92 protein-coding genes, 1 tRNA gene and 3 pseudogenes (1 of these 96 only partly in view) are annotated in these 94143 nt (G+C 48.8%); 81 read left to right on the forward strand and 15 right to left on the reverse strand.

Annotation, left to right across the window (positions count from 1 at the left end; all coding sequences use genetic code 11):
- From rpoB to KMZ15_RS01270, 39 genes are all read left to right on the forward strand, one after another.
- Nucleotides 1–1581, forward strand: partial view of a DNA-directed RNA polymerase subunit beta gene (rpoB, locus tag KMZ15_RS01080; RefSeq protein WP_223693267.1) — the 3' portion only. Its footprint begins 2526 nt before the window's first position; only the last 1581 of its 4107 coding nucleotides appear in the window; its start codon lies off the left edge, out of view; the stop codon is at nt 1579–1581.
- 21 nt (nt 1582–1602) lie between these two features.
- Nucleotides 1603–5817 carry a DNA-directed RNA polymerase subunit beta' gene (rpoC, locus tag KMZ15_RS01085; protein WP_223693269.1) on the forward strand — a complete coding sequence of 1405 codons (4215 nt, stop codon included), beginning with the start codon at nt 1603–1605 and terminating at the stop codon, nt 5815–5817.
- A 180-nt stretch (nt 5818–5997) separates the two neighbouring features.
- Nucleotides 5998–7863, forward strand: coding sequence for a DNA helicase RecQ (recQ, locus tag KMZ15_RS01090; RefSeq protein WP_223693272.1), 1866 nt, complete (start codon nt 5998–6000; stop codon nt 7861–7863).
- A gap of 151 nt (nt 7864–8014) precedes the next feature.
- Nucleotides 8015–17710: a hemagglutinin repeat-containing protein gene (locus KMZ15_RS01095; RefSeq protein WP_223694623.1), complete on the forward strand. Its 9696-nt coding sequence runs from the start codon at nt 8015–8017 to the stop codon at nt 17708–17710.
- Between the two features lie 10 nt (nt 17711–17720).
- Nucleotides 17721–18512 (forward strand): hypothetical protein, encoded by a 792-nt coding sequence (locus tag KMZ15_RS01100; RefSeq protein WP_223693274.1) that lies wholly within the window; start codon nt 17721–17723, stop codon nt 18510–18512.
- A 327-nt stretch (nt 18513–18839) separates the two neighbouring features.
- The gene (gene rpsL / locus KMZ15_RS01105) at nt 18840–19217 is read left to right on the forward strand and encodes a 30S ribosomal protein S12 (RefSeq protein WP_223693277.1); all 378 of its coding nucleotides are present in this window, start codon (nt 18840–18842) and stop codon (nt 19215–19217) included.
- A gap of 177 nt (nt 19218–19394) precedes the next feature.
- Nucleotides 19395–19865, forward strand: a complete 471-nt coding sequence (rpsG, locus tag KMZ15_RS01110) for a 30S ribosomal protein S7 (RefSeq protein WP_223693280.1) — start codon at nt 19395–19397, stop codon at nt 19863–19865.
- A gap of 90 nt (nt 19866–19955) precedes the next feature.
- Nucleotides 19956–22058, forward strand: coding sequence for an elongation factor G (fusA, locus tag KMZ15_RS01115; RefSeq protein ID WP_223693282.1), 2103 nt, complete (start codon nt 19956–19958; stop codon nt 22056–22058).
- Nucleotides 22059–22102: 44 nt separating this feature from the next.
- Complete coding sequence (rpsJ, locus tag KMZ15_RS01120) at nt 22103–22417, forward strand: 30S ribosomal protein S10 (protein WP_026922071.1); 315 nt, start codon at nt 22103–22105, stop codon at nt 22415–22417.
- 168 nt (nt 22418–22585) lie between these two features.
- Entirely contained in the window at nt 22586–23245 is a 660-nt protein-coding gene (rplC, locus tag KMZ15_RS01125; RefSeq protein WP_223693284.1) for a 50S ribosomal protein L3, read from the forward strand.
- Entirely contained in the window at nt 23245–23865 is a 621-nt protein-coding gene (gene rplD / locus KMZ15_RS01130; RefSeq protein WP_223693286.1) for a 50S ribosomal protein L4, read from the forward strand. Before rplC ends, rplD begins: the two co-directional genes overlap by 1 nt.
- Complete coding sequence (gene rplW, locus KMZ15_RS01135; protein ID WP_223693288.1) at nt 23862–24176, forward strand: 50S ribosomal protein L23; 315 nt, start codon at nt 23862–23864, stop codon at nt 24174–24176. The genes rplD and rplW overlap by 4 nt, the downstream gene beginning before the upstream one ends.
- A gap of 2 nt (nt 24177–24178) precedes the next feature.
- Entirely contained in the window at nt 24179–25006 is an 828-nt protein-coding gene (gene rplB, locus KMZ15_RS01140) for a 50S ribosomal protein L2 (protein WP_223693290.1), read from the forward strand.
- A 14-nt stretch (nt 25007–25020) separates the two neighbouring features.
- Nucleotides 25021–25296 carry a 30S ribosomal protein S19 gene (gene rpsS / locus KMZ15_RS01145; protein WP_223693292.1) on the forward strand — a complete coding sequence of 92 codons (276 nt, stop codon included), beginning with the start codon at nt 25021–25023 and terminating at the stop codon, nt 25294–25296.
- Nucleotides 25297–25307: 11 nt separating this feature from the next.
- Nucleotides 25308–25640, forward strand: coding sequence for a 50S ribosomal protein L22 (gene rplV, locus KMZ15_RS01150; protein ID WP_223693295.1), 333 nt, complete (start codon nt 25308–25310; stop codon nt 25638–25640).
- 13 nt (nt 25641–25653) lie between these two features.
- Nucleotides 25654–26454 carry a 30S ribosomal protein S3 gene (gene rpsC / locus KMZ15_RS01155; protein ID WP_223693297.1) on the forward strand — a complete coding sequence of 267 codons (801 nt, stop codon included), beginning with the start codon at nt 25654–25656 and terminating at the stop codon, nt 26452–26454.
- A gap of 2 nt (nt 26455–26456) precedes the next feature.
- The gene (gene rplP, locus KMZ15_RS01160) at nt 26457–26873 is read left to right on the forward strand and encodes a 50S ribosomal protein L16 (RefSeq protein WP_223693299.1); all 417 of its coding nucleotides are present in this window, start codon (nt 26457–26459) and stop codon (nt 26871–26873) included.
- Nucleotides 26874–26884: 11 nt separating this feature from the next.
- Complete coding sequence (rpmC, locus tag KMZ15_RS01165; RefSeq protein WP_223693301.1) at nt 26885–27079, forward strand: 50S ribosomal protein L29; 195 nt, start codon at nt 26885–26887, stop codon at nt 27077–27079.
- A complete protein-coding gene (gene rpsQ / locus KMZ15_RS01170; protein WP_223693304.1) occupies nt 27076–27345 on the forward strand; it encodes a 30S ribosomal protein S17 in 270 nt (89 codons plus the stop codon). Before rpmC ends, rpsQ begins: the two co-directional genes overlap by 4 nt.
- Before the next feature lie 203 nt (nt 27346–27548).
- A complete protein-coding gene (gene rplN, locus KMZ15_RS01175) occupies nt 27549–27914 on the forward strand; it encodes a 50S ribosomal protein L14 (RefSeq protein WP_223693306.1) in 366 nt (121 codons plus the stop codon).
- A gap of 14 nt (nt 27915–27928) precedes the next feature.
- Nucleotides 27929–28237: a 50S ribosomal protein L24 gene (rplX, locus tag KMZ15_RS01180; protein WP_223693308.1), complete on the forward strand. Its 309-nt coding sequence runs from the start codon at nt 27929–27931 to the stop codon at nt 28235–28237.
- Nucleotides 28238–28253: 16 nt separating this feature from the next.
- Nucleotides 28254–28793, forward strand: coding sequence for a 50S ribosomal protein L5 (gene rplE / locus KMZ15_RS01185; protein WP_223693310.1), 540 nt, complete (start codon nt 28254–28256; stop codon nt 28791–28793).
- A 7-nt stretch (nt 28794–28800) separates the two neighbouring features.
- The gene (gene rpsN, locus KMZ15_RS01190; protein ID WP_223693312.1) at nt 28801–29106 is read left to right on the forward strand and encodes a 30S ribosomal protein S14; all 306 of its coding nucleotides are present in this window, start codon (nt 28801–28803) and stop codon (nt 29104–29106) included.
- A gap of 13 nt (nt 29107–29119) precedes the next feature.
- Nucleotides 29120–29515, forward strand: a complete 396-nt coding sequence (gene rpsH, locus KMZ15_RS01195; protein ID WP_223693315.1) for a 30S ribosomal protein S8 — start codon at nt 29120–29122, stop codon at nt 29513–29515.
- A gap of 31 nt (nt 29516–29546) precedes the next feature.
- Nucleotides 29547–30080 (forward strand): 50S ribosomal protein L6, encoded by a 534-nt coding sequence (rplF, locus tag KMZ15_RS01200; protein ID WP_223693318.1) that lies wholly within the window; start codon nt 29547–29549, stop codon nt 30078–30080.
- An 11-nt stretch (nt 30081–30091) separates the two neighbouring features.
- Nucleotides 30092–30457, forward strand: a complete 366-nt coding sequence (gene rplR / locus KMZ15_RS01205) for a 50S ribosomal protein L18 (protein WP_223693321.1) — start codon at nt 30092–30094, stop codon at nt 30455–30457.
- Between the two features lie 14 nt (nt 30458–30471).
- Nucleotides 30472–30990, forward strand: a complete 519-nt coding sequence (rpsE, locus tag KMZ15_RS01210; protein ID WP_223693323.1) for a 30S ribosomal protein S5 — start codon at nt 30472–30474, stop codon at nt 30988–30990.
- Between the two features lie 24 nt (nt 30991–31014).
- A complete protein-coding gene (gene rpmD, locus KMZ15_RS01215; RefSeq protein WP_223693325.1) occupies nt 31015–31197 on the forward strand; it encodes a 50S ribosomal protein L30 in 183 nt (60 codons plus the stop codon).
- Between the two features lie 21 nt (nt 31198–31218).
- Entirely contained in the window at nt 31219–31650 is a 432-nt protein-coding gene (gene rplO / locus KMZ15_RS01220) for a 50S ribosomal protein L15 (RefSeq protein WP_223693327.1), read from the forward strand.
- 51 nt (nt 31651–31701) lie between these two features.
- Complete coding sequence (secY, locus tag KMZ15_RS01225; protein WP_223693329.1) at nt 31702–33042, forward strand: preprotein translocase subunit SecY; 1341 nt, start codon at nt 31702–31704, stop codon at nt 33040–33042.
- A 38-nt stretch (nt 33043–33080) separates the two neighbouring features.
- On the forward strand, nt 33081–33299 hold the full coding sequence (infA, locus tag KMZ15_RS01230; protein WP_026922050.1) for a translation initiation factor IF-1: 219 nt from the start codon (nt 33081–33083) through the stop codon (nt 33297–33299).
- Nucleotides 33300–33314: 15 nt separating this feature from the next.
- Complete coding sequence (gene rpmJ, locus KMZ15_RS01235) at nt 33315–33431, forward strand: 50S ribosomal protein L36 (RefSeq protein WP_223693332.1); 117 nt, start codon at nt 33315–33317, stop codon at nt 33429–33431.
- 13 nt (nt 33432–33444) lie between these two features.
- Nucleotides 33445–33810, forward strand: coding sequence for a 30S ribosomal protein S13 (rpsM, locus tag KMZ15_RS01240; protein WP_223693334.1), 366 nt, complete (start codon nt 33445–33447; stop codon nt 33808–33810).
- A gap of 34 nt (nt 33811–33844) precedes the next feature.
- Nucleotides 33845–34249, forward strand: coding sequence for a 30S ribosomal protein S11 (gene rpsK / locus KMZ15_RS01245; protein ID WP_223693336.1), 405 nt, complete (start codon nt 33845–33847; stop codon nt 34247–34249).
- 99 nt (nt 34250–34348) lie between these two features.
- The gene (gene rpsD / locus KMZ15_RS01250; protein ID WP_223693338.1) at nt 34349–34978 is read left to right on the forward strand and encodes a 30S ribosomal protein S4; all 630 of its coding nucleotides are present in this window, start codon (nt 34349–34351) and stop codon (nt 34976–34978) included.
- A 111-nt stretch (nt 34979–35089) separates the two neighbouring features.
- A complete protein-coding gene (gene rpoA / locus KMZ15_RS01255) occupies nt 35090–36067 on the forward strand; it encodes a DNA-directed RNA polymerase subunit alpha (RefSeq protein WP_223693341.1) in 978 nt (325 codons plus the stop codon).
- 149 nt (nt 36068–36216) lie between these two features.
- On the forward strand, nt 36217–36621 hold the full coding sequence (gene rplQ / locus KMZ15_RS01260) for a 50S ribosomal protein L17 (protein ID WP_223693343.1): 405 nt from the start codon (nt 36217–36219) through the stop codon (nt 36619–36621).
- A gap of 104 nt (nt 36622–36725) precedes the next feature.
- Complete coding sequence (gene dsbD, locus KMZ15_RS01265) at nt 36726–38390, forward strand: protein-disulfide reductase DsbD (protein ID WP_223693346.1); 1665 nt, start codon at nt 36726–36728, stop codon at nt 38388–38390.
- Nucleotides 38391–38422: 32 nt separating this feature from the next.
- Complete coding sequence (locus tag KMZ15_RS01270; protein WP_223693348.1) at nt 38423–38827, forward strand: ATP-binding protein; 405 nt, start codon at nt 38423–38425, stop codon at nt 38825–38827.
- Between the two features lie 235 nt (nt 38828–39062).
- On the opposite strand, the gene istB is transcribed toward KMZ15_RS01270, so the two are convergent.
- Nucleotides 39063–39845, reverse strand: a complete 783-nt coding sequence (gene istB, locus KMZ15_RS01275; protein ID WP_223693350.1) for an IS21-like element helper ATPase IstB — start codon at nt 39843–39845, stop codon at nt 39063–39065.
- 27 nt (nt 39846–39872) lie between these two features.
- Nucleotides 39873–41456: an IS21 family transposase gene (gene istA, locus KMZ15_RS01280; protein ID WP_223693353.1), complete on the reverse strand. Its 1584-nt coding sequence runs from the start codon at nt 41454–41456 to the stop codon at nt 39873–39875.
- Between istA and KMZ15_RS01285 the strand changes: the two genes are divergently transcribed.
- Nucleotides 41434–41676: a hypothetical protein gene (locus tag KMZ15_RS01285; RefSeq protein ID WP_223694842.1), complete on the forward strand. Its 243-nt coding sequence runs from the start codon at nt 41434–41436 to the stop codon at nt 41674–41676. The genes istA and KMZ15_RS01285 overlap by 23 nt on opposite strands.
- A gap of 263 nt (nt 41677–41939) precedes the next feature.
- Here KMZ15_RS01285 and KMZ15_RS01290 read toward each other — a convergent pair whose 3' ends face one another.
- The 3 genes from KMZ15_RS01290 to yihA all read right to left on the reverse strand — a co-directional run bounded on the left by KMZ15_RS01290 (nt 41940) and on the right by yihA (nt 44175).
- Complete coding sequence (locus KMZ15_RS01290; protein WP_223693355.1) at nt 41940–42206, reverse strand: hypothetical protein; 267 nt, start codon at nt 42204–42206, stop codon at nt 41940–41942.
- A gap of 146 nt (nt 42207–42352) precedes the next feature.
- Complete coding sequence (hemB, locus tag KMZ15_RS01295; RefSeq protein ID WP_223693357.1) at nt 42353–43351, reverse strand: porphobilinogen synthase; 999 nt, start codon at nt 43349–43351, stop codon at nt 42353–42355.
- 185 nt (nt 43352–43536) lie between these two features.
- Nucleotides 43537–44175, reverse strand: coding sequence for a ribosome biogenesis GTP-binding protein YihA/YsxC (yihA, locus tag KMZ15_RS01300; RefSeq protein ID WP_223693359.1), 639 nt, complete (start codon nt 44173–44175; stop codon nt 43537–43539).
- A 203-nt stretch (nt 44176–44378) separates the two neighbouring features.
- Between yihA and KMZ15_RS01305 the strand changes: the two genes are divergently transcribed.
- A complete protein-coding gene (locus KMZ15_RS01305; protein ID WP_223693361.1) occupies nt 44379–45023 on the forward strand; it encodes a cytochrome c in 645 nt (214 codons plus the stop codon).
- On the opposite strand, the gene KMZ15_RS01310 is transcribed toward KMZ15_RS01305, so the two are convergent.
- Entirely contained in the window at nt 45020–46549 is a 1530-nt protein-coding gene (locus tag KMZ15_RS01310) for a Fic family protein (RefSeq protein ID WP_223693363.1), read from the reverse strand. The genes KMZ15_RS01305 and KMZ15_RS01310 overlap by 4 nt on opposite strands.
- Nucleotides 46550–46937: 388 nt before the next feature.
- On the opposite strand from KMZ15_RS01310, the gene KMZ15_RS01315 reads away from it, so the two are divergent.
- The 5 genes from KMZ15_RS01315 (at nt 46938) to KMZ15_RS01335 (ending at nt 57733) form a co-directional block, all read left to right on the forward strand.
- Nucleotides 46938–48998, forward strand: a complete 2061-nt coding sequence (locus KMZ15_RS01315; protein ID WP_223694625.1) for a cytochrome c biogenesis protein ResB — start codon at nt 46938–46940, stop codon at nt 48996–48998.
- Nucleotides 48999–49007: 9 nt separating this feature from the next.
- The gene (ccsB, locus tag KMZ15_RS01320; protein ID WP_223694627.1) at nt 49008–50201 is read left to right on the forward strand and encodes a c-type cytochrome biogenesis protein CcsB; all 1194 of its coding nucleotides are present in this window, start codon (nt 49008–49010) and stop codon (nt 50199–50201) included.
- A 382-nt stretch (nt 50202–50583) separates the two neighbouring features.
- Complete coding sequence (locus tag KMZ15_RS01325) at nt 50584–51075, forward strand: DUF4172 domain-containing protein (protein WP_223693365.1); 492 nt, start codon at nt 50584–50586, stop codon at nt 51073–51075.
- The gene (locus tag KMZ15_RS01330; RefSeq protein ID WP_258134752.1) at nt 51047–51532 is read left to right on the forward strand and encodes a Fic family protein; all 486 of its coding nucleotides are present in this window, start codon (nt 51047–51049) and stop codon (nt 51530–51532) included. Before KMZ15_RS01325 ends, KMZ15_RS01330 begins: the two co-directional genes overlap by 29 nt.
- Nucleotides 51533–52468: 936 nt before the next feature.
- Nucleotides 52469–57733: a hypothetical protein gene (locus tag KMZ15_RS01335; protein WP_223693369.1), complete on the forward strand. Its 5265-nt coding sequence runs from the start codon at nt 52469–52471 to the stop codon at nt 57731–57733.
- Between the two features lie 95 nt (nt 57734–57828).
- Here KMZ15_RS01335 and lysA read toward each other — a convergent pair whose 3' ends face one another.
- Complete coding sequence (lysA, locus tag KMZ15_RS01340; protein ID WP_223693371.1) at nt 57829–59097, reverse strand: diaminopimelate decarboxylase; 1269 nt, start codon at nt 59095–59097, stop codon at nt 57829–57831.
- Between the two features lie 96 nt (nt 59098–59193).
- A pseudogene (locus tag KMZ15_RS01345) lies at nt 59194–59298 on the reverse strand (lipoprotein); the annotation flags it as partial.
- A gap of 36 nt (nt 59299–59334) precedes the next feature.
- On the opposite strand from KMZ15_RS01345, the gene cyaY reads away from it, so the two are divergent.
- A complete protein-coding gene (gene cyaY / locus KMZ15_RS01350) occupies nt 59335–59658 on the forward strand; it encodes an iron donor protein CyaY (RefSeq protein ID WP_223693374.1) in 324 nt (107 codons plus the stop codon).
- A 53-nt stretch (nt 59659–59711) separates the two neighbouring features.
- Here cyaY and KMZ15_RS01355 read toward each other — a convergent pair whose 3' ends face one another.
- Complete coding sequence (locus tag KMZ15_RS01355; protein WP_223693376.1) at nt 59712–62102, reverse strand: penicillin-binding protein 1A; 2391 nt, start codon at nt 62100–62102, stop codon at nt 59712–59714.
- A gap of 267 nt (nt 62103–62369) precedes the next feature.
- On the opposite strand from KMZ15_RS01355, the gene KMZ15_RS01360 reads away from it, so the two are divergent.
- The 6 genes and pseudogenes from KMZ15_RS01360 to KMZ15_RS01385 all read left to right on the forward strand — a co-directional run.
- The gene (locus KMZ15_RS01360; protein WP_223693379.1) at nt 62370–63413 is read left to right on the forward strand and encodes a hypothetical protein; all 1044 of its coding nucleotides are present in this window, start codon (nt 62370–62372) and stop codon (nt 63411–63413) included.
- Nucleotides 63410–63949 carry a hypothetical protein gene (locus KMZ15_RS01365; RefSeq protein ID WP_223693381.1) on the forward strand — a complete coding sequence of 180 codons (540 nt, stop codon included), beginning with the start codon at nt 63410–63412 and terminating at the stop codon, nt 63947–63949. Before KMZ15_RS01360 ends, KMZ15_RS01365 begins: the two co-directional genes overlap by 4 nt.
- Before the next feature lie 32 nt (nt 63950–63981).
- Nucleotides 63982–65307 (forward strand): type IV pilus secretin PilQ, encoded by a 1326-nt coding sequence (locus tag KMZ15_RS01370; RefSeq protein WP_223693383.1) that lies wholly within the window; start codon nt 63982–63984, stop codon nt 65305–65307.
- Between the two features lie 13 nt (nt 65308–65320).
- Nucleotides 65321–65854: a shikimate kinase gene (locus KMZ15_RS01375; RefSeq protein ID WP_223693385.1), complete on the forward strand. Its 534-nt coding sequence runs from the start codon at nt 65321–65323 to the stop codon at nt 65852–65854.
- Nucleotides 65855–65963: 109 nt separating this feature from the next.
- Nucleotides 65964–67073, forward strand: a complete 1110-nt coding sequence (gene aroB, locus KMZ15_RS01380) for a 3-dehydroquinate synthase (protein WP_223693388.1) — start codon at nt 65964–65966, stop codon at nt 67071–67073.
- Between the two features lie 124 nt (nt 67074–67197).
- Nucleotides 67198–68325 (forward strand): annotated as a pseudogene (locus tag KMZ15_RS01385) (deoxyguanosinetriphosphate triphosphohydrolase); the annotation flags it as partial.
- Nucleotides 68326–68438: 113 nt separating this feature from the next.
- Here KMZ15_RS01385 and KMZ15_RS01390 read toward each other — a convergent pair.
- Complete coding sequence (locus KMZ15_RS01390) at nt 68439–69170, reverse strand: OmpW family protein (RefSeq protein WP_223694629.1); 732 nt, start codon at nt 69168–69170, stop codon at nt 68439–68441.
- Nucleotides 69171–69483: 313 nt separating this feature from the next.
- Between KMZ15_RS01390 and KMZ15_RS01395 the strand changes: the two genes are divergently transcribed.
- From KMZ15_RS01395 to tatC, 18 genes and pseudogenes are all read left to right on the forward strand, one after another.
- Entirely contained in the window at nt 69484–70305 is an 822-nt protein-coding gene (locus KMZ15_RS01395) for an ABC transporter ATP-binding protein (RefSeq protein ID WP_223694631.1), read from the forward strand.
- On the forward strand, nt 70302–71072 hold the full coding sequence (gene mlaE, locus KMZ15_RS01400) for a lipid asymmetry maintenance ABC transporter permease subunit MlaE (protein ID WP_223693393.1): 771 nt from the start codon (nt 70302–70304) through the stop codon (nt 71070–71072). The genes KMZ15_RS01395 and mlaE overlap by 4 nt, the downstream gene beginning before the upstream one ends.
- A gap of 13 nt (nt 71073–71085) precedes the next feature.
- A complete protein-coding gene (gene mlaD, locus KMZ15_RS01405) occupies nt 71086–71604 on the forward strand; it encodes an outer membrane lipid asymmetry maintenance protein MlaD (protein ID WP_223694633.1) in 519 nt (172 codons plus the stop codon).
- Nucleotides 71605–72549, forward strand: a complete 945-nt coding sequence (locus KMZ15_RS01410; RefSeq protein ID WP_223693395.1) for a VacJ family lipoprotein — start codon at nt 71605–71607, stop codon at nt 72547–72549.
- A 45-nt stretch (nt 72550–72594) separates the two neighbouring features.
- On the forward strand, nt 72595–73248 hold the full coding sequence (locus KMZ15_RS01415; protein WP_223693397.1) for a phospholipid-binding protein MlaC: 654 nt from the start codon (nt 72595–72597) through the stop codon (nt 73246–73248).
- Nucleotides 73248–73520, forward strand: coding sequence for a lipid asymmetry maintenance protein MlaB (locus KMZ15_RS01420; protein WP_223693400.1), 273 nt, complete (start codon nt 73248–73250; stop codon nt 73518–73520). The genes KMZ15_RS01415 and KMZ15_RS01420 overlap by 1 nt, the downstream gene beginning before the upstream one ends.
- Nucleotides 73521–73691: 171 nt before the next feature.
- Nucleotides 73692–74612, forward strand: coding sequence for an ABC transporter ATP-binding protein (locus KMZ15_RS01425; RefSeq protein WP_223693402.1), 921 nt, complete (start codon nt 73692–73694; stop codon nt 74610–74612).
- Nucleotides 74613–74624: 12 nt separating this feature from the next.
- Entirely contained in the window at nt 74625–75380 is a 756-nt protein-coding gene (locus KMZ15_RS01430; protein WP_223693404.1) for an ABC transporter permease, read from the forward strand.
- Between the two features lie 18 nt (nt 75381–75398).
- The gene (gene murA, locus KMZ15_RS01435; RefSeq protein ID WP_223693407.1) at nt 75399–76694 is read left to right on the forward strand and encodes a UDP-N-acetylglucosamine 1-carboxyvinyltransferase; all 1296 of its coding nucleotides are present in this window, start codon (nt 75399–75401) and stop codon (nt 76692–76694) included.
- An 11-nt stretch (nt 76695–76705) separates the two neighbouring features.
- The gene (locus tag KMZ15_RS01440; protein ID WP_223694844.1) at nt 76706–76846 is read left to right on the forward strand and encodes a hypothetical protein; all 141 of its coding nucleotides are present in this window, start codon (nt 76706–76708) and stop codon (nt 76844–76846) included.
- A pseudogene (hisH, locus tag KMZ15_RS01445) lies at nt 76818–76931 on the forward strand (imidazole glycerol phosphate synthase subunit HisH); the annotation flags it as partial. The gene KMZ15_RS01440 and the pseudogene hisH, both read left to right, overlap by 29 nt.
- A gap of 21 nt (nt 76932–76952) precedes the next feature.
- On the forward strand, nt 76953–77693 hold the full coding sequence (gene hisA, locus KMZ15_RS01450; RefSeq protein ID WP_223693409.1) for a 1-(5-phosphoribosyl)-5-[(5-phosphoribosylamino)methylideneamino]imidazole-4-carboxamide isomerase: 741 nt from the start codon (nt 76953–76955) through the stop codon (nt 77691–77693).
- Nucleotides 77694–77784: 91 nt separating this feature from the next.
- A complete protein-coding gene (locus KMZ15_RS01455) occupies nt 77785–78162 on the forward strand; it encodes a phosphoribosyl-ATP diphosphatase (RefSeq protein ID WP_223693412.1) in 378 nt (125 codons plus the stop codon).
- Between the two features lie 85 nt (nt 78163–78247).
- The gene (locus KMZ15_RS01460) at nt 78248–78622 is read left to right on the forward strand and encodes a hypothetical protein (RefSeq protein WP_223693414.1); all 375 of its coding nucleotides are present in this window, start codon (nt 78248–78250) and stop codon (nt 78620–78622) included.
- Nucleotides 78623–78672: 50 nt separating this feature from the next.
- Nucleotides 78673–79035: a histidine triad nucleotide-binding protein gene (locus KMZ15_RS01465; RefSeq protein WP_223693416.1), complete on the forward strand. Its 363-nt coding sequence runs from the start codon at nt 78673–78675 to the stop codon at nt 79033–79035.
- Nucleotides 79036–79081: 46 nt separating this feature from the next.
- The gene (gene tatA, locus KMZ15_RS01470) at nt 79082–79324 is read left to right on the forward strand and encodes a Sec-independent protein translocase subunit TatA (RefSeq protein ID WP_223693419.1); all 243 of its coding nucleotides are present in this window, start codon (nt 79082–79084) and stop codon (nt 79322–79324) included.
- A gap of 26 nt (nt 79325–79350) precedes the next feature.
- On the forward strand, nt 79351–79803 hold the full coding sequence (gene tatB, locus KMZ15_RS01475; RefSeq protein ID WP_223693421.1) for a Sec-independent protein translocase protein TatB: 453 nt from the start codon (nt 79351–79353) through the stop codon (nt 79801–79803).
- Between the two features lie 28 nt (nt 79804–79831).
- Complete coding sequence (tatC, locus tag KMZ15_RS01480; protein ID WP_223693423.1) at nt 79832–80584, forward strand: twin-arginine translocase subunit TatC; 753 nt, start codon at nt 79832–79834, stop codon at nt 80582–80584.
- On the opposite strand, the gene KMZ15_RS01485 is transcribed toward tatC, so the two are convergent.
- Nucleotides 80577–81785: a Do family serine endopeptidase gene (locus KMZ15_RS01485; RefSeq protein WP_223693425.1), complete on the reverse strand. Its 1209-nt coding sequence runs from the start codon at nt 81783–81785 to the stop codon at nt 80577–80579. The genes tatC and KMZ15_RS01485 overlap by 8 nt on opposite strands.
- Before the next feature lie 20 nt (nt 81786–81805).
- On the opposite strand from KMZ15_RS01485, the gene KMZ15_RS01490 reads away from it, so the two are divergent.
- From KMZ15_RS01490 to KMZ15_RS01520, 7 genes are all read left to right on the forward strand, one after another.
- A complete protein-coding gene (locus KMZ15_RS01490) occupies nt 81806–82552 on the forward strand; it encodes a Nif3-like dinuclear metal center hexameric protein (RefSeq protein WP_223693428.1) in 747 nt (248 codons plus the stop codon).
- Nucleotides 82553–82740: 188 nt separating this feature from the next.
- Entirely contained in the window at nt 82741–83361 is a 621-nt protein-coding gene (gene petA / locus KMZ15_RS01495) for a ubiquinol-cytochrome c reductase iron-sulfur subunit (RefSeq protein WP_223693430.1), read from the forward strand.
- Complete coding sequence (locus KMZ15_RS01500; RefSeq protein ID WP_223693433.1) at nt 83362–84780, forward strand: cytochrome bc complex cytochrome b subunit; 1419 nt, start codon at nt 83362–83364, stop codon at nt 84778–84780.
- 27 nt (nt 84781–84807) lie between these two features.
- Nucleotides 84808–85548, forward strand: a complete 741-nt coding sequence (locus tag KMZ15_RS01505) for a cytochrome c1 (protein WP_223693435.1) — start codon at nt 84808–84810, stop codon at nt 85546–85548.
- Between the two features lie 158 nt (nt 85549–85706).
- Nucleotides 85707–86318: a glutathione S-transferase N-terminal domain-containing protein gene (locus KMZ15_RS01510; RefSeq protein ID WP_223693438.1), complete on the forward strand. Its 612-nt coding sequence runs from the start codon at nt 85707–85709 to the stop codon at nt 86316–86318.
- 96 nt (nt 86319–86414) lie between these two features.
- Entirely contained in the window at nt 86415–86891 is a 477-nt protein-coding gene (locus KMZ15_RS01515) for a ClpXP protease specificity-enhancing factor (RefSeq protein WP_223693441.1), read from the forward strand.
- A 154-nt stretch (nt 86892–87045) separates the two neighbouring features.
- Nucleotides 87046–87121: transfer RNA gene (locus KMZ15_RS01520), tRNA-Thr, on the forward strand.
- A 274-nt stretch (nt 87122–87395) separates the two neighbouring features.
- Here the strand turns inward: KMZ15_RS01520 and ychF are convergent.
- Nucleotides 87396–88490 (reverse strand): redox-regulated ATPase YchF, encoded by a 1095-nt coding sequence (ychF, locus tag KMZ15_RS01525; protein WP_223693443.1) that lies wholly within the window; start codon nt 88488–88490, stop codon nt 87396–87398.
- A 76-nt stretch (nt 88491–88566) separates the two neighbouring features.
- Here ychF and KMZ15_RS01530 point away from each other — a divergent pair, with 76 nt between their 5' ends.
- The 3 genes from KMZ15_RS01530 (at nt 88567) to KMZ15_RS01540 (ending at nt 91983) form a co-directional block, all read left to right on the forward strand.
- Complete coding sequence (locus KMZ15_RS01530; RefSeq protein WP_223693445.1) at nt 88567–89730, forward strand: UbiH/UbiF family hydroxylase; 1164 nt, start codon at nt 88567–88569, stop codon at nt 89728–89730.
- Nucleotides 89727–91517: a M61 family metallopeptidase gene (locus KMZ15_RS01535; RefSeq protein WP_223693447.1), complete on the forward strand. Its 1791-nt coding sequence runs from the start codon at nt 89727–89729 to the stop codon at nt 91515–91517. Before KMZ15_RS01530 ends, KMZ15_RS01535 begins: the two co-directional genes overlap by 4 nt.
- 76 nt (nt 91518–91593) lie before the next feature.
- Nucleotides 91594–91983 (forward strand): CCDC90 family protein, encoded by a 390-nt coding sequence (locus KMZ15_RS01540; RefSeq protein WP_223693449.1) that lies wholly within the window; start codon nt 91594–91596, stop codon nt 91981–91983.
- Between the two features lie 14 nt (nt 91984–91997).
- Here KMZ15_RS01540 and KMZ15_RS01545 read toward each other — a convergent pair whose 3' ends face one another.
- The 3 genes from KMZ15_RS01545 to rpe all read right to left on the reverse strand — a co-directional run bounded on the left by KMZ15_RS01545 (nt 91998) and on the right by rpe (nt 94090).
- Nucleotides 91998–92750: a uracil-DNA glycosylase gene (locus KMZ15_RS01545; RefSeq protein WP_223693451.1), complete on the reverse strand. Its 753-nt coding sequence runs from the start codon at nt 92748–92750 to the stop codon at nt 91998–92000.
- A 6-nt stretch (nt 92751–92756) separates the two neighbouring features.
- Nucleotides 92757–93332, reverse strand: coding sequence for an aminodeoxychorismate/anthranilate synthase component II (locus KMZ15_RS01550; RefSeq protein ID WP_223693453.1), 576 nt, complete (start codon nt 93330–93332; stop codon nt 92757–92759).
- A gap of 83 nt (nt 93333–93415) precedes the next feature.
- The gene (gene rpe / locus KMZ15_RS01555; protein WP_223693455.1) at nt 93416–94090 is read right to left on the reverse strand and encodes a ribulose-phosphate 3-epimerase; all 675 of its coding nucleotides are present in this window, start codon (nt 94088–94090) and stop codon (nt 93416–93418) included.
- Between the last annotated feature and the right edge of the window lie 53 nt (nt 94091–94143).

The following is a 94143-nucleotide window of genomic DNA, read 5'->3' on the forward strand; positions in this document are numbered from 1 at the left end:
AACGTGGTGGCGCGCGATACTAAGCTGGGCTCAGAAGAAATCACCTGTGATATCTCTAACTTAGCTGAATCGCAGTTGGGTCGACTGGATGACTCGGGGATTATTTATATCGGTGCTGAAGTTGAAGCAGGCGATGTACTCGTGGGTAAAGTCACGCCAAAGGGTGAAACTCAACTCACGCCGGAAGAAAAACTACTGCGCGCGATTTTTGGCGAGAAAGCCTCTGATGTAAAAGATACATCGTTGCGTGTACCTTCGGGCATGAGCGGCACAGTGATTGATGTGCAAGTGTTCACGCGTGAAGGCATTGAGCGTGACAAGCGTGCGCAGCAAATTATTGATGATGAACTTAAGCGCTATCGCCTCGATCTCAATGACCAGTTGCGCATTGTTGAGGGAGATGCATTTCAGCGGTTAGAAAAAATGCTGGTTGGCCGGGTTGTCAATGGTGGTCCTAAAAAGCTTGCAAAAGGCGCAAAAATCACCGCTGATTATCTAGCTGAGCTGGATCACTACCACTGGTTTGATTTGCGTCTAGCGGACGAAGAGGCAGCCGCACAGCTTGAAGCGATTAAAGAATCGATTGCGCAAAAACGCCATCAGTTTGATCTGGCCTTTGAAGAGAAGCGTAAAAAGCTGACGCAGGGTGATGAATTGCCGCCAGGCGTTCTAAAAATGGTCAAAGTCTATCTTGCGGTCAAGCGTCGCTTGCAGCCCGGTGACAAAATGGCCGGCCGCCACGGTAACAAAGGCGTGGTGTCGAAGATTGTGCCGGTCGAAGATATGCCGTATATGGCAGATGGTACCCCTGCCGATATCGTCTTGAACCCATTAGGTGTTCCATCACGGATGAACGTTGGTCAGATTCTTGAGACCCATCTTGGCTGGGCCGCGAAAGGGTTGGGGCATCGCATCGGCGATATGCTGCGCGCACAAGCCAAAGCGACCGAGCTGCGAGAGTTCTTGAGTACCATCTACAATGAAAGTGGCCGCCGTGAAGCGTTAGATGAGCTCAGTGATAAAGAGGTGCTAGAACTGGCTTCTAATCTGAAAGAAGGGGTACCGTTTGCGACTCCTGTCTTTGATGGCGCCACCGAAGACGAAATTGCACGAGCACTTGAACTGGCTTGGCCGGATCATATTGCTAAGCAATTGGGGATGACCAAGTCAAAAAATCAAGTCACATTATATGACGGGCGCACAGGTGATGCGTTTGATCGCCCAGTCACCGTAGGCTACATGCATATGTTGAAATTGCACCATTTGGTCGATGACAAAATGCATGCTCGCTCAACCGGTCCTTATTCACTTGTCACGCAACAGCCGCTCGGTGGTAAAGCCCAGTTTGGTGGTCAGCGTTTCGGTGAAATGGAGGTGTGGGCGCTTGAGGCCTATGGCGCAGCGTATGTGTTGCAAGAAATGTTGACTGTGAAATCAGATGACGTGGTAGGCCGCACGAAGATTTATGAAAACCTGGTCAAGGGCGAACATGTCATTGATGCAGGTATGCCCGAATCATTCAACGTGCTAGTGAAAGAAATTCGCTCGCTCGGTATTGACATCGATCTTGACCGGAATTAAGCCGACTTACGGAGAAAAGCCATGAAAGCTTTGCTCGATCTATTCAAGCAAGTTCAGCAAAATGAAGTATTTGATGCCATTAAGATTGGCTTAGCCTCACCAGACAAAATTCGTTCTTGGTCGTTTGGTGAAGTCAAAAAACCTGAAACGATCAACTATCGCACCTTTAAACCGGAACGCGATGGTTTGTTCTGCGCTAAGATTTTTGGCCCGATCAAAGATTATGAATGCCTGTGTGGCAAATATAAGCGCCTAAAACACCGCGGCGTGATTTGTGAAAAATGCGGGGTTGAAGTCACGCTGACTAAAGTACGTCGTGAACGTATGGCGCATATTGAGCTTGCCTCGCCGGTTGCTCATATTTGGTTTTTGAAATCGTTACCATCGCGTTTAGGCATGGTGCTCGATATGACCTTGCGCGATATTGAGCGGGTACTTTATTTTGAAGCCTATGTGGTGATTGAAGCTGGCATGACTCCGTTGAAGCGGGGGCAGATCATGACCGAGGAAGATTATTACAGCAAGGTCGAAGAATACGGCGATGAGTTTCGCGCCGAAATGGGTGCGGAAGGCGTGCGTGAGCTATTGCGTTCAATCGACATTGATGCGCAAGCTGAAATGCTGCGCGGCGAATTGAAAACCACGGGCTCAGAGGCGAAGTTAAAGAAATTTTCCAAACGTCTCAAAGTATTAGAAGCTTTTCAACGTTCAGGGATCAAGCCTGAATGGATGATCTTCGAAGTCTTGCCGGTTTTGCCACCTGAGTTGCGGCCACTGGTGCCGCTCGATGGCGGACGCTTTGCCACTTCGGATTTGAATGATTTGTACCGTCGCGTGATTAATCGTAACAACCGGCTTAAACGCCTGCTTGAACTCAAAGCGCCTGAGATTATTGTGCGCAATGAAAAGCGGATGTTGCAAGAGTCGGTTGATTCATTGCTCGACAATGGCCGCCGCGGTAAAGCGATGACCGGGGCCAATAAGCGCCCATTGAAATCGGTTGCCGATATGCTCAAAGGTAAAGGCGGTCGTTTCCGCCAAAATCTGTTGGGTAAGCGCGTTGATTATTCCGGTCGTTCAGTGATTGTGGTTGGACCTACCCTCAAACTGCACCAATGTGGCTTACCCAAGCTGATGGCGCTTGAGCTCTTTAAACCCTTCATTTTCCATAAACTTGAAGTGATGGGGATTGCCACCACGATCAAGGCGGCTAAAAAAGAAGTTGAAAGCCAAACACCTGTAGTCTGGGATATCCTCGAAGAAGTTATTCGCGAGCACCCAGTGATGCTAAACCGTGCGCCAACACTGCATCGGCTTGGTATTCAAGCGTTCGAACCGGTCTTAATTGAAGGTAAAGCGATTCAACTGCATCCGCTGGTCTGCGCTGCATTTAATGCTGACTTTGACGGTGACCAAATGGCCGTGCATGTGCCGCTTTCGCTTGAAGCGCAACTTGAAGCACGGACGTTGATGCTGGCGTCAAACAATATCTTGTTTCCGGCAAATGGCGAGCCGTCGATTGTGCCCTCGCAAGATATCGTGCTAGGCCTTTATTATGCAACGCGTGAACATGTCAACGCCAAAGGCGAAGGTCTAACTTTCATCAATGTCAGCGAAGCGATTCTGGCCTATGAAAACAAGCAAGTTGAATTAAGTGCGAGTGTCCACGTACGCATTGTTGAGCAGGTACCTAACCCGGATGCCGCACCTGGAGCGCCGAAGTTGGTGCCAGCGTTGACGCTTTATAAGACAACGGTTGGCCGGGCTATTTTGTCGGAAATCTTGCCGCCAGGCTTGCCATTTTCGGCAATGAATAAGCCCCTCAAAAAGAAAGAAATCTCACGCTTGATTAACCTTTCATTTCGATGCTGTGGCCTGCGTGAGACGGTAATCTTTGCTGATCAACTGATGCAGCAGGGGTTCAAGCTTGCTACGCGCGCGGGTATTTCGATTTGCGTGGACGATATGTTGGTGCCGCCGCAAAAAGAAAAAATCGTCAACGATGCCGCCCAGAAAGTGAAAGAATATGACCGGCAATATATGTCCGGTCTGGTGACTTCGCAGGAGCGTTATAACAACGTCGTTGATATTTGGTCAGCCACTTCGGAAGCCGTAGGTAAGGCGATGATGGAGCAGCTTTCAACGGAAAATGTCATCGATCGCGAAGGCAAAACAGTCAGACAAGAATCGTTCAATTCGATTTATATGATGGCCGATTCCGGTGCGCGCGGTTCGGCAGTGCAAATTCGCCAGCTGGCGGGGATGCGCGGTTTGATGGCAAAACCCGATGGCTCGATCATCGAGACGCCGATTACCGCGAATTTCCGTGAAGGGCTGAACGTATTGCAGTACTTCATCTCAACCCATGGTGCGCGTAAGGGTCTAGCTGATACCGCACTGAAGACCGCGAACTCAGGTTATTTGACGCGCCGTCTGGTCGATGTAACGCAAGATTTGGTCGTGGTTGAGGATGACTGCGGAACGTCCAATGGCGTAGCGATGAAGGCCCTGGTTGAAGGTGGGGAAGTGGTTGAAGCGCTGCGTGATAGGATTCTTGGGCGCGTAGCGGTTGCCGATGTAGTCAATCCAGAAACCCAGGAAACGGTTTATGAAACCGGCACCCTGCTGGATGAAATGGCGGTTGAAGAAATCGAACGTTTGGGCATTGATGAAGTTCGTGTGCGTACCCCGCTTGACTGCGAAACGCGCTATGGCCTATGTGCCCAATGCTATGGCCGCGATCTTGGCCGCGGTGTTCTGGTCAACACGGGTGAGGCCGTCGGTGTGATTGCGGCACAGTCGATTGGTGAGCCAGGTACCCAGCTCACAATGCGTACTTTCCACATTGGGGGCGCTGCCTCGCGCGCGGCAATTGCGTCGAGCGTAGAAGCTAAATCAAATGGTACGGTACGTTTTACTGCAGCAATGCGTTATGTGATGAACGCAAAAGGTGAAGCGATCGCTATTTCGCGTTCTGGCGAAGTCATCATTACGGATGATCATGGCCGTGAGCGTGAGCGCCACAAAGTGCCTTACGGCGCTACCCTGTTGCAGACCGATGGAGCCCAGATCAAGGCCGGCACGCAATTGGCGACGTGGGATCCTCTGACGCGTCCGATTGTTGCCGAATATGGCGGTGTGGCGAAATTTGAAAACGTCGAAGAAGGCGTGACGGTTGCCCGCCAGATTGATGATGTAACGGGTCTATCGACGCTGGTTGTGATCGATCCAAAGCGTCGTGGTTCACAAGCCGCTAAGAGCGTGCGTCCGCAAGTCAAATTGCTCGATGCAAAAGGCGCTGAAGTCAAAATCCCCGGAACTGACCACGCGGTTATGATCGGTTTTCAGGTTGGCGCTTTGATTACGGTTAAAGACGGCCAAATGGTGAAAGTGGGTGAGGTGCTAGCGCGGATCCCAACTGAATCGCAGAAAACCCGTGATATTACTGGGGGTCTGCCGCGTGTAGCCGAATTGTTTGAAGCGCGCTCACCTAAAGATGCGGGTATTCTGGCCGAAGTGACCGGTACCGTGTCATTCGGTAAAGACACTAAAGGTAAACAACGTTTAGTCATTACTGACCTTGATGGCAACCAAAACGAATTCCTGATTCCGAAAGACAAGCAGGTACTCGTGCATGATGGTCAAGTCGTGAATAAAGGCGAGATGATTGTCGACGGCCCAGCCGATCCTCATGACATCTTGCGTTTACAGGGCGTTGAGGCGTTGGCGCGCTACATCGTTGATGAAGTGCAAGATGTGTATCGTCTACAGGGCGTGAAGATCAACGACAAGCACATTGAAGTGATTGTGCGTCAGATGCTGCGTCGGGTGCAAATCACTGATGCTGGCGATACACGCTTTATCCCAGGTGAGCAGGTTGAGCGTTCCGATATGCTTAACGAAAATGACCAGATGAATGCGGACGATAAACGCCCTGCTAATTATGATAATATCTTACTGGGTATTACTAAAGCATCGTTGTCGACGGATTCTTTCATCTCGGCTGCGTCGTTCCAAGAAACAACCCGCGTCCTAACCGAAGCGGCAATCATGGGCAAACGCGACGACTTGAGCGGTCTGAAAGAAAACGTGATTATCGGTCGCCTGATCCCAGCCGGTACGGGTCTTGCTTTTCATAAGGCACGTAAAAATAAAGAAGCCTCTGATCGCAAGCGATTCGATCAAATAGCTGAAGCTGAATCCGAAACATTTGGGTTTGGGCCACCGGTTGTTTAACGCTTAATACACATAAAGTGTATATAACACGGCCCCGCACTATTCATGCGGGGCCGTTTTTTATTGTTGCGCAAATTTTGCTAAGAGGGGCGGCTAACGAAAGTCATACGGCGCGTCTGAGCTATTGCTTTTATAATTCAGGTTTTACTCCCACCTTCTATACCCGCCGTGCGGGATGCTATGTCGCGTTGTCTTGCTATTCTGAATGAAATCTTCGGCTACTCTACCTTTCGCGCTCAGCAAGAGGAGATCGTTGAGCATATCGCGGCGGGCGGAGATTGCTTGGTCTTAATGCCAACCGGTGGCGGCAAATCCTTATGCTATCAAATCCCCTCACTGGTACGACGTGAAGCAGGCTTGGGTCCAGGTATTGTCGTCTCACCGTTGATCGCGCTGATGCAAGATCAGGTGGCGGCGCTAACGGAGTGTGGTGTGCGCGCCGCCTATCTGAATTCTGCCCTGTCGGGCAGCGAAGCCGCGGCTACAGAGCGAGCGCTCCGCAAAGGCCAAATCGATCTGCTTTATGTTGCGCCAGAAAGGTTGATGACGCCACGTTTTCTTGATTTGCTTGAGAGTATTCAGGTTGGCCTATTTGCGATTGACGAAGCGCATTGTGTTTCACAATGGGGTCATGATTTCCGCCCGGAATACATCCAACTCAGCGTTTTACACGAACGCTTTCCAAACGTGCCACGAGTTGCACTCACTGCTACTGCGGATGAACTCACACGTGCCGAGATCATTCATCGTCTAGCGCTAGATAATGCGCGTGTCTTTATCTCGAGTTTTGACCGACCTAATATTCATTACCGAATTGTCGAAAAGAACAATGCCCGCAACCAGTTGCTTGACTTTATCCGCGCTGAGCATATGGAGCTAGACCCTAGCGCTAAAAGCGGCAGCCAACGGTGTGACGCCGGCATTATTTACTGCTTATCCCGCCGCAAGGTGGATGAGACAGCGCAGTGGCTCCAAACCCAAGGTGTGCGGGCGCTGCCATATCACGCGGGCATGGACGCTGACATGCGGCGTCGGCATCAGCAGATTTTTCAGCAAGAAGAAGGTATTGTGATGGTCGCGACGATTGCTTTCGGGATGGGCATTGATAAACCGGATGTCCGCTTTGTTGCGCATCTAGACTTACCAAAGAGTGTCGAAGGGTATTATCAAGAAACTGGCCGGGCCGGGCGCGATGGACTCCCCGCGAATGCATGGATGGCCTACGGCTTAGGCGATGTCGTGCAACAACGCAGAATGATTGAGGAATCTGAGGCGGATGATGCACATAAGCGGATTGTCACAAGCAAATTAGATGCCTTGCTGGGTTTATGTGAAACGGCGAGCTGCCGGCGCGTCCAATTGTTGGCTTACTTTGGCGAAGCCAGCAGCCCCTGCGGCAATTGCGATACCTGCCTTGAGGCGCCAGCGACTTGGGATGGCACGCGTGAAGCGCAAATGGCGCTGTCTTGCGTCTACCGGGTAGAGCGCATGAGTGGTTTTTATTTTGGTGCTGGCCATCTGATCGACATTTTGCGGGGTAATTTGACTGAGCGTGTTAAACAACGTGGACACGACCAGCTGTCAACTTTCGGCATTGGCGCTACGCTCACAGAAACCCAATGGCGACCCATTTTTCGCCAACTCATCGCCTATGGCTTGTTAACGGTTGACCATAACCTGCATGGCGCGCTTACTTTAACCTCGGCCAGCCGTGCTGTGCTCAAAGGTGAACAAAAAGTGACGCTGCGGCGCGAAATCAAGTCAGCCCGTGCGCCTCATGCCCCGGTTAAACAGCGGGCAAACTTAGTCAAAGAATTATCCGCCTCTGCGCGTGAATGCTGGGAAAGGTTGCGTGCTTGGCGCAGCAAGACGGCTAAAAGCGAAGGCGTAGCTGCATACGTTATTTTCCACGATAGCACCTTAGCTGAAATCGCTCGGCTTGTGCCTTCAACAATTAGCGAATTACGCACAGTATCGGGCGTTGGCGCTCTCAAACTGGAACGCTTTGGGACACAGCTACTAGAAGTGGTTGCGGGTGAGGATTAAAGCATCGAGAGTAAGCCTTAGAAAATCACATTTATTAAAAATATTATTTAAATAAATGAAATTATCATACAATTAAAATTAAAAAATTATTTGGTATATTAAAAATCATCATTTAAACTCCTAAATTAATTATTACTAAATGGGGTGAATGATGTTAAAACCAATTAATGGAGTTTCGATTCAACACATTCGATCTGCTTCTATTGCCCCTAACAGACAAGAGCCAATAACACCCCACTCTAGTGAGGAAGCAGACTCTCCGACTGTGAACACCGCCCAGCCCAATGCGGCAGGCATTTCATATAACGAACACCCAAATTTCAACGTTGATCCACCCGGCGTAACCTTGCAGAACGGCTCTACTGTTCGGATTATTTTGAATCACGTGATAGGGCGCACGCTTTCTCAACTGAATAGCGTGATAAAAATCGCCGGGGAGCCGGCTCAACTCGTTTTCTCCAATGCTAACGGCATTGAGTGTTGGGGATGTAATTTTCTCAATACTAAACATCTTGTGCTCAGCACAGGCGAGCCTATTTTAAATAGTGATGGCGAGCTTCAGGCCTTTCACGTGAAGGCAGGTCAAATTACGATCAAAAGCAACACGACACTCAAACAGTTTGAGCAAATTGACCTGATTGCGTACTCCATTAAAGTAGAGGGAGAGTTGTCCGCCAATAAAATCAACATGAGCACGGGGACGCACGAAATCAATTACGCGGATACGGGTCTGCCCATGATTACGCGGCAACAGGAACTCTCCATAGCACGTAGCGAGACCGATCAAGGTTCGCGACGCGCGAGTCGCTTGCACTTCATCGAGACAGCTAGAGTGTGGGCTAAAGAGCATCTGAATATTCAAGCTGATACGCTAGATAATGCCAGCCATCGGATTCAACCAAACGGTAATTTAACCGTCAAAGCAGTCAGTCTTACGGGGGCGGGAACGCTTAGCGCGGCGCTTGATCTTGCCGCAAAGCTTGAAGAAGACTATACACATAAAAATCAATTGAGTGCAGGCCGTCATCTATCGATTTCGACGACTCAGCGCTTAATCAATCAAGGCACTCTACAGATTCAAGGTGAAATAACCCTGGAGGCAAAAGAGCTTGAGAATCAATCAAAGTCTTTGATAGATGGCGTTTACCTTACGCTCAAAGCAGGAGATTTGCTTAGAAACTACGGCGTAATTCGAGGTGGCAGCATAGCCATCGATGCACCAAGCTTGGTCAATGATGGTACGAATCATTCCGCGGAGCATCAAGCTGGAGCAATATTGGCGCATCGCCAGCTTACAATTCAAGCACAGAGTCTGCGCAACCAAGAACACGGATTAGTGCGTAGCGATGGTGAACTGACTATAGGAGATGCCCTCGGTACTCAACGCAAATTGACTGACTCAACCCAAGTGCTGGTGAATTCCGGCTCTTCTATGATTGAGTCAAAAGAAAAACTCTCGATCCAAGTCGGTGAGTTAAACAATCAAAATGGACAAATCACAGCACATTCTGACCTTATCCTAAACAGTCAAGTCATTCTAAACCAGGAAGGGCGCATAAAAGCTCAGGGGGATCAAAGCGTGTTAGATGTTTACACCGCTGCGATTAATAATACTTCCGGATGGTTGCTTCATACAGGAACGGGGCAGACTCAGATTGTGGCGCAGGTAACGATAGCGAATTTCAATACTAAAGCGATACCAGGAGCTGGCTTAATCTTTGGTAAAGGTCCGGTTACTATTCACTCCCCCAAAATAGTAAATTATGAAGGTGGAGCAATTATTTCGGATCAAATGCTCAAAATAAAAACCCCCTACTTGGGCAATCAATTGAGCACCTTATCGGCTGGCCAGAAAATAGAGATTGACACCGATAAATTACAGAATGTAGGAGGCTTGATAACTGTTGGCGAAGATGAGAAATTCAAGGCGGAGGCTTCCCATAGCGTACAAGGTCCATCCCGTCACGCTCCTGACTTAGTAGGCGTACTTGAAGTGAATGCTCAGGAGGTCATCAACACTGCGTATACGGGTGAAAAAGCCCAAGAGAGTTTAATTCGTGTTCAGGGCAAGGTAGTGATAGAAGCACAGAAAATCTACAATGCGAATAAAAGTCAGATTTTAGGGAAGGAGGTGGATCTGAACTCAAAAGAACTCATCTCCAACGCTGCGAGCACGGTGTACGCAAGCGACAAGTTTTCGCTGAAGGCTCATTCTCTTGTCAATTTAGATAAAGGGATTTTGCAAAGTGAGGGCGATTTCCATATTTCAGTGAATGATGAGTTGGGCAATCTGAAAGGGCAAATCATAGCGAATTCAGATCTTGTTCTGAAAAGTCAGGTGCTTGACAATCAAGAAGTTCATATCGAAACCAGGGGGGATCAAAGCGTATTGGACGTGCAGGTCAACCTGATTAACAATGCCTCTGGCCGACTGCTGAATACAAGTGCAGGACAGACTCAAATTGTGGCCCGTCAGACAATACTGAATCGCAATATGGATGCGGTAAAAGGGAGGGGATTTATTTTCGGCAAAGGCCCTGTGAGTGTCACCTCCTCTCAAATAGTCAATGACAAAGGAGGGGTCATTTTTTCGAACCAAACCCTCGAAATAAAAGCTGCCGACTATGTGTACAATAAATTTGCTACCTTATCGGCCTGCCAAAAAATCGACATTAACACCAGTAGCTTAAACAACTACGCTGGAGGGCTCATTAGTGTAGGAACGGAAGAAGCAGCCAAGACGGCGACCTCGACTGGCGCCCATAGTCCGGATAACCTTACCCATTACGCGGGCGTGCTTACAGTGCAGGCGAAGGAAGTGCGTAACATGCTGGATAAAGGTGAGACGCAAGGTGGTCTGATCCGTTTGCAGGGCAAGATCGAGATGGAAGCAGAAAAAATCTTCAATGGAAATAAAAGTCAGATTTTAGCGAAAAATGTGAGTTTGAATGCAAAAGAACTTTTTTTCGACGCTGGCAGTACGGTATTTGCAAGCGATACATTGGATTTAATGGCGTACATTTTCAAAATAAAGGGCGTAGTGCAGGCGCAGAGTATTCACCTGCTAAGCGGAGTCAGTCAAGTTTGTGACACGGAGGCAAGCTCTTGGAAGGGTACAGTCAGTACACAGCCTCCAGATAAGGAAGCGCAACCTAGCCAAAGCGGGCTGACTGTATTCCAACAGGCCAAGATGTATGCAAGCGGCAACCTATCGATTTCGAGTTCGGGTAGCTTACTGAATCAAGGGGAGTTAAAAATAGAGGGCGATATTTCTCTTAAGGCGAGATCCCTAGAGAATCAAGCAAGCGCTTTGATCGACGGACGATTTTTGACGCTAATCCTACACGATCAGCTTAGAAATGATGGAGTAATCCAAGGCAGCACTGTAGTTATCAGTGCGCAGAGCCTAGTCAATGATGGTAGCGAGGATACCGACGCGCATCAAGCAGGGGCCATCATGGCGCGCCGCCAGCTTGCCATCGGCGCACAGACCCTACACAACCAAGAACATGGCTTGGTGCATAGCGATGGCGAATTGACGATAGGGGGCTCCCTCAATGCTCAGCACAAAGTAGAAGGTTCAGCACAGACTCTAAACAACACCACGTCTGCCACCATTGAGTCAAGAGATAAGCTATTGATCCAAGCCGATCATTTGGACAATCAAAATGGGCAAATCACAACGAGTGCGGATCTTATTCTGAGGAGTAAAAATCTTGATAATACGCAGGGCCATATAGAAGCCAATGGCGATCAAAGCGTATTAGATATACAGGTCAACATGATTGACAATACCGCAGGCCGGCTGCTCCATACTGGCACAGGACAGGCTCAGATTGTGGCCCACTACGCAATAATGAATGGCGATGATGAAGGTGAAAAAGGAGCCGGTTTAATCTTTGCTCAAGGCCTTCTTTCTGTCACCTCACCTAAAATAGCGAATATTGAAGGCGGGAAAATTCTTTCGAATCAAGCGCTCAAAATAAAAGCCTCCTCTTTTTTAAGTAATCAAGCTGGCACGTTATCGGCCAGCCAAAAAATCGAGATTGACACCATCGGCTTAAATAACCTTAAAGGAAAAATCATTGTAGGGTCGGATGAGGCGCACCCATCGCAACCCACCCATAACGCTAACTTGCTTGAAGTGCATGCGAAGAAAGTGTTAAACCATGATGAAGGTCAGATCATCAACACCGGTATAGGTGAAATAAAGATTTTCTCGGATACCATCAAAAATGGCGAGAGTATAGATCCAGAAACACAAGGCGGCCTGATCAGTGCTCAAGGCGGAGTCATGCTGGAGGCGCAAGGTATCTTCAATGGGGCTAACAGTCAGATTTCAGGGAAGAATGTCAATCTGCAAGCAGAACAATCTTTCGCCAACCTCAACGGTACAGTGTCTGCAAGCGACAGATTATCGCTGAAAAGTAAAAATTTTTTGAATTGTATAGAAGGGGTCTTACAAAGTGATGGAGATCTCTATGTTTCAGTAGATCGTTTAATCAACGATGGTATTTTGCACGGCAAGGGTCAAGTCTTGATCGAGGGTGACCAGATAGAGAATAATAAACAGGGATGGAACGACAATTACAAAACTATGCAGCCTCCTCAAAGGCACGTGTTGAAACCAGGCTCGGCTTTGATTGTTGGCGATACGGTTTCAATCGGCGCGCATGATAGGCTCAACTCTATGTTGCTTAACATGGCTGGTGTGATCTTCGCGCAAAACAGTCTTAAAATCGGTGTTAAGGAGGTTCAAAACTTAGAGCGCGGCGTGCTCTATAGCGGCGGTAGTTTAGCCATTGGCGGTGAGTTGGATGCTCAGTCCACAGCGCAGGTCAGCAGTGAACGCATCCTCAATAATGGATCAACGATTGATGCGGTAGGTGATCTCTCGATCCATGCAAAAAAGTTGATCAATCAAAATTCGAGGTTCGAGACCCAAGAAAGGCTGATCGAAGAGCGGGAGATACACGAATGTCAGGATCAGCATACCAACCAACGCTACGATGGATCTCAAATCGGATGGCATGGTGACGTAGGGGGCCTTTACCGAGTGCACCACTCCGGTACAGAAGTGTTTTGTTTTACTAACTATAACTTTACCCGTCGTGTGTCAACGACCGTGGTCACGCACAGCGAACCCGGTAAAATTCAAGCGGGTGGGGCGATCCGCTTATCGGGAGCGGTTTTTAATGATAAAAGCCGGATTATTGCAGGGGGAGCGCTCAGTGACCTCGAAGGTGGAGTGGCTCAGATTAATAACCGTGATGCCAACGGTCGGCGTATCACGACCGATCAGGGAACATCGCAATGGTCAGACAGAGACTGGCATGGTGGCATGTTCAGTCGGGGCTGGACTCGTGATTGGAGCGGGCACGTACCCTACCATCCCGCTCCGGTGATAGAACACCACACTCTGAATGTAGCCGTCTCTCAACAATACACCGCGGTTGACCAGCAAGCGCCCTCTACAGCGTTAGTGCTGAGCACCTCTGCCTTAACCCGCAGCAGCCCTTTCTTAAATAGTGGCTTACAGCACTTTCAGTTCGATCCTGATCGAGCGTATCTAATTCAAACCGATCCCCGTTTTACGCGTAACAGCGATACCGTTTCTAGCAATTTCTTGCTGAATTTACTCAATCTCGACCCCCAACACGTGCCCAAACGCTTAGGAGATGGCTTTTATGAACAGCAACTGATTCGTGACCAGATCATTGGCTTGACGGGTCACTACTATCTATCCGGCTATCGAAACCCAATTGCTGAATTCAAAGCGTTAATGCATAGGGGGGCAAACTGGGCCAAGCAACACCATCTGACCCTCGGCATAGAGCCCACGCCGCAGCAAATTGCCGCCTTAAGCGCGAGCCCAGTTTGGCTGGTGAATCAAAGCGTTAAATTACCCGACGGCTCAGAACAGACGGTCCTGACGCCCAAAGTCTATCTCGCGAAAAGAGATGCCAGTCCAGTTCCGCTGGGCGGCTCGCTGATTTCAGCCAACGCCATTGAACTGCACAGCGACCGCCCATTTAAAAATGCCGGCACGATGATCAGCCGCGGCAAGATGGCTCTCACTGCACGCAATATTGATAACCAGCGCGGCGCAATCGTCAGCTTGGACACCCTCTCGATGCAGGCGAGCCATAACATCGATAGTCGCGCTGGCCAGTTGATTGCCGTCAAAAAAATGACTTTAAAAGCTGGACAGGATATCCATCTCCAAAGCCAAACCCATACGACCCATGCCATCAGCGGCAGCCAGACGGCGCTAGATGGTGTCACCCGGGTCCAAGCCGAGCAGTTGGACGCGTATGCCGAGTCGGATATTCATTTGGCCTCGACTCAAATCAAGGTGGCTGAAAACGCCCGTTTAGAAGCCAAAGGCGACCTCACACTAGGTACCGCCACTGTAGGTGCTCAACACCAATTAGTCTGGGATGAACACAATGACTTAAGCCTAAGCAGAAAAACAGAAATCGGCACGCAAATTGAAACGGGCGGTTCACTTGAACTTAAGGCGGGTCGGGATATCCATGCGGCTGGCGCTTATGTGAATGCTGGAAAAGGACTTTCTGTCAAAGCGGATCGAGATATTAACGTGGAGGCAGCCTATGAAGAGACGGATTTTGAGGAGTCTCATTATCGTGAATCGAGCACTGCATTCTCTTCTTCGAGCGAATTAACGCAAAACAAACTGTATAGAAAACAAGCATTGAGCAGTACCTTATCCGGGGGCACGGTACAGATAGAAGCCGGACATGACCTGAATATCATGGGCTCAAACGTGATCGGGATGCACGATGTGGATCTCCATGCGGCCAACAATATCAAGCAAAAAGCTGTCGAGCAGGCTGAGAGAGGCCAGCACTATTCCGTTAAAGAACGCTCAGGCTTATTAGATAGCGGGAAATTCGGAGTGACGGTGGGCACGCGGACACAAAAAGACGCTCAAGAAAATGAGCACACGCCCCAGATTGGTTCGGTGATAGGCAGTGTATCTGGCCATGTTAGAGCCTTTGCCGGCCATGAATACGAGCAAAGCGGCAGTCAGCTGGTTGTGCCGATAGGCGATATCCAGATTCAAGCTGGCAAGGCCAAGATCGATGTGGCCTATGAGGAGAGCAGGGTCTGGCAGCGTAGTGAATGGCAGCAATCGGGTTTGACGGTTTCGGTCAGTGCGCCCGTGCTTGCAGCGGCGCAAACGAATCAGCAGATGCTGCAGGCCAGTACCCAGGTCAGTGATCCACGGATGCAGGCGTTAGCGGCAGGCGCAGGTGCACTGGCGATGAAAAATGCCTACGATGCGATCCAGGCGGATCCCAAAGCGGTGGGTGGCGCGACAGTGAGCGCCATGATTGGCGAAGATCGTTATGAAACAGAGCAGACGCAGCTGAGCAAGACGGCGCTGAACAGCACACTGGCGGCAGGTGGGAATATATCGATCCAGGTCAGTGGCTTAGGAGAAGAGTCCACGCTGGATCTGATTGGTGCCCGCATAGAAGCAAAACAGGATATTACGCTTAACGTAGAAGGTCGACTGAATGTGGAAGCTGCGCCGAATAGCTTGATTGAGCAGAGTCAGCAGCAGAGCCGGAGTTTTGCAGTGGGGATGGCGACAACGCTTGGCCGCCAGAACTCAGTGGGGGCCTCGCTGGCGGTGAGCGTTGGGCATGGCCATGCAGATGGGGCGCAAATCAGCTATACGCCGACCTTGATCCAAGCGGGTGGCAAGCTGACGCTCAAGGCACAAAGCGATGTGCGCCTAAAAGGCGCGCAGATAGCTGGGGAGCAGGTTACAGCGCAGATTGAGGGGGATCTTGAAATAGAAAGTGTGCAAAACACGGCGACTTACCATAGCCACTCTCAAAGTATCAGTGGCAGCGTAACAGCAGGTTCTGTCTCAGCGGCCAGCCTGCATTTCTCGCAACGTAGGATGGACAGTCATTATCTGAGCGTCGCGGAACAGGCGGGGATTCAGGCGGGAGAGGGAGGTTTTCAGGTAACCGTTAAGGGTGATACGAAGCTTGTCGGTGGCGTGATTGCAGGGGCTGAACAGGCAGTGCGGGCAGGGAGGAACACTCTAATGACAGGAACCCTGCAACAGACTGATCTGACGAATCAAGCGAGCTATGATGCAAGCAGTATCAGTTTAGGTGGAGGGTACAGTCAAAGTGGCAAAGGGGTGGGCTCGAAGCAATCGGGAGAAGTGACAACGCCTGCCCATAGTGGTAATCAGTTGGCGAGCCGGGGTGGCATGAGTGCTGCGATACCGATTGTGATGAGTGCCTCTGGTCAGGCGCAGTCCACAACCCGCAGTGCGATTAGTGGTGCGGAGATTGTGATTACGGATGAGGCCCGGCAAATGGAACTGACGGGGCACAGTGCGGCAGAGACGATTGCAGACCTAAACCGTCATCCGGCACAGAGTCATCAAACGTTAGCGCCGATTTTTAACCGGGCTGAGATTGAGGCTAGCTTTGATATCGTCAATGCATTAGGTCGGGAAGCGGGTACCTTTATCGTCAATAGAGCCCGGGAAGCGGATCATAAGCTTGAGCGGGCCAAAAATATAGAGACGCTGGCCAATGATGAGTTCATGCCTGTAGCGCAGCGGCAGGAATTGCTGGAAGTCGCGGCTGAGTTACGGGCGCAGGCGCAGAATTTGAATAAGCAATGGGGAGCAGGAGGCACCTACCGTCGCATCGTCACTGCGCTGACGGCAGCGGCATCGGGCAATGTGACTGGGACGAGCGCGCAATTTACCCAGGCAGCGGCGCTCAACTATTTGCAAAGCCTGGGTGCCGAAAAAATCAAGTATATTGCAGATAGCCTGCATGATGAAACGGTGCGTGCCGCCTTGCATGGGGCATTAGCTTATGGCGGCGCAGTCGCGCGGGGGCAATCGGGTGGCGCAGCGGCCTTGGGCGCGAGTGCAAGTGTATTGGTGAATACTCTGCTAGGTCCTGTAGAAGGCGTGTCTGAAGAGGAGAAAGACGCGCGCAAGAATATAGTCACTAGCCTAGTGGCGGGGCTTGCAGATGCAGGAGGGGTTGATGCGACATCCGCGCAGCATGCGGCGCAGATTGAAACAGAAAATAATGCCATGGTGCTGGCAGCACCGTTATTGGTAACCCCACCTGGACTCACTTTATTAGGCTTATTAGGCGCAGCGGCTGCAGGTGCGGTGGTGACGAAAGGAGCCATGGATTTTTATGAAGAGTATAAAGAGCGGGCAACAAATACCGAGCAGCCTGGAGAGGACGGTAATCAGTTAGTGCAACCGCCTCCGCCGCCGATGATAACGCTGATAGAACCAGAGCAGCCGCCCCATCTTCCCGGCATGGCATGGCATCAGGATGAAGAAGTGCGGCTTGAAGGCATGCCTAATCAATCTGGAGAGCATATCGTTCAGCCTTTGGCGAGGCCAAGAGAGGTTCAATCAGCAGGTAATGTGATGGAGACGCCGATTGCCGAAGGGTTAGATATATTTGACACGGTTATTTTTAGTAAGGGGGTGAAAGCCAATAGAGACAAGGACTATGTGCCGAATGCAGGTTCTGTTGATAATATGGAGCATTTTTTTAATGGAACAGAGTTTGGTAAGGAAGTAAAGCGCGTGACTATTCCTACTAACGAGTTCTATCATGGAGAGAGGATATACAAAGCAACTGAAGGAATTGGAGTTGAAATAAAAGATGGTGATTTGATGTACTTAGATAAGCAGCATAAAAATCATTTGGAGGTATATACTGGGAATAGAGTTTCCAGAAACGTTTTAAATCTTGATGGAACAATTAATGTTGTTAAAACTAACAAAGCACAGGGCAGAAGATTAGTGAAATAAAGGGAAAGTAATGTTGGATTTTAATAGGTTTAAAGCACGTTTAATGGAATTTCTTCAATCTCATGGTTTGACATATTCTGATCTGAAGACTACGCATAAAAGAACTGGATATGCGTCGTATATTGATTGGAGAGCTGACTATAACAAATCTTTTAAGACGGATTTTGAAAAATTAGAGAGAGCGATCGAACTATATAACAAAGCCTTACCAAAAAAAGATATGCTGGCAGCTAAGGCAAGCTTTGTGTATGCCTATGTAAGAATGGGATCATTGGCAAGTAGTCCATTCGATGCAATTTCACACGATTTAACAAGGGTGCTTAACAATAAAAGTTTCAATTGGCCTTCTTTTAAAAAAGGTTACACTATTCCAAGCAAATATTTCTGTAAAGAAAAAAATGAAATTACTCAAGAAGGATTAGTAGATTTGAATATAATTAGAAATATCTTGATGGATCTAGTTCGGTCTCACGGCGTGGAGGGTGAGGAATTAGAGCGCATGGATAAACGAACGAGGAATTTAATATGGGGCATCAACCTAAAAAGTGACTTTAATCAATTTTTCAATGAGAAGCTGTTAGCTTTGCAGATTGCCTTTGATGCATATGAAAAAGCATCTATACAAGAGGACTGGCGAGCAGTTCGAGCAATCCTTGAGAGAATTAGGTTAGTAAATTTTCAGCTTTATAATTTTGCTAGTGCAATTAGAAAAGCTCTAGTAAATGCCTGCTCAGATGAACGCTTTTGGCCCGATTTCCCGGAAGATTATAAAGTGCCGGCGCATTATAAATTTAGAGAATGAGCTAGGTGTAGAGTTATGATGAGGCCCGCGTTGAGTAAGCAAAGCGAACCTCCTTGGGCGACATCTCAAAATCAATTGTCTTGTAGAGCGACAGAACTGCGCACACAAGCGCTGAATGAGCCATCGGGACCAGGCGGCCTAGAAATGGCGAAGGGGGATTCGAGTCAACGCGGCTAAGCTAGCATTGCGCCAGCGCATCGATGCCGACCTGCCACATTCCCTATTGACTACAATCAAGCTTAGGCCTTATTATACGGGGTTCCGGTTTTCTAGGCCATTTGCCTGCTTTGTTCATTGAGCCCGGATCATTTTTTGCAGGATTACATAATGCCAACTACTAATCAGCTGGTTCGTAAAGGTCGCGTCTCGGCTCAATTGAAGAGCAAGAGCCCGGCTTTAGAGAACAGCCCACAGCGGCGCGGTGTGTGCACTCGGGTGTACACCACGACGCCGAAGAAACCAAATTCAGCGCTACGTAAAGTAGCTAAAGTGCGTTTAACGAACGGCTTTGAGGTGATTCCTTATATCGGCGGCGAAGGCCATAATCTGCAGGAGCACTCGGTGGTGCTGATTCGCGGTGGCCGGGTTAAGGATTTGCCTGGTGTACGTTATCACATTGTGCGTGGTTCACTTGATACGCAAGGCGTGAAAGATCGTAAGCAAGCACGCTCGAAATACGGTGCAAAGCGCGCGAAAAAAGCGTAATCTAAAACCTGCTCCAGCGTTGTTGGAGCGGTTGAAATAGTTTTGAGAGCGGTAGCATCAAATTAATGGTGGCTATCGAGTAAGCGGACACCCGACGTTATTTAGAAAAATTATTTTTAATTAGCGTAGTTGGTGGCCGAGGGGATTGACCCCAGCTGAAACAGTAAAGGAAAAGAAATGCCACGTCGTCGTGAAGTCCCCAAGCGGGAAATTCTGCCAGATCCTAAATTTGGCAATGTAGAAGTCGCAAAATTCATGAATGTGCTGATGTTGTCTGGCAAGAAGTCTGTTGCCGAGCGTATTGTCTATGGCGCATTCAAACACGTTCAAGATAAAAACGGCAAAGAGCCTTTAGAATTATTTAACGGCGCACTGAATAACGTTAAACCAGTGGTTGAAGTTAAAGGGCGTCGCGTCGGTGGTGCAAACTACCAGGTGCCAGTTGAAGTGCGGCCAGCACGTCGCGCAGCGCTAGCCATGCGTTGGTTGTGCGATGCAGCGAAAAAGCGCAGTGAAAAATCCATGGCGTTACGTTTAGCTGCTGAATTGCTCGAGGCTTTCGAGGGCCGTGGTGGCGCCATGAAAAAGCGCGATGAAGTGCACCGGATGGCAGAAGCTAATAAAGCATTTTCGCATTTCCGTTTTTAAGTATAGCTAAACCGTTTACGGTTTAGTCTAAATGATCAATCATCAAAAGCCGCATGCTTCTCCCGTGGCTCATTAAAACAGAGGTTTAAAGTGGCTCGCAAGACACCTATCGAGCGCTATCGCAATATTGGCATTAGCGCCCACATTGACGCCGGTAAAACAACGACTACTGAGCGCATTCTGTTTTACACGGGCGTCAACCATAAAATCGGTGAAGTGCATGATGGCGCTGCAACGATGGATTGGATGGAGCAAGAGCAAGAGCGCGGCATCACCATTACATCGGCGGCAACTACAGCCTTCTGGAAAGGCATGGCGGGTAATTATCCCGAGCACCGTATTAATATCATCGATACGCCAGGACACGTCGACTTCACGATTGAAGTTGAGCGTTCAATGCGCGTGTTGGATGGCGCCTGCATGGTGTATTGTGCCGTCGGTGGCGTTCAGCCCCAATCTGAAACAGTTTGGCGGCAGGCCAATAAATACGGCGTGCCGCGGCTGGCGTTTGTCAACAAGATGGACCGCACGGGGGCTAATTTCTTTAAAGTGCACGATCAAATGCGTGCTCGCCTGAAAGCGAACCCGATTCCAATCCAGGTGCCAATTGGCGCGGAAGAAAACTTCAAAGGCGTGATTGATCTCGTCAAAATGAAGGCGATCGTCTGGGAGGACGCGAGTCAGGGTATTAAATTTGAATACCAAGAGATTCCTGCTGACCTCGCTGACCTTGCTCAAGAATGGCACGAAAAGATGGTCGAAGCGGCAGCTGAGTCATCTGAAGTATTGATGGATAAATACCTCAATGGTGAAACGTTGAGCGAAGAAGAAATCATGGCTGCGCTGCGTGCTCGCACGATTGCCGGTGAGATCGTCCCAATGTTGTGCGGTTCTGCCTTTAAGAATAAGGGTGTGCAGGCAATGTTGGATGCCGTGGTTGATTATATGCCGTCGCCAGTCGATATCCCGCCTGTTCAGGGTGAGCTTGAAGAGGGTGGCACAACGGAGCGTCGTGCTGCGGATGATGAGAAATTCTCCGCGCTGGCGTTTAAAATCATGACCGATCCTTTTGTGGGTCAGTTGATTTTCTTCCGTGTCTACTCTGGTGTGGTGAATTCGGGTGATAGCATTTACAACCCAATCAAAGGTAAGAAAGAGCGCCTTGGTCGGATTTTGCAAATGCATGCGAACCAACGTGAAGAAATTAGGGAAGTGCGTGCTGGCGATATCGCGGCGGCAGTGGGTTTGAAAGAAGCCACCACGGGCGATACGTTGTGCGATCCTAGTCAGATCATTCTGCTTGAACGCATGATATTCCCTGAGCCGGTGATTTCGCAGGCAGTGGAGCCTAAAACCAAGGTTGATCAAGAAAAAATGGGGCTGGCGCTGAATCGTCTGGCACAGGAAGATCCATCGTTTCGCGTGCAGACGGATGAAGAGTCGAGCCAGACCATTATTTCGGGTATGGGTGAGTTGCATTTGGAGATTTTGGTTGACCGGATGCGACGTGAATTTGGCGTTGAAGCAACGGTTGGTAAGCCTCAGGTTGCTTATCGCGAGACGATTCGTGCCACCTGTAATGAAGTTGAAGGCAAATTTGTCAAACAGTCTGGTGGCCGCGGTCAGTATGGTCATGTGGTGTTGAAGCTGGAGCCCCAAGAACAGGGTAAAGGCTATGAATTTGTCGACGCAATCAAGGGTGGCGTGGTGCCCCGTGAATATATTCCGGCGGTTGACAAAGGTATTCAAGAAACACTCAAGGCAGGGGTCTTGGCGGGTTATCCGGTCGTAGATGTCAAAGTCACATTGTTTTTTGGTTCTTACCATGACGTTGACTCGAATGAAAATGCCTTCAAGATGGCAGGCTCAATGGCGTTTAAGGAAGGTATGCGGCGTGCAACCCCTGTCCTGCTTGAGCCGATGATGGCAGTTGAAGTCGAAACCCCTGAAGAGTTTATGGGTAACGTGATGGGTGATCTATCGTCGCGCCGTGGGATTGTTCAGGGCATGGAAGATATGATCGGTGGCGGTAAGGTGGTGCGTGCTGAAGTTCCGCTTGCGGAAATGTTTGGTTACTCTACATCGTTGCGCTCGCTGACCCAAGGCCGTGCTACCTATACGATGGAATTTAAGCATTATTCTGACGCTCCGCGCAATGTTGCAGAAGCGGTGATGAGTGCCAGAGGTAAGTAATTTAATCCGGCGGCGTGAGCCGCCTCGCTCTTTAAAGGAAAGTCATGTCAAAAGAACAGAAGATTCGTATTCGCCTAAAGGCAGTTGATAGTCGGCTAATCGACGTGGCATCAGCTGAGATTGTCGATACCGCGAAACAAACCGGCGCTATTGTATGTGGGCCAGTGCCATTGCCGACCTCGATTCAGCGCTTTGATATTTTGCGTTCGCCTCATGTCAATAAAACTTCGCGCGATCAACTTGAAATTCGTACACATCTGCGTCTGATTGACATTGTTGATCCGACGGACAAGACAGTTGATGCTTTAATGAGACTAGATCTATCGGCAGGAGTGGATGTCGAGATCAAATTGCAGTAAACAAGACAATCTTTATTGCGGGAAGCGAAAGGCCCAGTTATAATTGAGGGCTTTTCGCGCTTTTGCGTAAATTATTGAGTTCGTTGTGATTAGTTGAACACAGCGAGCATCGGTTTAATTATCAAGCGATTTAATCCTGGCCAATCGTAGCTGGGAATGGAGAAAATAATGAGCCTTGGACTTTTGGGTCGCAAGGTTGCGATGACACGTATCTTTACACCGGAAGGCGTTTCAATTCCGGTGACAGTGGTAAACGTATCAAGCAATCGCGTGACACAGATCAAGACCGTTGCATCTGACGGTTACACCGCCGTGCAACTTGCATTTGGCGAGCGCCGCGCTACACGCGTGACTAAGCCTTTGCAAGGACACTTTGCTAAAGCAGGTGTCGAAGCTGGCCAGTTCCTACAAGAATTTCGTACTGATGAAACTCAAGCCACGGCTTTGTCTATTGGCAAAGTACTCGGTACCGAGTTATTTGAAGTCGGACAAAAAATCGATGTGTGCGGACGCTCGATTGGTAAGGGCTATGCAGGCACGATCAAACGCTACAATTTTAGCTCGGGTCGAGCATCCCATGGTAATTCACGCTCACATAATGTGCCGGGCTCAATCGGGATGGCGCAAGATCCAGGCCGCGTCTTTCCAGGTAAGCGTATGACCGGACATATGGGGGACCGCAGGGTCACCACGCAGAATCTAGAGATTGTGCGGATTGATGTAGAGCGTCAATTATTGTTTGTAAACGGCGCAATTCCGGGGGCAAAGGAAGGCTTCGTGGCGATCACGCCAGCGGTTAAGTCACCTGCCCAAAAAGGAGCAAAATAATGGAAATTAAGCTCCTTAATGAAGTCGGTCAGGACGCAGTTGGCATCAATGCATCTGACTCAGTATTTGGCCGTGCCTACAATGAGGCTTTGATTCATCAGGTCGTTGTAGCGTATCAAGCCAATGCGCGCAGTGGTAATCGGGCGCAAAAAGATCGTGAGCAAGTTAAGCACTCGACTAGAAAACCGTGGCGTCAAAAAGGCACAGGCCGGGCGCGCGCGGGGATGACCTCGAGTCCACTATGGCGTGGGGGTGGTCGTATTTTCCCTAATTCGCCAGAAGAAAACTTCACGCATAAAGTCAATAAAAAGATGTTTCGTGCTGGGCTTTGCTCAATCTTCTCGCAGTTGGTCCGTGAGGGTCGACTCTCGTTAGTTGAGGAGATCACGCTCGAAGCGCCAAAGACAAAATTGCTTGCTCGTAAATTTCAGTCGATGGGCCTTGAATCAGTGTTAGTGATTACTGATAATGTGGATGAAAATCTGTATCTTGCGTCGCGCAACTTGCCTAATGTGGCGATTGTTGAGCCGCGTTATGCCGATCCATTATCGTTGATCCATTTCAAGAACATCTTGGTTACCAAAGCCGGGCTCGCCCAGATTGAGGAGTTGTTGTCATGATCGACGCCCGTAAAAATGACCATCGTTTACTGAAAATCTTGATTGAACCTCGGGTTTCCGAGAAAGCGACGCAAGTTGCTGACAAGAATAATCAGAACGTGTTTGTAGTGACGCCTGATTCGACTAAGCAAGAAGTTAAAGCCGCGGTTGAATTGATGTTTAAGGTTGAAGTGGCTTCCGTGCAAATTTTGAATCAAAAAGGTAAAGTTAAGCGTTCTGGCCGCATCAGCGGACGCCGTAAGACTGTGAAAAAAGCCTATGTGTGTCTGAAGCCAGGGCATGAAATTAATTTTGAAGCGGAGGCCAGATAATCATGGCACTCGTTAAAGTCAAACCGACTTCACCCGGTCGCCGGGGAATGATTAAGGTGGTGAATAAGGATTTGCATAAAGGCAAACCTCATGCGCCACTCTTAGAAAAACAAAGCAATACTGCGGGCCGTAATCATAACGGTCATATCACTACGCGTCATCGCGGTGGTGGTCATAAGCAGCACTATCGGATGGTCGATTTTTGCCGTAACAAAGATGATATACCGGCAAAAGTTGAGCAATTGGAATATGACCCGAATCGTAGTGCGAACATTGCATTGTTGTGTTATGCCGATGGTGAGCGGCGCTACATTATTGCACCGAAAGGTCTGGCAGTAGGCCATCAGCTCTTATCGGGTGCGCAAGCGCCGATTCGTGCGGGCAATGCGTTGCCAATTCGCAATATTCCGGTCGGGACCACGATTCATTGTATCGAAATGCAGCCAGGCAAAGGTGCGCAGATTGCTCGTTCAGCGGGTGCTTCAGCGATGCTATTGGCGCGTGAAGGCAGTTACGCACAGGTTCGTTTGCGCTCTGGCGAGATTCGCCGCGTGCATATCGAATGCCGTGCGACTGTCGGCGAAGTGGGCAATGAAGAGCATGGCCTGCGTCAAATTGGTAAAGCAGGTGCTGCCCGTTGGCGCGGTATTCGTCCGACCGTACGTGGTGTGGCAATGAACCCGGTAGATCACCCGCATGGCGGGGGCGAGGGCAAAACTGCTGCTGGTCGTCATCCAGTGAGTCCAACAGGTGTCCCAACTAAGGGCTATCGGACTCGTCGCAATAAACGCACGACCAATATGATCGTGCAGCGTCGCAATAAACGTTAAGAGAGTGTAGATAAATGGCACGTTCTATCAAAAAAGGCCCGTATTGTGAGGCCCACTTGCGGCGAAAGGTTGATGCGGCTATCGCTACACGCGACCGCAAGCCAATCAAAACTTGGTCACGCCGGTCGACAATTCTGCCGGATTTTATCAGTTTGACCATTGCGGTGCATAATGGCCGTCAACATATTCCGGTTTATATTTCGGAAAATATGGTCGGCCATAAACTCGGCGAATTTGCCTTGACCCGCACATTCAAAGGTCATGCAGCCGATAAAAAGGCTAAGAGATAAGGGGCAAGAAGATGGTAGCCAAAGCAATTCACCGCGGCGCCCGGATTTCGGCGCAAAAAACACGTTTAGTCGCAGATCAGATTCGCGGCCTAGCAGTTGGTAAAGCCTTGGATTTATTGGCTTTTTCGCCAAAGCAAAAGCCTGCAGGCATTATTAAGAAAGTCGTCCAATCGGCAATCGCAAACGCAGAGCATAATGTGGGCGTGGATATTGACGAGTTAAAGGTGACTAGCATTTATGTCGATAAAGCGACTTCGTTAAAACGTATTATTGCGCGCGCCAAAGGGCGTAGTAATCCGCTCGAAAAGCAATCCTGTCACATCACCGTGACGGTTGGAAATTAAAGGGCCACACACGATGGGACAGAAAATACATCCGACCGGCTTTCGGCTGGCCGTTCGTCGCAACTGGGTTTCGCGTTGGTACGCGAGTAATACTCAGTTTGCAAATATGTTGAAAGAAGACATTAGTGTTCGAGAGTATTTGAAGAAAAAACTCAAGAATGCGTCTGTCGGCAAGGTAATCATTGAGCGACCTGCGAAAAACGCGCGCATTACCATTCACAGCTCGCGTCCAGGTATTGTGATCGGTAAAAAGGGCGAGGATATTGAGCTCTTGAAGGCTGAATTGCAACGCCGCATGGGCGTGCCGGTGCATGTCAATATCGAAGAAATTCGCAAGCCGGAAATCGATGCGCAGTTAATTGCAGATTCGATTTCGCAACAGCTTGAACGCCGGATTATGTTTCGCCGTGCAATGAAGCGTGCGATGCAAAATGCGATGCGTCTTGGCGCTCAAGGCATCAAGATCATGAGTTCCGGCCGGTTAAATGGAATCGAAATTGCGCGTACGGAGTGGTATCGTGAAGGTCGTGTGCCATTACATACATTACGTGCCGATATCGATTACGCAACGTCCGAAGCGCAGACAACTTATGGCATTATTGGCATTAAGGTCTGGGTTTATAAGGGCGATATAGTAGGCCGTAACGAAGCGCCGGTTGTCGATGAAGCACCTGAAGAGAAACGGGGACGCCGTAATTCCCGTCCGGGCGAACGCCGCGGTCGTAGTGACGGTGGCGATAAGCCGGGCCGTTGGGCGGGTTCGCGTCGTGCGGGAGCTGCCAAATCTGATGGCGATGCCAAGATTGGAGAATAGAGATGTTGCAACCAAAACGCAGAAAATACCGTAAAGAGCAAAAAGGTCGCAATACCGGTGTGGCGACTCGCGGCAACGCCGTATCATTTGGCGAATTTGGCTTAAAAGCAATTGGCCGTGGTCGTCTGACGGCACGTCAAATTGAGTCTGCGCGTCGTGCGATGACCCGTCATATTAAACGGGGTGGCCGGATTTGGATTCGTATTTTCCCGGATAAACCGATTTCCCAAAAGCCGGCTGAAGTCCGGATGGGTAATGGTAAAGGGAATCCGGAATACTACGTGGCCGAGATTCAGCCAGGTAAGATGTTGTATGAAATGGATGGTGTAGACGAAGTGTTGGCGCGGGCGGCATTTCGCCTGGCAGCGGCAAAACTGCCAATGAAGACAGCATTTGTCGCGCGCCAGATTAGCGCTTGATGGAGAGATGAATGAAAGCCTCAGAATTCCGAGTAAAAGACCGGACTGAATTGCATAAAGAGTTGTCTGATTTGCTTAAAGCATGTTTTAGCGTGCGTTTGCAATTGGCAACTCAGCAATTAAGTAACAACAGTCTATTAAAGAAAATACGGCGTGATATTGCGCGCGTGCATACTGTATTGACCGAAAAGGCAAGCCAAAAATGAACGATGTTAAAACTTCGCTCAAGCGAACGCTGATCGGTAGAGTTGTCAGCAATAAAATGGATAAAACCGTGACGGTCCTTATCGAGCGTCGTGTCAAGCATCCACTTTATGGTAAATATGTTGTGCGCTCAAAGAAATATCATGCGCATGATGAAGTTAATACTTACAATGAAGGCGATCTTGTTGAAATTCAAGAAACACGGCCGCTTTCAAAGACAAAGGCTTGGACGGTATCTCGTCTAATGGAGGCTGTGCGGGTTGTTTAAGTGGGTAGATGTTAAAATTGTAACGAATAGATTGCAATTTTCGGATAATTTGCTATAATCCTCTGCTCTGCTTTTAACGGACATTTATGTCCTTGTTCCTAACCCAAGCGGCCTAAGGTCGGCGGGGCCAAAACTGACCGGAAAGCGCTGTTGAGCTTTTGCTGATAATTGGCGCAGCCGGATTAAGTTGGAAAAGAGAAATTATGATTCAGAACGAAACTCGGCTTCAAATCGCAGATAACACAGGTGCACGTGAAGCGTTGTGTATTAAAGTGTTGGGCGGTTCAAAGCGTCGTTACGCGAATATCGGTGACGTCATTAAAGTGACAGTCAAAGAAGCGATGCCGCGTGGGCGCGTGAAAAAAGGTGAAATATTTAATGCCGTGGTGGTACGCACTAGAAAAGGTATGCGCCGCCCGGATGGTTCGCTGATTAAGTTTGACGGCAATGCAATAGTATTGCTCAATGCTAAACTCGAGCCAATTGGTACTCGTATTTTTGGGCCTGTTACGCGTGAATTGCGCGAACATTTCATGAAGATCGTGTCACTTGCTCCAGAAGTGCTGTAAGGGATTGCATCAAAATGAAGACAATTCGTAAAGGTGATGAAGTGATTGCGATCACCGGTAAAGACAAAGGCAAACGCGGCGTTGTGCTAGCAGTTGCAGGCGATCGAATCACGGTTGAGGGTTTGAATTTGGTTAAGAAGCATGTCAAACCAAACCCAATGAAAGGAACGCCAGGTGGCGTGGAAAGCAAAGTCATGCCGATCAATCGGTCAAATGTGGCTTTGGTTGACGCGAACGGTAAACCATCGCGTGTGGGTATCAAAGTCGAGGATGGTGAGAATGTTCGCTTTCTAAAAACGACCGGTGCAGTACTTAGCGCTTGACGGAGTGATTAAATAAATGGCTCGTTTGCAAGAATTTTATAAACAGAAAGCAGTTCCCGAACTGATGCAAAAGTTCGGTTACAAATCTGTTATGGAAGTGCCCCGTTTTACCAAAATCACCTTGAATATGGGTGTGGGTGAAGCGGTTGCTGATAAAAAAGTGATTGAACACGCAGTGGGTGACCTTACGAAGATTGCCGGCCAAAAGCCAGTGATCACCGTAGCACGCAAAGCAATTGCGGGCTTCAAAATTCGTGAAGGCTATCCAGTAGGTGTGATGGTTACGTTGCGTGGCCGTATGATGTTTGAATTTTTAGATCGTTTGGTGAATTTAGCATTGCCACGCGTTCGAGATTTTCGCGGCGTATCTGGTCGTGCATTTGACGGCCGTGGCAATTACAACCTCGGGGTCAAGGAGCAAATTATTTTTCCTGAAATTGAATACGACAAAATTGATGCGTTGCGTGGGTTAAATATCAGTATTAACACCACCGCAAAAAATGACGAAGAAGCAAAGGCATTGCTTGCTTGCTTCAAGTTTCCGTTCAAGAACTGAGGTTGCCGTGGCTAAAGTAGCATTAATTGAACGTGAAAAAAAACGTGCGCATTTAGCGCAAAAATACGCTGCTCAGCGTACTGCTCTTAAAGCGATCATCGATGATTCAAAAAAATCAGATGAAGATCGTTATGCAGCACGCTTGCAGTTACAGCAGTTGCCGCGTAATGCGAATCCAACCCGTAAGCGTAATCGCTGCGCATTGACTGGTCGTCCGCGTGGCACTTTTCGCAAATTTGGTCTTGCCCGTAGCAAGATCCGTGAAATCGCCTTCCGTGGTGAAATTCCGGGTCTGACAAAAGCGAGCTGGTGAGGGAGTAATATAAATGAGCATGAGTGATCCTATCGCCGATATGCTGACTCGCGTTCGCAATGCGCAGATGGTCAACAAAGTATCAGTAGCGATGCCGTCTTCTAAAATTAAAGTTGCGATTGCGCAAGTATTGCGGGACGAAGGCTATATCGAAGATTTTTCGGTTAAAGCAGAGGGTGGCAAAGCAGAGTTGCAGCTTGGACTAAAGTATTATGCAGGCCGCCCAGTTATTGAACGTATAGAACGTGTTTCACGTCCAGGTTGTCCTGTGTATAAAGGGCGCCACGCTATTCCTCAAGTCATGAATGGTCTTGGGGTGGCGATTGTCTCCACCACTCAAGGCGTGATGACAGATCGTAAAGCGCGTGCGGCTGGAGTCGGCGGCGAAATTCTGTGTTACGTCGAATAATTTTTGAGGCCGCCGCTAAGGAGAAACAAGGATGTCTCGAGTAGGTAAGAGCCCCGTTGAATTGCCAGCGGGCGTTGATGTGTCACTAGATAGTGGCATGATCACGAGCAAAGGGCCATTGGGTTCAATGTCGCTAGCTGAGAATCAGTTAGTTAAGATTCATCAGGCTGATGGCAAGATAACATTCGAGCCAGCTGATGATAGCAGCGAAGCGAATGCTATGTCGGGTACGATGCGTGCGCTTGTTGCCAATATGGTACTGGGTGTGTCGCGGGGATTTGAGCGTAAGCTCAATTTGGTCGGCGTTGGTTATCGTGCGCAAGCTCAAGGCGATAAATTGAATTTATCAGTGGGTTATTCGCATCCGGTTGTGCACCAAATGCCAGAAGGCATTAAAGTGGAAACGCCAGTTCAGACTGAGATCCTGATTAAAGGGATCGACAAACAGAAAGTCGGACAGGTTGCTGCAGAGGTGCGTGCCTATCGTCCACCTGAGCCCTATAAAGGCAAAGGCGTGCGTTATGCTGATGAGGTTGTGATCCTCAAAGAAACCAAGAAAAAATAAGGTTGCTCGTTATGGATAAAAAACAATCTCGTATACGCCGTGCCCGTCCGACGCGAAGCAAAATCGCTGAGTTAAAGGTTCATCGGCTAGCGGTTCATCGCACTAATACGCACATTTATGCGCAAGTATTCTCGCCATGCGGGACCCAAATACTCGCCAGTGCGTCAACGGTTGAGGCAGAAGTGCGTCAACAGCTGGCAGACCAAAGTGGTAAGGGTGCTAATGTCGCCGCGGCTACACTTATTGGTCAGCGGATTGCACAAAAAGCTAAGGTGGCTGGTATTGAAACCGTTGCCTTTGATCGTTCGGGTTTTCGCTATCACGGCCGTGTTAAAGCACTCGCCGAAGCTGCGCGTGAAGCTGGCCTCAAGTTTTAAGGAAAAGATTCGTCATGGCAAAAATGCAAGCGAAAGCTCAGCTTGAAGAACGCGACGATGGCCTTCGCGAAAAGATGGTCTCCGTCAAACGCGTCACTAAAGTCGTTAAAGGCGGTCGTATTTTAGGCTTTGCTGTTCTAACCGTGGTTGGCGATGGCGATGGGCGCATTGGTATGGGCAAAGGCAAGGCAAAAGAAGTGCCTGTTGCTGTCCAAAAAGCCATGGAACAGGCCCGTCGCAATATGTTTAAAGTCCAGTTGCATAATGGTACTTTGCAGCATGAGGTGCCGGGTAAACATGGCGCCACGACCGTTTTGATGGCTCCTGCCAAAGAAGGTACGGGGATTAAAAGCGGTGGCCCAATGCGTGCTGTATTTCATGTGGTGGGTGTACGTAATGTGATGGCTAAAATTTACGGCTCTACCAATTCGTACAATGTCGTGCGAGCAGCGCTTGATGGGTTGCGTAAGCAATCCACCCCAGCGAATATCGCGGCCAAGCGTGGCAAGACAATTGAACAGATTTTGAATTAAGAGACCTGCAGAGACCGTAGCAAAATGTCAAATCAAACTGTCAAAATTCAGCTCGTTAAGAGCGTGATCGGTACTCGTGAATCGCATCGTGCGACGATACGGGGGCTAGGTCTACGTCGTATCAACTCAGTCAGTGAGTTGCAAGATACCCCCGCGGTACGCGGCATGATTAACAAGGTATCTTACCTTGTTAAAGTCGTTAGCTAAGCGAAGGTCCAAGGAGTTTTAATGGAATTGAATCAACTTAAACCTGCCGCTGGCGCCAAACATGCGAAGCGGCGTGTAGGTCGCGGCATGGGCTCTGGCATGGGTAAAACTGCCGGCCGAGGTCACAAAGGACAAAAATCGCGATCTGGCGGTTTCCATAAAGTTGGCTTTGAAGGCGGGCAAATGCCATTGCAGCGGCGTTTACCAAAACGTGGCTTCAAATCGCTGACAAAAGAATTTAACAGCCAAATTCTACTTTCTGACTTGCAAAAATTGCCAGTCGATGAGATCGACTTATTGGTCTTGAAGCAGGCTGGTTTGGTCGGTGAGATGGTGCGTAATGTCAAAGTTATTGCTACAGGTGAATTGACACGTAAAATTACGTTAAAAGGCCTGACCGCAACAGCGGGTGCGCGTCGTGCAATAGAAGCCGCGAATGGTTCGCTGGTCTAAATAAGCGCCCATTAATGAATCAATTAGTAGCATTGGCATTGGAGAAGATTTTTGGCTAAGAGCCCGAATCTTGCGAAAAACGGTAAACCAGTAGCAAAATATGGCGATCTATTTAAGCGCGCCATATTTTTACTGCTAGCGCTTGTTGTTTACCGGATTGGTGCGCATATTCCTGTGCCAGGCATTGATCCTGATCAGTTGGCTAAGCTTTTTCAGAGCCAGCAAGGCGGGATTCTGGGAATGTTCAATATGTTCTCGGGTGGAGCACTGTCGCGTTTTTCAGTGTTTGCGCTAGGGATCATGCCGTACATTTCGGCTTCGATTATTATGCAGTTGATGGCGATTATCTCGCCGCAACTAGAAGCGCTTAAGAAAGAAGGGCAAGCAGGCCAGCGTAAAATGACGCAGTACACGCGGTATTTTACTGTGGTGCTCGCTACTTTTCAGGCATTTAGTATAGCGCTTGCGCTGGAAAGCCAGGTAGGCCTCGTGCTTGACCCAAGCTTTATGTTTCGCTTGACGACCGTCGTGACTTTGTTGACGGGTACGATGTTTTTGATGTGGTTAGGCGAGCAAATTACTGAACGTGGTTTGGGTAATGGTATTTCAATTATAATCTTCGGCGGGATTGCTGCGGGTCTACCCAATGCCATCGGCGGACTGTTTGAATTAGTCCGGACTAATTCGATGAGCATTATTTCCGCTTTGATTGTGATTGTGCTGATTGTTGCAGTCACCTATTTTGTTGTATTTGTTGAGCGTGGTCAGCGCAAAATTTTGGTGAATTACGCCAAACGTCAGGTTGGCAACAAGCTGTATGGTGGACAAGCCTCGCATTTGCCTCTAAAGCTGAATATGGCAGGTGTCATTCCGCCGATTTTTGCCTCGTCGATTATTTTATTTCCAGCGACCATCGCAAGTTGGTTTAGTTCTGGCGCTGACTCTGGGTTGCGCTGGTTGCATGATGTGGCGGCGATGTTAGCCCCCGGGCAGCCAGTTTACGTGATGTTGTATGCCTTGGCGATCGTGTTCTTTTGTTTCTTTTATACCGCATTGGTATTTAACAGCAAAGAAACAGCGGATAACCTAAAGAAAAGTGGTGCTTTTGTACCCGGTATTCGGCCAGGAGATCAAACTGCGCGCTATATCGATAAAATTCTGACGCGTCTTACACTGGCGGGTGCTGTTTACATTGTATTCGTGTGCTTATTGCCTGAATTTTTAGTATTGCGCTGGAATGTACCGTTTTATTTTGGTGGGACATCATTACTGATTATTGTTGTGGTAACGATGGATTTTATGGAGCAAGTGCGATCATATTTGATGTCGCAACAATATGAATCCTTGCTCCGTAAGGCCAATTTTAAGGGCGGCAATCTCCCGATCCGTTAAGATAAGGATCTAATAAGAGTTTTTGGGTTTAGGGGCTTATGGCCAAAGATGATGTAATTCAAATGCAAGGGGAAGTGCTTGAAAACCTTCCAAATGCCACTTTTCGAGTTAAGTTGGAAAATGGTCATATTGTATTAGGGCATATTTCTGGCAAAATGCGGATGCATTACATTCGGATTTTGCCAGGTGACAAGGTGACGGTGGAATTAACCCCTTATGATCTGTCTCGTGCACGGATTATATTTCGAGCAAAATGATTAAAAAGGTATTATATGAAAGTCATGGCATCAGTTAAATGTATTTGTCGTAATTGTAAAGTTATCAGACGCAAAGGCGTTGTGCGTGTGATTTGTAGTTCTGATCAGCGTCACAAGCAACGTCAAGGTTGATTGAGGAATAGCAATGGCTCGTATCGCTGGGGTAAATATCCCGAATCATAAGCACATCGTAATTGGACTGACAGCTATCTACGGCATTGGCCGTACGCGTGCGCTCACGATTTGTGAGCAGTCTGGCGTGTCCCTTTCGAAAAAAGTTAAAGATCTTGATGATAAAGATCTTGAAAAACTGCGTGAGCAGGTGGGCAAGTATGCCGTTGAAGGCGATTTGCGCCGTGAAGTTTCGATGAGCATCAAGCGTCTGATGGATCTTGGCTGCTATCGTGGCATGCGGCATCGCAAAGGCTTGCCAGTTAGAGGCCAGCGTACTCGCACCAATGCGCGTACTCGTAAAGGTCCACGGCGTGCTGCTGCTTCCCTCAAGAAGTAAGCATTAGATCGTTAAGTACAGCACAGGAAAATGTATGGCTAAGGCTTCAAATAATTCTGCGACACAACGTGCTCGCAAAAAAGTCAAAAGAAATATCGCGGAAGGCGTGGTGCATGTTCATGCATCATTTAATAACACGATTATTGTCTTCACCGATCGCCAAGGTAATGCTTTTGTATGGGCGACAGCAGGCGGTCAGGGTTTTAAAGGATCGCGTAAATCGACCCCATATGCTGCTCAAATCGCGGCTGAATCCGCGGGTCGGACAGCGCTTGAGTATGGCTTGAAAACGGTTGAAGTTAGAATTAAGGGTCCCGGTCCAGGCCGTGAATCCGCAGTGCGCGCGCTACATGGCCTGGGCATCAAAGTCACAGAAATTTCTGATGTGACACCGATTCCCCATAATGGTTGCCGCCCGCCAAAACGCCGTCGTATTTAAAGTAAAAATTGTATTAATCGCCATAAGCCCACCGTCTAGCTATTAAGCAGGACTAACGCGGACTCCGGTTCGCGTGACTTATTTGAAAAGGAATGAAAAGTGGCACGCTATATAGGCCCTAAAGCTAAATTATCTCGCCGGGAAGGAACGGATCTTTTCCTGAAAAGCACACGCCGTTCGCTGGCAGATAAATGTAAGCTCGACACCAAGCCCGGCCAACATGGCCGTCCTTCTGGTAATAACAATCGTACTTCCGATTACGGTAACCAATTGCGTGAAAAGCAAAAGGTGAAACGTGTTTACGGGGTGCTTGAACGCCAATTCCGTCGCTATTTTGCTGAGGCTGACCGCCGCAAAGGCAATACCGGCGAAATGCTTTTGCAATTGCTTGAATCCAGGCTTGACAATGTGGTGTACCGGATGGGCTTTGGCTCAACCCGTGCTGAGGCACGGCAACTGGTTAGCCATTGCTCGATCGTGATCAATGGTCACGTAGCTAATATTCCATCTTTGCAAGTCAAGGCTGGCGATCTCATTGCCGTTCGCGAAAAAGCCAAGCAGCAAACTCGCATTCAAGAAGCTGTCGGACTGGCGAGTCAGATTGGCTTTCCAGCCTGGGTTACAGTCGATGAGAAGAAATTAGAAGGGACCTTCAAGCAAGCGCCGGAACGCAATGAAATTGCCGGCGATATTAACGAAAGCTTGATTGTTGAATTGTATTCACGGTAATTGAATCAAGGTTGACGCGCTCCTATGAGGGGCGCGTCGGCCGTGTTTTTTCAGGTTATCACCTGTCAGCCCTACAGACGTAACGAGCTGCGGGCATTAAAAGGAAAACCTATGCAGAACAATCTGTTGAAGCCCAGAATGATTGCGGTTGAGTTGATGGGCGGCAACCATGCAAAAGTGGTCATGGAACCATTTGAGCGTGGCTATGGCCACACTTTAGGGAATGCGCTGCGACGCGTGTTGCTGTCTTCAATGACTGGCCATGCGCCGACTGAAGTCACCATCGGTGGCGTGGTACACGAATACTCTACGATTGATGGCGTGCAAGAAGACGTGATCAACCTGTTGCTGAATTTAAAAGGCATTGTCTTTCTATTGCATAACCGCGATGAAGTGACTGTTTCATTGCGCAAAGAAGGCGAAGGCGCGGTGACGGCCGGGGATATTGAATTACCGCATGATTGTGAAGTGATTAACCCAGAATATGTGATCGCGCACCTCTCCAAAGGCGGTAAGCTTGACCTACAAATTAAGGTTGAGAAAGGTCGCGGATATGTACCTGGGAACGTTCGTCATTATGGTGAAGAAGCCACTCGATCCATCGGTCGAATTGTGCTTGATGCTTCATTCTCTCCGGTCAGGCGTGTGAGCTATACGGTAGAGAGTGCACGGGTCGAGCAACGCACCGATCTCGACAAGCTAGTGATGAATATTGAGACGAATGGCGCACTTTCACCAGAAGAGGCAATTCGTCAAGCGGCCAGCATTTTGGTTGATCAATTATCAGTGTTTGCTGCATTAGAAGGCTCTGAAGTGAGCACAGAAACTCCTTCGCGTGCACCGCAGGTTGACCCGATTCTGTTGCGCTCTGTAGAAGACCTAGAGTTGACGGTGCGTTCCCTGAATTGTTTGAAGGCCGAAAATATTTATTACATCGGTGATTTGATTCAACGTACTGAAAACGAGTTGCTGAAAACGCCAAATCTCGGCAGAAAATCACTCAATGAGATTAAAGAAGTACTCTCCTCGCGTGGTCTTATGCTGGGTATGAAACTTGAAAATTGGCCGCCTACGAATCTTGATCGATAAACGGCTCTCACGCCGTAGATAGCTCGGCTATTTGCGGCGTGTTTTGAGTGAGCGTTGTCTGTCGAGTTGAAGCTTTTATTAATTACCGGCCCGTTATCCTTGGATAGCAAAAAGAGCTGGAACAAAACTTTTAATGTAAGGATGTAAATATGCGTCATCGTCACGGTTTGCGCAAACTGAACCGCACCAGCAGCCATCGCTTGGCTATGCTGAAAAATATGTCTGTCTCGTTGATCGAGCATGAACTGATTAAAACCACCTTACCTAAAGCCAAAGCTTTGCGTAAAGTGTTCGAACCATTGATCACAATGGGTAAAACGCCAACCCTTGCCAACCATCGTTTGGCGTTTAGTCGCTTACGTGACCGCACTGCGGTGCTCAAACTATTTGAGGTGTTGGGTCCCCGTTATACGAATCGACCAGGTGGATATTTGCGCATTCTAAAATGCGGTTTCCGTAATGGTGATAATGCCCCTATGGCATTGGTTGAATTGGTTGACCGTCCGCTAAGTGATGACGCTGAGGCAACCAGCGTGGTCGCAGAACAAGAATAAAATACGTAAACAAAAGCGCTTAAAAGCGTAATACGTGAGAAATATGAAAACCAGGCCAAGTGCCTGGTTTTCTATTTATGGTGTCGCCAAAGCATAAAAAACCCATGATCTTCAATGACTCTATCCAGCGCTCGCGATTGATTGGGAAGATTATTTTTCTGGTGAGTGCGCTGTTTTACACGGCCACGACATGGGCCCATGAGCCTCTTCTCGATGCTGCAACAGCTTTTAAAATAAACACGATAGAACGGCCTGCTGGAATCGACGTGCATGTCTCGATTGCTAACGGGTATTACATGTATCGTGAACGTTTTGGGTTTAGCGTCAAGCGAGGGGAGGCAACCCTAGGTGAGCCGATGATGCCGCAGGGCCAGATTAAATTCGATGCGACCCTCCAAAAAAAGATTGAAACCTACCGGCACGAAATCATTATTCATCTCCCGGTTACGCGTGCCGTGGGCTCTTTCGAGCTTGCTGTGCATGCACAGGGCTGCGCTGATCAGGGGCTCTGTTATTCCCCGCTAACGCATTTGGCATCAATCAAAGGCGTTGCGTTACAGCCACCGTCAATGGCCGCAGCTCAGCCCGCGATACTAGATCAAGCTTTGGGTATGCTAGGCGATGGTTTAGGCATAACCGAGAGTGGCCACCGTATGACGGGCTATATCACTCGCCTGTACAGCTCTCAGTATGCAGAAGCGGTGCTGGCAGGGCATGATTTATTCACCATGCTGATTATTTTTTTCATCCTGGGTGTGGCACTCAGCTTATTTCCGTGCTCATTACCGATGATCCCCATTTTATCGGCGCTGATTGTGGGTGAGGGAATACAGCTCTCGCGTTGGCGCAGCTTTATGTTGTCCGCAGCTTATGTGCTGGGGATGGCGGTAGTCTATACGATCTTCGGCATGGCAGCCGCTTCTGCTGGTTATAGTCTCGGCCCAGATTTACAAAGCCCATGGGTGCGTGGCGCTGTTGCGCTGTTATTGTTTGTGTTTGCACTTTCGCTATGGGGTTGTTACGAATTGCAGTTGCCTCAATCTTGGCAAAATCGTATTAATACCGTGCTGTTGCAGCATAAATTAAGAGGCGGCAAATGGCTTGCTGTATTTACCATGGGTGCATTATCAGCACTGATTGTTGGCGCGTGTATGACGGCGCCGCTATTTGGTGTGCTGACTTTTATTGCACATACGGGTAATCTGGTCATCGGCGGTGGCGCCCTTTTTTCAATGGCGTTAGGGATGGGCGTACCCTTGTTGCTGGTGGGGATTGGCGCGGGTCATCTATTGCCTCGTGCGGGCGCTTGGATGAGCGCGATTAAGCGTACCTTCGCATTATTACTGGCCGCCGTTGCGCTATGGTTGGTCTGGCCACTGCTTAAGCCGCTACAGCCACTGCCGGCGCAGATAGAATTTACCCGTATTCAATCAAATAACGAGCTCCAGCATAGAATTAAAACCAGTGGGCAGCCAAGCTTGCTCGAATTTTATGCAGATTGGTGCGCCAATTGCCGAGAAATGGAAAAAATCACCTTCACAGATAGCCAGGTCCAAACACAACTACGGCAATTTAATCTGTTGCGCGCCGATGTGACAGACAATAATTTAAACCACCGTGCATTGCTTAAGCAATTCGGCTTATATGGACCCCCTGCAATAATTTTTTTCGATGCAAATGGTGATGAAATCCAGGCATTACGGATGATAGGATATCAATCACCGAGCACTTTTTTAAAAAAGCTCGAGCCTATTTACCGGGCTCCATAAGGTTGGTTATAAACTCAGGATTACCCACAAATTTGTCGGAAGAATCGCCAGATTCCCATCCGCGCAATCCTATTATTGCGAATGTCCTCTATATATGTAGGATGATTGAGCGTTGGGGGCGTGGCACGCAGGAAATGATAGATTTTTGTAAAGCAGCAGGCAATCCGTCACCTAGATTTGTAGAGTCAACAGGTAGCTTTACGGTTATTTTGACGTTTAAAAATCCTATTCATATAAGCCCATCTATTGAGCTTCCTACGCCGACTCCACGTCAACAGGAGATATTGAAAGTGTTAGAAGCATTACCGCTCAATAGCGCTCAAGTGGTAGAAAAATTAGCGAATGCACCTAGCAGGAGAATGGTACAAATTGATTTGGCGAAATTAGAAGAAGCAGGGTTCATTAAACGCGAAGGTTGCGTATTTCAGCGATCGTGACCGCCTGTTTCAGATTTATCGTGACCGATAAAGTTAGGCAAGCGAAGGTGTTGAGATTGTACATAAATCGGTCACGATGAGTGTCAAATTCGAATTAAAAATATCTACTTTTTTGCTCAATCACAGACCTCATACTTTGCTTTTTAGCATCAAGAATATGTTACGCAGTAGTAATAAGAATAAATTTAGGCGCACAGAAACGGTCGCCCTAAAGAGGATGCGATAAGCGCCATGGCTAAGGTGAAGGCTGCAGGTCAGATCGTTGTGACTGTGTCGCGTACTGAGTACGAATTTCCTGTTTGCGCAACGATTCCCCTTTGAGCTTAAGCTTATGGCTTTGATGCACAATTCGATCGAGGATGGCATCAGCGAGAGTTGGATCGTTCAAATATTCATGCCAATGCTCAATCGGTAATTGACTGGTAATCAGGGTTGAGCGCGAGGAGACCCGGTCATCAATGATTTCTAACAGATCGGCGCGTTGGTCCTGGGTGAGTTGATGTAGGCCCCAATCGTCCAATATGAGCAAATCAGTTTTAGCGATAGCCTGCAGTTTGCGAGTAAAACTGCCGTCGCCGTGGGCAATACGCAGCTCTTCAAATAGCCTGGGTATGCGCACATACAGCACCGAGAAGCCACAGCGACAAGCCTGCTGCCCCAATGCACAAGCCAGCCAGGTCTTGCCGACGCCAGTTGGGCCGGTGAGTAGGATGCTTTGTGTGCGCCGGATCCAATCACAGGATGCGAAGCTGGCGATTTGCCGCTTATCCAGGCCGCGCCCAGTACGGTAGTCGATATCCTCCAAGCAAGCTGAGGACACTTTCAGGCGCGCTTGCTTCAGTAAGCGCGCGATGCGACGGTTGTCACGGTGCGAGCATTCGCGGTCAACCAACATGCCGAAACGCTCTTCAAACGATAGATCATCGGTAGCACGCTGAGCAAACTGCTCGCTCAATGCGATGGCCATGCCATCGAGCTTGAGAGCCTTAAGTTGGTTGAGGGTGTGCTGATTCAACATAGATTTCCTTTTAGGTGAGTGATGGCATTAGTGGTAGTACCCCGGTCCACGCACGTTGTCGTGCATGGTGAAGCGAAGTTCGGTTTGGGCCGCGGGTGTAGCCGGTGGGGATGGCTCGATACGGTCCAGGCCTGATTTCAGGATATTGGAGACGCTTTTATAGGTCATTGCATCTAAGGCGGCGGCGCGTGTACACGCCGCTTCCAAGCGCTCTTTGCCGAAGGTGCGCAACAAATGCATCAAGCCTAAACAGGAGCGATAGCCCATCTCAGGATGAGGCTTAGAGTCCAGCAGATGTCGCACGATTTGGTGTGTGGCCTCTCCGATCGATTCGCCCCAATTTAATAATCGTCCTGGCGACCATTGCCGGTGAGCTTGGTGTGATTTGGGCATGTGCTCGACCAAAGTCGTGTGGTGGCTCTTCACGCCAGGTATCAGGCAACTTGCTACGTTGGGGTGGGAGGCCACCCTCTTGCCTTGATGGAAGCATTCAATCATGCCAGTCGTGATGCGCACCTCGACGTCACGCCCCACCAATTGGTGGGGCACGCTGTAATAATGACGATCGACGTCGATGTGGTAATCAATCGACACTCGCGCCTTTTTCCAGTGCGCCAACTCGAATGGCTGTGGCGGCAGCGGCCGCAGCACTGGACGATCGATTACCTCGAACGCTTGGATGCGATTGCCAGGCAATTCCTTGAATGGCCGGGCGTTGAGGTCTATCAGCAGAGTTGCGATAGCGTGGTTCAATTCGGACAAGCTGAAGAAACGCCGGTTACGCAAGCGCGCGAGAATCCAGCGTTCAGCAATTTGCACACCGACTTCCACTTTGCCTTTGTCCTGCGGCTTATAAGGCCGTGCAGGCAATACTGCGCAACCGTAATGGGCAGCGAACTCAGCATACAGACGCCCCACCTGAGGTTCATACCGATCCGGGTTAGCAATCAAGGCTCGGGCATTGTCGCAAACGATCAGCTCAGGACAGCCTGCGATATAGGTGAGTGCCTGGATGTGTGCGCTAATCCAGTCTGCGGCAGTTTGAGTCCCAGTGGCCACTGCAAATGTATAGTTAGAGGCTCCCAGCACTGCTACAAACAGTTGGGCTTGACGGATTTCACCGGTATGCGGGTTAGACACCGCAATCGTCTGACCCGCATAATCGACAAATAACTTCTCGCCAGCCCGATGAACCTGACGCATCGAGCGCTTGAGTGTCTTGGCCCAAGCGCGATAATGTACGCACACGCTTGTGTAGCTATAGGGCCGACCAGGACATTGCGCGCAATACTCCTCCCACAGCAACTGCAGCGTCACGCCTTTGCGTTTAAGCTCTTGATGGAGCCAGGCATAATCCGGCGGCATGAACTGAGACGCGCGCACCACAGGTGTCTCAGATTTGGGCTTCAGTCTGGATGACAGTGCCGTTTCGTCTAGCGTTTGCGCCTCTTCCCAGGCTAGACCCGCTTGGCTAGCAAGCTTAATGTACTTGGCGACAACACCTTTAGAGAGCGACAGGGCCCGGGCAATCGCCTCTAGTGACAAGCGGCATTCATACCGCAGCCTTAATACTTCTTTAACTTTGCGCATGGTAATTCGTCGACTTGGCATCGCATACCTAAAAAGCGCACACGATACCGGGTTGTTCAAATTACCTTCGCTTGCCTACAGCCTTATCAAATCGCCGATCATTTCTAGCTTTCCGATTTCAAAAATTTTATCTAAAATCGGTCACGACAATTCTGAAATTAACGGTCACGATAAATCTGAAATGACCGGTCACGCTCCTGAAATGGACGGTCACGATGCGCTGAAATACGCACGAAGGTGATAGCCGCTCCCTCGTCTGGCATGTAGTCAAAGCATTGTGTGAAATACAGTGAAATTGCGTGAAATACAGTGAAATTGTGTGAAATGATTTAACTTAAACTTGATGGGGTTGCACAAATTTTATGGCCAGCTGAGCGATGCGCTGTGCACAGTTGCTACGAGCAGGCACGTTAAGTTCTATACGGCCTAATTCGGGAGCAGATGCCATCGCTTTCCACAAGTATTGATCAGGATGATCCACTTTGCGATTCCAAGAGGCACGAATTAACCAATCGACTCCATCTGGACGCGGTGCAACAAATAAGTCGTAAATATCCGCTCGCGATCACACACGCTAATCATGCGCGTTTTAGGGCATCCAGCTTTGAGGGCCGTCAATTGCTTTACGCCCTCGAGCCACTTCACGCTTTCTTTTTTATCAATCGGCTTCTTAACGTGCTGTTTCTTTTTGCCCAACTCACTCAGATCGCGTGCCCACGCTTTCATTCCCAGTACGCCTAGTGGCAATCCTTTCGGGGTAACTGCCAACATACTGTGCATCATGAATACACGTACATGTTTGTTGCTGCAATAGCTCAGACCTTCCGTGGCCGGTAGATGCGTTAAATTAAATTCTGACTTCTCTAGCGATTCTTCCGACAAATTTGTGGGTAATCCTGAGGGTTATAAAGGGTTTTTTATCCAATGGCGCGCAAGCATTTTGCCGCATCTAATGCAAAATAAGTTAAGACACCGTCTGCCCCTGCCCGTTTAAAAGCCAGTAACGACTCAAGCATGACTTGATCATGGTTAAGCCAGCCATTTTGAGCGGCTGCTTTTAGCATCGCATATTCACCGCTTACTTGATACACATAAGTTGGGAAACGAAACTCATCTTTCACGCGCCGCACGATATCGAGGTAAGGCATACCTGGCTTCACCATCACCATATCAGCGCCTTCTTCTATATCCATCGCCACTTCACGCAATGCTTCATCGCTATTGGCCGGATCCATTTGATACGTCATTTTGTTGCTTTGGCCAAGCTGGGCGGCCGATCCTACGGCATCCCGGAATGGACCATAAAAGGCAGAAGCATATTTGGCGGCATAGGCCATAATTTTTGTGTTGCGATATCCTTCGCTCTCAAGCATTGCGCGAATCGCTCCAATCCGGCCATCCATCATATCCGATGGGGCAATGATATCAGCGCCGGCTGCAGCGTGCACAGAGGCTTGTTTAACTAAAATTTCAATGGTTTCGTCATTGAGAATATCGCCCATTTCATTGATCACACCATCCTGCCCATGGCTGGTGTAAGTATCGAGTGCGACATCGGTCATCACACCTAATTCTGGAAACGCCTTTTTCAATTCACGTACGGCGCGCGGAATTAAACCATCAGCTTGTGTTGCCGCTAGGCCATCAGGTGTTTTCAAAGAGGGCTCAATCATTGGAAAAAGCGCCAACACGGGGATGCGCAACTCAACACATTGCTGCGCCACCGGTAGCAACAGATCAATTGACAGTCGTTCAACCCCAGGCATTGACGGCACAGCTTGCCGTACCTGATGACCGTCAACGATAAAAACTGGATAAATCAGATCGTTACTGGTCAAAACATTCTCACATAGCAAGCGGCGAGAAAATTCGTTAGCACGCATCCGGCGTGATCGATAGACAGGGTAGGCGCTCATAGCATAAATTGGAGGGTAAATTCTGAATTTCTTGGGAAAATTGATATATTATGGGAAACGAGCGTTGTAGATATTACATGCGCTCCCCGCTTCTCCTCCCTGAGCGGGAGCCTGCTGCTTAATTCACAGGCTTTTTCCCGCCGCTTTGACGGCGGCTTTTTTTTGCTCACTTTCACACCATTATTTTAGGTTTGATGAGTCGGTTTCAACCATGCTTCGATCGTGTGTTGCGCATCATCGAGACCCACGCGCTTTAGAGTTGAAAAGAGTTGTACCGTGAGTTGATTCGGCAGGCCTAATCGCATGGTGTATTCAGCGAGCTTTTGCTGTACCGTGCGGAGCGTATTAATGCTGGCTTGCCGGGTCAATTTGTCGGCTTTAGTGAGCAGCATATGAATCGGCTTGCCGGTTGAGGCAAACCAATCGATCATCTGCCAATCAAGCTCCGTGCATGGGCGGCGTGCATCCATCAGTAAAATTAAACCGCATAACTGTGTCCGTGTCTGTAGATAACCGCCGAGTAATTGCTCCCAATGTATCTGCACGCTAGCCGGGACTTCAGCGTAGCCATAGCCGGGTAAATCAATCAGATGGGCGCGAGGTTGATCGGCCGGGCCGACTGAGAAATAATTAATATGCTGCGTACGTCCCGGCGTTTTGCTAGCAAAAGCAAGCCGCCTTTGATTGCACAGTACGTTAATCGCACTTGACTTGCCAGCGTTAGAACGGCCGGCAAAAGCGACTTCTGGTAATGGCGATGGAGGCAGATCGCGTAAATGATTGACGGTAACAAGAAACCGCGCTTGGTGAAGCAAGAAAGACATAAATGTGTGCCTTGAAGGCGGTAGAAAAAACTTACACCCATTTGACGCCAGCTGCCACGTGGTGGTTTAACTTAAACCGGCATAAGCTTATGGTGGCCGTTTATAAACCTTGGAAAAGTCCTTATTGTATAATATAAAAATCAAGTAAAAAGCCTATTAGACCGGTTTTGAGAGACAACAACAAAACGAGACAAGGGGGTTCTATGAGCCGGCCATACAAGTTCTGGCGAGTGATGTGGGTGGGATTAGTGGCGTACACAGCGGCGGCCTACCCGCACAATATGTCAGTAAAAATAGATACTGCTCGTGGTCAAGCAATTGCAAGCCAGGTATGTATCTCCTGCCATGGCGTAGAGGGCGGCGGGGCAACGGGTCTCGCGCCTAATCTTGCTGGTCAGCATATTGAATATCTGTATAAACAGTTACTTGATTACAAAACTAAGCCCGGTGACAAAGCGCCAAAACGCAACAATCCTATTATGGCAAGCTTTTCCTCAGTACTGTCTGAACAAGACATGTGGGATGTCTCAGCTTATTTTGCTGGCTTGCCAGAAAAGCTCGCTTTTGCGCACAGCCAGGAGATGGCAGCGCATGGCCAGCAAATCTGGCGTGGCGGCATCGCCGAGAGAGGCGTGCCAGCCTGTGCCGCATGCCATGGCCCAACGGGCGCTGGCATGCCAGTACAATATCCGCGCTTAGCCGGCCAATGGCAAGATTACACGATCACGCAATTGCAGGCCTTTCAACAAGGTGAGCGTGCTAACAATGACCCTATGCAGGCGATTGCAGAGCGTTTATCAGACAAAGAAATTAAGGCGCTGGCAGATTATATTGCGGGTCTGCGCTAAGCTTCTGGAGGCATAGCTTTGAAAACATCGTCATAAATTTCCTCAAACCTTAAAATCTCAGCATCTTCTAGGTAAGAGAAATATTTATCACGTTTAGCTTTGGACAACTTTCCTTGATTTTGATGGACAAAAATAATAAATTTATCAAGCGCTGTTCCTGGCCAATCGAATTCTTCATTTAATTTTGCATAGAGGGTGTCGCGTTTAAGTAAAAATTGGAGTTCCTGCTCAAGATCTTTTTCGATCACTTGCTTTAAACACAATAATAAAAACTCGACCTGTGGGGTTGCATCGAAATACCGATACAGTAATGCATCGTTTCCTCGTGCTGGAATGTCGGGTGTGATCGGATAGTAATCGGTTAAGCGTTTTAATGGTTTTGAGAAGGCTTCTAGCGCACAAATATACTCATCTAGCCGAGCTTTCATCACGGCTGATACGGGTAAGATAAACCCACGTGGAGTAAAGCCTCGGCGTGTCAGTACCTCATGCACGAGGAAGCGGTGAATACGGCCGTTGCCATCCATAAATGGATGCAAAAAAACAAAAGAGAAAGCAGCTAATGCAGCCGCGATGGGGGCCGCTATCCCGTCTTCTTCAGCTAGGTGATTGGTCCAAGCGATCCAGTCCTTCATTAGTGAAGGAATATCTTCGGGGCGAGGTGGCAGGAAATCGACGCGATGGAGCCCATTATTCAGTTCTCGGCCAACATAATTTTGGCTGTTACGATAGCCTACCTCACGAAAACGTGCATCAACCACAATATTTTGGAGTAAGCACAAACGTTCTTGTGTCACGGGCTGGGGGTCGCTTGCTTCACGCAGTGCTTGCATGAAACGCTCGGTTTTGTTGCCGCTTGGTTTTTCTCGTTCAAGGTCAAATGAATATTGGGTTTCTTTCAAATAGAGCCAGGCAGCTGCTCGCTCGAGGCTACGTGGGTTGTAGCGCATGAGGGCACGATTGACCGCACCTGCCAGATCTTGCTCTAAGAATTTTTGGATAGTAGGTGTGCGCCGTACGATTGGGCAAAATTGGAAGCTCCCTATCAGGTTATTTTCAATGCGGAACCGTTCGCTACGGACGGGTTTGTTGTAATTTACATAGAGTTTGTTGTCAGCTAGTTGAATGTAAGTCCTTTTTTTATTTGTATCCGGTACGTTAAGCTGTGTGTTGGTCAATCCTTCATACAAGAAGCCGAGCCGTCTTAAGCTATGCGCTTGAGTTGATTTTTGTAAGGCCGTTTCCAATTGTGTTTTGCCGTCTTGGATAAAGAGGCTGCTTAAGATTTCGAGATTTATACCTTCATATCGCAAAGCAAACTCAAGATGGCCTAAAATAGTGTTTTCTGGCGCGTAACTTTGACGAAAATTTTGCTGTAAATGGTCGGCATGATTGACGGTTTCGCGTGATTGAACGTTGCTTTTGATGAAAGACGGGCGCCAATGGGGGCGTGTTTTCAATTGATATGCTTCAACTAGCCACGTATATCCTACAGGCTGTTGGGTTGATAAGTCATAATAGGTCATTGAATTGACTCAACGATGGATGCGAAATAGCAAAAGTAAGCGTGTTTAATATTTTTATCGCAAAAATGAGCGCGAAATCGCAAAAATGTGCGCATTCGACGATTTTATCGCAAAAATGTGCGCATTCGACAATTTTCCCGCAAAAATGTGCGCGATTTAGTCTGTCTGAACCAATCGAATATGTTCTGTGGCAGCATCGAAAAGCCGTGAGCGGCTATATTCCAATAGGCAAAGGCCGAATTAAATTAAGTGCCGATGCTTGCCTGGCCCACCGGCGATCAGCGATTGTGTGCAGAGCAGACGAGGCACGTCTGTGAAATTGAATTCAAATACTCCGCTCAATACAAAACGCTCTTTATCGAAAAACACCATTGAATTACTCAGTTCGATGCGTTTTGCGATTGCCTTATTGGTGGTGCTCGCGATCGCGAGCATTATTGGCACAGTGCTTAAGCAACAAGAGCCCTATCCTAATTATGTTGCTCAGTTCGGCCCATTCTGGGCTGAAATTTTTCATTCACTGGGCCTATACAATGTCTATAGTTCTTGGTGGTTTAGCGCAATCCTCTTGTTTCTAGTTGTCTCGCTTTCGTTGTGCTTATGGCGTAATGGCCCACACATGATTGCTGAGATGCGCAGTTGGAAAGATCGGGTGCAAGAAAATAGCTTACGCGCATTCGGGCATCGGGCTGATTTTGAGGGGGCTCATGCCCGTGCGGAGACCGCCGCACGCCTGCAAAGGTTGATTAAGGCGAGTGGCTATCGCTATAAAGTAAAACAAAACGACGGTGGCTTGCTGATCGCCGCCAAGCGCGGCGCCTTGAGCAAGTTGGGCTATATCTTTGCGCATCTGGCGATTGTGGTGATTTGTATCGGTGGGTTACTTGATAGTAATTTACCGGTGCGTCTACAAATGTGGCTATTTGATAAATCCCCATTGCAAGGCAATGCAGTGATTGCTGAAATTGCGCCTAAGCACCGGCTAAGTACGTCGAATCCAAGCTTTCGTGGCTATGCGTGGGTACCTGAAGGTCAGCATGTATCCACTGCCATTCTGAATCAAGTGGATGGTACGCTGATCCAAGATTTGCCATTCACCCTCCAACTTAATCAATTTATCGTTGAATATTATTCAACTGGGATGCCCAAACGCTTTGTCAGCGATATTGTCGTTTTGGATAAAACGAGTCAGCAGCCTATTGCAGCTCGTATTGAAGTGAACAAACCTTTTATTTACCGTGGTATTGCTATTTATCAATCGAGTTTTGAGGATGGTGGGTCAAGTGTGCAATTCACGGCTTATCCGATGGTGGGTTCAAAGGTGCGGTCTTTTCCGTTAAAAGGGCACATTAATAGCTCACTGTCCTTAACGAGTGACGGAGCAACCCTCGAATTGACCGATTTCCGCGCCATTAATGTTGAGAATATTGCCGATGCCGACGGTAAAGCCGATGTACGTGGCGTTGCCCGCCGCTCATTGAAAGAGGCCTTTGATGAGCGGCTGGGGTCTGGCGCTAAAACGTCTAAACCGCAAACGCTACGCAATATAGGCCCTTCTGTACAATATAAGATACGGGATACCACAGGCCAAGCGCGGGAATTCAATCATTACATGCTGCCGCTTGAAATTGATGGCGAATGGGTGTTTTTAGCGGGAATGCGCGAAAACCCGCAACAGCCTTTTCGCTATCTGCGCATTCCAGCCGATACGGAGCATACGGTGAAGACCTGGATGCAATTGCGCGCAGCGTTGCAAAACCCGCTCTTGCGCATAGCTGCCGCCAAGCGTTTTGCGGCGCGTTTAGCTCAACCGGGGACACCATTGCAATTGCAGCTGGAGCGAAGTGCGGCGCGCGTATTGGGTCTTTTTGCTGGGGATCAGGCGCTGACTCAAGCCATCCAGAATGACGGTGCAGATACGGCAGGAGGCTTTGCTGCGTTGGCGAAGTTTATCGAATCCTCTGTGCCTAAAGCCGAGCAAGCGAAAGCGGTAGAGTTATTATTGCGTACGCTAGAAGGGGCGTTTTGGGACCTTTGGCAAATCGTGCGTGAGCGAGCGGGACTGATACCTAATGTAGAGAATGCGGCTAATGGCCGCTTTGTGCAATCAGCCATCAATGCTTTATCCGATAGTTTTTTCTACCGCGCTCCGGTTTTTTTGCAACTTGACTCATTTAATGAAGTAAAAGCTTCGGTTTTTCAAGTGACGCGTTCGCCGGGAAAAAAGATTGTTTACTTTGGTAGTCTGTTACTGGTGCTCGGTGTGTTCGCTATGTTTTATGTGCGCGAACGACGTGTATGGTTTTGGCTAAAAGAGAGTGAACATGACGCTGGCACAACAGTATTAATGGCCATGTCTGCTGCTCGTAGAACCCTCGATTTTGAAAACGAATTTGTCCAGCTGCGTCATCAAGTTGGCAGAACCCTCAATATACCTGACACTCTTTGAAGTTAAATGATGGAAAATTTACATGCCACTAAGTCGTCTATCAAAACCGGCCTGTCTACGCCGTCAAGCCCAGAAGCTTTTCCTATGCAAACGCGATTAAACCGACTTACGCCGTTTGATTGGCTCTATTTAGGGGCGCTGATTGCCGGTGCTATTTTTACACTCATGCAGTATGGTCATAGTATGGACTACTACGAGCAGGCTATTTTGCTAGCAGCGGTACCGGTTTTTGGGGTGCTGGGTTGGTATTGGAAGCCCGTGCGCGTGTTGCTGGCACTCATCGCAGTTCTATCCTATTTAGCTATTGCTTTTTATCACGGTGAGCTGGCGCGAGCGGAGCAAGTTTTTTTCTTAAAGTATCTCTTATCGAGCCAATCCGCAATTTTGTGGATGAGCACCCTTTTTTTACTGGCAACGGTGTTTTATTGGGGCGGCTTACTGGCGCGCTCAACAGTGGGCGCTAAGCTGGGCTCGTGGCTGTGCTGGGCAGCTGTGTTATTAGGCTTTACGGGGATGATGGTGCGTTGGTATGAGTCTTATTTGATTGGTGCAGATATTGGCCATATCCCAATTTCAAATCTCTACGAAGTTTTTGTATTGTTCTGCCTGTTGACGGCACTTTTTTACTTGTACTATGAGATGCATTATCAAACGCGCGCATTAGGCGCCTTTGTGCTGCTTGTGATCAGTGCGGCCGTGGGTTTTTTAATATGGTACGCTGCTGCGCGCGAGGCTCAACAAATTCAGCCTCTGGTACCCGCCTTGCAAAGTTGGTGGATGAAAATTCATGTGCCAGCGAACTTCATTGGTTATGCCAGTTTTGCGCTAGCCGCGATGGTTGCCGTCGCTGCCTTGCTCAAACGCTACGGCGTATGGGTTGATCGTTTGCCAGCTTTGGTTGTGCTAGATGACCTGATGTATAAATCAATTGCCGTGGGTTTTGCCTTTTTTACCATCGCCACCATTCTTGGTGCGCTATGGGCAGCTGACGCATGGGGTGGATACTGGAGTTGGGACCCTAAAGAAACCTGGGCGTTAATTGTCTGGCTAAACTATGCAGCATGGCTACATATGCGGCTGATTAAGGGCTTGCGCGGCGCCTTGGCGGCTTGGTGGGCGCTGATTGGCTTACTGGTGACGATGTTTGCTTTCTTGGGGGTGAATATGTTTTTGTCTGGTCTCCATAGTTACGGGCAGTTGTAATTATCTGTATCTTAACGTGGTGTCGATTCGGTGGTAAATTAATTCCTCGCTCATTTCTATTCTCCTCTGCTTCAGAATAGCCTGGGGCTGACGTTTCCAACCACTTTCCGGTGGGCAGATACGATAATATGTTGATCTTCCTTGTCAATCGAGTTGTGACGCCGCTCAAGGAGGCGGCCTAGAAGCTTCAGCCCTCAGAATGAAACACTCTCCTGATTGGAGTTGAGTGCAATGCCGTTGTTTGCAAGCGATTGCGTGAGCCGCAATTCCGTGGAATCGGCTCAAAATATGAGTCGAATATGATAGATTTCGGCTTATGAACACGAAATCCACCTGGATCTGGCGTCGGGCTGAATAGCCTGATCTCGCCTACGACGCGCAGATGACCGCACCTGACTTGGCGGAGGCCTACCGGATGCACGGTGTGGTCGAAGGCAAGGCTACGGCTATCGGCCTTGGCAGTACCAGTCAAGTCGCACTGGATGCGCTATCGGGTGAGGTGCTGGCCACCGCCGCCATAGAAGGAGAGCGTTTGTCGCTCGATGTGGTCCGGTCATCCGTGATGCGGCGACTCGGGCTCTTAACGTCGGGATCCTCCAACCGCCATGTTGATGGCCTTATTGAGGTTATTAGCGATGCCACGACAGAGTTTGACATGCCTCTCGATGAGGAGCGCTTGTGCCGGTGGCAATCTGCGCTGTTTCCTGGTGGCACGTCCGGCATTCACCGCATCGTTGTCGGCCGATATCGAAATCATGACGACCCGATGCAGATCGTGAGCGGTCCGTTCGGCCGTGAAGTGGTGCATTTACGAGGCGCCGCCATCCAAGGACGTGCCGGCGCACATGCGGCGTTTCCTCACGTGGTTTTCTGAAACATCGCCTGCGCAGGCCCGGGCGGTGCCGGCGGGCGGCAAGAAGATCGATGGCTTAGCCCGTGCCGCCATCGCGCACCTGTGGTTCGAGAGCATCCACCCGTTTGAGGACGGTAACGGCCGCATTGGGAGGGCCATCGCTGACATAGCCATGGCGCAGCATTTGCGACAACCGGTGCGCCTCTATAGCCTCTCGCGCCAGCTACTAACCTCGCGCTCGGCGTACTATGATGCCCTTAACCAAGCTCAGCGTGGCGACACCGATGTCACGGCGTGGATACAGTGGTTTGCGCGCCAATGTACGGCCGCCTACCATGCCGCGAGCCACGCTCTTGACCAGGCAATCGAGAAGGACGTTTTTGGGAGAAGCACGAGGGTGGTGGACTTCATGAGCGGCAGCGCAAGCTGCTACAGCGCCTGCTCGATGACGAGGACGGTGGCTTCTTGGGCGGCTTGAACGTCGACAAGTATATGAAGATGACCGGCGTCTCAAAGGCCACGGCGACACGCGACCTTTCGGAGATGGTCGTGGGTGGGCAACTGTGGAGCCACGGCGTCGGCAAAGCGGTGCGCTACTACATCAATGTGCCTGGGTGGTCGCATGGCCTTGACTTTGGGGCCCAGTGCTGGTGGTTCTGGTCCTGCTGCGGTCGCTGTCGACGAGGAGCGCGAGTCGAAGGAGTCCGAGATGAATGTGCGCCCAGCCCAAGGGAGAGATGTAGGCTAGAAGCTCGGGCGGCGCGTCAAGGCCTTTGTTTCGTCGTTCTGCGACAGCATGTTAAGCGCTGGTAAAAGGCTTTTAAATCTTGGTTCTAGCGAGTACAAGCTAGAGTTAACATGTAAAACGTTCACCGGATGAGTGCTCGACTGCCTTGAATGAAACGTTTGCCTTTGTGTTTACCGCTATCGTGGTTGAAAGGCGCAACCTTACCAGAGCAGCCAGCGACTGATGGTTTGAGCAACCTAACCCTGGCAAAAAGGTAATGAGATGCCAGGCCGTTAAATCTCCTACGCCTGGAACGCAAGCCAACAAGGCATACTTCGAGCGCATGTCAGGCGTACTCTTGTACTGTTCAATGGCTTACTCTATGTCAACATTCAGTAATGTACGGCTGCTACCCGACAAACAAAGAGGGGATGGTATTTCATATTATAAAATTTACTAAGTTTGCACGAACGGAGGAGAGGCTTTGTGTGCAGATTTCGCCACAGTTCGCTAATGAGGCGTTTACTTTGAGAAAGCTCTGCTAGAATCAATTAAAAATAAATATCAGTGCCACAGTACCCGTTTAAAGCCAGTACTTTTCAGAAATAGAGCTTTTGCAATGCAGCAGTGCAGGTTTGGCAAGTTTCAGCATCTGATTAATATCAAAGAGCGCTAAAGGAGGATTATATGAACCCGGTATCCAACAACGTCAACGCTTCGGTCTCAAGCCCAAGTCAACTTCACACTATATCGTCTCAGATCGATGCAACTATAAATAACTTGTCTATCCATCCAGACAATGGGCCGGTTCAAGACAATCGTTTACAAAACGACTTGAGAGGCAGGAATATTCATTTATTAAATAATTATCAATCTGAAACTGAAACGTTAAATAAAACCTTTGAGCTTTTAGCAGAGAGTGAAAGAAAGCTTAGTCTCGATGATCGATATAAAGAGATCGTTCTGGTTCTGGGCAACACGGGAGCAGGTAAGAGCACCTTCACCCAGTATATTACGGGGAATGATAGTAATCTCTGCTCAAAAAAATTAAAGGGAGGTAAATTTTCTATTGAGGATAAGAGCGATACAGCGAAGAATTCCACAATTCATTCTCAAACAATTTTTCCAGAATTAATAGTAGATAATAGTACTACAGATATTAGGAGTGCTACAGCCTACTATGACTGCCCCGGATTTGAAGACACCCGGGGAGTTTCGCAGGAAATTGCATCTGCCTATTGCATAAAAAGGCTGATTGATCACAGTGAACGTATCAAGCTAATGCTTGTGGTGAACCATTCCTCCTTGGAAGAGGGGAATTATCGGAATGATTTTATAACGCTCGCGCAGCATATAGGCAATTTGGTCAAAGATTTAGGTAGATTTAAAGGCAGTATTACCCTGATTGCTACTAAAGTAGATAATATTATTGTAGAACGAGAAAAAGGCTACGGCTTAATTCCGGATCAAGAGGTGATAGAGGGTATAACTGAGTTTCTTTGTAATGTTGTTAAAGAAGAGGCGAAATCAGAGCTTAAAAAATCTAATCTTACCGATGACGACAGGAGGCGGTATACAGCAGCCATTCAGCTCATTGATGCTCTCGTAGTGAACGCTGCTAGTCCTAAGATAGGACTTTTTCGACGACCGGATAAGGCAGGATCACTAAGTGAGATTGCACTTTTTCGGAAAGCTAAACCTCAGCTTCAGCAATTCATAGAGAGTACTCAATTTTTACCCAGTGCTTCAGAGTATTTTGGGTATACGATTTCAGACAAATACAAACACCATGTCCAGATCCTCGCTCAAACAATCAATGATACGATCGCCTCAGACGCAGCTAAACTAGGAGAAATGCTGCAACGCTATTTCCAGGATCAAGTGAAGCAGTCGAAGGATTGTCGCCAATTAATAGCGCAATTAAGCGAATCTTACAACTCCCTTAAAGCACTTAAAGAAAGCCTTACGGAAATCAACTCGCCTAAAGAGTTTGTCAACACTTTTCGTAACCAGATGGCCAACTGTAAGCTGCCTATCGATGGCATCCAAGAAGAAAAACGAATAAACACTCTGCTAAAGCAAGCAGATTATTTAGAATTTCTACAAACAGTCAGTAACACGGAACTTACTACGACCCCAGATCGGTGGTCTAATCAATTATTAGGGAAAGTAAACTCCGATTTAGAGCATTTCATGCAGTGGTATGAATTTTTGTTTGCACTGCAAAATAAACTAAGTGCATGGGCGGTGCAGCATAATCCAAGTCGATACAATGTCGCGGATATTCAGGATTGGGGGCAGGTCGATAAAGGGCAAGGTATTCATATTGATTCCGATAACATTCGGCCTTTCTTAGCAAAAGTCCAATCCGACTTTTCCATCAATGTTAAGGAGACCATCCACCGTATCTTAGAGAGTAGCGAGAGATTAGAGGAACTCAATCGTTTATTAAAATTAGAGCTTAGCTTAATTGAGGTAAAAGAAGAGGGTGAAAAACTTACCGTGAAAGGCAGGTATGTAAAACTGAGTGAGGTTGAACGTGCCCTTAGCGCTGCTAATACGAAACCCACATGGCTTGAAATTTTCGGATTAGATACGGTGTTTATAGATACGAATCTCACGAATGAGCGATTAAAGGGGACGAATGTGATTATAGCAGCCCCTGCCTGGGAAGTGATTGGTGGACACTGCATTTGTTTAGATGGCGCAGCTGCCTCCCAAATAGTTCCAGATAAGGTAGAAACTGGCCTCTATGATGGTGCCGCCGGTCAACCTGGGAAGCCTGGTGGGACGGGAGGCAGTTTATTGGGGGTTGGTAACTATTTTAGAAATGCTGAGGATCTGACGATTACCGCGCATGGTGGTAAAGGTGGACCGGGACAAGACGGTGGCGATGGTGGTAATGGTCAAAAAGGGAAAGATGCTGTGTTTCCTGAGACTACGGGTCGTGCCACGCCAGAAGGGGCTATGCAGATAGACCGTACGGTAACGGACGGTCCGTATCACGCATCGACAGTATATACTTATTATTATTGTATTCATAATGGTAAAGCAGGTGGGCCAGGTAGGCCAGGTGGGGCGGGTGGACAGAGAGGCCAAGGTGGTAAGCCAGGTACACTTAAGCTTATTAACTTGATGGATAATTCAACCATGCAAGAAAAAATTCATCAAGAGTCGGCTGCTGGAGAAGCTGGAAAGGGGGGAAGGGGGAAAGGAGGGGAAGGCGGTCATTATATAGATCACGCGACTGCAAAACTCGAAATTGAGCATTACGGACGCGGCACAGGAGCAGTCCCTGACAAAATAGAGTGGACACTCGATCCGAAAAAAGCTCCTAAACACATACGCAATGGTCGGAATGGCGTAGATAATAGTAATGGTGCAGGTCGTGATGGTAAGCCAGCAGAGCCCCTTCCTATGGAAGATTTTTATCCACACCTCAATGCTTATAAACATTATTTACGTGCAAACCTCGTAGATCCTTTGTATAAAACTCCCTTGACTACGTTTCTAGATCAAATAGAAAAAGCTCACCGGCTGAACGAACTTTCTACCCCGCTAGGATTAGTCAATGAGTTCCAGGGATTAGAAGAGCAATTCTATACCATGAGTCAGCAAGTAGATCTGCGGCCGAGGTATCAATCTTTTCTAGACCGTGTACGGGACCACGCTAAAGACTCACTGGCTCGAGCACCGTCTCTGTTGCTTGATGATAAAAAAGCGCTGAGTTATCTGTATACCGCTGCGCTGAGCAAACTCAACAGTCTTAATGTTAAGTTAGACCCGCATTTGGTCATTGATATGAAAGGGTATTTAGATTTGGTCGAAGCGACGGTCAAAGAACTGAACACGCAAAGAAAAAGGGAAGCGATTTCAAACTATCAAGAGAAGTATACATCCTCTATTGAGCAGCAGATAAAAGACGCGCAGGGCTTCGTTAAAGCAGAAATTGAGCCCGCCATCGAGAAGATGGGTACAGAACTCGACCAGCAGCTAGAGGCATTAATAACAGAAACGGTAGAGCAGCAAGCAGCGGAGCAAGAGAATCAAGAGAATCAGCAGGCTTTACAAGCTCAACAGCGGAAATTGGAAGAGGCCTTAACGCTAAGGGCTCTATTTGGAGTGCTGAAGCTAGGCAGCACCGTTATCGGCTGTGTGGGGGGGCCCGTCGGTGTGGCTGTGGGCGCGGTGATTGGCACAGGCACGATGGTTGCTGAAAGTTTGGTATTAGACGATAAAACTGTTGGAGCCACGCTACTTTCATTCCCGTCTGAGGTCAGCAAAGGGCTGAACGCCTTTCAAGCCGAACTGAAGAAGCGAGAAAAGAATCAACTCAAGGTTATCGAGCAACAACTCGCCCAGATTAATCGGGACTTCGAGGGATTCTCCACTGAGGTAGGAGATATCACCCAAATAGTGACTAATATCCAAGCTAAGGTCACGACGGAACCAGGTGAACCTGATCCAAACGGACTTGCTGAGCTATATGGCTTGCAAAAACAATTAGAAACGGAACTCAGTAGAAAGAAAACCGATTTAGAATCGCGGGAATCTGCGCCGCAAACTAAAACCCTCTTAGCGCATGTTGAGCGCGCTACTAAGACTGTACAGATAATAGCAATGATTTCGGCATCGGTTGCGGGTATCTACGAGCAATATCAACAGGGTCAGGAAAAACAGAAGGTTATTGAAACGGCTATCCAAAAATCTAAGGATCAACTGACGAAGCTTAAACAGTATGAGGACAATATCTATAAGGATATTATTCCCGGGGTAGCAAGGATGCGGCAAGATATTCAAGCGATTGAACGTGGTTTAGCGAGCCAGTCGAAAGTATCACTGGATGTCACGCAGTGGCGCGTACAAATTATCTTGAAAGACATGCAGTTTCAACTCAAGCAAATCACACAGGGCTTTAAGGTACAAGGAGCCTTGGCGCGGTGTTTTGAAAAACTGGATGAAGGGATGACAACGTTGATTCATTTGTATAGTCGTATCCAGGCTTGTCAGGACCAGCAAAAATTGGCAGATTATATTGCTCAGATCAACTCACCGGTCTCTACTGGGATTACCATAGTGAAGGAAGATTTGCGTCTGGCAGTGGAGAGCTTGGAATTAGCGATCAACGCTAATTTGCTCCTTGTTCAGTATGAGTGTGCTCGAAAAAGCTTTGAGCAATGGGCCTTTCCTTTTACTCAAACATATTTGCCAGGGCTGGATTTGCCTACCGAGTTTAATATGGATTCGCTCCAAGGACGCGTCCAAGAAACGATAAGGAATATACGAACAAGATTAATAGAATATAGAACTTCCATCAATGAATATGACAATCAAATAATGACAGAAGACTTTGATAGTGAAGGGGAATTTACAGCCCCCTTTGCGGTATGGAAGCCTGCAGACTATTGGTTAGAAATTAAAAATTTACTCAGTGGAGAACCCGTCACCTTCAAAGCGGATGTTGCCTTTAGCGCGCCTTGGAAAGATGCGATTAAGTTTAGCGAAATCGCTATCCGAATGAAGTGGGTGTCATCTGACGATGTCTATGTAGAAGAAGAGCAGCGTAAACAAAATCAAAAGTCGTTAGATAAGGTTCTTAATCTTTTTAGTGTGGATATGACCCATTGGGGCAATTCCTACTATCGATATGACAATCAGTATTCTTCCATACCGGGTGAGAAGCTACTAATCAACTATAGTTTTGAAAGGAGAGGAAGCCCTCTTCAACCAGTCAGCAGCAATGGAACCTATAAAAAGCTGAGTCGAGGGGATTTTATGCTCAGTCCTTATACTTTTTGGACTATGCAGTTGATAAGCCAAAAAGAAGGAGGGCAAAGACAAGCGGAATATAATCAGCTTAAATCGTACGTAGGTAAAGTAGACTTGGAGCTAGTAGGGAAGGGATGGTATATCAAGACTCGAGTTGATTCGAATGTCTTCGGAGTGGGCTGATCCCAGTTTGGAGTTGATTCCTTTTCGGTAGTTTAAAAGTGCCCGCGAAAATGAGTCAACTCCAGTTACAGACTGCCTGAGTTTCCCTTACAGTTTTAATCTGGTAGTCTTATTTCAGCCGCGAATAATTGTTCAACTGTTTCGCGCGCACGCACTAAATAGGCGTGTTCCCCTGCCACCATCACTTCCGCTGCGCGTGGCCGCGTATTGTAATTTGAACTCATCGTAAAGCTATACGCGCCAGCCGAGCGCGCAGCAAGTAAATCTCCAGACTTAAGGGCCAGAGTCCTATCGCGACCAAGCCAATCGCCACTTTCGCAAACCGGCCCGACCACATCGTAGAGCACCTGTGGCGTGTTGTCGCGGTGTTGAAGAACGGGGATTAAATCATGATAGGCTTGATACATTGCGGGCCGGGCAAGATCATTCATACCGGCATCTACAATCGCAAAGTTCTTGGCCGCGCCAGGTTTTAAATATTCAACTTTTGTCAGCAAGATACCTGCGTTGCCAACTAATGAGCGGCCTGGCTCAAATAGAATTTCACGGTGTCCGTGACCTCGCTTGGCAAGGTGACTCAGCAGAGTGTGCACAAACGTGCTAATCGCTGGCGGCGTTTCGGCGTCATAGCAAATGCCAAGGCCGCCCCCCATATCGAGATGAGAAATTTTGATGCCGTCTGCTTCAATCGATTCAATCAGCTCGAGCATTTTATCTAGCGCATCGAGATAAGGCGCGATTTCAGTGATTTGTGAGCCAATATGACAGTCGATACCCATGATTTCGAGCGATTTCATTGACGCCGCTGTGCGATAGGCCGCACGCGCTTCATCAAAAGCAATGCCAAATTTATTTGACTTAAGCCCTGTCGAAATATACGCATGCGTTTTTGCATCTACATCTGGATTGACGCGCAATGACACCCGTGCTGTTTTACCTGTATTGGCTGCAATGTCGTGCAAGCGCTGTAGTTCAGGGAGCGATTCAATATTAAAACATTTGACGCCCGCAGTCAGTGCTGCTTGCATCTCGCTGACACTTTTACCGACGCCTGAAAAAACAATTTTGTCGGCGTGCGCGCCAACCTTGAGCACACGCGCTAACTCGCCGCCTGAGACGATATCAAAGCCCGCCCCTAACCTTGCAAAGACATCGAGCACAGCGAGATTGCTATTGGCTTTGACGGCATAGTAAACCTTTGCGTTATGGCCTGCGCACGCATGTGCGTACGCTTGATACGCGCGGGTCAAGGCGGCGCGCGAGTAAACGTAAAGCGGTGTGCCAAATTGTCGTGCAAGCAGTGTAAGCGGGACGCTTTCTGCATGCAGTTCGGCGTTAATATATTCAAAAGCGTTATCAAGCATTTAGTGACTGTTGGAAGAGAATGGAGCCAGTGGCTTGAGCGGTGATGCGGCTGGCGTATTTTTTAACGGGCTCGCCTGTGGGGCGGCAGCAGGCTCGGGTAACGGCGGCACGGTTGGCAAATACAGTGCCCCGCGTTGTCCACAAGCGGCAAGAGCCATGAAAACCGCTACAATTGCGCTGGCTTTGCAAATAGTCTGCATAGCTAAACTCGGAAAATTAAAGCGGGGAAGTGTAGCATGACCAATCATAAAGAATACCTTGCGTTTGCTGAGGCAACGCTAGATGCAATCGAATCCGCGCTGGATGCAAGCGGGGCTGAGGTTGAATATGAGCGTAATGGCAATGTATTAACTCTAGAATTTGAAGACGGTAGCAAGATCATTGTTAATTTACAAGCGGCCATGCAAGAAATTTGGTTGGCGGCGAAAGCCGGCGGTTTTCACTACCGGCAACAAGACGGAGCTTGGCTTGACACGCGCGGTGGTATGGAATTATTTGCCGCCTTGTCACGCTATGCAAGCGAACAAGCGGGCGTCACTATTGAGTTGTCTAAGGGTTGATGGGTGAGCGGTTGCCCCTCAAAATGCAAAGAGGCAAGCCACCTTCAGCGACTTTATTGACCCTTAAACAAGTCCATAATATCCCGTTTTTCTGTCTCACTCACGCCAATGTTTGCGCCAGAAATTGCCCCTCCCTCGCCGGTAAGCAGGGATTGGCTTGTATCAATATGGGCAACAAAACCATGCCCTGGCAAAAAATCATCATAAAAAAGCTCACCGTCGATTTCGGTAATCCCGCTACTGGGCCGGGGCCATGAATATACGGCAAGGCGTGGCAAGGCGCGGCTCATGTAGTCGATCCACATGGGCAGGGCTAGGCCGCTGCCCGTTTCTCGATCGCCTAGGCTTTTAGGGTGGTCATATCCTAGCCAAGAAATTGCGACCAACTCATGCTGAAAGCCCGCAAACCAAGCGTCGTGCGAATCATTAGTGGTGCCAGTTTTGCCTGCCAGGTCGGTGCGATGAAGCACATTGCTACGTGCGCCGGTACCTCTTTGCACCGCAGAATGTAATAGATTGGTCATCAAGTAAGCATTGCGAGCGCTGATGGTGCGGGGGGCGTTGCTTTCGGCAACCAGTGGTTGTGCTTGTGAAATAACGATCCCGCGCTGGTCGGTGACAGTGGCAATCAAATAAGGATTGACGTGGTAGCCGCCATTCGCAAAAACAGCATAACCGGTAGCCATTTGCAGCGGCGTTACGAGTCCAGCGCCAAGCGCCATGGGCAAGTAAGCAGGATGCTTATCGGCATCAAAGCCAAAGCGCGTAAGATATTCTTGCGCATATTTAGGGCCAATGTAGTCTAGTATGCGGATCGAGACCAGGTTTTTTGATTTTGATAGGGCGGTGCGTAGGCTAATTGGGCCATCATAGCGGCCACCATAATTTTTGGGTTCCCAAGGCTGGCCACCGGCTTGTTTCGCAGCGAAATACAGCGGAGCATCATTGATCATTGTGGCTGGGCCCAAGCCTTTATCGAGCGACGCTGCATAAATAAAAGGTTTAAAGCTCGAACCCGGTTGCCGCCAAGCCTGCGTGACATGGTTAAATTTATTTTTATTGAAATCAAACCCGCCGACTAAGGCGCGGATTGCGCCATTTTGCGGGGTCAGTGATACCAAAGCACCTTCTAACTGAGGGAGTTGTGTGATTGACCAATTAGCATTAGCTGCCTGGGTGACCCGAATCACGGCTCCCGGTTTGATGCGCTTAGTGTTTGATGCTTGTGTCGTGAGCGCACGCGCGGCAAAGGCTAAACCTTCACCGGTAATTGTGATGGTGTCGCCACTTAATAGCTCGGCCTGTACTTCTTTTGCGCGGACGGCGATCACGACGGCTGCCTTGAGTTCTCCATTATCGGGTTCATTTAGTAATGCATTCGCAATGGCTTGATCGCGCGCTTCCGATTCAGCCGGTAAATCAATATAGGTTTCTGGCCCACGATAGCCATGGCGCCGCTCATAGGTTAAGACGCCTTTACGGACGGCTCGGTACGCCGCATCTTGCTCGGCAGAGTCAATCGTTGTCACTACGTTAAGCCCGCGCGTGTAAATTTCATCCTGATACTGTGCATACATCATTTGGCGCACCGTTTCTGCGACGTATTCTGCATGAACGCTAAATTCTTTACCTGAGCCTTTGACTCGCAAGATCTCCTGTAACGCTGTCTGATATTGCGCCGCATCAATGTATCGTAAGTCATGCATGCGCTTTAAAATATAGGTCTGCCGAATTTTTGCCCGTTTTGGATTAACAATTGGGTTATAGGCGGAAGGGGCCTTAGGCAATCCAGCTAGCATGGCTGCTTCGGCCACCGTGATATCTTTGATATCTTTGCCAAAATAGACCCGCGCAGCAGCGGCAAATCCATAGGCACGCTGGCCCAGAAAAATCTGGTTCATATAGACCTCAAGGATTTGATCTTTGGTCAGCGTTGCCTCAATCCGATAGGCGAGCAGCATCTCATAGAGTTTGCGCGTATAGGTTTTTTCGCTTGATAAAAAGAAGTTGCGCGCAACTTGCATGGTAATGGTGCTCGCGCCTTGGGCTGCGCTACCATGCAAAATATCCGCTAAGCCGGCGCGCAAAATACTGATGAAATCAACTCCGTGATGATCGTAAAAGCGGAAATCTTCAATGGCGAGCACCGCTTTTTTCATGACCTCAGGGATTTCTTCAAAGCGTACAGGATGGCGTCGCTCGGCGCCAAATTCACCAATTAGCACATGATCGGCCGTATAGACTCGCAAGGGCACTTTGGGCTGGTAATCAGTCAGTGCTTCAAGTGAAGGTAGCTTGGGCAGCATGACGATCAGCATATAAGCAATCAGCAATGTACCGATTGTCGCCAGCGTAGCGGCTGCTCCGCTTAACCAAAGAAACAGAACCAGCCAAGGCGAGCGGGCAGGGCGTGGGCGCGAGGAGGGGGGAGATTTTGAAGCCATAAAAATGATAAAAGAGGGACAGTGGATTATAGCCACCTGCTGTCAGGTTGCGTGTACTTTTTAAAGTGATTTTAGTCTGGTTAACGTCGCTATTTTGTAATTTTCTTCTCAAATCTACTCTTATCGGGGATTTTGACGGTTCTAGCTGGCGCTAATACGCCACCGATAAACTAGCCATTTAGCTGAGTATTTCTTGTCCCTATTTATTGACAAAATTAAGTCAATAAATGAAGAGCAAATTTTTATTTTAAAACTCAAGGACATTTGATGCGAATTTCTATGGCTAGCGTTGCGCGCCGTTTTGCACTAGGGATCGAAGTGGGTCCCAAGCAATTGCGGGTCATGGTGCTAAGCCGTCGGTTGCTGGCTGCCGCAAAAATCCGAATTGAACATATTGGCGTTTGTGCGCTGCCTGCCGGGATGGTGGCGGGGGCGGATTTTATGGATCCTGCTGTCATCGCAGCAGCATTGACTGAAGCGCTGCTTGCCTGTCGATGTAAGCGAGCATTATCTGCTGCCCGCGTTGCTATGGCGTTGCCTGCTACGGCGGCATTGTTACAACAGCTATCGATTGCCATGCTCGCGCCGCAGAGCGTGATGACGACACACTCCGATACAGCACTTGACGCGCTTGAGTCAGCAGTGTTGGCTCAGGCAGAGCATTTAGCTGGCATTGAGGCGGCTGCATTATCAGTGGATTGGTTCCGCGCAGACCCCGCCGGTGCGCCAGATCAGCTCACCATTGTGGCAACTCCACGTCGCTATGTGGAAGTGCGGCTTGAAGCCGCGGCTCAAGCAGGGATGATGTTGCATGCAATCGACGGGGCAGATGCTGCTGCCTTACGAGCTTGTCGTTTTGCCGGTATGCAGACCGGTCGGGCAGACATGTTCTACGGAGCCATTTGGCTAGGTACGGATAGTGGGTGCATGTGGTTGCTATGCGGGGGTTCGATTGAACGTGAACTCAAATTTTCACCTGCTGATTTAGCTACCCCGGCTTTTATAACAGCATTACACGACTTGATCAAAATGATCCAGCCTGTATATGTCTTAATTGCAGGGGAGGTTGAGACGTTGCTGATGGCCGGCAGGACAATCGATGAATTGAGCGTTGTGTTAGGCTGCCCAGTGATTGAATTCGATCCACTAGCCTGTTGCAATCGGCATTATGGCAATCGCAACGGCATTCATGGCAGCACTGGAGTGCGGAGCCATAGAGGCACCGGCAGTGCGCAATGGGCCAGGCCTGAATTGGGAGCTATTGCACCCTTTGCGGTTGTATTTGGTCTTGCATTGCGCTGGATGTTATGAAATTATCCAGTCGCATAAACTGGCTAGAAGGTTCTCGTTTATTGCGGCGCCGCATAGCGAGCGAGGATTTTGCGGTAGGCGGTTTTAATCTGCTGCCGTATCGATATGTACGGGCGCGTTGTTTGCGTCAGTACCGTAGATACAGCATGTTGTCAGCAGCGTTAGTCTCTTTAATTTTCATTGGCGTGATGCAATCTAGGCCAGCACCGGCGGTTGCATATGACCCATTGCACCCGTTGATCCAAGAGCACCGTGGCGTTGCATCTCAAGCTTCATCTTCTATCCATCGCCAACTCAATCCGTCTACCTTAACGCAAACACCACCGCCATCGGCCAATTTAACGTTACGGCTGATTGGCATACTTGAACGTGGGCGTACGCGGGCGGCGCTGGTGCATTCGCCTGCGGGTTCTGTTCTACTGCGCACAGGTGAAAAATTAAATGGTGAGGTGGTGACAAGAATTGATACCTCTTCGCTATTCTTATCGCAAGGGTCAGGTTTGATACGGACACTTTCGCTACGAGAGGCCAGCTGATGGCCTTTATACCGCATACACTGCGCCAGGCGATGCCTCTTATATGGCTATGGATGGTGGCAGCAGGCATTGGCTTAATCCCCTGTCAAGCACAAGCCAATCTCGATGAAGATAAAGGCGATGCTAATGCACCGCTTACGATTGAGTTTCATCAGGCTGAATTATCAGCCGTATTAAAAGCTTTTGCGGACTTCACGGGTTTGAATATCATTGCGAGTGAGCAGGTGCGAGGTACCGTATCAATGCGGCTTGACCGGGTGCCGTGGCGTCGTGCATTTGATATGCTAATGGATGTGCATGGCTTAGTGGTGCAAAATCGTGACAATATTATTTGGGTCGCTACCGTAGAAGAGTTGGCTGGCCGAGAGCGGCAGCGTCTTGAAGCTCATGCGCGTGCGACTGAGCTTGAGCCATTAATCAGCCATCTCTTTGAGTTACATTACCAACGCGCAAGCGAGGTTGGCAAACTGCTGCACGGCGCCGGTATCCAGCGCGTTTTATCAAAACGCGGAACCGCCATAGCGGATGGCCGGACCAACCAGCTTTTAGTGACCGACCTAGCTAAGCATATCGAGCACATTCAGGTACTGTTAAAAGCCATTGATCGGCCATTACGGCAAGTTGCCATTGAGGTGCGGATTGTCGAAGCAGAAGAAGGATTCTCCCGCGAGTTAGGGGCGCGGCTAGCGCGCTTAGGTGCGACTGCGGGTGAAAATGTGCCGAGAGGATTATTGGCCGCTAACAATGGTGCAATTTATGATTTACCGGCAGGCCCCCTTTCAGGGTTTGATGCAATGAGTGCAGGACTCACCCTTTTTAGTGCTGGTGCTAACCGGCTGCTCGCTCTAGAGTTAAGCGCACTGGAAGCGGATGGATATGGGAAAATATTGTCCAGCCCCCGCGTGGTGACAGCGGATCGAGTGCAAGCCCTCATTGAGCAGGGTACGGAGTTGCCTTATCAGGCGAAAGTAGGCAATGGTGTCTCGGCTGTGCAGTTTCGCCGGGCTAGCCTCAAGCTTGAGGTAACGCCCCATATTACGCCGGATGGTCATGTTGTACTTGATGTCGATGTCTCTAAAGACAGTATTGGGACGCAGACACAATCGGGTCCTGCAGTAAATACGAAACATGTGCGCACACAGGTCCAAGTTGAAAACGGGGGTACAGTAGCCATGGGTGGTATTTTTATTCAGGATGAACGCACCGATGTTGCGCGGGTTCCCTGGCTTGGCGAGATTCCGCTATTAGGCACCTTGTTTCGCCATAGCACTCATAATCAGCGTAAGAGTGAATTGCTGGTTTTTATTACACCGAACGTAGTGACGCAGTTACCTTTGCCGTACCATGACGGAATCTAAGCCAAGATGAGAGATGATTTTGCAAGACTCCAAATTTCACTTTAACCTTTTTTTTATCGGCCTGATGGGCGCAGGCAAGACCACGATTGGGCGAGCTGTGGCCAGACAGCTGCAAAAACCTTTTTTCGATTCCGATCATGAGCTTGAAGTACGGACAGGCGCCTGTATCCCGGTTATTTTTGAGCATGAGGGTGAAATAGGATTTAGGCAGCGCGAAGCAAAAATGATCGATGAGCTTACGCAACATACCGGGATTGTGCTGGCAACGGGCGGCGGCGCAATATTAAATGCCGAAAATCGTCTGTGCTTAAAAAGCCGCGGCACAGTCATTTATTTACATGCGCACCCGCATGATTTATGGTTACGCACGCGTCGCAGTAGAAATCGGCCATTATTGCAGACCGATGATCCACGCGCGCAACTCGACAATTTATATGCAATTCGCGACCCCCTGTATCGTGAATGTGCGCACATTGTCATTGAGACCGGCCGGCCGGCTGCAAGTCAATTGGTTGATACTGTGCTAGCACAACTCGAATTGCTTTAATTACAGTCCATTCTAGGATTTCTATGCATACTTTGCTTCATTTGATTCTACAACGCACGGCTGTTACAGATCCGAGGACCTCCAATAAAAATCCTGGCGATCTTTAACCATGCTGACAGTTAACGTTAATCTTGCTGCGCACGCTTACCCGATTCACATTGGTAACCATCTGCTTGATCGCACCGAGCTTTTTGCCCCGCACCTAATGGGCTCTACCGTTGCGCTCATCACAAATGCGACCATTGAGCCGCTCTATGCAGCACGGCTTAGGTCAACTCTTGCGCCGCTTGGTAAGCGCTTGATCCAGATCGTGCTACCAGATGGCGAAGCACATAAGCACTGGGAAACCCTCAATCTTATTTTTACCAAACTGTTAGCGGAGCATGCTGATCGTAAAACGACACTGATTGCACTGGGGGGGGGCGTAGTGGGCGATATCACCGGTTTTGCCGCTGCTTGCTATATGCGTGGCATACCCTTTATCCAAGTACCCACCACATTACTGGCGCAAGTTGATTCATCAGTAGGAGGCAAAACAGGCATTAATCACCCGCTGGGCAAAAATATGCTCGGCGCTTTTCATCAGCCGCAGGCGGTGATTGCCGATACGGCAGTGCTGCGTACGTTGCCCGCGCGTGAGCTTGCAGCAGGACTTGCGGAGATCATTAAAGCCGGTGCGATTGCCGATGCCGCATTTTTTGATTGGATTGAAACACATATTGATGCACTCAACCGTGGCGATGAGGCAGCAACAATTGAAGCGGTGCGTCGTTCCTGCGAGATTAAGGCGCAGGTGGTCGCGGCTGATGAGCGCGAGCAAGGAAGGCGTGCGCTGCTTAATTTTGGCCATACTTTTGGTCATGCGATTGAGGCCGGCTTGGGCTATGGCAGATGGCTGCATGGTGAGGCAGTGGGGTGTGGAATGGTGATGGCGGCTACTTTGTCGCAACAGCTTGGATTGATTGATAGCGCAACACGTACACGCCTTAAGCGGCTGATTGCGGCAGCGCACTTACCGACGCAGGCCCCTATATTAGGCTCTGATCGTTATCTAGATTTAATGCGCGTTGATAAAAAAACTGAGGCTGAGCACATTAACTGTATCTTATTAAAGCGCTTGGGAGAGGCGTTTGTAATGCGTGTCACGGATCATACTCTGCGGGCGGTGTTAACGGCCTCGACCCAGCCTGATACTGCTGCTGAAAAACCTAACACGTAGTCCGAATCATGATGGGTCTGGCATTTTCTGGGCTCCTATGCAATGGTCTTTTTGATGAATGTGGAACGCAATGAATTCTGTTGACAAGACATCCCGCTATCTAATCACCCCGATTGATTTGGTGGCGCTTGAAGCGCACCTTGCACCCTATGCCGCACGCTCATCTGCTTCGCGTGGTCGCCGTTATGCAGAGCCTGCACCTGAAGCGCGCACCGCATTTCAGCGAGATCGCGACCGCATTATTCATTCTGCTGCATTTCGGCGGCTTGAATATAAAACACAGGTTTTTGTGAATCATGAGGGCGATCTCTTTCGCACGCGATTAACGCATAGCCTGGAGGTTGCCCAAATTGGGCGCTCTATTGCGCGTAATTTGCGGGTGAATGAAGATTTGATTGAGGCGATCTCGCTCGCGCATGATTTGGGTCATACGCCATTCGGCCATGCCGGACAAGACGCGCTTAACGAATGTATGCGCGCATATGGCGGCTTCGAGCACAATTTGCAAAGCCTGGTGGTCGTGGATGAATTAGAAGAATGCTATGGGGGCTTTAATGGCCTCAATCTTACGTTTGAAACACGCGAAGGTATTCTTAAGCATTGCTCTCGCGAAAATGCACAGCGCTTGGGGGACGTCGGCGAGCGTTTTCTACGCGCAGAGCAGCCCACGCTAGAAGCGCAAATTGCAAATTTTGCGGATGCAATAGCGTATAACAATCACGATATTGACGATGGCGTGCGTTCCGGTTTGCTGACGGTTGAGCAACTGGATGAACTTGAACTGTGGCGCATGCATCACCGTGAGGTGTTATCTACTTGGCCGGCTTTAAGTGGGCGTCGTTTGGTGCATGAAACGATCCGGCGCATCATTAACACCCTGATCGTTGATTTGATCACGGCCACCACGATCAAATTACAGGCTCATGCGCTACTCTCGCCTGATGAAGTGCGGCGCGCGCCGGCGCTGGTTGGACATAGCGCATCTATTGCCGTACAAGCGCTAAAACTCAAGCAGTTTTTATTTAAAAATCTGTATCGCCATTATCAGGTCATGCGGATGACGAACAAAGCGCAGCGCGTGGTTACTGGGCTTTTTGATGCATTCAAAAGTGATCATCGATTGTTGCCTCCGCCGTATCAAAGTCATGATCCTGAGTTGCAACCACGGCTTATCGCCCACTATATTGCTGGGATGACAGATCGTTACGCACTTAAAGAATATCGTCGTCTTTTTGTAATGGATGAGGGTTAAAAAAGGCTGCGCAAAACATATTCATTTAATTGTGCTTTGGCTGCATATAGAAAAATGCCACTAGGCTTAATAGCGTGGGTGGCACAGATAAGTTAAATTAAGTATGGCAAAGGTTAAAAGCGATAGCCAACGTTAAGATAAGTAATAATTGAATTCACTTTAATTTCTGCTTCATTTGTCATTCTTATTGGTCCCATAGGCGTATTGGCAGTCGTATTTATCTTGGCGGTTGTGCGCAAAGGTAAGTACGAGACTGATAGACCAGCGAACCAGCGCTTTGTTAACTGATATGAGAAACCGGCATTAAATATAGGTGTCCATTGGCTATCGGCCGAGACGTCAGTTGCCGTGCCAGGGAGTTTGTATAATCTTTTTTGCTCGAAATTGGTGTTAGTCAGTTTTGCATCAGTGAACCAGACTCGGCTAATTCCAAGGCCTGTATAGGGACGGAATTTTGCCTGTGCATTGAAAAAATAATACTTGAGCAATAACGCAGGGCTCCATTGCTGTGCTGAACCGAGTTTACCGTAGCTTGCATATTCACCCTCACCTTTCAAATCGAAACGCGGGGGAATGCCTACTACGAATTCACCTGCAATGTTATCTGTAAAGAAATAATGACCCGATAAGCCAAGCGTGTTTGCGTTATTAACTGAGGCGCCTGTATTCCCGTAGACTTTAGCGAGCGCTGCCGGGGACGTTGTCCGCATGGGGTGGCTGCTATCCCTAGTATCCAAATGGAGCCAGCCAGTACCAAGTATAAAATTACCAGCGGTTTGGGCATGAGCGGTGGCCGCGCCCACCAATAAGACGGCACATGCTGCAAAAATACGGGTCAGTTTCATTTTTCCTCCTTGGTAAATGATTCTTTGATACCTGCATTCTGCTTTGTGGGCAGTGGCAAAAGTGTAACCAATTTTCAACAGATCTAGCGGAAAAATATGAACTATCGCATGATATTACAGGTGAGGGGGTGTATTTGCTGGCTAAGTTTGTTGTACGCATGTCCTCCTCAAATTTGATCATCCTCTCAACCATGCTATCGTTACTCCTAACGAAATAAAGCACACACAAACGAAAAGAAAAGATAAAGTGGCTTCCTTTATAATCTACAGTTCCCTAATCTGAACTTAAAATTCGGGTGATACAGTGCCTCATATCCACTCTGACAACTTGCTTGAACTGCGCGGCATAGATTTCGGCTATGGCGAGCGGCTTGTGCTTAAAAACTTAAATATATGTTTTAAGCGCGGCCAGGTGGTGGCCGTTATGGGCGGCTCTGGTTGCGGTAAAACAACAATTTTGCGCTTAATTGGTGGCTTGGAGCGAGCCCGGCGCGGGCAAGTGCTGTTCGAGGGCGCGGATATTGGCAAGCTTGATACGGCCGGTATCTATGCATTGCGCCGCAAAATGGGCATGTTATTTCAATTTGGTGCGCTGTTTACGGATATATCGGTATTTGATAATGTCGCGTTCGCTTTGCGTGAGCATACTCAATTGTCAGAAACTGTGCTGCAAGATTTAGTGCTGATGAAGTTAAATGCAGTGGGTTTGCGCGGCGCCCGCGACTTGATGCCCGCTGAGATTTCCGGCGGCATGGCGCGGCGTGTTGCATTGGCCCGCGCAATCGCACTCGATCCTACATTAATTATGTATGATGAGCCGTTTGCTGGCCTTGACCCGATTTCGCTTGGCATTACTGCAAATTTGATTCGCACTTTAAATCAGGCGCTTGGCGCCACCTCCATTCTAGTGACTCATGATGTACCGGAATCGTTTGCCATTGCCGATTATGTCTATTTCATTGTAGATGGTGCTCTCCATGCTGAAGGCAGCCCAGATCAGTTGCGTGCCTCAACTGATCCGACGGTGCGCCAGTTTCTTGATGGTGCGGCAGAGGGGCCGTTTGGCTTTCACTATCCGGGCGCGCCGCTGGCCGCTGATTTTGGTCTTGCGGTGGATGCAGGAGCACGCTCATGATTAGCGTGCTCGGTCGCGCAGTGCTCAATGGCCTAAGTCGCGCGGGCTATGGTACGCGGATGTGGCTACGGTTGCTGAGTGAGGGTTGGCGCTTATTACAGCGGCCACGCTTGGTGATGCAGCAGATTCATTTTGTGGGTAATTATTCGCTTGTCATTATCGCCATCTCAGGTCTTTTTGTAGGATTTGTGCTGGGTTTGCAAGGCTATTACACTTTAAGCCGCTATGGCTCGGCAGAGGCGCTGGGCCTGCTTGTCGCATTGTCGCTCGTGCGTGAGTTGGGGCCGGTCGTCACCGCACTGCTATTTGCTGGGCGCGCAGGGACTGCATTGACGGCTGAAATTGGCCTAATGAAAGCGGGTGAGCAATTGACGGCAATGCAAATGATGGCGGTTGATCCACTATCGTTTGTGGTGGCGCCGCGCTTTTGGGCCGGGGTGATTGCAATGCCGATTTTGGCTGCTATTTTTAGTGCGGTTGGCATCCTTGGCGGTTATGGCGTTGGGGTCTTAATGATTGGTGTCGATAGCGGGGCATTTTGGTCACAGATGCAAAGCGGCGTCGATGTCTGGCGCGATATCGGCAATGGTGTGGTGAAAAGTTTTGTGTTTGGTTTGGCCGTGACCTTTATCGCTTTATACCAAGGCTATGAAGCTAAGCCTACGCCCGAAGGCGTAGCGCGGGCGACCACACGCACTGTTGTCTTCGCTTCTTTGGCCGTGCTGGGGCTTGATTTCTTGTTGACAGCATTGATGTTTAGCAATTAAACGGATCAAAATGATGAAAAAAAATACGCTTGATTACTGGATTGGCTTGTTTGTTGTGCTGGGCGCTTTGGCGCTGCTATTTTTAGCGCTCAAAGCAGGTAATATGAGCTCGCTATCATTCCAATCTACGTACCCAATTGAATTGAAATTCGATAATATTGGCGGCCTTAAGCTACGTGCAGCGGTGAAAAGTGCCGGGGTGAACGTTGGCCGGGTTGCGCGGATTGATTTTGATAGCGTGACCTATCAGGCAGTGGTTACGCTTGATCTTCAACGGCAATATCAATTTCCAAAGGACAGTTCAGCGCAAATTTTGACAGCTGGGTTACTTGGCGAGCAATACATTGGGCTTGAGCCAGGTGGCGACGAGCAGATGCTGCAAGCGGGTGATACGATTACGATGACGCAATCTGCTGTAGTGCTCGAAAAACTGATCAGTCAATTTATTTACGGTAAAGCCGCAGACGCTGGCGCAAACAAGCCGGCGCCGGCTGTGCCGAGTGAGTCCGGGGCAATGCCCGAAGGTCAATAAATGAAACAACTCTCCAAAGCCGCTACAGATCTCGGCTGGCAGCTTAGCCGGGTGGCGATATGCGCACTAGCATTAGGGCTTGCAGCGTGTACTAGCGTGCGTGCGCCTTCAAAATCTGACCCACTTGAAGGTATGAATCGTACCATTTTCGAGTTTAACGATACCGTCGATCGTTTTGCGCTTAAGCCGGTGGCAAAAGCATATAACCGGACTCTACCTAAGGCGGTGCGCGTAAGTGTATCGAACTTCTTCTCGAACCTGGGCGATGTATCTGTGATGGTGAATAATCTGCTGCAAGGTAAACTCACCGCAGGCACTGAAGATTTGATGCGGATCTCAATCAATACCTTGTTTGGCGTTGGTGGCTTATTCGACGTGGCAAGCGCCGCCGGGCTCCCAAAACACCAAGCCGATTTGGGGCTTACGCTAGGCTATTACGGCATATCAACCGGTCCTTATCTGGTGTTGCCGATATTGGGTCCAAGCACGCTACGGGATACTGCAGGGTTGCTGGTTGGCCGTGAGGTGGATCCTATGAGCTATATTGATCCAGTTTCCCTGCGCAATCAGTCATACGGTTTGCGCGTGGTCAATGCGCGCGCTGCCTTATTGCAGGCGAATGATTTACTTGAAGATGCTGCGCTCGATAAATATTCTTTTGTGCGCAATGCTTACCTGCAGCGCCGTCAATATTTAATTTATGATGGCAATCCGCCGCCACCGGAGTATGAAGATGATGAGGGGGATATACCGGTATATGAAGACCCAGAAGAGCGGGCTGCATCTGCTCCGCTTACCCCTCAGCTAGAGGCGGTAAAAGATGAACTAGCGCCGCAAGGGGCGGTGACCAATACGCTAGACGAGAAAACAACGCCAACTGATAGGCGAGTTCCAGCCCAGCAAGTCATGCCGCCTCTGAGGAATTTTCCAAATTTGCGTTTTTGATAGTCTATAAATTTTGACGATAGGTCTTTTTTAAGGGTGAGTCATATGAAGAAAAGTGCTTTAAGATTAATGCTCCTGCCAGTATATGCGGCACTATGCCTGTTTTGTAACACGGCCCTGGCGCAAACTGCCGAGGCCAGTGCAGCTAACACCAGTACTCCTGATGGCCTGGTTAAGGCCATCACGACTGAAGTGCTCGATAGCATTAAAAAAGACTCTGGCATTAAGCAGGGGGATATTGGTAAAATTTCTCAGTTGGTTGATCAAAAAATTTTGCCGCATGCCGATATTGGGCGTACTACTCGTCTAGTGATGGGACGTCATTGGCGGACAGCTACGCCACAGCAACAAGCAGAATTAGTCAAACAATTTAAAGATTTATTGTTTTATACCTATTCAGGCGCTGTATCGCAGATTCGTGATCAGAAGATTGAGTACTTACCTTTCCGTATGGCGCCGGATGCAACTGATGTAGTGGTGCGCACCAAGGTTTTTAACCAGGGGCAGATCATAGGTCTTGATTATCGCTTAGAGAAAAAAGGGAATGCGTGGAAAGTCTACGATCTCAACGTAGGCGGTGCTTGGTTAGTGCAAACCTACCAGCAGCAATTTAGTGAGCTTATTTCGCAACGCGGAGTGAGCGGTTTGCTTGAATTTTTAAAGCAGCGCAACCAGAAACTCGCGAGTGGGCCGCATTAATGGCAGTGTTTTCAACCGGAACAGCGCTTACACATGTAAGCGCCATGGCTGAACTTGAAGCGGGTTTAGCCTATATCACAACAAACTCAGCAGAAGCGGTGCGCATCGACTGCACGTCAGTTGCGCGGTTTGATTCGTCTGCGCTGGCGGTTTTGCTTGCTTGGTTCCGAGCAGCTCAAGTACGGGGAAAGACGCTTGAGGTGCTTAATTTGCCGGCCAAGCTTAAGAGCTTGGCGCGGGCTTATGGGGTTGATGAGTTATTGAAATTATAAAAGTAGTGTGCCGCGCTTCAGTCAGCGTGCTGAATTAAAGGAGATATTGCTCAGGTTTTTCTTCGTTGAGTTGAATGCCATCACGGCGCGCTAGCGTAGATTTCGCCTATAATCAGGTGTTTCGCAACCTTCAAAAGCAATCTCGATACCATAGACCTTGCTCACATTCCCATGCCAGCCATAGAAATCCGTAACATTAAAAAGCGTTACAAAGCCCTCCAAGCGCTCAAAGGCATCAATTTGTCGATTGAGGAGGGTGAGTTTTTCGGTTTACTGGGCCCTAATGGGGCGGGTAAAACTACTCTAATTAGCATCCTCGCCGGCCTTGCACGCGCTGATGAAGGCGAAGCGCTGGTGCTCGGACACAATGTCGTGACTGACTTTCGTGCGGCGCGCCAGGTATTAGGCGTGGTACCGCAAGAATTAGTGTTCGATCCTTTTTTTACGGTGCGTGAAACGCTGCGTATCCAATCTGGCTATTACGGGCTTAAACGTAATGACGATTGGATCGATGAAGTCATGACTCACCTTGATTTAACTGAGAAGGCTGAGGTTAATACGCGCGCGTTGTCCGGTGGTATGAAGCGCCGCTTACTGGTGGCGCAGGCATTGGTGCATCGGCCGCCGGTGATCGTGTTAGATGAACCCACTGCAGGCGTGGATGTTGAGTTGCGCCAAGGGCTGTGGAAATTTATTGCGCGCTTAAATCGTGAAGGGCATACGATTGTATTAACCACGCATTACCTCGAAGAAGCGGAGCAATTGTGTGATCGCATCGCGATGCTTAGAAGGGGCGAGGTGGTGGCGCTAGATAGTAAGCAGGCAATGCTGCAACGCTTTTCTAGCGCTCAGCTGTTGCTGCGGTTGACCAAAGGTGTCTTGCCTGCAAATCTGCAGGCGTTGGCAACCGGACAACAGATAGACATTAATCAATATGCGCTACGACTTAGCTCTTATGCTGAAGTCGAGTCGATTCTTGCTCAGTGCCGTGCGGCAGAGTGTGAGATTGAAGAAATTAGCATCCGTAAAGCGGACCTTGAAGATGTGTTTATCCAAGTGATGAATGGTTCATCAGCGACTGAGAAAATTTGAGAGGAACGCGTGATGATTGGTTTTTATACTTTATTTTGTAAAGAAGTTTTGCGTTTTTGGAAGGTCAGCTTGCAAACGCTTACCGCGCCGGTTATTACGGCTTTTCTGTATTTGGTGATTTTTGGTCAAGCGTTGCAAAATCATGTGCAGGTATACCCAGGGGTGGGCTATAAGAGCTTTTTGATTCCCGGTTTGGTGATGATGAGCGTGCTACAAAACGCTTTTGCCAATAGCTCATCGTCGCTGATTCAATCGAGAGTGAGCGGTAACCTTGTGTTTATGTTGCTATCGCCGCTAGGTGCGCGGGAAATATTTAGTGCTTATGTGCTTGCTTCTACTGTGCGTGGCATGTGCGTGGGGCTCGGGGTATGGTTGGCAACGGCTTGGTTTGTGCCGATGAGTTTCGTCTCACCGCTTTATATCTTCGCGTTTGCGGTGCTGGGGGCTGCTACTCTTGGCACAATGGGGTTGGTGGCGGGTATTTACTCAGAAAAATTTGATCAATTGGCCGCGTTTCAGAGCTTTTTAATTGTTCCATTGACTTTTCTGGCAGGGGTATTCTATTCGACCGAGGCATTGCCGGATTTCTGGAAGCACGTATCTAGGCTGAATCCATTCTTTTATATGATTGATGGTTTTCGGTATGGTTTTTTTGGGGTGTCGGATATCGCACCACTTAAGAGTCTGGCAATTACTTTGGGCTTTTTTATTGCGCTTGCCGGCTTGGCGATGCGTATGTTGGTGAGCGGTTATAAGCTGCGCCATTAAGACGATAGGCGAAAAATAATGGATAAATTGCTGATTCAAGGCGGACAACGCTTGGTAGGTGAAGTTAACGTTTCGGGCGCTAAAAATGCGGCTTTGCCGATTTTGTGTGCAAGCTTATTGGGTGCCGGACAGCTTGATTTAGGTAATGTGCCGAATTTGCAGGATGTACGCACCATGATTGCCCTGCTTACGCAAATGGGGGTACGGGCCAAGGTGTCTGGCCAAGCCATGACTCTTGATGGTAGTTGCGTGGATCAGCCGTTGGCGCCTTATGAGCTAGTGAAGACCATGCGCGCTTCAATTTTGGTATTGGGGCCGCTGGTGGCGCGTTTGGGCGAGGCGCGGGTATCGTTGCCGGGCGGCTGCACGATTGGTGCGCGGCCGGTTGATCAGCATATCAAAGGCCTACAGTTGATGGGGGCGCAGATCGAACTTGAGCATGGCTATATTAATGCGCGCATCAAGCAAGGCACGCGGCTCAAAGGCAGTCGCATTACCTTTGATATGATCACGGTGACCGGTACAGAAAACCTGCTTATGGCAGCGACCCTGGCCGAAGGCGAAACGGTGCTGGAGAACGCGGCGCGTGAGCCGGAAGTGGCTGATTTAGCCCATCTCTTGGTTGCGATGGGTGCAAAAATCGATGGCATTGGCACCGATCAGCTGACGATTCAAGGGGTAGACCGGCTGCATGGCGCGTGTCACCAGGTGATTCCCGATCGGATTGAAGCGGGTACTTTCCTCTGTGCCGTCGCCGCAGCAGGTGGCGATATTATGCTGCGCAATATCGAACCCATGTTGTTGGATGCGGTGCTGAATAAATTGTGCGAGGCAGGTGTGCGGATCGAGTCAGGGTCTAATTGGATTCGCGCCACGATGAACCAGCGCCCGTCGGCAGTCAGTTTTCGTACTGCTGAATATCCTGCCTTTCCGACGGATATGCAGGCACAGTTTATGGCGCTTAATTGCATTGCTGTCGGTGCCGCTCAGATTGTCGAAACAATTTTTGAAAATCGCTTCATGCATGTGCAAGAGCTTAATCGGCTGGGGGCTAATGTCATGGCGGATGGTAATACTGCATTTGTTACCGGGGTTGAGCATCTGTCTGGCGCAACGGTCATGGCGACTGATCTGCGTGCCTCTGCAAGTCTTGCAATTGCCGGGCTGGTGGCCGAGGGCGAAACGCTCATTGAGCGTATCTATCACCTTGATCGTGGCTATGACCAGATGGAACAGAAGTTATCTGCTCTTGGTGCACGGGTAAGCCGTGTGCTGGAAACGGAAACGGCGCCGGCGGTGCATGCAGTGTCATAAACACTCGGTTAATGACGCAGCAACCTCAGCTGATCTCGGCACCGCTTACGCTGGCCTTATCTAAAGGCCGCATCTTCGATGAAACAGCCCTTTTTGGGCGGCGGCAGGCATTACAGTTGTGCGCTTTTTACCTCTGCGGTCGCACGCGATAACATTTTTGCCGCGCAATTTCACCCAGAAAAAAGTACAGCTGTAGAGCTACAGCTGTACTACAATTTTATCCATTGGAACCCATAACCTTATCTATTGAAGACTGCTATGTTGTTGATCCCAGCCATCGACCTAAAAGACGGTCAGTGCGTGCGTCTAAAGCAAGGCGATATGCAACAAACGACTGTATTTTCCACAGCGCCGGCAGAGATGGCCCGCCATTGGGTCAATCAAGGTGCGCGCCGTTTACATTTGGTTGATTTGAATGGCGCTGCCGCGGGCAAACCAAAGAATGAAGCGGCGATTCGGGCGATTATTGATGAAGTGGGTGAAGAGGTCCCGATTCAACTGGGCGGTGGAATCCGTGATCTTGGCACCATCGAACGTTATTTGGACAGTGGGCTATCGTATGTCATTATTGGCACAGCGGCGGTCAAAAATCCTGGCTTTTTACGTGAGGCATGTAGCGCATTTAATGGGCATATCATTGCTGGCCTTGACGCAAAAGCAGGCAAAGTGACTACCGATGGTTGGAGTAAACTCAGTGGTCATGAAGCGACCGATCTAGCGCGCAAATTTGAAGAATATGGCTGTGAAGCTTTGATTTATAAAGATATTGGCTGGGACGGCATGTTACAAGGAATTAATCTCGACGCCACGGTGCAGATCGCGCAGAAGGTCAAAATTCCAGTGATTGCTAGCGGTGGGTTAGCGAGCTTAGTCGATATTGAGGCACTGTGTGCGGTTGCAGATCAAGGCATTGACGGCGTAATTTGCGGCCGGGCAATCTATACGGGCGAGCTAGCTTTCGCCGCAGCGCAAAGTCGGGCGGATGAAATAAGAGGTTGATACTCTTGTGATGGCTTTACCCAAGCACGTTATTCCTTGTCTTGATATAAACGCTGGTCGTGTGGTCTTAAACCCCCAGAGAAAATCTCAAATGCCTAAAAGCGATGCTCTAACCTCTAATGATATCTTGCAGCGTTTAGCTGTTCTCGTCGATACTCGCAAAACAAGTGCCCCGGAGCAATCCTATATTGCTCGTCTTTTTCATCAAGGTGATGATGCGATTTTGAAAAAAATTGGTGAAGAGGCCACTGAAGTTGTGATGGCGGCAAAAGATGTACGACACGGAGATGCGCCTTCAAAGTTGATTGGCGAAGTGGCTGATTTATGGTTTCATTGTTTGGTGATGCTAGCGCATTTTGAGTTGAGTCCAGCGGCGGTGCTAGCCGAATTAGAGCGTCGTGAAGGGATCTCTGGGCTTGACGAAAAAGCGTTGCGTAAAGCGCTTGCGCGTGCTGAAAATGACGCATAGATTTCTATATTAAGTAACGCTTAAACGCTAACCGTTAATGATAAATTTTCGCACCACAAATTTGAGAACTTAGGGAAACTGAACCATGAGTAACGATCAATTTGGAAGTAGGCCAATATTGGCGGCCAGTGATGTGCTCTCGGTCGAGCAAGAACGCCGTTTACGGACCTTGACGCACGTTCTGTATGGACTGTATGCGCTGTCCTTGTTAATCGGCGTGAGCGCAGTGGTTGCTGTGATGATTAATTATGTGAAGCGCAGGGATGCAAGCGGAACCTTCTATGCTAGCCATTTTAGTTGGCAAATTTGCACTTTTTGGTGGTCTTTGGGATTGGGGGCGCTGAGTTTGTTATTTCAGGGCATATTTCTTGGCAAACTGATATTGTGGGGGACTGTACTTTGGGTGGCGTACCGGATTATTCGGGGTTGGCTCCATTTAAATGATCGTAAGCCAATATAAAATGCAATAAGATAGGACTCTTTCATCATCCATAGTGTTAAGCGAATATTATGAACCACGACGATTGTCTTTTTTGCAAGATTGCAGCCGGTAAAATACCGAGTAAAAAAGTGTATGAGGATGATGAGTTCTACGCCTTTCACGATATCCGGCCGGCCGCTCCTGTGCATGTGCTGGTGATTCCGCGTCAGCATATTGAGGCACTCTCTAATTGTGGCCTGCAAGAGGCACCGCTGCTTGGTAGAATGATGACGTTATTGCCGCGGCTCGCAGCGCAGCTTGGAGTTGACTATACTGGAGGTAACACAGGTTTTCGTACGGTGATTAATACCGGTCCGGGTGGCGGTCAAGAAGTGTATCACTTGCATGCGCATATTCTTGGTGGGCCTGGACCATGGTTGCGTATGGGGTGAATGCGCACATTGCGCATAGCATGTGTGACGTAAAAGGAAAATGATTATGTTTACAGGTTTAGGCAGTCCTTTGCATTGGTTGATTGTCCTTTTGATTGTTGCGCTTGTATTTGGCACTAAAAAGCTGCGCAACATTGGCAGTGATCTGGGTAGTGCAATTAAAGGCTTCAAAGACGGTATGCGTGAGGGTGAAGACGCTTCGCCTGAGCGCAAACAGCAAATAGTATCAGGCCTTGATACAACTCAGCCTGAGGCAAAAAATAAACCCCTAGAGCGCGATATATATTAATCCAATAAACCGGCTTCGTTTTTCATATGTTCGATCTCGGTTTGGCAAAGCTCGTACTGATTGGTGTGGTTGCACTGATTGTACTTGGCCCGCAACGTCTACCGCGTGTTGCACGCACGGCTGGAACCTTGCTTGGGCGGGCGCAACGCTATATAAGTGAGGTCAAAGCTGAGGTAAGCCGAGAGATTGAAGTCGAAGAGTTGCGGAAAATGCACGCTCAGTTTGAGCAAGCGGCGCAGCAGGGAGAGCAGTCTTTCTATGATGCGGTGAATCTATCCCCCGAAAAAAGTGCTACGGTAGACAGTACTTTACCATCGATTCGGCGGCCAGCAACTTTGCCTAAACGTAGCAATTGGCGCATTAAACAGTCGGTGCTGCCAGTCTGGTACAAGCGTACAGCCCGTAAGCGGGTGCATGTGCAGTCGGCGGCGGCGCGTATGGTGCGTTACAAACCGGCAAGCTTGCGCCGGTTTTTCTAAATATTTCCCCCTATCTATTGACCTTGGCGTGAACCATCCTCAATCCACTACAACAGGCGAAGACACGTTTATTTCCCATCTGGTCGAACTGCGCAGTCGGGTCATGCGGGCAGGGGCTGCCGTGCTCATTGTATTTATTGGGCTTATCTATTGGGCGCCGGATATTTTCCGGCTGTTGGCGCGCCCTTTACTGATCAATTTGCCTAAAGATGGCAAAATGATTGTGCTGGATGTCACGGGCTCGTTTTTTGTGCCGGTCAAGGTTACGCTGTTAGTCGCATTGGTGATTGCATTACCGTTTGTGCTCTACCAGTTATGGGCGTTTATTGCGCCTGGGCTTTATCAGCATGAGAAGAAGCTGATTGTGCCACTTGTCGGCAGTAGTTATGCACTATTTTTAAGCGGGATGGCGCTCGCTTATTTCTTGGTGTTTCCAGCAATTTTTCGAGTCATGGCGCATTACAATGAGCCGCTTGGCGTACAGATGGCAACCGATATCGACCATTATCTAAGTTTTGCGTTAACTCTGTTTCTAGCTTTTGGGATAGCATTTGAAGTGCCGATCGTGGTCGTGTTGCTAGTGCGCATGGGGGTGCTGACTTTGAGCAAGCTTAAGCAAATCAGGCCTTATATCATCGTTGGCGCTTTTATTATTGCAGCCGTTGTGACCCCGCCAGATGTGCTTTCGCAATTTTTGTTGGCGGTGCCACTGATTGTACTCTATGAAATAGGCTTGCTCGCTGCGCGACTATTGCTCAAAAAAGAAGAGAAGGTTAGTTAACTTCATCACTGCGTGACGTATTTTTAGGTGGCAGTGGACGTTTGCCAATTGTCACAATGATATCTAAAGGCTTGTTTTTACGCACAATATGTAATTTTGCCTCGGTGCCGGGTTTGATTTGTGCAATCACATCTAGCAATTCAGTCGTGTCATCGATATGAGTGCCATTGACGTCAACCAAAATATCGCCTGGGCGTATGCCGGCTTTATGGGCTGGGCCGCTTTGCAGCACGCCGGCAACGATGGCGCCAGATTTACCCTTTAGATCAAATGATTCGGCAATTTCTGGCGTAATATCCTGAGGTTCGATACCGATCCAACCGCGTGTAACAGCACCCGTGGTGATAATGCTTTCAAGTACGCTACGCGCGGTAGAAATTGGAATCGCAAAACCGATGCCTAATGAGCCGCCACTACGCGATGCCGAGTAAATAGCGGTATTAATGCCGAGTAAATTCCCTCTACTGTCAACTAATGCGCCGCCAGAATTGCCTGGATTAATCGGTGCATCGGTCTGAATGAAATTTTCAAAGGTATTAATGCCGAGATGGTTGCGCCCGAGCGCGCTAATAATGCCCATAGTGACGGTTTGACCAACCGCGAAAGGATTGCCGATAGCGAGCACGACATCGCCAATGCGCGCCTCTTCCATGCGGCCAAGCGTGATGGCCGGGAGATTAGGCAAATTGACCTTTAATACGGCAAGGTCGGTTTCTGGATCGGTGCCAATCACTTTTGCGGGTGCTTTGCGGCCATCTGCGAGGGCGATTTCGATTTCATCTGCGCCATCGACCACATGATCATTCGTTAGAATGTACCCTTCTGGGCTGACAATGACGCCTGAACCTAGCGTTGATTCGGGTTGCTCCCGTGGCCGCCGGCCACCATGATCGCCGAAGAAATAGCGAAAAAGTGGGTCTTCCATGCGGGGGTCCGGGGTGGGAGGGGTGTCTGCACTTGAAAATATATTCACCACCGCTGGCATGGCTTTTTGGGCAGCATCGGCATAAGACCATTCTGGCTTGCTGCGGATATGAGCCGCGGGTGCGGTTTCACGTAAGGCAACAATGGTTGAGCCCAACTGCTGGCCAAATTGTCCTTGCCTTTGTAGCCATTCAGGCTTTAATGTGGCGACAATAAACAAAAGCGCCAAGAGCAGGGTGACCGTTTGCGCGAAGAGGAGCCAGAAACGTTTAAGCATGGAAAGAGATTAGAGCTAATATGGATAATAATGAACTGAGATTGTACTTGAACCGGCTATTGGCCGCGGATTGTTTTCAAGATTACTGCCCCAATGGGTTGCAGGTTGAAGGGCGACGGCAAATCAACAAGCTTGTAACCGGCGTGACGGCTTCATTGGCTTTACTTGAGGCCGCACTTGCTTGGGGTGCAGATGCGATTTTGGTGCATCATGGTTTTTTCTGGAAAAACGAGGCATTACCTATCACGGGTTGGAAATACCGACGGCTACGCTTGCTGTTGGCGCATGATATTAATCTATTTGCGTATCATCTACCGCTCGATGCCCATCGTGATCTAGGCAACAATGCGCAATTGGGGGAACGCCTGGGTTGGGTTGTGGACGGGCGTTTCGGGGCCAATGAGTTAGGCTGGCTGGCGACTTTGCCGGCGCCGGTTACTTTAGACGCTATGGCGGCGCATGTAGCTCATCGATTAGGTCGCCAGCCACTGGCCTTAGGTGACGCGCACCATAAGGTGCGTCGTGTAGCGTGGTGCACAGGAGCTGCGCAGGGTTTGTTTAACGACGCCATTGAGGCCGGTGCCGATCTGTATCTGAGTGGCGAAATCTCCGAGGCCACGACTCATTTATCCCGCGAATGCGGCGTTGCCTATTTGGCTGCGGGTCATCACGCGACGGAGCGTTACGGAGTGCAGGCGCTAGGCGCGCATTTAGCGAATACTTTTGAGATCGAGCATTGCTTTATTGATATTGATAATCCGGTTTAAGCAAAGCCGCGCATATAAGTTTTAAGCCTGTGCCGTAACGTGGAATTTTTATTGGGAAAAGCAGATATTTAACGAGGCTGCCAGTGAAAATAAAAATTTTCCCACAGACTGGGCATGTTCTCGATTAGGCTGATTGGTATAATGAAAGAAGAAGCAGAAATACGGCCTAAAAAAATGGGAGTATGTTGATGCGAGACAAGCAAGGGAAAACGGTTAATAGTGAGCGCCGGCACTGGCTGATTGCGACTTCTGTCGCGGGTGGCATAGGAGGGGTAGCGACTTTATTGCCTTTTGCGGGGTCATTAGCCCCGTCAGAGCGTGCTAAGGCGGCTGGAGCACCGGTTGAAGCGGATATTAGTCACCTGCAAACGGGTGAAGTAATGACGGTTGCCTGGCGCGGCAAACCCGTATGGATTATCAATCGTAGCGATGAGATGTTGGCTGATGTAGACAAGGCTGACCATATGATTGCTGATCCTGATACCAAAAACCCTTTCTCGATGCCACTGCCCGATTACTGTAAAAACAAATATAGAGCGCGGGTTGAACATCCTCATATACTCGTTTTAATTGGTATCTGCACGCACTTGGGATGCTCGCCAGTGCCACGCTTTCAAACCGGACCGCAGCACAGCCTGCCCAACGATTGGCCGGGTGGTTGGTTATGTCCTTGTCACGGTTCCACTTTTGATCTTGCTGGCCGGGTTTTTAAAAACAAGCCCGCTCCTCAAAACCTGGATGTGCCTCCTTATATGTTTCTCTCATCCACCCGCATCGTAATTGGAAAAGACGAAAAAGGAGAAGCATAAATGACCCATCAGCATTCTAAACAACCCGCTGAATCTACCCTTGAGGCTCCAGTCGAAACCAACGGCGTATTAGCTTGGATTGATCGCCGTTTCCCATTATCGGTGTTTTGGAAGAATCATTTATCAGAATACTACGCACCCAAGAATTTTAACTTTTGGTATTTTTTCGGCTCGCTCGCCTTACTTGTGTTGGTGATCCAGATTGTAACTGGCATCTTTCTGACGATGAATTACAAACCGGAGGCCAATCTTGCATTTTCTTCGGTTGAGTACATCATGCGCGAAGTGCCATGGGGTTGGTTGATTCGCTATATGCACTCGACCGGCGCATCGATGTTTTTTGTGGTGCTTTATTTGCACATGTTTCGCGGGCTTTTATATGGCTCATATCGTAAGCCGCGCGAACTGGTTTGGATTTTGGGCTGTCTGATTTTTTTATGCTTGATGGCGGAAGCGTTTTTTGGCTACCTATTGCCGTGGGGTCAAATGTCGTATTGGGGGGCGCAAGTTATTGTCAACCTTTTTTCGGCTATTCCATTGATCGGTCCTGATCTGGCGCTGTGGATTCGAGGCGATTATGTGGTGAGCGATGTCACGCTAAATCGCTTCTTTGCTTTTCATGTGATTGCGATTCCATTGGTGTTGCTGCTGCTGGTTGCTCTGCATCTGATTGCATTGCACCAAGTTGGCTCGAATAACCCGGACGGCATTGAGATTAAAGATAAAAAAGATGAGCATGGCGTGCCGCTGGATGGGGTGCCGTTTCATCCATACTACACGGTGCACGATTTCATGAGTGTGTCGATTTTCTTGCTGATTTTTAGCGCGATTGTTTTCTTTGCGCCAGAGATGGGGGGATATTTTCTTGAGGCCAATAATTTTATTCCGGCTGATTCATTAAAAACGCCAACTGAAATCGCTCCAGTTTGGTATTTCACCGCATTTTATTCAATGCTGCGCGCCACCACGGACGACTTCAAGCTCGTTTTAATGATCGTGCTTGGCCTACTGGGTTTATTGGGCGTAGTGCGCGCGCGTACCCTTAAATATAGAGCCGTATCGGCGATTGGTATGGCGCTTGTGATTGCGGCAATGCGGGTAACAGAAGCGAAACTTTGGGGAGTGGTCATCATGGGAGGGGCGGTGATGACACTTTTCTTTTTACCCTGGCTAGACCGTAGCCCGGCAAAATCGATCCGATATCGGCCTTTTTTTCATAAAGTCTTATATACGATATTTGTCTTAGTGTTTTTAACACTGGCAGTGCTTGGCACTAAACCACCGTCCACAGTGGCTAACGTGATTTCGCAAATATGCACGTTGTTGTATTTTGCCTTTTTCTTTGGCATGCCATATTGGAGCCAGCGTGGTGTTTTTAAGCCAGTGCCGGACCGTGTCACTTTTTCACGTAAATCGTGAGTTGACAGTCAAGAAAGGCGGATTTAAATGAAAACACTGCTCTCAATATTGATCTTGGCTGCTGTTATAGTGACTTCAGCGGTGGCAAATGAGCAAACGGTCGCACTGGATCGAGCTCCTGATCGCACGCGGGACCTTGCAGCGCTGCAGCGCGGTGCTCGGCTCTTCGTGAACTATTGTTTAAATTGTCATAGTGCGAACCAAATGCGCTATAGTCGGCTGCGCGACATTGGTATTTCTGCGCAAGAGGTTGAAAGCAATCTGTTGTTTACCACTGACAAGGTTGGCAAGATGATGAATATTGCCATGCGCGTGGACGATGCTAAAGCATGGTTCGGCACAGATGCGCCGGACCTATCCTTGGAGGCCCGAGCGCGCGGGCGCGACTGGTTATATACCTACTTAAGAAGTTTTTACCGGGATGATACTCGGCCTACTGGCTGGAACAATTTGGTCTTTGAGAATGTTGCGATGCCTCATGTATTATGGCAGTTACAGGGACAACGTACGCTGCAAAGCGAAGGGGAGAGTAGTGCGGGGCACGATATCGGTCAAAAAAATATAGGCTACCGGCAACTTACACCGGGTACCTTGTCGCCAATGGATTATGATTCGGCAGTGGCTAATTTAGTCTCTTATTTGGTCTGGATGGCTGAACCTGTACAACAGCGGCGCAAACGGCTTGGGGTGTGGGTGATAGTGTTTTTGAGTGTGCTCAGTCTTTTCGCGTGGCGGTTGAATGTAAACTATTGGAAAGAAATTAAATAGACATTGTCTAAGCGGATTGCTATAAGGCTAAAGTGAATTGATAGCCTCTGCAAGCAGTCATAAGCGAGTTAAGTGGTTTTGACTTTTCGCAGGGGCGAAGAGTGAAGTGAATGGGCAGCAAGCAGTGCAGCCCTTTGGTTTTTTAAGGAAAGTAAAAAATGATGATTTTATATTCCGGCGCGACGTGCCCGTTTTCTCAGCGTTGCCGGGTGGTCCTATTTGAAAAAGGGATGGACTTTGAAATCCGAGATGTTGATCTTTTCAATAAACCGGAAGATATTGCAGTCATGAATCCATATGGTCAAGTGCCAATTTTAGTGGAGCGTGACCTGATTCTATACGAGTCAAATATCATTAACGAATATATTGATGAGCGGTTTCCTCATCCGCAGTTGATGCCCGCAGATCCAGCACAACGCGCGCGCGCTCGTCTTTTTCTGTTTAACTTTGAAAAAGAATTGTTTGTGCACGTCACTACGCTTGAATCGGCTAAAGGCCGCTCAACTGACAAGACCCATGAAAAAGCGCGTCATGCCATTCGCGATCGTTTAACTCAATTAGCGCCGATTTTTATTAAAAACAAATATATGCTGGGCGAAGAGTTTTCGATGTTGGACGTAGCTATTGCGCCATTGCTATGGCGCCTTGATTATTTTGGCATTGAACTTTCAAAGAATGCGGCGTCACTAATGAAGTACGCGGAGCGGATTTTTAGCCGTCCAGCCTTCATTGAAGCATTGACCCCTTCAGAAAAGGTCATGCGTCGTTAATCTGGTTTAAGGTGTATGCGATATAGCTGTATATGCATATAGCCCAGTGCGCTTTGCTTGTGGCAGGCGCACTGACCATCATTTCAAGGATGTCGAATGCAGCAAGTGATTTCAACCAAACCTTATCTATTGCGCGCACTTTATGAATGGTGCACCGATAATAGTTATACCCCGCATATTGTGGTGCGAGTAGATAACCAAGCTCGAGTTCCGCGTGAGTTCGTCCGTGACGGCGAGATTGTGCTTAATATCAGTTTTAGCGCAACGAGCGGGTTGCAAATGCGCAATGACTGGATTGAATTCAATGCACGATTTTCTGGTAGAGCCCATAAAATAGAAGTGCCGGTTGAGAATGTGCTGGCTATTTATGCACTAGAAAATGGTCAAGGTATGGCCTTTCCAGTAGATGCGTCGTCGTCGAACAACGCAGCGGATGCGTCTAGCGCGGAAAATGCTGATCTACTCTCTGGATTGAACGAGCCATCAACGGAAACCTTACTAGCTAAGGAGAAGCAAGATGATAATAACGGTAAGAAAAAAAGTGGGCGCTCGCATCTAAAGATTGTCAAATGAGGAAAAATATTGGCTATTAAGTTGGCGGCATAGGTTGCTGTGCAAGTTTAATCTCCATTGAGAAACGGGGCAGCTGATTGAAATTGCTAGGTAGTGCAATTTCAGCACAAATTAAGTGAGCAGATCGCTCGCAATGCGTTATAATTCGGGTCTTGCCGGCTTAGCTCATCTGGTAGAGCAGTTGATTTGTAATCATCAGGTAGCGGGTTCGAGTCCTGCAGCCGGCACCATAAAATTCTTATAAATCAAAGATTTACGTTTTTTTAGAAGTCACTTTTTACCCCTGACTTTCCTCCATTTTTGATCGGAATGGTAGCATTCCTTTAGCAAAAAGCGCGACAGCTTTTTTCCTTCTGGCCATCTAGTAAATTTCCAAAGAAAACTTTTCTTAAATTCTCTTAATAGTCAGGATTTAGCCTGATTATTACTCTAATGCGGCTGCTTTAACTTAATCGCTTTGTCAAAGCAGCCGCACATCTTCACAACTTAGATACGCGCGTTTGCCTAAACATTAAACAAAAAATTCATCACATCTCCATCGCGTACTTTGTACTCCTTCCCCTCAGCTCGCATTTTGCCTGCCTCTTTTGCACCTTGCTCGCCTTTATAAGCAATGAAATCGTCAAATGCGATTGTCTGCGCACGAATAAAGCCACGCTCAAAATCAGTGTGAATCACCCCAGCTGCTTGAGGTGCAGTATCCCCTATGCGGATGGTCCAAGCGCGTACTTCTTTAACGCCTGCCGTGAAATAGGTTTGTAATCCAAGCAATTTAAAGCCGGCGCGAATCACGCGGTTGAGCCCTGCTTCATCCATCCCCATATCGGCCAAGAAGATGGCTTTATCTTCGTCAGGCAGCTCAGAAATTTCTGCTTCAATCGCCGCACATACTGCAACGACTGGCGCTTTTTCCGATTCTGCATGGCGTTTGACCATGTCAAACAAGGGATTGTTATCAAAGCCATCCTCTTTCACATTGGCGATATACATCGTTGGCTTGGCGGTGATTAGACATAAGGTTTTGAGTAAGACGCGTTCATCGTCTGACAAATCAAGTGCGCGCACAGGCTGTACGGCATCTAGCTGTTTTTGTATTTTCTCGAGCAAAATGACATACTTTGCTGCTTCCTTATCGCCACCTGATTTTGCTGCTTTTGAATAACGTGATAACGCTTTTTCAACTGTGCCTAAATCCGCTAGCGCAAGCTCAGTATTAATCACTTCAATATCCGCGAGGGGATTAATTTGACCTGCGACATGCACTACATTCGGGTCATCAAAGCAGCGTACAACATGGGCGATAGCGTCCGTTTCACGGATATTGGCTAGAAATTTATTGCCGAGTCCTTCACCTTTCGAGGCGCCTGCAACTAAGCCTGCAATATCGACAAATTCAACAATCGCAGGCACGGTACGCTCGGGCTTGACGATATCGGCGAGGGCCGTCAGTCGTTCATCGGGTACTTCGACTATCCCCACGTTTGCTTCGATCGTGCAAAATGGGTAGTTTTCGGCGGCAATGCCGGCTTTGGTTAGGGCGTTAAAAAGAGTCGACTTGCCGACGTTAGGCAGGCCGACGATGCCGCATTTGAGACTCATGACATCCTTTCAGAGATAAGGCCTGTTTTACAGGCGAGCAATAAGAATAAGTAAAATGGATGGCTATAATAGCAGGATGATCGAATCTCAAAGTTTTCAGATAGTTGTAGTGGGGGGAGGGCTGGTTGGTAAAACAGCCGCTCTGGCATTTGCGCAATTGGGGTTGCGGGTGGCTTTGCTCGCTCCGACAGTGAGTGCACCGGCGGCTTTTAATTCCCGTGTTTATGCGCTTTCGGCAAGCGCTCAAACTTTATTTGAGCAATTACGGATCTGGCAGGCCCTCGATCCTGCGCGCTTGGCTCCTGTCTACGATATGCGTATCTATGGCGATGCGTTGGCTGAGTTGCACTTTTCCGCTTTTCAGGCGCATGTGCCGCAGTTGGCATGGATCACTGAAGCCTCGTTGCTTGAGTCGGCATTGGATACGGCGTTGCGGTTTCAGCCGAGTTTGGTTTGGCTAGATCGCCGTGCGCATCATTTTTCGGTTTTGCCTGAGCGAGCTTTACTTGAGTTGGATGATGGCCAAGTACTCAACACTCAGCTTGTGGTTGGCGCGGATGGCGCCCAATCGTGGGTACGTACTCAAATGGGGGGGAAGCTTGTGCGGCGCGATTATCAGCAAATAGGCATTGTCGCTAACTTTAAGACTGAAAAGCCACATCGTGAAACTGCTTATCAATGGTTCCATAAGGGCGAACTTATTGCCTTATTGCCATTGCCGGAGAATCATGTATCGCTTGTCTGGTCAGCGCATGAGCAGCATGCCCAAGACTTGCTGGCACTGGATGAAATTGCTTTTTCAGCTGAGCTTGAAGCGGTCGTAGGAAATCGGTTTGGTGCCCTTAAGTGTGTGTCTCAGAGACAAGGTTTTCCGCTCAGTTTGCAAAAGGTTGAGCGTCTGATTGCACCGCGGGTCGCGTTGGTCGGGGATGCTGCGCATTTGATTCATCCTCTGGCGGGCCAGGGGATGAATCTTGGTTTACGCGATGTGGCGGAATTAGCTCAGATTCTCGCCGGCAAAGAGCCATTTCGGGATTTGGGCGACATGACGCTACTGCGCCGTTATGAACGTTCTCGGCGCGAGGATATTCAGAAATTGTCGTTCGTAACAGATGGTTTGCATCGGCTTTTTTCATGGCCTGGTGGGTTTGTGCGCGGCATACGCAACGCCGGCATGACGTTACTAAACCAGCAATCTTTTATCAAGCGCAAATTGGTTGCCTCCGCACTGGGTTTATGAAGCTAATACACTATACGATTATTCCTAAACATCCCGCAGCACATCTTTTTGAAGTGACGCTCACGGTGCTTGATCCTGACCCGGTAGGGCAGCGTTTTATGCTGCCCGTGTGGATTCCAGGCAGCTATAAGGTGCGTGAATTCGCGCGCCATATCGTGACAATAAAGGCGCACTCGGTAGCCACCGGGCGCCAGGTTCCGCTGCAGAAAATTGATAAGCATAATTGGCAAGCAGCGCCGGTTAAAGGGGCGTTGATACTGACTTATGAGGTGTACGCGTGGGAGATGTCGGTGCGTGCTGCCCATCTTGATGACACAATTGGTTTTTTTAATGGCACGAGTGTTTTTTTAGCCGTGCTTGGCCAGCAGGCGGCACCTTGTTGTGTTGAGATAAAAGCGCCGCTTGGAGCGGCATATCACGATTGGCGGGTTGCGACTACATTGGCTGAAGCCGAAGCTACACACCGCCATGGTTTTGGTGAATATCGCGCAGCTAACTACGATGAATTGATTGATCATCCAGTCATGTTGGGTGAGTTTGCGCTAGCGTGTTTTGATGCGCATCGGGTAGCGCATGAGGTTGTCATTGCAGGAAAGGTGCCAGCGCTTGATTTGGCGCGGTTAACGCAGGATTTGCAGCGTATCTGCGAAACCCAGATCGCGTTTTTTGAACCGGAAACACAATATGCGCCATTTAAGCGTTATGTGTTTATGACAATGGCGCTGACCGACGGTTTCGGTGGTCTTGAGCATCGCGCTTCGTCAGCTTTGATTTGTAAGCGTAGTGATTTACCGGCTATCGGGTGTGCGCCAGACAAGATGACGGATGGGTATCGCGATTTCCTTAGTTTGTGTAGTCACGAATATTTTCATAGTTGGAATGTGAAACGGATCAAGCCGGCTACATTTGCTTCCTATGATCTTGCCCATGAAAATTACACGACGCTACTCTGGTTATTTGAAGGTTTCACCTCTTATTATGATGATCTGATGCTTGTGCGCAGTGGGCTCATGACCATGCCGGATTATTTTGCGTTGCTGGGTAAGACCTTGGCAAAAGTGTTGCGCGGTAGTGGCCGGTTTAAGCAAAGTGTTGCTGAGAGCTCATTCGATGCTTGGACTAAATATTATATGCAAGATGAGAATGCAGCCAATGCGATTGTGAGTTATTACCAAAAAGGGGCATTGATTGCGCTGGCTTTTGATCTTACCATCCGAGCCCAGACTGAATCTACTCGATCGCTGGATGACGTGATGCGGTTACTATGGCAGCGCTATGGCCGTGATTTTTATCAGCACCAACCGGTGGGCATTACTGACGATGAAATTGAGGCTCTATTGCATGAAGCCACGGGTGTTGATCTATCCGAGTTGTATCAGGACGCGGTGTATGGCACCAATGATTTGCCACTAGCAGAGCTATTGGCGCCATTCGAGGTGGCGCTTGAGGCTGATATGGCAAATCATTTGCCGTCACTTGGCATGCGCGTGCGCGAAGGTGTGTGGATTGAGGTTGTATATGAGGGCGGTGCGGCGCAACGAGCTGGCTTGTCAGCAGGAGATAGATTAGTTGCGCTTGACGGCTTGCGCGTGAATGGCAGTAATCTCGATGCGCTGCTGGCACGCTACCAAACAGCAGATCAGTTTGAGGTGCATATTTTCCGGCGTGATGAATTGCGTTGCGTGCAGCTCACGCTAGACCCGCCAGAGGTTGCGAGTTACCACTTACATCCTTCGGAGTCGCGCAGTGAGGCGTGCAAATGGCGCGCTGCATGGTTATCTGGATAAGCGTACTTAAATTGCTTGCACATCTCTCAAATTTGGTTAATAATTAAACCAATCAGATTATTCTGTGAGGGAAAAAATGGCGCACGCGCTCAATTTGAAAGAACTAAGGAACTTGGTGATGGCAATAGCAATATTTGATACTTTAAAGTTTTCTAAGCGCTTAAAGGAAGCGGGTGTTCCAAGTGCTCAAGCTGAGGCTGAAGCAGAGGTTCTGTCAGAGATATTTGCCGTCAATTTGCAAGAATTGCCAACCAAAGAAGATTTGCATGCAGTTAAAGACGAGCTGCGACACGAAATTAGTGATTTACGTAAAGATATGGACCTCAAGTTTGAGCAAACAACATCTACTCTTCGAGGTGATATATCTAACAGTAAGTTTGAGCTTTTAAAATGGTTTATAGGAATCGCTATTGCGCAGGTTGGTTTGATTATCGGCATATTGAAATTTTTGCCGGGTAATATTTAGTTTGATACCGCGGTTTAGGACAATTCAGACTGATAAGACAAATCTGCAGTTGCGGGCAGCCGCCAATTAATTGCGGGCCGTTGAGTATTGACTAAGCATTCGTTGGCGAGCTTAAAATGCTGGCAGCCGAGAAAACCTCGATACGCAGAGAGTGGTGATGGATGAGGGGCTTCGAGTATTTTATGCTTGCTTGGATCTAGCAATACGCGTTTAGTTTGCGCGTGTGAGCCCCAAAGTAGGAAAATCAAACGCTCATGTTGGGTGGCAAGCTGCTGAATTAGCGTATCAGTACACGATTCCCATCCCCGTTTTGCATGGCTACCCGCGCGGCCGCGCTCTACGGTTAAAACGGTATTCAATAAGAGTACGCCCTGACGCGCCCAACTTTCTAGGCAACCGTGCGATGGTATTGGGTGGCCAAAGTTAGCGTTAAGTTCTTTGAAAATATTGCGTAATGACGGAGGAGGGCGGACTCCAGGCGGCACTGAAAATGCAAGCCCATGCGCCTGAGGAGTGCCGTGTTCTTCGCCGTGATAGGGATCTTGGCCGATGATCACTACTTTTACCTCGGCTGGTGATGTCAAATTTAATGCATGAAACACATCGTTTGGATAAATCGTCTTACCTTGTGCGCGTTCGCCATCCACAAAACGGCACAGTGCCGGATAGCTTGGGCTGGCGATAAATGACGCCATGCAATCGCGCCATGCAATCGGCAGCGCGGTAAATTGAGAGGCTAAGCCGGTTTCAAGTTTGGTAATACACATAATCAATTAATGAGTTGCAGCGCGATCCAGAAAATTCTTCAATAAAGCGTGTCCATGTTCCGTCAGAATCGATTCAGGATGAAACTGTACACCTTCAAGCGCCAGTGTTTTATGCCTGATGCCCATAATCTCTCCATCAACGGTGGTGGCCGTGACGTCTAGGCAAGCGGGCAACGTTGCCCGCTCTAGCGCGAGGGAGTGGTAGCGGGTTACTTTAAAGCGCCTTGGTAAATGCGTAAAGACGCCCTTGCCATCGGTTTCAATCTCGCTGGTTTTGCCATGCATGATGGTTTGTGCGCGGACCACGCGGCCACCGAAGGCGGCACCAATCGCCTGATGTCCAAGGCAGACCCCAAGAATAGGCAGTTTGCCAGTAAATTCACGCAGTACCTCAAGGGTGATGCCGGCATGATGCGGATCGCTTGGGCCGGGCGATAAGCAGAGGTAAGTAGGATTTAAAGCCGCGATTTCAGCAAGCGTAATTTCATCATTGCGCACAGTCAGAACTTCTTCGCCTAACTCGCCAAAATATTGCACGAGATTGTATGTAAAGGAATCGTAATTGTCGATCATCAGCAACATCTTAAAACCCCATGTCTAATCACCGCCAATCACCGGAATCCAGTTGTAGCCTTCTGCGGCAAGAGAGAGGAATTCAATTTCGGTCATTTTGATAACTGCTTACGCATGGCCTCGATGACGGTTCGATAATCGGGTTGTCCAAAAATCGCCGAGCCAGCGACAAAGGTATCTGCCCCCGCTGCTGCAATGGCTGCGATGTTGTCAAGCTTGACGCCGCCATCTACTTGAAGGCGGATCTCGCGTCCGGTTTTAGCCGTATGCGCGTCAATGCGAGTACGCACTGCCCGCAATTTATTGATCGCTTCAGGAATAAATGATTGACCGCCAAAACCAGGATTCACCGACATAATCAAAATCAGATCAAGTCGATCCATCAGATGATCAAGGTAATGCAGTGGAGTCGCTGGATTAAAAGCCAGACCTGCTTGGCAGCCATGATCTCGAATGAGCGTGAGAGTGCGGTCAATATGGTCAGAAGCTTCTGGGTGAAAACTAATAATATTAGCGCCTGCTTTAGCAAAATCAGAGGCAATTCGATCTGTTGGCCGCACCATCAAATGCACATCAATCGGTACTTTCGCGTGCGGACGGATGGCCTCGCAGACCATCGGGCCGACCGTTAAATTCGGCACATAGTGGTTATCCATCACATCAAAATGAATCCAGTCGGCGCCAGCGTCAATGACTTGACGCACCTCTTCGCCAAGACGGGCAAAGTCGGCAGATAAAATGCTTGGGGCGATTCGATATTGCTTCATAAAATGAGTGTGAGTAAAGAGTGTGCCAGCAGAGAAAAACAATACTCGGTATT

Origin of the sequence: Mycoavidus sp. HKI (assembly GCF_020023735.2) — a bacterium.
Lineage (GTDB): Bacteria > Pseudomonadota > Gammaproteobacteria > Burkholderiales > Burkholderiaceae > Mycoavidus.

Excerpts from the sequence above, each read along its gene's own strand:
- rpoC (WP_223693269.1), top strand. The coding sequence starts at position 1,603 with ATGAAAGCTTTGCTCGATCTATTCAAGCAAGTTCAGCAAAATGAAGTA.
- recQ (WP_223693272.1), top strand. The coding sequence starts at position 5,998 with ATGTCGCGTTGTCTTGCTATTCTGAATGAAATCTTCGGCTACTCTACC.
- KMZ15_RS01095 (WP_223694623.1), top strand. The coding sequence starts at position 8,015 with ATGTTAAAACCAATTAATGGAGTTTCGATTCAACACATTCGATCTGCT.
- KMZ15_RS01100 (WP_223693274.1), top strand. The coding sequence starts at position 17,721 with ATGTTGGATTTTAATAGGTTTAAAGCACGTTTAATGGAATTTCTTCAA.
- rpsL (WP_223693277.1), top strand. The coding sequence starts at position 18,840 with ATGCCAACTACTAATCAGCTGGTTCGTAAAGGTCGCGTCTCGGCTCAA.
- rpsG (WP_223693280.1), top strand. The coding sequence starts at position 19,395 with ATGCCACGTCGTCGTGAAGTCCCCAAGCGGGAAATTCTGCCAGATCCT.
- rpsJ (WP_026922071.1), top strand. The coding sequence starts at position 22,103 with ATGTCAAAAGAACAGAAGATTCGTATTCGCCTAAAGGCAGTTGATAGT.
- rplC (WP_223693284.1), top strand. The coding sequence starts at position 22,586 with ATGAGCCTTGGACTTTTGGGTCGCAAGGTTGCGATGACACGTATCTTT.
- rplD (WP_223693286.1), top strand. The coding sequence starts at position 23,245 with ATGGAAATTAAGCTCCTTAATGAAGTCGGTCAGGACGCAGTTGGCATC.
- rplW (WP_223693288.1), top strand. The coding sequence starts at position 23,862 with ATGATCGACGCCCGTAAAAATGACCATCGTTTACTGAAAATCTTGATT.
- rplB (WP_223693290.1), top strand. The coding sequence starts at position 24,179 with ATGGCACTCGTTAAAGTCAAACCGACTTCACCCGGTCGCCGGGGAATG.
- rpsS (WP_223693292.1), top strand. The coding sequence starts at position 25,021 with ATGGCACGTTCTATCAAAAAAGGCCCGTATTGTGAGGCCCACTTGCGG.
- rplV (WP_223693295.1), top strand. The coding sequence starts at position 25,308 with ATGGTAGCCAAAGCAATTCACCGCGGCGCCCGGATTTCGGCGCAAAAA.
- rpsC (WP_223693297.1), top strand. The coding sequence starts at position 25,654 with ATGGGACAGAAAATACATCCGACCGGCTTTCGGCTGGCCGTTCGTCGC.
- rplP (WP_223693299.1), top strand. The coding sequence starts at position 26,457 with ATGTTGCAACCAAAACGCAGAAAATACCGTAAAGAGCAAAAAGGTCGC.
- rpmC (WP_223693301.1), top strand. The coding sequence starts at position 26,885 with ATGAAAGCCTCAGAATTCCGAGTAAAAGACCGGACTGAATTGCATAAA.
- rpsQ (WP_223693304.1), top strand. The coding sequence starts at position 27,076 with ATGAACGATGTTAAAACTTCGCTCAAGCGAACGCTGATCGGTAGAGTT.
- rplN (WP_223693306.1), top strand. The coding sequence starts at position 27,549 with ATGATTCAGAACGAAACTCGGCTTCAAATCGCAGATAACACAGGTGCA.
- rplX (WP_223693308.1), top strand. The coding sequence starts at position 27,929 with ATGAAGACAATTCGTAAAGGTGATGAAGTGATTGCGATCACCGGTAAA.
- rplE (WP_223693310.1), top strand. The coding sequence starts at position 28,254 with ATGGCTCGTTTGCAAGAATTTTATAAACAGAAAGCAGTTCCCGAACTG.
- rpsH (WP_223693315.1), top strand. The coding sequence starts at position 29,120 with ATGAGCATGAGTGATCCTATCGCCGATATGCTGACTCGCGTTCGCAAT.
- rplF (WP_223693318.1), top strand. The coding sequence starts at position 29,547 with ATGTCTCGAGTAGGTAAGAGCCCCGTTGAATTGCCAGCGGGCGTTGAT.
- rplR (WP_223693321.1), top strand. The coding sequence starts at position 30,092 with ATGGATAAAAAACAATCTCGTATACGCCGTGCCCGTCCGACGCGAAGC.
- rpsE (WP_223693323.1), top strand. The coding sequence starts at position 30,472 with ATGGCAAAAATGCAAGCGAAAGCTCAGCTTGAAGAACGCGACGATGGC.
- rpmD (WP_223693325.1), top strand. The coding sequence starts at position 31,015 with ATGTCAAATCAAACTGTCAAAATTCAGCTCGTTAAGAGCGTGATCGGT.
- rplO (WP_223693327.1), top strand. The coding sequence starts at position 31,219 with ATGGAATTGAATCAACTTAAACCTGCCGCTGGCGCCAAACATGCGAAG.
- infA (WP_026922050.1), top strand. The coding sequence starts at position 33,081 with ATGGCCAAAGATGATGTAATTCAAATGCAAGGGGAAGTGCTTGAAAAC.
- rpmJ (WP_223693332.1), top strand. The coding sequence starts at position 33,315 with ATGAAAGTCATGGCATCAGTTAAATGTATTTGTCGTAATTGTAAAGTT.
- rpsM (WP_223693334.1), top strand. The coding sequence starts at position 33,445 with ATGGCTCGTATCGCTGGGGTAAATATCCCGAATCATAAGCACATCGTA.
- rpsK (WP_223693336.1), top strand. The coding sequence starts at position 33,845 with ATGGCTAAGGCTTCAAATAATTCTGCGACACAACGTGCTCGCAAAAAA.
- rpoA (WP_223693341.1), top strand. The coding sequence starts at position 35,090 with ATGCAGAACAATCTGTTGAAGCCCAGAATGATTGCGGTTGAGTTGATG.
- rplQ (WP_223693343.1), top strand. The coding sequence starts at position 36,217 with ATGCGTCATCGTCACGGTTTGCGCAAACTGAACCGCACCAGCAGCCAT.
- dsbD (WP_223693346.1), top strand. The coding sequence starts at position 36,726 with ATGATCTTCAATGACTCTATCCAGCGCTCGCGATTGATTGGGAAGATT.
- istB (WP_223693350.1), bottom strand. The coding sequence starts at position 39,845 with ATGTTGAATCAGCACACCCTCAACCAACTTAAGGCTCTCAAGCTCGAT.
- KMZ15_RS01285 (WP_223694842.1), top strand. The coding sequence starts at position 41,434 with ATGGTAATTCGTCGACTTGGCATCGCATACCTAAAAAGCGCACACGAT.
- istA (WP_223693353.1), bottom strand. The coding sequence starts at position 41,456 with ATGCCAAGTCGACGAATTACCATGCGCAAAGTTAAAGAAGTATTAAGG.
- KMZ15_RS01290 (WP_223693355.1), bottom strand. The coding sequence starts at position 42,206 with ATGTTGGCAGTTACCCCGAAAGGATTGCCACTAGGCGTACTGGGAATG.
- hemB (WP_223693357.1), bottom strand. The coding sequence starts at position 43,351 with ATGAGCGCCTACCCTGTCTATCGATCACGCCGGATGCGTGCTAACGAA.
- yihA (WP_223693359.1), bottom strand. The coding sequence starts at position 44,175 with ATGTCTTTCTTGCTTCACCAAGCGCGGTTTCTTGTTACCGTCAATCAT.
- KMZ15_RS01305 (WP_223693361.1), top strand. The coding sequence starts at position 44,379 with ATGAGCCGGCCATACAAGTTCTGGCGAGTGATGTGGGTGGGATTAGTG.
- KMZ15_RS01310 (WP_223693363.1), bottom strand. The coding sequence starts at position 46,549 with ATGACCTATTATGACTTATCAACCCAACAGCCTGTAGGATATACGTGG.
- KMZ15_RS01315 (WP_223694625.1), top strand. The coding sequence starts at position 46,938 with ATGCGTTTTGCGATTGCCTTATTGGTGGTGCTCGCGATCGCGAGCATT.
- ccsB (WP_223694627.1), top strand. The coding sequence starts at position 49,008 with ATGGAAAATTTACATGCCACTAAGTCGTCTATCAAAACCGGCCTGTCT.
- KMZ15_RS01325 (WP_223693365.1), top strand. The coding sequence starts at position 50,584 with ATGACCGCACCTGACTTGGCGGAGGCCTACCGGATGCACGGTGTGGTC.
- KMZ15_RS01330 (WP_258134752.1), top strand. The coding sequence starts at position 51,047 with ATGCGGCGTTTCCTCACGTGGTTTTCTGAAACATCGCCTGCGCAGGCC.
- KMZ15_RS01335 (WP_223693369.1), top strand. The coding sequence starts at position 52,469 with ATGAACCCGGTATCCAACAACGTCAACGCTTCGGTCTCAAGCCCAAGT.
- lysA (WP_223693371.1), bottom strand. The coding sequence starts at position 59,097 with ATGCTTGATAACGCTTTTGAATATATTAACGCCGAACTGCATGCAGAA.
- cyaY (WP_223693374.1), top strand. The coding sequence starts at position 59,335 with ATGACCAATCATAAAGAATACCTTGCGTTTGCTGAGGCAACGCTAGAT.
- KMZ15_RS01355 (WP_223693376.1), bottom strand. The coding sequence starts at position 62,102 with ATGGCTTCAAAATCTCCCCCCTCCTCGCGCCCACGCCCTGCCCGCTCG.
- KMZ15_RS01360 (WP_223693379.1), top strand. The coding sequence starts at position 62,370 with ATGCGAATTTCTATGGCTAGCGTTGCGCGCCGTTTTGCACTAGGGATC.
- KMZ15_RS01365 (WP_223693381.1), top strand. The coding sequence starts at position 63,410 with ATGAAATTATCCAGTCGCATAAACTGGCTAGAAGGTTCTCGTTTATTG.
- KMZ15_RS01370 (WP_223693383.1), top strand. The coding sequence starts at position 63,982 with ATGCCTCTTATATGGCTATGGATGGTGGCAGCAGGCATTGGCTTAATC.
- KMZ15_RS01375 (WP_223693385.1), top strand. The coding sequence starts at position 65,321 with ATGATTTTGCAAGACTCCAAATTTCACTTTAACCTTTTTTTTATCGGC.
- aroB (WP_223693388.1), top strand. The coding sequence starts at position 65,964 with ATGCTGACAGTTAACGTTAATCTTGCTGCGCACGCTTACCCGATTCAC.
- KMZ15_RS01390 (WP_223694629.1), bottom strand. The coding sequence starts at position 69,170 with ATGAAACTGACCCGTATTTTTGCAGCATGTGCCGTCTTATTGGTGGGC.
- mlaE (WP_223693393.1), top strand. The coding sequence starts at position 70,302 with ATGATTAGCGTGCTCGGTCGCGCAGTGCTCAATGGCCTAAGTCGCGCG.
- mlaD (WP_223694633.1), top strand. The coding sequence starts at position 71,086 with ATGAAAAAAAATACGCTTGATTACTGGATTGGCTTGTTTGTTGTGCTG.
- KMZ15_RS01410 (WP_223693395.1), top strand. The coding sequence starts at position 71,605 with ATGAAACAACTCTCCAAAGCCGCTACAGATCTCGGCTGGCAGCTTAGC.
- KMZ15_RS01415 (WP_223693397.1), top strand. The coding sequence starts at position 72,595 with ATGAAGAAAAGTGCTTTAAGATTAATGCTCCTGCCAGTATATGCGGCA.
- KMZ15_RS01420 (WP_223693400.1), top strand. The coding sequence starts at position 73,248 with ATGGCAGTGTTTTCAACCGGAACAGCGCTTACACATGTAAGCGCCATG.
- KMZ15_RS01425 (WP_223693402.1), top strand. The coding sequence starts at position 73,692 with ATGCCAGCCATAGAAATCCGTAACATTAAAAAGCGTTACAAAGCCCTC.
- KMZ15_RS01430 (WP_223693404.1), top strand. The coding sequence starts at position 74,625 with ATGATTGGTTTTTATACTTTATTTTGTAAAGAAGTTTTGCGTTTTTGG.
- murA (WP_223693407.1), top strand. The coding sequence starts at position 75,399 with ATGGATAAATTGCTGATTCAAGGCGGACAACGCTTGGTAGGTGAAGTT.
- KMZ15_RS01440 (WP_223694844.1), top strand. The coding sequence starts at position 76,706 with ATGACGCAGCAACCTCAGCTGATCTCGGCACCGCTTACGCTGGCCTTA.
- hisA (WP_223693409.1), top strand. The coding sequence starts at position 76,953 with ATGTTGTTGATCCCAGCCATCGACCTAAAAGACGGTCAGTGCGTGCGT.
- KMZ15_RS01455 (WP_223693412.1), top strand. The coding sequence starts at position 77,785 with ATGCCTAAAAGCGATGCTCTAACCTCTAATGATATCTTGCAGCGTTTA.
- KMZ15_RS01460 (WP_223693414.1), top strand. The coding sequence starts at position 78,248 with ATGAGTAACGATCAATTTGGAAGTAGGCCAATATTGGCGGCCAGTGAT.
- KMZ15_RS01465 (WP_223693416.1), top strand. The coding sequence starts at position 78,673 with ATGAACCACGACGATTGTCTTTTTTGCAAGATTGCAGCCGGTAAAATA.
- tatA (WP_223693419.1), top strand. The coding sequence starts at position 79,082 with ATGTTTACAGGTTTAGGCAGTCCTTTGCATTGGTTGATTGTCCTTTTG.
- tatB (WP_223693421.1), top strand. The coding sequence starts at position 79,351 with ATGTTCGATCTCGGTTTGGCAAAGCTCGTACTGATTGGTGTGGTTGCA.
- KMZ15_RS01485 (WP_223693425.1), bottom strand. The coding sequence starts at position 81,785 with ATGCTTAAACGTTTCTGGCTCCTCTTCGCGCAAACGGTCACCCTGCTC.
- KMZ15_RS01490 (WP_223693428.1), top strand. The coding sequence starts at position 81,806 with ATGGATAATAATGAACTGAGATTGTACTTGAACCGGCTATTGGCCGCG.
- petA (WP_223693430.1), top strand. The coding sequence starts at position 82,741 with ATGCGAGACAAGCAAGGGAAAACGGTTAATAGTGAGCGCCGGCACTGG.
- KMZ15_RS01500 (WP_223693433.1), top strand. The coding sequence starts at position 83,362 with ATGACCCATCAGCATTCTAAACAACCCGCTGAATCTACCCTTGAGGCT.
- KMZ15_RS01505 (WP_223693435.1), top strand. The coding sequence starts at position 84,808 with ATGAAAACACTGCTCTCAATATTGATCTTGGCTGCTGTTATAGTGACT.
- KMZ15_RS01510 (WP_223693438.1), top strand. The coding sequence starts at position 85,707 with ATGATGATTTTATATTCCGGCGCGACGTGCCCGTTTTCTCAGCGTTGC.
- KMZ15_RS01515 (WP_223693441.1), top strand. The coding sequence starts at position 86,415 with ATGCAGCAAGTGATTTCAACCAAACCTTATCTATTGCGCGCACTTTAT.
- ychF (WP_223693443.1), bottom strand. The coding sequence starts at position 88,490 with ATGAGTCTCAAATGCGGCATCGTCGGCCTGCCTAACGTCGGCAAGTCG.
- KMZ15_RS01530 (WP_223693445.1), top strand. The coding sequence starts at position 88,567 with ATGATCGAATCTCAAAGTTTTCAGATAGTTGTAGTGGGGGGAGGGCTG.
- KMZ15_RS01535 (WP_223693447.1), top strand. The coding sequence starts at position 89,727 with ATGAAGCTAATACACTATACGATTATTCCTAAACATCCCGCAGCACAT.
- KMZ15_RS01540 (WP_223693449.1), top strand. The coding sequence starts at position 91,594 with ATGGCGCACGCGCTCAATTTGAAAGAACTAAGGAACTTGGTGATGGCA.
- KMZ15_RS01545 (WP_223693451.1), bottom strand. The coding sequence starts at position 92,750 with ATGTGTATTACCAAACTTGAAACCGGCTTAGCCTCTCAATTTACCGCG.
- KMZ15_RS01550 (WP_223693453.1), bottom strand. The coding sequence starts at position 93,332 with ATGTTGCTGATGATCGACAATTACGATTCCTTTACATACAATCTCGTG.
- rpe (WP_223693455.1), bottom strand. The coding sequence starts at position 94,090 with ATGAAGCAATATCGAATCGCCCCAAGCATTTTATCTGCCGACTTTGCC.